The following is a 115,343-nucleotide window of genomic DNA, read 5'->3' as shown; positions in this document are numbered from 1 at the left end:
ACCGGCTACAAAAACAGCCGCGAAACCGGCTACAAAAACAGCCGCTAAGCCTGCGACAAAAGCAGCCGCGAAACCGGCTACAAAAACAGCCGCTAAGCCTGCCACCGATGCAAGTACAGATACAGATACAAATGCAAGCGCAATTGCAAATACTGCGGACAAGCCTGCTGCGACATCGACTAAGGACTCAGCTTCTAAAAGCTTGACCTTAAAAGAGGCGTTGGCAAAGTCAAAACAACAAACTGCAGCCAATAATAAAGCCAAAGCGTCTGCCGATAATGAACTGACCAAAGAAGATGGCGAACAAGCGGAGCTCAAGAAAGCGCGTATCGCTGCGGCTATTGCAAAGGCGAAAGCGAAAAAACAGGTTGAGGCTTCGGATAAAGATACAGACAGTGACCAAGCAGCGGATGCAAACGCTACTGAAAACATAGCTGTAGACACTGGTGTAGAGACTGCTACAAATAACCCTGCAGCTGAATCAAGCTCAGCTGCAGATGATAAAAAAGCCCGAATTGCTGCCGCTATCGCCAAAGCCAAGGCGAAAAAGCAAAACAAAGAACAACAAGGTGAGTAACTGACCATGGCTTATTGGATAGCAAGTTCTCCACATAACCACATCAAGTCGAAAACTCCGGGTTTGATGCGCACGGTGATTATGGCTGCGATACCCGGTATTGCCGCACAATATTATTTCTTCGGACCGGGCACCTTAATTCAAATTGCCCTTGCAATCACCTTTGCTGTGCTCGCTGAAGTGACATTTTTAGCCATTCGCGATAAAAATATTAAGGCGCAAGTTGGTGACTTCTCTGCGGTATTAACCGGTTTACTTATCGGTATATCGGTACCCTCGCTTGCCCCATGGTGGATCACGGTAATCGGCAGTATTTTTGCCATCTGTGTGGTCAAACAATTGTATGGTGGCTTGGGTTACAACATATTTAACCCAGCAATGGCCGCCTATGTCATGTTGTTGGTATCGTTTCCGGTTGAGATGACCTCATGGCAGCCAGTGCAACAATTGATGAGCCATGACATCAGCTTTTTCAATCACTTATGGGTTATTTTAACAGGCTATACCTGGGAAGGGTTTTCCGTTGAACAACTGCGTATGAACATTGACGGTATCACCATGGCAACGCCATTAGATACCTTAAAAACCGACTTAAGCTTGGGATTAACGGTACAAGAAAGTATCACTAGCCCAGTATTTGGCGAGCACTTCTCGCTTGGTTGGGAATGGGTAAACATAGGCTTTTTCATTGGCGGTTTATACCTGATTGCACGAAAAGCCATCGACTGGGTTATTCCAGCGAGCTTTTTGGCGACATTATGGTTGGTGACATTTATCGCCTACAGCATCTCTCCTGATAGCAGTGCCTCAACGATGTTCCATTATTTAAGTGGTGGCACCATGTTAGGCGCATTTTTCATCCTTACAGACCCAGTATCCGCGTCAACCACACGCAAAGGGCGAGTTATATTTGCCGCCTTTATTGCCTTTATGGTCTATATTATTCGTGCCTTTGGTGGATATCCGGACGCCATCGCCTTTGCGGTATTACTGGCCAACATGATGGTGCCATTGATTGATCAATACACCCGTCCACGTACCTATGGTCACAAGGCAAGCAAGTAAGAGAATCATTGATGAAAAAAGCCATAGAAAATAATGCCAAAGTACTCGCCATTTTCGCGGTCGCTTGTACAGCCATGGTATCGCTTGTCAGCTTAGGCACCAAAGATCGAATTGAAAGACAACAGCAAAAGCAATTGCTTGATACGTTACATCAGGTGATCGCTAAAGATCAGAGCAATAACGATCTCTATAATGATTGTCAGTTAATTAGTGATGCCGACTTACTCGGCAGCGAACAAATGCAAACCGCCTACGTTGCCCGCGTAAATGACAGCGCAACAACCGTCGCCCTAACCACCATTGCGCCAAATGGCTACAATGGCAACATTGAATTATTGGTCGCCATTAATATCGATGGCAGCCTCAGTGGCGTACGAGTATTAAAGCACAAAGAAACACCAGGTCTTGGTGATAAAATCGAGACCCGTAAAGACGATTGGATTTTAGATTTTAACGGTCGCTTCTATACTGAAGACAATGCGTTAACTTGGGCAGTAAAGAAAGACGGTGGTAGCTTTGATCAATTCACCGGAGCAACCATTACCCCAAGAGCGGTCGTCCAAGCGGTAAAAAACGCACAAATCTACTTCGCCAAACACAAGCAGCAATTATTGTCAGTACAGCCTTCTTGTCATGGAGAAATCAATGACCCAGCGTAGTGAATACCAAGAACTGGCCTGGCAAGGGCTTTGGAAAAACAACCCAGGATTGGTGCAACTTCTCGGCTTATGCCCTTTATTAGCGGTAACCAATACCCTGACCAATGCGATTGGTTTAGGCCTGGCAACCTTATTGGTCTTGGTGTGTTCAAATGCCACGGTTTCCTTGATACGTGATTACGTGCCAAAAGAGGTGCGTATTCCAATCTTTGTATTGATCATCGCGGCCTTCGTAACCTGTGTGCAATTGCTGATGAACGCCTATACCTTTGGTTTATATCAATCATTAGGTATTTTCTTACCGCTTATCGTCACTAACTGTGCCATCATCGGTCGCGCAGAAGCGTATGCATCGAAAAACCCGTTAAAACAAGCCTGCTTTGATGGTTTGATGATGGGACTTGGATTCGCTGCAGTACTGATGGTGCTTGGCGCAATACGCGAAATCCTTGGTCAAGGCACCCTATTTGATGGTGCAGAATTATTGTTTGGCGATTGGGCAACTGTGTTGCGTATTGATATATTTCATTTTGATAGCAAATTTTTATTGGCTATTTTACCGCCGGGTGCTTTCATCGCGATGGGCTTTTTAATAGCCTTAAAGAACTATATCGACAACCGTGTTAAGCAAAAAGAACCAGCAAAAGAAAGCAGCAGCATTGAGCGTGTACGCGTTAACTTTGATGGTTAATAGAATTTGCGTAATGCACATATAGAATGGCGTTAAATCGATAATAACAATGAATAAAGAAAAACGATTAGAAATTCTCACCCGATTGCGTGATGACAATCCACACCCGACCACTGAGCTTAACTTTAGCACCCCGTTTGAGCTGCTTATTGCCGTATTACTTTCCGCCCAAGCGACCGATGTTGGTGTTAATAAAGCAACCGATAAGCTTTATGCCGTTGCTAATACCCCGCAAGCAATTCTTGATCTTGGTTTAGACAAATTAAAAAGCTATATAAAAACCATTGGCCTGTTTAATACCAAAGCCGAAAACACCATGAAAACCTGTCAAATGTTGGTGGACTTACACGGCGGTGAAGTACCAGAAGACAGAGCCGCGTTAGAAGCCCTACCAGGCGTTGGCCGAAAAACTGCAAACGTTGTGCTAAATACCGCATTTGGCTGGCCGACAATCGCAGTGGACACCCACATCGACCGCGTTTCAAACCGCACTAAGTTTGCTATGGGTAAAAACGTGGTTGAAGTAGAACAAAAGCTTCTTAAAGTAGTGCCTAAAGAATTCAAAGTCGACGTACACCACTGGTTAATTCTACACGGTCGTTATGTATGTACTGCGCGCAAACCAAAGTGTGGTGCTTGTATTATTGAAGACTTGTGCGAGTTTAAAGATAAAACTGAGTAAAGTTATATTTTAAAACGAATTAAACAGAGCGTCAGAAGTAGTATATTTCCTAACGCTCATAGGTGCTGTTATTTAGTTCAAACGTATTAAATTAGAGTTCATTACCGTTTTTATCTTCACCAATAAGTATCCAATCAGGATTATCATTATAGTCAGGGTGAGTAGTCCAATTGCTCAAATCAAAAATCCAAGGCTGTAGACACTCTCTATCTGTCACACATGGATCGGTTAACGTACCCATAAATTCAATCACTTTTTCAGATTGTTCGGTGTTAATATCAATTTCAGGTGCAGGTGAATTCGATACGGTTTCATCAAACGTTTGTCGAAACAAAATACGCGTATTGTTAAATGCATCAGGATTCATATTGTTATAAACCTGTTCACATGTTTCGCCGGTTTTATCCATAATATCGATGATAGATGTTAGCTCACAATAATCAGCATTTCCCATTTCATTAAACCTAGCATTGCCGTTAAGAATAGTGCTTATTCCAAGCAAGTCATTCATAGCTCCTCCCGGATTTCCATAAACATCCATAACCTGTCGTAAAGTAGATAAACTGCCATTATGCATGTAAGGGCCTGTTTCTGTGATATTCAATAAAGGTGATGTACGAAAATGATAGGTATCTCCTACGTCTCCCGTGATATTAACACGACCAAAGTCAGAGTTATTCACGGGTGGGAAACTTGAACTATCGCTATTACCCGGCCCTACTTGTCCTAGTCCAATGGCATGAAATTTCTCGTCGGTGAACGCATCACCTGAGTGACATTGACTACACGCCGCGCCTCCTTCGTCACCTGCGGTCATAAACAGCACCGCGCCAATTTTTTCATTCTGCGTCATTACATCAATGTTTCTGTCTGCAATTCCTTTCAAAGCAGCTACGTATTCCTGCCAACGATTTTTGGTAAACACCATAGACTCTTCAAATGTAGCTAGCGCCTCGGCAATGCGGTCAAAACTAATATCTGAATCACCATAGGCAGTTTGAAAGAGTGCTTCCCATTCTGCATCACCTTCAAAACGAGCAGCCAACATTGCACGATATGCTTGGTTGTCATCATCTGTTAATGGCTCATCACCTCGCATTTCATTGTGATTTACCGTTGGGAAACGAGATTGCGCATTGGCTAATGAAGCGCCTTCAGGAATATTACTGTCTACGCTGTTAAAATTGGCAGAATCTGGCGTAATAATACCCGCATCAGTGCCTCTTGTACCTGGGGTATTACTTGCGCTTTCAATACGTGAATCCCAAAACAATCCTCGATCCATTAGCCCAATATTAAATATCGTTGGCGCATTACGGCCAATCAGGGGATATCCTGCTAGCTCATTTGAATCACTACCATTAAAATAACGGCCTGAACCAACGGTATTAGAAGAGAAGTTATGAAAGACATCAACTGCATCGTAACCAACAGGCCACGACAAATTATCTCCGCCACCTAAAACTGGATGATGACATGAAGCACAAGCGGTGTCGTACTCGCCACTTAATCGTTTTGAATAAAACAAAGCTTTACCAAGCTGAGCTTTATCATCATTAATGCTAGGTAATTCACGCCCCGTTGTTGGGTCGCCCGTATAACCTTGCTCTTCAATTAACACTTGAGCATGAGCATCAACAGGAGCAATTTCCCCTTCAGGTGAGCCTAAACCATCATCCACCACTATGGCCGGTCCATTTTGGAGATCAACACTAGCTAATTCATTATCACCCGAGCCGCTACGCACAAGCCTCACCAACATGTCAGAACTCCGCCCTTTAAACCAATTCAAGCCCGCTTTAAAGTTTACAAACCAAGAATCCTGAGCAAAATCTATCATCGGAGACGAACTCCATGTGTAATCTACGCTTGTGGATGGAAAAACATTTAGGTTAATAGCAGGCTCAACACGGTTGAAATCGACTAATGAGTATAGTTCTTTAATATTAGGGAGTCGCCAATCACTATAACCCGCCAACTCACTAGTTTGAGCATGCTCTAATGCTAACGCCCAGTCCATGGTTTCTGCTGAACCATTATCACAGTTAATCCCGCTAAGGCCTGCAACACATTGCGCCCACATAAGATCGGTTGCTAAATCAGTCACTGTACCGTCATTATGCACTTTGTAACGTTCATTAGGCGTTTGCTCTACATTATCAACAAATGGATCCATCACCCTAACTAAGCGGAGTGCTGATGCTTGATAACGCTGAACATTTTTATTATTACCAAAGGCTAATTGAAACGCCCAAGCATAAAATTCACCATGCGAACCGCGATAAGGAGACGCAGTCCAGTAAAAGTCACTCGTTGCATTAGGAAAATAGCCTTGATCAATTTTAAATGAGTTAGGACCAAAGCCATTGCCGAAGTTTACTAATGACATAAACTGAGCATTATCTGGTACCCTCCAGTCACTATAACCGCAGAAATTTTCCTCATTGGTAGCGATAATCAGATTGTTCCAGTCATCATAGTAATCACCATCTCTATCTTCATTATCTCTATCTTTTGCTGTTAAGCCCCCCAACGATAAAAATTATTCGCGTCGTGGATGCCACCATCTCTGGTTTTCACTTCCCATAGCAAGCCTGTTCTATCATCACGAACACATGCCCAAGGGTCTGAAGCGTAGTTCCCATTGCCACTATAAACACTGCCATCGGCATTGATACGAGTAAGATAAAAACCACCGTCACCATCACTACCGGAATTAACAGTCGCACTTCTTCCCTGACTGCAATCTTGTTCCAGTAGCAAGCCATTTGTGCCTGTGATAGTTGTAGTACAGTTAGTACCGTTATTCGATTCATTTGAGCCGAAAGTTATGCCCGTATCGTTTAGAAAGGCCATGCCTGTATTAAATTCTAAAGGTTCAGGATCATTACCATTGTTATTACCATTTCTGATGTTATCAAGCTCTGCTTCTAGCTCTGTAATGATTGCTTGTTCTGCTGCACTTAAAGAGCCACTATTTATAAGCTCCTGTTCTTCATATGGGTCGGAAGCTAAATGGTAAAGTTTCATGGTGCCGTCAGCATTCACGATAAGCTTGTATTCTCCATCACTGATCGCCCACATATCAACATCGCCATCGTCCTTTTCAACGTATTGATAATCTCTAATTTGAACATCATTAGTAAAGAGCGGTTTTAAGCTCAAGCTATCATGGATATTGGGTTCATCAATGCCAGCAATTTCTGAAATAGTGCTAAATATATCTGTCGCAGAGGCAAGGTTTTCAATGAGTCCCGATCTTGTTACGCCTTTACCTGTAACAAATAATGGTACATTAACGCCGCCTTGGTACACTGAACCTTTTGAACTTCCCTGCCGATAAGGAGACTGCGCAACACTCGAAGGCGTACCATTATCACCCATCACAATAATTACGGTATTTTCTAATTCTTGTTGAGGAATACTGTCGAGTAAACGACCTATTTGATAGTCCATCGCTTCTATTGCAGCTAAGTAATAGGGTAACGCGTCTATACCATCTTCATACGCTGGTAAATCACCTTGAGAGTGCATAGAGTTTGGTGGAACATGGTACGGCGTATGTGGAGCATTGTATGCCATCCACATAAACCACGGTTTATCTTGCTGCTGTGCTATCCAATCAATAGCAACGTTCGTTAGTTTTGTCGTCGCATATTCTGTTTGCCTCGAAGTAGTACCATCTTCATACATTTGCCACTCGTAGTAATCATTGACAGCGCCACTAATAATCCCTGAGTAAAAATTAATACCAAAATCTTCTGGATTTAAGGTTGGTTCGGTTCCTGAAATATGCCATTTACCGACTACCGCAGTTGAATAACGGTCATTAGTTAGGGTATTAATATGGCTTTGTAAGGTAACTTCTTGCGGATCTAATATATCACCAACCCATTTCACGCCAGTGTTAACACCGTATTTACCCGTTATCATTGAAGCTCTTGTTGGAGTACAGCTAGGGTAGCTCCAAAAATTATTAAATGATAAACCCGCATTTTGAAGATCATCTAACGTAGGTGTAGTCGGTTTTATTTGGCCTTCTGAAAAACCATTGGTAGCATCTTTACCCATATCATCAGCAATGATAAGTAATATGTTTGGATATTCTGATGGCTCTGATATAACAATATCTATTACCGCGATAGGTAGGCTAATTTTGGTTTCACCGCCTTCTCCACTACAACTTAGTTCAAAATCGTAATTCCCAACGGCATCAAATACATCAGTTTCTTCACTGCCTGTAAGTGATTTATCTCCACTCCACGCTCCCGAGGCAATGCAACTTGTCGCGTGACTACTCGACCAAGTAAGTAAGGTGTTCTCGCCAACTTCTATACTCGTTGAACTGGCAGATAAGGCGATGGTTGGTTTGGGTGCTGTTGTATTTTCACTCCCCCCTGACGTATCACCACCTCCGCCGCCACAAGCAGACAGAAAAAGTAAGGGTGATGTAATACACAATGCGAGAAAAGTACTTTTATTTCTTATTTTTATCATAACAATGCCGATCCAATATTTTAAAATTTCCCATTAACTTCGACATCATATTTGAAGAAAGATGAGCGGAAGATGAGGATAATAAATAAATGTTAAGATAATGTTTGGTTTTGCAAAATGAAGTCAATTAGCATGCTTTAAAGGAGATATAGAAATAGCTCCACTGTTCGATTTATTCTTCAGCCAGATTCATTATCAACATTTGCTTATCATCTAGCTCTACCGTTAACTTTAACGAAATTGCTGTTGCAGCCGAATGCGCGATTGAAAGGCCTAAACCAACATGATTAGTACCCGTTCTCGAACTATCCTTTCTCCATAAACGGTCAAACATTGTCGAGAGGTCATTCTTACCTATGTTAGGAGCAAGATTAGCGATCGTAAAAATCGAATGACTGTTGTTACTGTGAATAATGACTTCACTGTTTTTAGGTGCATACTCAACAGCATTACTTATCAGATTGGAAATAATAATACGCAAAAGGTGAGGGTTACTTTCTATTACGTGTTGTTCATTCAAGGACAAAGCAAGCGTTATCCCCCGCTTTTTTACAAGCGTTGATTGCAAAGCAATACATTCTTCAATAACGATGGAGACATTCACCTTTTCGAGGAGTATTTCAGATCCAGAGTTCTCTATTCGAGCTAAAGAGAGCAAGCTGTCTATCGTATTTTGTAGTTGTGCAGAAGATTCAGCAATATATCGATAATCATCAACTGATGACTGTTCGGGCCATTTCATTGCTACTTCACTTGTTGTACGAATAGCAGCTAACGGCGTTCGTAACTCATGCGCAAGGTCATTATTGAATTGGCGCTCTCTTTCAAAACTTTTTTCCAATCTTGCAAGCAATTGATTGAGCCTACTGATTAAAGGAGTTATTTCCGTTGGTACACCTTCAACATTCAATCTATTATGCAACGAACCAGCTTCTACTTCCGCCACTTTTTTAGACAGATATTGTATCGGCGCTAATGTTCTTCTTATGGTAAAAACAAGTATGAATGACAATAAACAGCAAAAAAATGTGCCTCCAATTATCAATTTATAAGTAAGTGTCGCTAATTGTTTATTCGTCTCTGTCTTCAAAATCGCAACTGAAACAGGTATATCACCGACTCTAGGGCCGAGCCTCAACGTAAAAGAGTGCATACGAATATCTTCACCCGAAGCTAACCGACTATTGTAGTGTCGTTGCTGATGTTGTTCACTCGGGTAGCTAAACTGATACTCGGCAAGGTTTTCAGATTTACTTACTGTTGCTCCATCTTCATCCCAAGCTTGTAAATAAAAGGTGTTATTTTCATCGTTAAGCAAACGTTTGGTGTTTTTAGCAATCTCTTTTGGTGACCTCATATTACCACCAAACCTCCGAGGTGGTATTGGTATTCTATTGGCAAGTTGAACCGTGCGAGCAAGCTTATTAAGTTCATTATCAAGGCCACTATTAAGCCTACGTTTTTCAGAAAAATACAAAGTTGCCGCTGCTAAAATCGCAATAACAATAAAACTTGGCACTAGCCAAAATAATAGTTGTGAGCGGATACTTTTCATGGCTTTTCTTCGCTAATTACGTAGCCCATACCTCTTCGAGTATGAATTAGTAAAGCATCGTTTTTTGATACCTTAATCGCTTTTCTCAAAGCGCATATTGCTGTATCAACTACGTTACTCATGGGCGACACTTGTTCGTCATAAATATGCTCTTCTATTTGGGTACGAGAAATAACACTTCCCTCATGCAACATGAGGTATTCTAATAATGAAAACAATTGAGAGGATAAAGGGATATTATAGCTTCCTCGAGTAACAATTTTGGCTGATCGGTCTAAGGTCAAATCACCAATAGATAATTTTGGAGAGCGGGTTTGGTATTTTCGTCTAGCAAGCGCTTCAACCCTAGCGATAAGTTCTTCGATCGCAAATGATTTAACCAAATAATCATCAGCGCCTAAGCGCAAACCAGTAACACGATCTTCAATTGAGTCTTTCGCTGTCAAAAACAATACCGGCGATTCATTGTTAGCTTCCCTCAACTTTTTAAGCACTTCTCGACCATCTAACCCCGGTAGCATTATATCGAGAATAATCACGTCATAATCATTCTCTAATGCCATCCATAAACCATCAGAGCCATTACCTGTTGCGTCTACCGCAAACCCAGATGCTTTCAACGCTTTAACGACAGCCCTAGACAGTGCTTCGGAATCTTCAACCAATAATAATTTCATCTTACAGCTCTTCTACAATAAACGGTTTAGTGGTGAACAAGTTTTTAACTAGCAATTAACTGTGAAATTTCCCAACACACCTTCAAAGGTATACAAGTTAACATGAGGAGAAGATGAGGTGTATCAACAAATTTTAATAGCGCTACTATCAATAATGATTATTATGGGGATATCAAATCCATCAACCACCCCATTATCTATCTTAATTATCTTTTGGCTGGCCTACTATCGCTGTAGACACCCACATTGACCGCGTATCAAACCGCACTAAATTCGCCATGGGTAAAAACGTGGTTGAAGTAGAACAAAAACTTTTAAAGGTTGTACCAAAAGAATTTAAAGTCGACGTACACCACTGGCTCATTCTACACGGTCGTTATGTATGTACTGCGCGCAAACCAAAGTGTGGTGCTTGTATTATTGAAGATTTGTGTGAGTTTAAAGATAAGACTGAGTAAAACGATTTTATTTTAAAAAAAGCCAATTGAATATTGGCTCTATTTCACTCACATCAATTATTGTTTAATAAAGACCTGATACTCTTCGAAACGTTTATCTAAGAATTCGATATTTTCACTCTTGTGGCGAAGCATACTTTTCTCTAGCCCTTTCGACTCTAGCAAGCCTGCAATTCTACCTTGTTTATTAAATTGGAATAACTCCGCATTATAAGTATCTGAAATAGGATCTTTATATGCATCTTGTGGAGCTATGACTTCCCAACCATTTGCCCGTATATGCTTGATCAACTTACCTAAAAAAAGTGCAGCAATTTCATTTTCGTGCAGCAGTAAAACGTGTTTTACTGGCCTGTCTAAATGCTTTTGTGCAAGTGCGTCGTAGAACTCAATACCTTCCCATAGAGTATCTACATATAGCTGGCCTAACTTGTCATGATTGACCTCAAGACCTTGTTCTTTTGCTTTTAAAAGTTTTGAGTTCATATACCAGTCAAAGTTGTCAACGGTTACATAGCCAAAATCGTAACCTTTGCTTATTAAATGGGCCTGAATTGATTGTCTTTTGTTTACCGTCTCACCATAGTGTAAATATGGATGTCGATGAAGCTTCAAAACATTATCAAAATTAATTAGCGCTTTATGTGCAATATCAAAATCATTTATGTAAGAGTTAACTTCAACTTTATTGGCTGAAACGTGGGTGTGGCTATGATGAGCCAAGTGGAAACCGGCATCTGAATAATCATTCAACCTCTGTTTATCAAATTCCGAAGTAATGTTAGCCGTTGTTACGAAAAATAGTGCGTCAGGTACATTATTTTCCTGTAAATGTTTTATTATTTTCTTTGTTTTTTCTTCTCCACTCATTATGTGACTCCCTGCTAAAGGGGCATCATCAAAAGTTAAAGCAATTTGTTTAGAATAAGAGAATGGAGAAACTAAAGAAAGTAATAGCAAAATTGAGTTTCGATTCATTAATAGCTCCTTAATATTAGTAATCGACTTACGCTCAGTTAAATATATCTTTTCAACTATACATAGTTATCAACAACTTAAAATATTTTCTTCAATATTTGACTACACAAAATAGTTAGCCATATCTACTTTCCTTATCTTTAGGCTGGCCGACAATAGCCGAAGACACCCATATAGACCGCGTATCAAACCGTACTAAGTTTGCTATGGGTAAAAACGTAGTAGAGGTTGAACAAAAACTTTTAAAAGTTGTACCTAAAGAATTAAAAGTCGACGTACACCACTGGTTAATTCTACACGGTCGTTATGTATGTACTGCGCGCAAATAAAGTGAACTACCTTTTAAATAGTTTACACCACTGGTTTATTGTTCACGGGTGATACCTGTCCACTGCTTGTAAACCTAAGCGTGGTATGTGTATTATTGGAACTTGTGTGAGTTTAAAGATAAGATGGAATAACAACTAAAATGAAACCATTCATAGCCTTATTGCTTAGTATTAGTTTATCTGCTTGTTCTCCATCATCTATTCCAGTTTCTTCCAGTCCTAAAAATCCTTGGCTATTAGTCGATAACTTCGAACAAACAACATTAGAAAATTGGACCAACTTAGACACTCAAAATGACACGGCCCCTTTTGTTGCCAACCCACAAATCACTAAAATCATCAGTGATGATCACAATCAATATCTAATCAAAAAGCCAGCAAAGGATGGTGTTGTAGGTAATCGTAAAGCTCTGAGCTTTACTCAATTACCCGAAGCTGTTGCTGTAGGAGAAATTTATACCTTTTATACTGAGATTTTAGTTGAACAATTTCCGAATAATCACGCGTTTGGCTTGAGTAATATGGATGCTAGCGGCATTGCTAAACATGCTTATAATGCATTTGAACCAACGTTAAGAGTCACCGACAAGTATGAATCAAATGGATTCAAAAATGACGGAACCTTAATGGTCAAAATAGACAGTGATGATAAATACAGACAATACAGCAAAGTTCAAAACTATAACTCTGGAAAACCTGCGACTCCTTTGCAAACTTCTCAATGGTATAAGATTTGGTACGTTGTAAATAACAATCTTATTGTTAATGGCGGTCAATCTTACGATGTGTATATGCAAGGTGGCGAATTTTCAGAACAAACATTGGTGTTTCGACAAGCGAATTTTCGCATGAAACGAGAACAACCACTGATATACTTTTTTGCTACTTGTAATACGGGTCCACAAACAAAGCCTTATGGAAATGGCGGTCTCGCGTACGACAATATATTCATGAGTAAAGGCATAAATTTATCGCTGCCCACTATCGATTAAAACTCTACTTAAATATTTGCCAAAACAGCGACCAATAGCTCTTTTTGATAATTGCTAATATTTACTTTCCTTATATTTCGTCGGACCAACAATAACTCTAGACTCGCATATTTATCGCGTTTCATACCGCACCAAACCTGCCACGGGCAAGAAGGTGGTAGAGGTGGAACAAAAGCTTCTTAAAATAGTGCCTAAAGAATTCAAACTAGACGTACATCACTGGCTTATTCTTTATGGCCGTTAGTTTGTACAGCACGCAAACCAAAGTGTGGTGCTTGTATTATTGACGGTTTGTGTGAGTTTAAGAATAAGACTGAATAGCCTTGCATCTTCGGTTAGCAACAGTAATAAAAAGCCCTAAATACTAAACCAGTAATTAGGGCTTTATTTTTTAAGAAAAACTAATATCTAATCGCCTTTCTTTTCAGTATCACTGTCGTCTTTGTACTTATCAAACCAAGCTAAGATATAGCCGATTTTGCGTGCTAGATTAGAAGGCTTAGCGGCAATTCCATGATAGGCGCCTTGAATACGAACCAGTGAGCTTTCGACACCTTGTAAGCGCAATGCACCGTAGTATTGTTCGCTTTCAGACATAGGCGTACGTACATCTAATTCACCGGTTAGTACCATGGTTGGCGTTTTGACATTGCCAACTAATGATAACGGCGAACGATTCCAATATTGCTCGTAATCGTTCCAAGGTAAGTCTGTAAACCAATATTTGCTCATAAAGGCATAGATATCAGATGTACCGATCATGCTGGTCCAGTTGATGACGGGTTTTGCCACAACAGATGCTTTAAAACGATCGGTGTTACCGATAATCCAAGACGTTAACGTACCACCGCCGGAGCCACCGGTTACAAACAGGTTCGACTCATCGACATAGCCTTTGGCAATTGCCGCATCAACCATATCCATCAGATCATTATAATCTTGTGATGGGTAATTTTTATCGATCAAATTAGCGAACTCTTCACCTTGAGAGGTAGAGCCACGAGGGTTGCCGTATAAAACCACATAACCAGCCGCTGCCATTAGTTGCACTTCGGTTGAGTAACCTGGGCCATACGCGGTGTGTGGGCCGCCATGTATTTCTAAAATTAATGGGTATTTTTTCTTAGGGTCAAAATTTGGTGGTGTTACTATCCAAGCTTGTAAATCTCGACTATCTACACTGCTTTTTAACTCCACTAATTCTGGTTTGTTCACTGTTTTGTGATCAAATACATCACCATTTAAATCAGTAAGTTGTTTGGCTTTGCCCTTCTTATTTACTATCGCAAGATCAGCTGGACGAATACCCGTTGAAGAGGTGTAAACAATGCTGCCATTGTCGGTTACATCGTAATTGCCTGAGGTATATGGTCTACCTAAAGTCGTGCCACCTAAGTTACTTGTTTTCTTTGAAATCTTACCTGATAAGTTTACGTAGGCGACATTTTTCTTACCCATATCATCATAACTGAAATATAAGCCTTTACCGTTATCTGCCCATTTAATATCACCAACAGAGCGGTCTAGTTTCGTCGTTAAATTTTCAATACTAGAGCCATCAACATCCATTACGTATAATTGGCTTAGCTGATTTGACTTGCCATTGTCTTCATTACCAACAAAGGCTATTTTGTTACCATTAGGACTCAATTGAGGGCTGTATTCTGGGCCACTCATATCCGTTAATCTCGTTACTTTTGACGTGTTTACATCAATGCTAAATAGATCGCTATTTAGCATATCGAACTCTGCGTCATCTTTTGTGTTGGCAGAGATAATTAACTGTTGGCCGTTTTTAGACCATGCTATTGAACCTGCGTGATCGTGTTCACCGGTGGTAATTTGTCTTGGCGTGCCACCAATAGTCGGTACAACATACACTTGCATGTTGCCTGGGCGTCTCATGCCCATGCCATCTCGTTGAAAATTAGTTTGATCAATATACTGAGGGTTTTCCGCCCACTTAGCATCTTTTGGCTTAAAACCTAAACTAAATAAAGGTTTGGCTTTCGTTGGTGTAAACATAGCAAAAGCCAAATATTTACCGTCAGGTGAAAAACTCATACTGCTAGGGCTCATTGCAACGTCTGTTACGCGAGCGGTGTTGTTTGATGCTAAATCTTTCAAATAGATTTGTACTTTACCCTCTTTACTTGACAGGTAAGCCATCTTAGCGCCGTCAGGTGAAAATACAGGGTTAAAGTGATTTTTACTGTCAGAAAGAATCGGTAGATGAGTGCTACCATCTAATGCGACTGACCACAGGTTGCGTCGCATTGAATCCGTCATAATATCCATGCTTCGGCGCTCGTAAACTACGTGTTTACCATCGGGCGTCACAACAGGATTAGCAGCATATTCAAGATTAAATACGTCTTTCAAAGATAACGTATTACTTGTCGGCTCATCGGCAAAAGCTGCATGGCTGGCAAATAACGTACTAATTAACAGCGTTAACGATGATTTGGTTAAATGCTTTTTATTCATGGTAGGTTTATCTCTTATTGATTTTAATTCGATAAAAATTCGTAAAGCTGTCCTAAACATAACTTATTCAAACGTATAAACACCATATATTTAATTTAGAAAGTGCATTTTTTTAAGAAGCTAACAAGAAAATTGAAGAATCTGTTTTGACGTGCTGTTGCACGGTTTCAACACATGCTCACAACGGGGACTGTAATATTCTCGAGTGAATATTGGTGGGACAAAGAATTGGGCTAAATCGCAGCCCAATTCTTAATTTAGTCATATAAATTGATGAAAGAACTCAATTTTTATGGGTTATAGCCATCATGAGTATTGACGATGCTATAAAAGGTCGCCTGAACATAATCGTCAGCATCACCGGTATTATTCTGATTATAAACACCTGCTTTGAAGTAATTATACTCGTCACTACCGTTGTGATATCCGCTATTGCTCATATCAACTTTTTGTTCAACATCCGCTTTACCTTCACGCATAATGGTGACCGTCAAGTCGTGACCCACGACCTTGATGGAATAGCTAAAGACTTCGCCCAGAGCGATACCATCACTTGGGTTTGATGCCGAGCTTGAATTGCTGCCTATCATGTCGTATTTATCATCATTACCACCGTTGGGCTCATGGGCCAAATAGATTGAACCTAAGCTGTTACCCGGTAATTTACGATAATATAGTTTCGCTGGCTCGTCATTGCGCGCATGGATCTGACCGATAATCACACGGCCTACCTGGCCACTGTCACCACTGGTGGTAACATGATCAACTTTCAACGTAGCGACTAGCTCACCATCAATACCACCGGCATTTGAGCGGTCCTCAGCAGAGTAGGTAGAGAAAACCCAGTTGTTTTTATTTATCCCTTGGGTAGAGATACTCTCGTCACCGCGACGCAGCATTTCTCGTAATTCTGAACGAGTGTAACTGGTGTTCGTCGATGTTTTAGGCGCATCAATCGGGGCTTTAAATACTAAGCCACCGTCCGCGGCATAATAGAACCATTCACTGTGCTGATAGCCAGCAACTAGTTCATTTTCACTTATGGTATCGGATTTGCCATCACCGTTGTTATCAACAGGGACACCTAATGTCCAATCGTTTAATTCAATGCCAGTTGCCGGCGGCTCTACAGGTGGTTCTACCGGTGGGTTAGTACCGCCGTCTTCCTGATTACAGCCTAGCACTTTGGCTTCAATGATACTGTTCCAGGTGTTTGACGAGTTGCCATAACCGGTAATACGGATATATCTGGCCTGGGCACTAAAACCATCGACGGTTTCATAACTACTGCTGCTACCAGACGATTGTGCACTTACCACAGCAGCATCCCAGTTACTGTTATCGAGTGATGTGTCGACATCGAAATAAGAAACACGGGTATTGCCCTTAAACCAGACGATTTGAGCGCCATTAACGGTGGCTTCAGCGCCTAGGTCGAATGTAATCTGCTTACCAGAACCATTAGACGACCAGCGAGATGTGTTACTTAAATCATCATCAATGGTATTACTCGGGCCGTGACCATCATTGCTACCATCATCAAAGGCAGATGAGATAGTTAATTCGCCACTTGCCTCGCATTCGCCGCCGGTTGGTGGTGTGGTTTCGCCAGGATCTGTTGGTTCACTGGATTCGGTTAGACTAAAATCATCGAATCGTCCTTCTCCCGAGCCATACTCACCAAATAATGTGATTTGTGTCGCAGAGCCTGAATTAAAGGTTACCGTAACGGCTTCAAAATCACTGCTACTGGTACTGTTTGAATACGTGGTGCCATTGACGCGTGCGCCAATCTTACCTGATCCCTTGATAAAAGCCTGAAGCTGATAATCGGTATTTGCGAGAACATTCACAGATTGTTCGAAAGCCCCAGAGCTGCCGGTAATTTTCGCCGCTCGGTTACCTGAGTAAGAATCTGACGATATGGCAGACGGATCGGTATCGGACCAACCATCCCAATTACTCTCAAAACCTGGATTTTCTATATTGACGGCACTCGCAGGCGCCGCAAAGCCCACTGCAGTGAAGGCGAGGCTCCCCAGAACCAAGCTGGTTAAATAGCTTTTGTTATTGTTTTGCATCATTTGACCTTTTTATATTTATTATTTTTGTACGACCAATTTGTTAATCTTTGGTTTCAAGTTGTGACCAAATTGTTAACCTTCGGCTTCGAATTGGATACTGCAACATGTCAGACCAAAGATCAAATATTGGCTTTAATGGCCATTTACAAGACGAAAAATGTGAAATTAGGGCTATTAGTTTAAAAAACAACCAGATAACAAGGGGTTTTCTGCTGAAGTGATTACTAACTGGATTTATTTTTGGTCAGACCAATTCCTGGTGAAGGCTAGTAATGTTAATGCCATTAAATTGACACGAAGCGCGAGGAAATTCGCGGTGAGAAGCGAGGTTTTATAAAAGTTATTAAAAAATATTTGTTAGAACTTATTAATCTATAAATGTCGCAAATGACGCTCAATTTAGCACTTGATTAAGACCTCATTAGAGCTTAATCAAGTTTTTTATAAAAGCGCTTCAGTTAAGTTGTTTATTTCCAAAACAACATAAATTGCATGTTCTCAGATTTTAAAGAGAAGATTTCAAAGAGAAGATTTCAAAGAGAAGATTTCAAAGAGAAGATTTCAAAGAGAAGATTTCAAAGAGAAGATTTCAAAGAGAAGATTTCAAAGAGAAGATTTCAAAGAGAAGATTTCAGAGAGAAGATTTCAAAGAGAAGATTTCAGAGAGAAGATTTCAGAGAGAAGATTTCAGAGAGAAGATTTCAGAGAGAAGATTTCAGAGAGAAGATTTCAGAGAGAAGATTTCAGAGAGAAGATTTCAAAGAGCTGTAAAGTCACGATGTATGCACAACGTGAGAGGCAAAACTTAATGCGTTTATAAATATCGTGCGTTTATAGTAGTGCTTTTATAGTAGTGCTTTTATAAATTTAATGCCGGTATGCGTATGCTGCGTATTATTGAAGACCTAAGTGAGCTTAAAGCTATGACTGAACTAATACACCTGAGTAACGTTAGTCTGCAACGAGCCCATGCCAACGGTGACATAAGCTCGCTTTATGTTTACAAAGACTCTACTCATCACTCGACAAAAGGCGGTAACACAAACTCGATTTCTTTGTCTTCTATAGGTTTGTCGGCTAAAAAGGCTTTAATGGTGTCAGTCACTTTAGGTGATAACATAAATAAGTTATGACCTGCATTTTTTACGGTTACTTTTGTCACGTTTGTTAAACCTGCCGTGGCTTCATATTGCGATTGCATATAGGTTCTTCCGTCTAACGTTCCAGATAACAGTAACGTTGCGACATCACTTTTTGGCTTAGCACGAAAATCATCACCTAAATCTAACCCAGGAATCACTTTGTTTAGCTGTGGCATTGGGAAATTTAACATTTTACCGACCACTGAATCTGGCGCTTGTTGCTCAATTAAGGTTAACCGCTCATCGGTAACACCCGAGGCGACATCCATTGCAAACGACATGATGTCAAAGCTTACTTTATCGTTCAGCAAGCCTGCACGTTCAATAATACTCGGCAACATGGCCGTGGTGCCATTATCAATCTCTGAATATATGCTTAATAGCATAGCCACATAACGATGTGGGTCAGAAATCGTTGCAGATGCTATCCCTTGCATATGACGCTTTTGAAATAAGAACTCAACCGACTTACCATCTTTTTGTGGAACGGTTAATGTTATCGGCTTATCTTGCAATTTGTTGTTTACACGCTTGGCTAAAGCAATCACATCGGGATATGCGGCTTTGGCTTTAGGTTGCTGATCTATTGCGTGTTGCAAACGTTTAAAATAGGCATCGGTACGAGCTGGTAATTTAACGGTTTGATTAAGCCCTTCCGCACTGGCAAGCACCATTTTGTCGATATGATTTTCCATCACCTTTAAACTGACCAATGCCAGATGAGTACCGTAAGAAATACCCCATAAGGTAAGTTTTTCAGCCTGTAGGTGTTTTCTCAGATCATTTAAGTCGTGGGCACTTTGCACTGTGGTATAGCCAAGTACATCGGCGCCTTGTGTGCGCCAATAATCTACGCATTCTTTTGCCGCAGCGCGGTAAACTTTGGTTACTTGCGCATCCGACAAACCTTCGTTCAGCGCTAAGGTTTGCGTCGATTCACATCTAGGAACGATACTCGACTTGCCTGTGCCACGTTGATCTAAGGCGATTACATCGCCAAATTCTCTTAACGCCATAAACAGTGGGAATCGAAAGTTTGGGTATTGTGCGGTTGAAATACCAGAACCACCAGGCCCTCCCGACAAATACACAATAGGTGAGCCTTTTTTATTGCCTGTGGCAGGAAACCTTACGTAGGTGAGAGGTATGGTTCGACTATTTTTGTCGTTACGGTTTTCTAATACCTCAATGGTACCTTCAAAGGCGAGTGTTGACTGCTCACCACTTTTGAACAAAATCTCTTTTTCATTGGCGAATGTATTGCTTGCCATACTGTTAAATGACATTAATGTCGTTACTAAAGACAACAAACCAAGTGTAATTTTTTTAATATTCATGACTTCTTCCTTCTTGTTTCAATGTCGTCACTATTGCTTAAGTGTTACAGGGATGCATTAATAACTCGTTGAAAGGCATGGTTTTTCCACTTTATTCCGTTAAGTGGTATAAATTAATCGGTAAATGGTCGCGCATGATCACCTAATTTTTAATATAGTATTTTCCATGACAACACGTATTTTACTCTCTAAGTTTTGTTTCATCCTGTGCCTGTATTCAGGGTTCGGTTTTGCACAATCTTTAGTGTCTATTAATTTAGACTCGGTCACTATTTGCCCTATAACGTCACAGTCTAGTGTGATGCCCAGTTTTAGCGAAGCAGAATGTAAAACAGCACACGCCAGTCAGATAGATCCTCAAAACAAGGCGTTATGGGTAAAAACCACCGTTAATGTTGCCGAAGATATGCTCAAAGATAAACAACCTCATAGTGTTTATCTGTCTGGCAAGGCCGCCAGCAAAGTCTATTTTAATGGCCATTATATAGGCAGCAACGGTTCACCTAATGCGATACCCAACTTAGAGCAAGTTGGCAAAATAGACGCGATGTTTTATGTCCCGGCAAAATTAATCAAGCCAAACAGCAATGAAATCATTATAGAAATGTCATCGCATCACGGCTTTTTAAGCTTAAACAGTCCGTTGAATTTTATCGGCTTTGGTATCTATTCTGCGCCGACTTACTTTATTCAACGTAATTTAGGTGTGTCGATTGTGCCTTTAGGCGCGCTGCTGTTAGGGGCTATTTATTTCTTAGTGGCGAGCTTTAACCCTAGAAAGCGCGCAAATAGTTTGCTCTTTTTATTGATGACGTCGTTTGCATCATTACAGCTATTTGCTGAAATTTCTCGCGCTTTATACTCTTATCCATACCCTTTTCAGGATGTCAGGCTATTGCTCATCGTCTCACTCTCGTTTCTTTTCGGGATGTGTTTATTAAGTTTTGTTGTATTAAAGCTGAAAAAGAGCAAACCATATTGGTGGATTTTGACAGGTGGATTTCTCACCTTGCTCATTGTCTGGCTCATCCCAGGATTTGATCCAAAAACCGCTTTAGCGATATTTGTGCCCAGTGTGATCAGCGCTACCCTGTTAACCATGCAAGCGATACGCACTAAATCAAAGGAATGGGCATTGTATGCGCTGCTGTTTGTGTTGTTTTCATTCACCATTGTTTTAACCCTCACCACCTTTCATGATGCGCTGTTTTATTACATCATTTCTGCGGTGCTGATAGTTCTATTTATTCTGCAAGCGCGAAAGCTCAACCAAGAACAAAAAGACAAGGAGGCAGAGCAAGCCTTAGTGGCAAAGCTGCAATTTAAGCTCGAACAAAATCAGCAAAAGACAGAGCCAAGTAGCATTAAAATTAACAGTGCAGGGAAAATCGAAATAATCACCAGCGATCACATTGTGTTTTGTAAAGCGGCGGGAGATTACGTTGAAATGAACCTTAAAAACCATCAGCAACGTTTATTTACCGGCAGTTTAAAAGAGTTAGAGTCGACACTTCCCAATACGTTTTTACGGGTTCATCGTTCTTATTTGGTGAATGTTGAGTTTATTCACAGTTTAACGACAACAAGCTTAAAACAAGCGAAAACATCGGCGGCTGGCTTTTTGCAATTACACGATGCAATGGAAGTACCGGTCAGTCGACGAATTATGCCTACGGTGCGAAATTTCATAAAACAAAACTGATATTATAAATGGCTTTCATAAACGTCAGAGCTTTGCCCAATCAGACTGAAATAAAACATGGATAACAAAGGTTTTAATCGACATTTGTTATCTTTCTACTGGCCAATCATTGTCTTTATCATTGTCATTGACAGCCTTATATAGTCTGAGCCGGTTATCGCCGCATTTTGGCAATGCGTAAATATGTTGATCTGGTCGAACAAAAGCTGCTAAAAGTAGTATCTAAAGAATTTAAACTTGATGTACACTACTGGCTTATATTGCATGGGCGCTATACTTGTGTAGCAAGAAACCCCAAATGCGGTGCCTGCATCATAAAAGATTTATGCGAATTCAAAGAAAAACCAGCGATTAGGATTTATTATGCGTATTCTACATACAATGCTTAGAGTCGGTGATTTAGACCGTTCTATTAGTTTCTACCAAGATGTTTTAGGCATGCGTCTATTGCGCCAATCAGAGAACGAGCAATATCGTTATACCTTGGCCTTTTTAGGTTACGATGATATCGCCCACTCGACGGTGTTGGAGTTAACGTATAACTGGGGTGTCGATAGTTACGATATGGGTGAGGCGTTTGGTCATATCGCCATTGAAGTAGACGACGTTTATACCGCTTGTGACAAGATTAAATCGTTAGGCGGTATCATCTCTCGTGAACCCGGCCCGGTAAAAGGTGGCACCACCGAAATCGCTTTCGTAAAAGACCCAGATGGTTATGCCATTGAGTTAATTCAGGCAAAAGAACACTAAGGACAAGCAGTCCAATCAGATAAGACCGGGCTAAGCCCGGTCTTTTTTATCCTATAGCAGCGAATAATCAGGCTAATCATGGCATTAAAAGCAACCGTAAATAAAGCGCACATACAAGTTAGCGACATGGATCGTCATTACTACGAGACACTATCGATGACGGTCGCTCAGCACCCTTCTGAAACCGATAAGCGCATGATGGTTCGCCTACTCGCGTACGTATTAAATGCCAATGAGGATTTAACCTTTACCAAAGGCTTAAGCGAAGACTCAGAACCAGAGATTTGGCAAAAAGACTATAGCGAGCAAATCTTGTTATGGATTGATCTTGGTGAGGTGGATGAAAAACGCATCAAAAAAGCCTGCAGCAGTGCCCAGCAGGTAAAAATATATACCTATCGCTCAAGCACCGATACCTGGTGGCAAAAAATCGAAAACAAATTGCATGGCTATGACAATTTGCAAGTGATCGCATTTGATCCTGACCAATGCGAACAAATGGCAAGTTACGTCGCTCGCTCTATGGATTTGACATGCACCATAGATACTGGTCAAATTTGGCTAAGTAATGCAGAAAATAGCATGCAAGTAACCACCACGTTTTTAAAGCAATAACGTTCAGAGGACTCATGAAGAGCACAAGTTCGGTAAAAACCAACACAGTATTCGCCGTATTATCGGCAACATTATTCAGTTTTTGTTCACCGCTTTTCGCGGCAACGATTAACACCAGTCAAGTTGACAAAGATTTGCGTTTTCTCGCATCCGATGAGATGCAAGGACGTGCCATAGGCACTGCGCAAATTAATGATGTTGAAAATTATATCGTCGATCAATTTAAAGATGCTGGATTGAAACCTCTGGCACAATTAAAGGGCTACAAACAAGCCATTAACCTTTATGTGTATACTCCACAGCAAGTTGAGCTAAGCATCAATGGTAATGCTATTGATGCTGCGGATATCGCTTTTAGCGCCGGTCATAATTTCAGCTTGAATAAAGAAAATAGCCAAGTTGTTCATGTGGCTGCAGCTGATGATTTGCGTGCAGCGATGTCGAGCGTTAATCAGCAAGGTGGCAACACCTTAGTGGTGATTGATGAAGCGCATCGTACGCAATTTGTGCAATACCAACAATACTTAGCGCGTGGCAGTAAATCATTAACCGAGAAAGCTGAGCAAGCGTTGGTTATGGTGATTGCCAATATCGATTCGCTAGAAAATTATGCTGCCAAGGGCAGTGTCGAAAAAAGCCAAGTTACACTAGCCAATGTGGTTGGCGTACTTGAAGCCAATAACGACAGCGATGAGTATGTTATCTATTCTGCGCATCACGATCACGTTGGTACAACCCAAGCCTTAGATGAAGCTCAAGACGTTATTTATAACGGTGCAAACGATGACGCCAGTGGCGTTAGCGCGGTGCTTAACCTTGCGCGCTATTATGCAGCCCAGCAAAAGTCAGGTCAGCTTGAACTAAAACGCAACATCATGTTTGTGAGTTTTACCGCCGAAGAATCTGGCCTGCTTGGCTCTAAAGCGTTCGTAAATGATGTTAACACCGACCAAATCGTTGCCATGATCAATATCGAAATGATCGGTAAAGCGTCTGAATTTGGCTCTGGCAAGGTATGGATGACAGGCTTTGATCGCTCTGATCTGGGTGAGTTATTAAACAAAGCCAACGGTGAACAAACGATTTATGCCGACCCTTACCCGGCTTATCAGCTGTTCTATCGTTCTGACAATGCGTCTTTGGCTAAAGCTGGCGTGCCTGCACACAGCTTTTCCAGCACGCAAATCAATAAAGACTTGGATTATCACAAAGTGACCGATGAAGTTGAGACCTTAGATGTCGAGCAAATGACACTGATTATCAATACCTTAGCAAATGCCAGTATGCCATTGCTCACCGGTGAAGTGACACCAAAACGGATTGATAAAGAAAGTGCAGGCGCCGCAGGTGCATTCTTTTAAAGAGTGCCACAACCTTTACAACGCCCCCTCATTTAAAGCTCGGCAATCGCCGGGCTTTTTTGTCTTTTAAAATAACAAAAGATGCTAAAACACCTGCTTAGCCTATTATTTAATCATCTTTATTTCGCCAAACGATGACCAGCAACAACCTCAATTCACCGTATAAATCAGGTAGTTGGTCGAGTCTTAAGATCAAATAGTTACAGATTTGTTGAAAATCATTACTTTTTAAGGCACCCTTTGGCACCAAATCTAAGCAAAAGGTCAAATTATGCGAACAACAAAATCTTTATTGGCTCTTGCCCTATCTAGCGCCCTACTAACGGCTTGTAATAATACAGCGCCACAAACAACACAAGTAGAAACTGCGCCGGTAGTCGAAGCCGAGCAAAAGGCTCAAACGGAATCTGAGCGCCTTAATGCGTTCTTCGAAAAAGTATTTATGGACGGCGTTATGCGTTCACCACAAACGCAAACCTATTTAGGTATTCGTCAAGATTACGATAAGTGGGATGACTTCACCGAAGAAAGTGCAGCAGATGATTTACAGTTCACTAAAGATAGTTTGGCCGCACTTGATCAGTTTGATTATGACAAACTCGATGCTCAAACAAAAATCAGCTACCAGTTGTTCAAGCAATCACTAGAGCGACAAATTGTTGGATTCAAATGGCGTCATCACAACTACCCTGTGAATCAAATGTTTGGTACTCACTCAAACATCCCATCATTCATGATCAATCAACACATTGTTAGCGACGCTAAAGAAGCAGCCGATTATGTTGCTCGTTTGAACGGCGTTCAAACCGTTATGGAGCAATTGGTTGAACAGCTTAAAATTCGTGAGCAAAAAGGTATTATTGCCCCTGATTTCGTTTTCCCTCACGTTATCCGTGATTCACAAAACCTGATCACTGGCGCACCATTTACCGAAGGTGATGACTCAACCTTATTAGCCGACTTTAAAGGCAAGGTCGACAAATTAGACATCTCTGACGAAAGTAAAAAAGACCTAATCGCCAACGCCGAAAAAGCATTGCTTGAAAGCGTACAGCCAGGTTACCAACACCTTATTGATTACCTAATCGAGCTTGAGCCAAAATCAACTCATGATGCCGGTGCATGGAAATTCCCTGAAGGTGCTGAGTATTACAACCAAGCATTGAAAAAAACCACCACAACCAACTTAACCGCAGATGAAATTCACGAAATCGGTTTAAGTGAAGTTGCGCGCATTCATAACGAAATGCGTGAAATTAAAGACAAAGTTGGTTTTAAAGGTGATTTACAAGCCTTTATGCAGTTTATGCGTACCGACAAGCAGTTCTACTACCCAAATACTGAAGAAGGCAAGCAACGCTACCTTGACGAAGCAACTTTCTGGATTGATGACATGAAAGCCCGCTTAGACGAGCTGTTTCTTGTTAAGCCGAAAGCGGATTTGGTGGTAAAACGTGTTGAAGCGTTCCGTGAGCAATCAGCAGGTAAAGCATTCTACAACCGCCCTGCGCCAGACGGTTCACGTCCAGGTATTTATTACGCCAACTTGTATGATATGGAAGCAATGCCAACCTATCAATTGGAAGCATTGGCTTATCATGAAGGTATTCCAGGTCACCATATGCAATTGGCGATCTCTCAAGAGCTTGAAGGTATTCCTACTTTCCGTAAATTTGGTAGCTACACAGCTTACTCTGAAGGTTGGGGTCTATATTCTGAGCTAGTACCAAAAGAAATTGGCTTGTACGAAAACCCATACGCAGACTTTGGTCGTTTGGCGATGGAACTATGGCGTGCATGTCGTTTGGTTGTTGATACGGGTATGCACACCAAGAAGTGGACTCGTGAACAAAGTCTTGCTTACTACGTTGATAACACGCCGAATGCCAAATCAGACGCCGTTAAAATGGTAGAGCGCCATGCGGTAATGCCTTCACAAGCAACAGCTTACAAAGTAGGTATGCTTGAAATCTTACGTATGCGTGAGATGGCGAAGACTGAGTTAGGTGACAAGTTTGACATCCGTGAATTCCACGACGTTTACCTTAAAAACGGTCCATTACCATTGGATATCATGAACACCATGATGGAAAACTACATCAAAGAGAAAAAAGGCGCTTAATCACGCTGCTTTGATAAAAACACAAAAGACCCGGTTATGATACCGGGTCTTTTTTTACCTATTTTTTACTTCAAATGCGCTAAGCATATAAATTAATGATATTTTTTGTCATTTTTTCGCCAAACTAAAGTGTCAGTGTTACAATCAAATAAGTCGTAATCCCCTTTATGAGACAGCTGTGACCATCAATAGCTACTTTACTCGATTCTTCCTTGTCCTGTTGGTTCTGATCACCGCCAACATCGCTGTTTTTTATTATTATCAGTCAACCGCAAATCAACTTAACGCCTTAGAAAACGATCGTGTTGCCATTATGGAACTGGCCGCCATTGTTCGCGACTCATCGAATAAGCAAACTCGTACCTCGCGCACCTACGTGGTTACCGGCGATGAAAACTACCATCAGTATTTTCTAGAAATCATCGAAATGCGACGCGGTGACCGCATGCGCCCTGCTCACTATTTCAGTATCTATTGGGATAAACATCACACCGAACGCGAAGAAAACATCAAACGTACCGAACCTCTTGCTGGAATAATAGAGAAATTATTGGCGCCAGAAGAACAATTAGTTTTGCTGCGTGATGCGGTAAAAATGGGCGATGAGTTAGCCGATGTAGAGCAAGCGGCGGTCAATCTATACCACCAAGATAACGTCAAAAACAAAGACATAGCCATGCAGCTTTTATACGGCGAAGACTATTTAAAAAAGAAAAGTGAATTCATGGCGCAAATCGATCGTTTTCAACAAGAATACGACCGATGGCATTACCAAATAACATCGAGCCTTGAACAACAAATTAAGAACGGCCGCTTGGTTAAACTATCCCTACAAGCCTTATTCATCGTCAGTTTGCTGTGGATTCGCTACTACATCATTAAGCATATCTCGGGGCCATTAGGCACCATTACCGATCTCGCACGCAACATAGGCATAGGTAATTTTAGCCATCGCCCTAAGCATTCAGGTAAAGCCGCCGACATTCATATGCTGTTAAAAGCAATGAACCAAATGCAAGATGAAATTAAACAAACCTTGGTTAAGTACGAACAACAAGCCTTGATTGCCGACAAGGCCAAGCAGCAAGCCGAAGCAGCAAATCGTACCCGTGGTGAGTTCTTGGCCAATATGAGTCATGAAATCCGCACGCCAATGAATGGCATTATCGGCTTATCTCAACTGCTGCAAAGCCAAGACTTGGCAAATGAAGACAAAGCCTATGTCGACAAAATATTGATCTCGGCGAAACAACTGTTGGATATTCTTAACGACATTCTCGATTTCTCTAAAATAGACAGCGATCGTATGACCATAGACAAGGTCGAGTTTGAACTAAACAGCCTATTTGATCGCCTTGCCAACGTATTGGCGATTAGCGCTGAGGATAAAAACCTCGAACTGCGTTTTAACATAGCGCCCAATGTCGCGCGCAGTTTTTATGGCGACCCGGTAAGAATCGGGCAAATCTTAATGAACCTGACCTCAAACGCCATCAAATTCACCAGTGAAGGTGTGGTCATGGTGTGTTTAGAGCAAGACCACGACAATCTGTATTTTAAGGTCAAAGATACTGGCATCGGGTTAACCCAAGAGCATAAAGAACGCATTTTTAAACCGTTCTCGCAAGCTGATAACTCGATAACCCGAAAGTTTGGTGGTACCGGCTTAGGATTAACGATATGCCAAAAGTTAGCCAGTTTAATGCAGGGCACCATAGAGGTTGAATCCGACTATGGACACGGCAGTTGTTTTACACTCACCGTGCCAATGAAACGTGAGCTTGAACAAAAAACGCAACAATTGCAGCAAAACCGCGTATTGGCGATCACCGACGACAACCACCATATTGACTTACTGACGCAACATTGTGCGCACCATAAAATAGCACTTACCTTTATTAACGATTTGAGCGCCAATGCTGAGCTAAGTGCTGCCCCTAACACCAAATCAAACACGGACATGGACACGGACTCAAACACTGCCACTGACACCGACACCGACACAGGCACTGTCACTGACACAGGCACAAGCACAAGCACAAGCGCAGACTTAACGACCGATTTAAGCAACGACGACAAAACCTGCTTATTGATTGATATATGCTATCTCCAAGACGATAAAATTGCCGCCTTGGAGCGACAGGTACAAAGCCTATATCAGCAACATACGTTTAAGATGATCATCATCTCTCGTCTTGGCCAAACCGAACAACGTAATCGTTTTGCATTTTGTGATAACCGTCACCATGTGCATTGGCCGATGACCTTTCAAGGGGTTTTAGACGCCATGGCTAACTCCGGCGATGAGAGCACCGACAACCACAAACTTGGCTTGTTTAGTGGCATCAAAGTGTTGCTTGCCGAAGACTTTCCGCTTAATCAAATTGTCGCCAAGGGGTTATTAGAAAAACTTGGTGTTACCGTAGATGTGGTCGAAGATGGTGAGCAAGCAGTGTCAGCTATCAACGCCAACCATTATCATTTGGTTCTTATGGATGTGCATATGCCGAAAATGGATGGCCACCAGGCAACGCAAACCATTAGAGAAAATACACAGTTTGATGATTTGCCAATCATCGCCCTAACCGCCGATGCACAAAAAGAACACATCGAGCAATGTACCTTATCGGGCATGAATGACTTTGTTTCAAAACCGTTTATGTTGGCGGATATGGAAAAAATACTGCATAAGCATATTCACAAATAAAAATGCCAGTAGCCGAAATTACTGGCATACTGGCGTTGTAAGGGGGGTACGAAATTGAAGTTAACAGAAACCAGCGAGTGAACATCAATTAAAGTTAACATCACCTAAGATACGCCCCTAGTGTGACATTTATATGACACTTTTATGTACAATTTATGACCTATTAAAGATAACGAAAATAATGAAAACAATAATCTCCCTTAGTCTAACCAGTATATTCAGCCTGATGATTGCAGGTTGTAGTTTTGGTCCGCATGTACAAACCAACATAGATAAAGAAAACTTTGACGAATATTTTGCCGCGACCAATGTGCAAATGTTTACTGAACAGACATTACCTGACACAGCAAATTATTTAGGCTTGGTCGAAGGCAACAGTTGCAAAGCCAAAGCAAACGACAAACCAGCCAATGACATTGACGCACGTACTTTGGCGAGAGAGCAAGCAGCACAAATTGGTGCACAAGCGGTTGTGTTCACCTCTTGCGTTTACGTTGAAGACCCACAATGCATCGAAATGAAAGTCTGTTATGGCAAGGCATACGAGTTAAAATAACCATGCAAGACAGTTTTAATATGGCGCCGGTTGCGGTTATTCATTCGCCTTACAAAGAAAAGTTTGCTATTCCACGCCAGCCCAATTTAGTTAGCGCCGCCCATGGTAAAATTGAACTCTTACTCGATTGTAACCAAAGCGAGCTTATTCGCGATTTAGAGCAACACAGCCACCTATGGTTGTTGTTTGTATTTCACGGCACCATCGAACGTGGCTGGAAGCCTTTGGTTAAAGCCCCTCGCCTTGGCGGTAACAAGAAAACCGGTGTGTTCGCGACACGCTCGACTCACAGACCCAATCCAATCGGCATGTCGGTGGTCAAGCTCGAAGGCATCAGCCGTATCAATGACAACCTAGCCATTGATATCAGCGGCTTGGATTTGCTCGACGGTACGCCTATCATCGATATTAAACCCTACATTCCTTACAGTGATGTCGTGGTTGACGCCAGCTCTCAGATGGCGCCCGATGCACAATCGTCATCATTAACCATTGGCTTTAGTGACAGCGCGTTGCAACAACTCGCGCCATTGACGACACAATACCCGCAATTACAAACCTTTATCGAACAAGTATTGAGCCAAGATCCCCGCCCTGCGTATCGTAAGAAAAGTAATGATATGCAAGAGTATGGAATGAGCCTGTACGATTTAAATATTCGCTGGCAAATTCAAGGTAATGACTGCACGGTATTGAGCATTAGCCAATAGCTCCGGCTATCGGCTTGCCATTGGCCTTTTTACACCCACACAATAACCCTATTAATATTGTGGATGAATTTTCACTGTTGGCTCCGTATAATGGCGCCGCTGTCAGACTGGGTGCTATGTTGTACATCGCTCTGCAGCGCGTTAATACACTATAATCTTACAGTGTTGATGTTACGTTGCAGGGGAAACCCGCAAATTGATGTCAACAATAATTGCTTCGGATTTACGTTCCGACTCGCGAGGAAATATTATGAGCAAGTACGTTGTTTGTGCTTTGTACAAATTCGTCACCCTGGAAAACTACCAGGAAATCAAACCACAGCTTTTACAAGCCATGCTAGATAACCAAGTCGTTGGTACTTTGTTATTAGCGCAAGAAGGTATCAATGGTACTGTTGCTGGTTCAAGAGCTGGTATCGATGCCCTACTTTCTTTTCTAAATAACGATTTAGGCCTTGAGCCAATTTCTTTCAAAGAATCCTTCACCGATAAAGCGCCATTCAAACGCACTAAGGTAAAGCTTAAAAAAGAAATCGTTACCATGGGCGTACAAGGTATCGACCCAAAACAAGTTGTTGGCACCTATGTAAAACCTGAACAATGGAATGAGCTAATCAGTGATCCTGAAGTGTTGCTTATTGATACCCGTAACGATTATGAAATTGAGATCGGTACCTTTAAAGGCGCTATCAACCCAAATACCGATTCGTTCCGTGAATTCCCACAATACGTTGAAGACAATCTTGACCCACAAAAACACAAGAAAGTTGCCATGTATTGTACCGGCGGTATCCGCTGCGAAAAGTCTACCGCGTACCTTAAAGAGCAAGGCTTCGATGAGGTGTATCACCTAGAAGGTGGTATTTTACAGTACCTTGAAGACGTAGATAAAGAACAAACTATGTGGCAAGGCGATTGCTTTGTTTTTGATGATCGCGTCGCGGTAAATCACGATCTAGAGCGCAGCGCTTATGATCAATGTCACGCATGCCGTTTGCCAATCACCGAAGAAGACATGCAGCGCGAAGAATACGTTAAAGGCGTAAGCTGTCACCATTGTTTCGATAAAACCAGTGAACAGCAACGTGCGCGTTATGCCGAACGTCAACGTCAAATGGCGCTTGCCAGTGAACGTGGCGAACAGCACATAGGCGGTGCGATGCAGCAACAAATTGAGCAACGTCGCCAACAAAAAAAACAACAATTAGAACAGCTTAAAAATAAGCAAAAATAATGTTGTCACCGTTTAACGTCGGTTAATCACGTTACCCATTAATATCAAAACGCTTTTTAGTCTCTAAAAAGCGTTTTTTTGCTTAAGGCATTACCATACGGGCGTTTGCGAGACATCTCTTGCATCTTGTCTAAGCGCCGCAAATTTGAAATAACGGCTATTTCGCTGTATGATAGTGCAAAATTTAACCAGTAAGCATTAATGCAGTTAACGCGATATCAACGTTATATCTAGGCAATTAATTCTTGTTATTAAGTTTTTATCACAAGTTTGTCACTAAAGCATATCGAGGCATCAAGATGGCTGATGACAGTTCAGACAAAGAGTCGGATAACAATTCTCATAAAATAGAATTGGATGTCAGTCGCGACCATCTGTATTTCCCCTACGGTGACGTTCCATGTCCAACCGCGTCAACACCAAGTGATCGATGGTGGTTTCATAATCGCCGCCGCCATAAGCACGTGCAAATCAAACGCAGCATTCAACGTCGACGCCGTTAAACGCGTTCAGCACCCATTTATCCGCTATTTTTAACAATTGTAGACGTTTAAGCATTTGCCTAATTATCGGGTGCTGTTAGAATACCCCTAATTTTCCAAGTAACTCTAAACATACGGAATTGCATCTCAATGCGTACTAGCCAATATTTACTTTCAACACTTAAAGAAACCCCAGCCAGTGCTGAGGTCATCAGTCACCAATATATGTTGCGAGCAGGTTTGATCAGACCTGTCGCCTCAGGCATGTATACATGGTTACCCACCGGTCTGAAAGTGTTGAAAAAAGTAGAAAATATCGTACGTGAAGAAATGAATCGCGCCGGTGCGATTGAAACCTTAATGCCGATGGTTTTGCCAGCTGATTTATGGCAAGAGTCTGGTCGTTGGGATGATTATGGTCCAGAGCTTTTACGCCTTAAAGACCGACACAATCGTGACTTTGTATTGGGACCAACTCATGAAGAAGTGATCACTAAGTTGATTGCCAATGAAATGAGCTCATACAAGCAACTACCGATTAACTTGTATCAAATTCAACACAAATTCCGTGACGAAGTTCGCCCTCGTTTCGGCATCATGCGTGGCCGTGAATTTTTGATGAAAGATGCGTACTCATTCCACTTATCGCAAGAGTGTTTACAAAATACCTATGATGCGATGCACGCAGCCTACTGTCGTATCTTCGATCGACTAGGTTTAGATTATCGTCCAGTAATTGCCGATACCGGCTCTATTGGTGGTGACGCATCTCATGAATTTCATGTATTGGCAGACTCTGGTGAAGATGACATCGCCTTTAGCACCGAAAGTGACTATGCCGCGAACATTGAAAAAGCAGAAGCTGTTGCGCCACAAGGCGAACGCCCTGCTGCTACTCAATCATTAGAAAAAACGGCTACAGCAGACGTACACTCGATTGACGATGTCACGAGCTTCTTTAACACCACCGCCGATAAAGTTGCCAAAACCTTGTTGGTACTTGGTGAAGCGGAAGAAGGCGAACAAGCGCCTGTTATTGCATTAGTGTTGCGTGGCGATCATGAACTTAATGAAATCAAAGCCGAAAAAATTGCCGGTGTTGCTAGCCCATTAACTTTTGCTAATGATGAACAAATCAATGCAGCCGCTGGCTGTGATGCAGGCTCTATTGGCCCGGTAGGCTTAACATGTCAAGTAATCGTCGATCGCAGTGCCGCGCACTTAGCTGACTTTGTTTGTGGTGCGAACGAAACCGGTTTCCACTTTACCGGTGCTAACTTTGATCGTGACATTAACGACTACCAAGTTGCTGACATTCGCAATGTTGTAGCCGGTGATGCAAGTCCTTGTGGTCAAGGTACATTAGAAATTAAACGCGGTATCGAAGTTGGTCACATTTTCCAACTTGGTGATAAATACGCCAAAGCGATGAACGCCGCCGTTCTTAACGAGTCAGGCAAAAACCAAACCATGACCATGGGTTGTTACGGTGTTGGTGTATCTCGTATCGTGGCGGCAGCCATTGAGCAAAACCACGATGAAAACGGCATCATTTGGCCTGACGCAATTGCGCCATACAAAGTCGCGATCATCCCAATGAACATGCACAAGTCGGCACGCGTACAGCAAACAGCAGAAAAGCTTTATGCTGAGCTTACCGAAGCAGGTGTTGAGGTTTTGTTTGATGATCGTAAAGAACGCCCAGGTGTTATGTTTAAAGACATGGAGCTTATGGGCATTCCACACAGCATCATCATTGGTGAACGTAACCTAGATGCAGAAGAAGTTGAATACAAAAGCCGCGTCAGTGGTGAAAAATCAATGCTTAAAATCAGCGAAGCAAGCGAATTTATCATCAACAAGTAAACGCGTAATCTTTCAAAAAAGGGGTCTGTGCTTACACAGGCCCCTTTTTATTTGCCGCTAATTATAATTGTTCTTGTCAATGTTCTTGCCTATCGTTTTAGATATTACTGAGCCCGCTTAGTAATGCTCCGCAACCAACCATTTATCGCCTCTAACTATCTGAAATATCATCACAAACAGCTAAATTGTAGCCTTAGGTTAATTAAGACAGCAATGCAATAGGCAAAGGTACAAAAAAAGCTACCAAAAAAAGCTTTAATTGATTGAATTATTTATCTTTTCTGATAGTTTATGAGGGCATTCAAGGACGGGATTTACTGAGCCGTCTACATAATATACTGTTAGTTGCAAATGGTGCATCCAATCAATTAAGGAGAATAAATATGGGTGAATGGTCAGAGTATTTCGAGGATTTTCCTGAAGAAAATCCTGCTAACTATGTTGGTGGGGTTTTTAACCCTCAAGAAGCCAAAAGAATTAGAGATATTCAACAAAAACGAGAAGCTATATCAAAAGCAGAAAACGCCAAAGTAAATGCGATGATAGCAAAAGCTAAAAAGGAAACTAAAGCTCGATCGTTACTCGAAGTTGAAGATTGTCCACAATGTGGGCTTAAAGAACTCAATACCTACAAAATCAGTGCTAAATTTTACCTTTGTGAATGCCAAGATTGTGGAATCTACGGTAAAGGAGAAACTCACGTACAAGCTTTAAAGTGCACATCGGATGCAATAGGTGAATTTAAAGATTGGCGTGAAGGTTCTGAATTCTAAGCAACTAACAAGCCAATAAAGCAGGACTTTTAACAGTTGGCTGAGTCCGCTTCGCGAAATATTATAGCCAACGATTAAAAGCCTCTTATTAGGACATTAGGCAGTACTTCAGTATTAGTGTAAATATTAACTTTATGAGTAACAAACAAGATAGGGAAAATCATGGATAAAGGTTCAATTAGTTTCTTTGAGGTAAAACAATGCGGATTTTACTCATCAAAAGATCATAAATCTGTTTATGAAGAAGGCTCAATGGAAGAAATAATAGATAGCTTCTGTAATTGGGTTGAGAACAGAGATTTTAATCAAACTATTCCTTGGGATACCAAGTCACATCCTAGAAGAACGCAAATTTATTGCAAAAGCATTTCACAAGATCCCACAACCAAAGATACTTTATTAGTGTTATGGAAAAGGTTTGGTGATGATAGCGGGAAAGTTAGTGGTATTGCCCCTGATGCTAAAGTTGGTTCTGATACAAGTGACTCAATAAAAATTGATCCTAAAGTTAAAGGTCAGAGTGCTTTTTTAGGGCAACCAATGTATTACTGGTTTATTCCAAGTAGAAATGTAATAGCGTCAGTAAACTTCACTCATTCATCAGCCATGACTAAAGAGGTTTGTGATTACTTAAAGAGGTGCTTAGATTATCGAATAGCTCATCCTAGAAAAAAAACTAATGAGAGTGAAAGTACAAACCCTAATACCGGTACCGCAATTATCAGAAAGTTCATAACGTATATGACACGAGATAACACTAGAGCAATGCGCTCTAAGTTTCAGGTAAGCACAAAAGAGTTAAACTCCGATAAAGCCAATGCAGCGAGGCTAGCTCAAAGGATAAGTCACATTGTTGTAAGGGACACTATTACAACTCAAAAAAGTGATGACAAAGATTCCTTTTTCAACCTTTGGTCAAAAGTAAAAGGTAAAAAGACATTTAGTAAGCATGTGGAAATTATTGAAGAAGCAACACTTACGGAATCTGAAGTGGCTGATATCATTAAAGTACATGATGCAGAGTATAATCCCCTAGATAAATGGAATAATGTTGGCTTTAGAGAGGCAGGAAATGATACTACTCGTTGGTTTAATAAATACGTAAGTCGTGAACAAATATTGTTAGCCCCACTTACCGATGATAATACATATTATCCAGCGGAAATCGTTTTGAATGAATTAATTAGGTTACGTGATGATTTACTAGTTCAGATACCAAGCGATGAATCAGTAGAGCAGGATAATGTCGTAGGAGAGGAAGATGCTGCTTAATAAAAAGTCTATGGAAGTACTTAAAGCGTTCTTAATTTTTATCAAAAGTAGGATTGTTCCGCATTCTTTTTATATTGTGACTAGCTTAGCTTTAGGTTACTTCTTAGTTGATAACGTAACGTTAGGTGATTTAAAACCAATAATGGGTACATTACAAAATATAGCCGCGGCTGTTTTCACCCTTGCAGGGATTTGGATTGCTTATTCATATCCTCAGGCTATAGCTGCATATACATCCCCAAGTACTGTAAGTATCATTCCTACAGACGAAACAAAGAGAATTGAAAACTTAGTTTTAATTGTATTAACTTCAGCTTTTGTAATATCCTCGTTGCTATTAATTAATATGCTTTACCTATTGGTATATAAGTCTATTTCTGATTTGAATACTTTGCATCTATTAAAGCTTCTAGGGATTTCCTCCGTTTTCTACTTAGTGTTTTTGCAGCTAAAAGCCATCTTCATCGTCATGGTTACCAATGTTTCGTTTGTAAATGAACTGCACGATAAGAAGACAGAGAAAGATGCAAACGATGATCTGTAAATCTTAGTAATTGTACTGCCTAACAAGGGTTTTCAAGACGGACAAATTACAGTTGGCTTTTTGTTCGTGCCTCACTTATTTTAGCTAACTGCAATTTGCCGCTTAAAACGGCGTTATGCATTCACGGAAGTATGGCGAAAATGTCGATGATTGAGAATCGAAAAGAATATTATCGCAAATGTAAATGCGGTAGAGATCACGAGAATAAATTTATTCGCGGCATGTTTAAATATAGTGATGAACATGAAACAGCTTTTTGTCTTGCTATGCTTGAGCATCAGAGCAAGCGCCATATTTGGCTTTCATTTATTACTGGTGAATGGCCAAACACCAATCACAAAGATTGTGCAGTGACATGTCATATCTATACAACTGATAAAGGTCGAGTTTTCACCATTCAAAATGGCGAGGACTCACCTTTTGTCAAAGATGATATTTTTGATTGTTACCAAGTTACACGCGAACAAGTATTAGCCGTAAATGGTGCAAAAGAATGGTTTATCGACACCTATTTATCGCTGTTTAAAACAGATGACAAGATTGGCAGCTACTTGGTGACAGAGGATACCTAACAAGCCAACCATAGTCTGCAAAAAACCACATCTAAACCGCATCCGGTTGATTATTATGTCGCAATTTTTTTTGTGATCGGGCGATAGCAAATAAGGTGATGGCAAACATGATATTCATAAACTTAGCCGATGATATTTCCAGCTCAAAACTCACGTCAGTTAGGTGCGCATACACCATACCGCTACCTACAACTTCAGCGACAATCACGGTAAACGGGTAGACTAACAACAGTATCGCTGCTTTGCGTAATCGCTCATAGTGTGTTGGCTCAGCTAAAAATCTGGCTATCATGACAAATGCCGCGGCTAATACTATAGAAGACAGCATCATCATGCTGCACACTTTGCGGATCAGGTCGTTACTGATGTCATCAACATAGGGGTACAATTCAAGCAATTCCATTTTCTGGCTTTGCGGAATAACCACGCCTAGCGCACCGTACAGCAATACCACAGCTGCCGACAGATAAAATAACCATCTGCTTTTCATTATTATTCCCTTTCTAGCTGGTTATATAAATACCTTACCAGTAGACCACAAAGTCAGTGAAAAGTTTATAGGGTGAATAGACGTTAATAAGATTCCGCATCCATTTCGATACCGCCCAATTTTGCCGACACTACATTGTAGGCAACAGATGACATGGCGCCTAAGATAAAACCAACCAAGGCGAATAATACCGGCATACCGACAATCGCGCCAAAAGCAAACAGGCTGCCCCAATTAACGCCAGTGCTGGTGAGATCAGCCCATAATCCGACAAACGCGTATAACAGGCCTGCAATTAAACCAAACCCTGCAAACGCCAAGGCGATTAATTTAGCCAGGAAAACAATACCAATCGATTTCAATTTAGCCATCATTGCTCCTAATGCTCTGCTCATGCGTTAAAGTGCCATTTATCCCAGTAAATTTTACGATTAAATCGCTTCGATAAGTTTTTATTCAATTGATGAAAGGTGGTCACGTCATCACGTAGACCGCTGATGCAATACCAAGCAAAACGATGGCAGTTGTTTTTGATCAGATGGTAGTCTTGGTATTCGAAAATTTTCTTGGCGGCTCTTTCTGCGGTGATGGCATCGGCTAATGCATTACCTTTGGAATCACAGGCAACAAAGATTTCACTGCCCGAGCGTTCTTGCAAAAAGCGTTGTGGCGATATCGCCTTGATAAGGCCTGAGCCATGCAATTCGACAATGGTATCGTCATCTACCCAAATGCCGGTATGATCAAGCACGCCGCCTAAGCCGCAACAGATTAGCGCACCGGGTTTAACAATCGCCGGCATCTCATTAGCAAACACTTCACTCGGGTATTTAGCGACACCACTGTCATGTTTTGATAAACGTTGACGTGTTTGATCGCCTTCGCCCTTGGTGCGCAAATGTTCTTGCCGCTTGCGTTTTTCATCAAGCTCGTTGACGGCAGCGGCGCCAATAACAGCAGCGCCTAGCCACAATAATGGTAATGGCATATCACGTACCTCTTCATACTTCAATTTTAGGGCATGTCATAAGTTATACCGAATTTATTGCACTAATACCTAAAAAAAAGTGTCAGTAAGTATTTCAAATGTCACAAATTTAGTTATCCTTAAAGCAATCATTAAGAAAATCAATTATTAAGCTGTAACCAATGAGCGAGTACTTAAAGTCAAACAAATTAAGTGGGGTCTGTTATGACATTCGCGGTCGTATTGCTGATGAAGCAAAACGACTGGAAGAAGAAGGCCATAAAATATTAAAACTAAATATTGGTAACCCTGCCCCGTTTGGCTTTCTCGCCCCAGACGATATCTTGCGCGATGTCATCCATAATCTACCGACGGCACAAGGTTATAGTGAATCTAAAGGCATCTATTCAGCCCGAGTTGCGGTGATGCAATATTATCAACAGTTTGGAATGAAAAACCTTGATGTCGAAAATATCTTTATTGGCAATGGCGTCAGTGAGCTGATTGTTATGGCCATGCAGGCGTTGTTAAACGAAGGTGATGAAGTGTTGATACCGGCACCGGATTACCCGTTGTGGACCGCATCCGTCGCCTTATCTGGTGGCAACCCTGTACATTATCGTTGCGATGAACAAAAGTTCTGGTATCCGGACATGGACGATATCGCCAGCAAGATCAATAAAAATACCAAAGCCATTGTTTTAATTAACCCAAATAATCCTACCGGTGCTGTCTATCCAAAAGAAGTCTTGGAGCAAATTTTGGCGTTAGCCGAGCAGCATGGCTTAATCGTTTTTTCTGACGAGATATACGACAAGGTGTTATACGATGGCACCACGCACACCCCTACCGCCAGCTTAAGCGAAGATGTCTTAGTGGTCACCATGGGTGGCCTGTCTAAAAATTACCGAATCGCCGGCTTTCGCGCGGGCTGGATGATGCTCACAGGCCCCTTGTTAAAAGCGCGCAGTTACCTTGACGGCTTAACCATGCTTGCCTCTATGCGTTTGTGCGCGAATGTGCCCTGCCAACATGCCATACAAACCGCATTAGGTGGTTATCAAAGCATTAAAGAGTTAGTGCAAGATGGTGGCCGTTTAAAGAACCAACTCGATATAGCCCATCAAATGATCAATAACATTAATGGTCTGAGTTGTCATAAAGCCAAAGGCGCGATGTATTTGTTTGTCAAAGTCGATGGCGAACAACTTGGCATTGATGACGATGAACAAATGGTGCTCGATATTTTGCGCCAAGAAAAAATGCTGGTGGTACAAGGCAGCGCCTTTAATCTAACCGAAGGCATTTATTTTCGCTTAGTATTTTTGCCTCACGCTGAAGATTTAATCGACGCGGTTAACCGCCTCGAGCACTTTTTCAGTCATTATTCACAAGATTAGGATATTCAATGGACAGTACATTTTTAGCCTGGTTGTTTCGTATGCCTCTGATCAAGCGCTGGGCACTAATGTATTGTGTAAAAGCAGAGAACATTGCCGAACACTCGCATCAAGTCGCGGTTGTTGCCCACCTACTTGCGGTGATCCGCAATCAAAAATTTAACGGCAACCTCAACGCAGACAGAGCAGCAACAATTGCCTTGTATCACGAAGCCGCAGAAACTCGCTATGGTGATGTGGTCAGCCCGACCAAATACGCTAACGAGCAAATTTCTCGTGAGTTTAAAAAGATTGAAGGCTTGGCTGAGCAAGAATGCTTAGCTACCTTGCCAGAAGAGTTACAGCAAGTGTTTGCCGAGATCATCGTGCAAGATGATGTCGATACCGAGCTCAAAGCCGTGGTTAAAGCCGCCGATATATTGGTTGCCTATATCAAAGCGGTGACCGAACTGTATCATAACAATCCTGAATTTGAACACGTTGAGAAAAACCTCAAACACAAGCTCAATCAAATTAAAGCCGATATGCCCGAGGTGGATTACTTCATTGAGACCTTTATTCCGGCATGTACTGCGACCGTTGACAATCTCAGCCAACAAAATTCCAACGGATAGCAACAAACAGTTTTATTTAGACGTCTAAACTGCTATAGTGGCGAAACTTTAACAGGTGTTCTGTTGTTTTACTTAGCAAAAGCTAACCGATAAACAAGAACTTAATAGGGAATGAGGTGTAAGTCCTCAACTGTTCCCGCAACTGTAAGTAAAGCGTTTTTAAAGGGTGAGTGCCCTGCATACCACTGGAAACAAGCGGTTCCGGGAAGGTTAAAAACTGGATGATCAGGCCAACAATGCGGTCAAGGTTATCACTTTACGAGTCAGGAGACCTGCCTGTAAAAGGACAGTATTCGTGCGGGTAACGCGAAGCAAGTCGGTCTTTTGTTTGTTGTCGTCAATGTCATATCATTGCCCTAACTGCTGACCTGCTGGTTATCCCATTTTTGGTTAAGCGCCTTATTTTTAAGGTAGCGGGTTTAAACGGTCATATGAGCAACAAGGTTTTGACGTGCCAATCATTAACATGGCAAGTCGACGAACAATCCATACTCAAGCAAGTCTCTTTTGCGATAGAGCGCGGCGAATCCATCAGTATTGTCGGGCCCAATGGCGCCGGAAAAACCTCATTATTAAAATGCCTAGCCGGTCTTATCGACGCCGACAGTGGCGATATTTATGTTCATAATAAAAACCTCAAACAGCTTAGCCGCCGTGACATTGCGCAACATATTACCGTTGTAAACCAGCACCACAGCAACCCGTTTCAACTGCGTTGTCGTGAAGTGGTTCACATGGGGCTCATTCCACATAAAAGCTGGTTTGAAACAGACAGCGATGCCGACCATCATAAAATCAGTATGGCACTTGAAAAAGTCGACCTACTCGATAAACAAGAGCAGCACTTTAATACCCTATCAGGCGGCGAACAACAGCGGGTCATGATTGCGCGAGCCATCGTACAAGACCCAAAGATATTGCTGATGGACGAGCCGACCAATCACCTAGATATTTATTACCAACAACAGATTTTATCGTTGGCCAGTTCGCTCGACCTTACCTTGGTAATGAGTCTGCATGATCTTAACCTAGCCAGCTATTATAGCGATCGCATTTTAATGCTGAATCACGGTGAAGTTGTCGCCTTTGGCAAGCCAGAAGAGGTATTAAAAGAGACCACCTTGCAACAGGTGTTTAATGTACCTTGTCAGGTTCATCGTTATGTTGACGACAAGCAAAATTCACAAGTACAAGTGCAGTTTTTACCGGGTATGGTAAACCCGAGAGGAGCTACTGATGCGAGTTAAAAGTCGCTATATCCCGGCGTTAATCGCATGCAGTATCCTCGCCTTGATCAGCATCTTTGTTGCATTAGGGCTTGGCGTTACAGGGGTGTCGCATCAACAGTTATTGTCCTGCTTGCAACGTTGCGATAATCAATTACACCAAACCATATTATTTGATATTCGCCTACCACGAGTCATCGCCGGTTTTCTTGCTGGTGCCGGATTAGCGGTTGCCGGTGCGTTAATGCAAAACGTAACTCGCAACCCACTCGCCGATCCCTATTTATTTGGCATTGTCGCAGGTGCTGGACTAGGGGCCACCTTGGCAACCTTGCTGCCACCTCACTGGCAAGTCATTGGTTTGCCATTGTCGGCATTTATTGGCGCTTTATTTGCCGTTGCCATGGTGGTCGCGGTATTGACCCATAACAATTGGCGCCGAGTCGAGCATTTATTACTGGCGGGTGTGGCGGTGTCATTCTTATTGAGCTCCATCACTAGCTTTATTCTTTATACGGGCGATGCATTCTCGTCGAATCGAGTGATCTTTTGGCTAATGGGCTCTCTCGCCTCAGCGGATAGCGATGCCATTTGGGTGATGTTGCCAGTGGTGCTACTGGCGATTACCGTATCTTTGATATTAAGTCGCCAATTAGATGCGTTATTGTTAAGTGATGAAAGCGCAAAAACACTCGGCGTAAATGTCGATGCGTTACGTCTTAGTGTATTAATATTGTGTGCCTTAGTTTGTGCCATTATTGTCTCGTTTTGTGGTGGTATTGGCTTTGTCGGCTTAATGATCCCCCATGTGGTGCGCAATTTATTGGCGATAACCAGTTTTAAACTCATTGTCTTTAGTGCACTTATCGGCGGCAGCTTTCTGGTCTGGGTCGATGTCTTGGCGCGCACCCTACTAGACGGTCAAGAGATCCCAATCGGGGTCATTACCTCCGCCTTAGGCAGTATCTTCTTTTTAGTGTTAATGCGACGCATGAGGTAAGTAGCAATGAATAATAACCTCAACACAGCCAATACCGCTATGACAGTCATGGTGCAAGGCACCACGTCAGATGCCGGAAAAACCACCTTAGTGGCTGCGTTGTGTCGCATATTTGCCAACAAAAAGCTCAGTGTTGCGCCATTTAAACCGCAAAATATGGCGCTGAATAGCGCGGTAACTGACGATGGCGGTGAGATTGGCCGTGCTCAGGCAATGCAAGCCAACGCGGCACGAGTCGCGCCCCATACCGACTTTAATCCGATTTTATTAAAACCACATTCCGATACTAAAGCGCAAATCATCGTGCATGGCAAAGCCTTATCCGCCATGCAAGCGACCACCTATCATGCCTACAAACCTAAGGCGCTAAAGGCGGTCATGCAATCACATCAACGCCTTTGTCAAACGTACCAATATATCTTTGTTGAGGGGGCTGGCAGTCCTGCTGAGATAAACCTTAGAGAAGGTGATATTGCCAATATGGGCTTTGCAGAAGCGGCAGATTGCCCGGTGATCATCATCGCTGATATCGATAAAGGCGGTGTCTTTGCGCATTTAGTCGGGACTCTAGATTTGCTTAGCCAAAGCGAGCAAGACCGGGTTGTCGGTTTTGTTATCAATCGTTTTCGTGGTGACATCAGTTTGCTGCAACCTGGGATTGATTGGCTTGAACAACGCACTGGCAAGCCTGTACTGGGTGTGCTGCCCTATTTATATGACTTACGCTTAAGTGATGAAGACAGCGTCAATGCGCAACAAAGCGTGTCGCAAAGTAATGAGCAAGACCGCATAAAAATTGTCGTGCCGGTATTGCCAAGAATGAGTAATCACAGCGATTTCGATGTGTTGCGTTGGCAGGATAACGTCGAATTAATTTTTCACCAAGGCACTGAAAAAGGCGCTGATAAAATTAACGCAGCAGGCAGCGACGCTAATGGCTCTAATGACTTTCTTGCCAGTAGACCATTGCCAGCCTGTGATCTGATCATTTTGCCGGGCAGTAAACACGTACAAGCCGACCTTCACTTCCTCAGACAACAAGGTTGGCACCACAATATCAATCAACATTTGCGATACGGTGGCAAGGTCATTGGCATTTGTGGCGGTCTACAAATGCTGGGTTGCAATATAACGGATGCGCATGGCGTCGAAAGCGATGTGCAACAGACAACAGGTTTAGGTTTGTTGGCGATTGACACTAGCTTGTCTGCGCAAAAACAGCTCGCCAATGTTGACTGCAACATAGAGTTTAATGGTCATAGACTTGATGTCAGTGGCTATGAAATACATGCGGGTAAAAGTTGCTTGCAGGCAAGCAGCCATGCAAACCCAACGAAGAGACTTAATGTCACCGGCAAACACCTAAACCAAGGTACTGAGAATACCAATGCAGATGTTGGCGATGAGATTGCCGATGCCTATATGAGCGAAGATGGGCAAATCATGGCCAGTTATCTACACGGCATATTTGATCAACAACAACCTCGAGACGCCATACTAGAGTGGGTGAAACCCAATGCATGCGCCTCAACCAATGCGTCTAACAAGCAACAAATTGAAGATCACAGCCTTGATTATTTAGCGCAGCAAGTAAGTCAACATCTCGATATTGACGCCCTACTCGCTGCCTGTACACGCTTTTATCAAAGCGCTAATCGCGCTCAGACAAATGAACAACATGGAAATAACCTATGAGCAATAATGCCCAATCGCAACAACAAAAACATCAGCAACGCCAAGCAAAACTAAAAGAGCAAGTTGATGAGCGTATCGCCAAAGCCACCATCGAAAAAGGCCTAGTGCTGGTGATAACCGGTAATGGTAAAGGCAAATCTACCTCAGGGTTTGGCACCGTCGCTCGTGCCGTTGGCCATGGTTTAAGCGCCAGTGTTGTGCAATTTATCAAAGGTGGATGGGAATGTGGCGAACGCAATTTACTGCAACAACACGGCGTTGATTTTCATGTTATGGCAACCGGCTTTACCTGGGAAACGCAAAATAAAGAGCAAGATACGCAAGCGGCACAAGCAACCTGGTTAGCAGCGAAAAAGCTGCTCGCAGACGACAGTATCGACATGGTTTTGCTCGATGAAATCACCTACATGATCAGCTATCACTACATTGATATTGACGAGGTGATTGAAGCCATTGAACAACGTCCTGTTAACCAGCATGTGATCATCACCGGTCGCAACTGTCACAGACGCTTAATCGACTTGGCCGATACCGTCTCGGAAGTTCAGTCAGTCAAGCACGCCTTTGATAATGGCATCAAGGCGCAAGCTGGCTTGGATTGGTAAAACAGACAAACATAATGGATTTTCTGATGGGTAATAACACCGCTGGCTTGATAGGCTCATGTCAGCTCAAACTTAAACGAGCAATACAGATTGTCGCTGCACTCACCTGTGTGCTGCCTATCGCCGTCAATGCGTTGCCTGATGAGGTATCCAGCGATGCAAGGCTAGCTGATGATGTCAAAACCGGTCCGTCGATTCGAATTATCGCGCTTGCGCCGCATATTGTTGAGATGCTCGACGATATAGGTGCCTATGAGCAAATCATTGCCGCATCAGAACATTCGGACCACCCTGCCAAAGCCAAACAATTGCCGCGAGTTGGCAATTACGCCAGGCTGAGCATCGAAAAAATACTGTTATTGCAACCGGATATCATTATCGCTTGGAAAACTGGCGTACCAATGAGCGACATTGAACAACTGCAAAAACACGGGTTAACGGTAGTGTATTCTGATCCTCGCCAGCTAGAAGATGTTGCCAAGGAATTTCAATGGTTAGGCAAGCTAACAGGTCGTCGTGACATTGCCGAACAAAAAGCCAAAGAATACCGTACTCGGCTGGCGAACTTGCGTCAGCAATACCAAGACAAACAGCGTATCAAGGTGTTTTATGAGCTTTGGCCAAAACCGTTAACCACCGTCGCAGGCAATGCATGGCCGCAACAACAATTGACGGTATGCGGAGCGACCAACCCATTTAAAGATGCGATTTCAGACTACCCGCAAATCAATCTTGAACAAGTGATTGTTGCCAACCCAAGCATTATTATCCAGCCCACATCGAGTCACGGTTTGGCCAGTGATGCCATAGATTGGCAACAATACAACAGCGTTCGTGCAGCACAGCATCAACAAATCATTCGACCTAATGCCGATATCTTACATCGTATGAGTTATCGCCTACTGGATGAATTGCAGAGTCTGTGCCAGCACATTGACAACAGCCGATTATATTATCGGCAACGTAAGCAGAATCATTAGTTCGCTATGATCTGCTATTAGGGAAAAGAGCCCAAGGAAGGAACATCAATCCCGCTTAAGTTTTCGAACCTAAACCAGGTAATCGAATGAAAAGGGAAACAGGTGACATCCGCACGGTATCGTGCCGTCGGAACAGTCCTGTGCTGCCCCCGCAACGGTAGTTGAATTTTATATTCAAAAGCCCGGAGACCGATTTAAGCGATATTTTCATAGGTGCGGTGGGCACCTGTAGTGAGGAAATATGAAAAATAATAAACGATTTACCGTAAATAAACTGAGTTTGACTTTAACCGCTGGTGTAAGCGCATTTAGCAGCGCAGCACAACAGCAACACGTTGATGAGCAAATGCTGGTCACGGCAAACAGAACAACACAGCAACAATTTACTGCATTATCTAGCGCGCAGATCATTACCAGCGAGCAAATCAGTCGATTGCAGGTTGAAAACGTAGCGGCATTGCTAGACACCGTTGCAGGTATTAATATCGCCAGCCAAGGTGGTGGCGGCCAAGTGCAATCTATTTTTACTCGTGGTGCCAACGCCAATCATACCTTGATTTTGGTTGATGGCGTGCGTGTAAATTCAGCGACATTAGGCTACACCAATATATCGACCATTAGTCCTGCGCAAATAGAACGAATTGAAGTCGTTAAAGGCCCTCGCGCCGCACTTTGGGGCAGCGATGCCATAGGTGGTGTGATTCAAATCTTCAGCAAACAATATGCTGCAGGCGAAGGGGCGATTAATATCATTGCCGGTTCGCATAGTTACCAACACGCTGATGCGGCGATTGGTTTGGGTAATGAAACCCATCAATTAACCGTATCGGTTGCCGGAGAAGACAGCGATGGCTTTAATGCATACAGCAGCGATCCTTACCCATATGACGTTAATGAGCCTGATGATGATGGTTACGACCGATTGTCAGCCAGCATAAATGGTAAATCTCAACTTAACCAACGCTTCAGTGTTTCGCTGGTCGGTCGCATTGAAGAAGGCGGCAGTGAATACGACGCCAGTTATCCGGAAAGTCCTTGTTGGGACGATCCAACCAGCATTTGCCCAGCGTTTTATGCCAATGAACAAGAGCATGACAATTACAGCGTCAAAGTTGGCGGTGAATACGCAGGTGATCTGCTGACCACGCAATTGAGCTACGGCAAGAGTCAAGACCAAGCAACCACTTTTGGTAATGGCATCAAAAAAAGCAATGGTGATGAAATCAAAACCGAGCGCGATCAAGTTAGCTTGATCAGCCTTTGGCAAGTTAACCCTAATGCCAGCCTGACTTTAGGTGGTGATTATTATGAAGAGCAGGTTTCAACCAACACCGACAAAGATCCGTGGACTCCAGGATTTCAAGGTTGGGCGATTGACGAGCGCGATGTGACCGCGGTATTTGTGCAGACTCAAATCAAACAAGATCAATGGCTTGCTGAAGCAGCATACCGTTATGATGACATTGAACACACAGGCAGCGAAAACACCTACAATGTCAGTCTCGGTTATCAAATTAATGCCAATACGCTAGTGTCAGCAACACGCAGTACAGGCTTTAAAGCGCCGTCGTTTAACGACCTTTATTGGCCGGGTTCGGGGAATCCAGACCTAAAGCCTGAACAAGTAGACAGCAGCGAAATACTATTACGTCATCGTTTTTTATTTCCTCACCTACAAGGTCAGTTTGAAGCGGTTGTGTTTGAATCAGACATTGAAGATTTAATCGCTTGGGCGCCAAATCAATTTGGTTTATGGCAGCCAGAAAACATCAATAATGCCAATATCAAAGGCGCTGAACTGTCGGCAACATTGGCAACCAGCCTATTTACTCACACCGTCAGTTTTGCCTATATCGAAACCGAAGATGAAAGCACAGGGTTAGAGTTGTTGCGTCGTCCGGAGAAAACCGCCAGTTATCAAATAGACTTTGATTGGCAGCAATTGATGTTAACCGCCTTGGTGAATTACCATGATGACAGTCAAGACTCTGCTGGAGAATTAGACTCTTTTGTGGTGGTCGATATCGCGGCAAGTTATCAGCTAACCAATGCCTTGTCGGTCAACGCCAAGTTTAACAACGTCTTTGATGAGGATTACCAAACGGTGATGAACTATCAAGCGGATGGCAGCAATTACAAAGTTGGATTAAGTTACCAATTCTAATTTAACGTTATCTAACCTCATATGTTGTTATATGAGTTGATATTCTCTAGGCGCTGTTTTAAGCGCCTTTTTTATGCTCCTTTTTTAATAAGTACTGAGCGCCACATTGCACTGATTCATCCGTGCAAGTTCGCCAAAACTCAAGGCAATTGCAAATAGAATGCTCACCGACGTTGACATTGGCAGGACAGACCACTAACTTAGCCTGTAAATAACCCAACAGATATATTCATACAAGATGATAGATTTTCGTTCTGATACGGTAACCCGCCCTACCGACGCCATGAAACAGGCAATGACCAGCGCAGAATTGGGGGATGATGTTTATTCTGATGACCCAACGGTTAATGCTTTCGAGCAACGTATTGCCAAAATGGCCGGCTTTGAAGCGGCGATGGTGGTGAATTCAGGTACGCAATCCAATTTATGTGCGCTACTTGCTCACTGTGCCCGCGGTGAAGAGTACATCACAGGTCAAGGCTACCATACCTATCTCTATGAAGCCGGCGGCGCAGCCGTACTTGGCTCAGTCGTTCCTCAAACCGTTGTTGAACAACCAAGTGGTGAATTAGCCTTTGACGATATCAAGGCCGTTCTAAAAGACGATGACCAGCATTTCGCGATGAGCAAATTGCTGAGCTTAGAGAATACCCATTGCGGCAAGATCATCCCGCTGTCATATTTTCAACAGGCTCGTGAATTTGCCAACGATCATGGTTTGAGTATTCACCTAGACGGTGCACGTATCTTTAATGCCCTAACCGAGCTTAATATTGAACTGAGCGACATTTGCCAATATGTTGATTCGATCTCAATTTGCTTTTCTAAAGGCTTAGGGACACCAATGGGCTCGGTATTATGTGGCAGCAAAGAATTGATTGCCCGTGCCCGCCGTATTCGCAAAATGGTCGGTGGCGGCACTCGTCAAGCGGGTATGATAGCGGCAGCCATGGATTATGCCTTAGACAACCATGTCACTCGCCTAAAAGATGACCATAACAACGCCAAAAAATTGGCCAGTTTGTTAGCCCAGATTGATGGCTTATCACCACGTCCATTACAAACCAATATGCTCTATGTCGATGTTGAGCCGTCCATCAATGACGAATTGCTGTGTCAGTTATTGAAAGCGGAAGGTATTTTGATATCGCCGCGCAGCCCATTGCGTATTGTCACCCATTTAGACATCAGTGAAGCCGACATTGTCTATACCGCAGACGCGATTAAAGATTGTTTGGCACTGATGCAAGCGACGACAGCATAACGACTTAGACGTTATTAAAAACAAAAAACGCCACATTGATTGTGGCGTTTTTTATTGCATAAATATAACGTTTTACTGTTGGAAACGGTACACAGAACCGATTTTCAAAATTTGCGTTAACTCATCCAATGCCGCTCTTGATTCAAGCAACAACTGTGGATCACGCAAATCATCAAAGCTTAAGGTGTCACGATAATACTTGTTTACCCAAGCCGTTAATGTGCTGTATAAGCTGTCAGACATCAAACAATTAGGGTTAACCGCATTTAACTCCGCTTCGTTCATAGCAATACGCAAACGCAGACATGCTGGGCCACCACCGTTTTTCATACTTTCATTTACATCAAAGTACTTAACCTGTTTGATTGGTGTATTTTGCGTCACTAAGTCATCTAAGTAGGCTTTCACGCTTGGGTTATCATGACAATGCATTGGCGCAATGATGATCATATCACCATTAGGCAAGGTAATGATTTGGGTATTAAACAAATAGGTATTAACACAATCATCAACACTGACTTGATCCGTTGCCACTTTAATAAAGTGCACATCATCAGAGCCAAATTTTTGCTGTACTTCAGCTAAAAAAGCTTCGGTATTTAAAAACGCCTGCTCATGGTAGAACAACACATTTTGGTTACCGACACTGATAACGTCATTATGGAATACACCTTGATCGATAACATCAGGGTTTTGCTGTACGTACACCACTTTGTCATCGCTCAATCCGTGCAGACGCGCGACGGCACGACTCGCTTCTAGCGTTTGACGCGCTGGATACTTCTTTGGTGCCGGCATATTGCTGTTAAACGCGTATTTACCAAAGGTGAATATTTCAACACCTTGTTCGCCATAGTTTGAACACAGGCGCGTATGGTTCGCCGCACCTTCATCACCAAAATGGTCATTGTCATTAAGATGTAGGTGATGGGCAAAGTACTTGTCATCGGCAAACACACTTTTAAGGATATTACCGGTTGTATCAGGCTCTAATGAACGATGAAATTTATTAGTCAGGTTAGCGGGTGTGAAATGCACTTTACCGTCTAAGGTATCACCTGATGGCGACACGGTGCCTGCGTTAGCGGTCCACATGCTTGATGCACTGCAGCATGCTGATAATAACGATGGTGCTTCTTTGTAGGCTTTTTCAAGCACATTAGCATCGGTACCTGAAAAACCTAAACGACGTAAGGAAAAAATATCAGGACGCTCTTGCGGTGCAAATACCCCTTGTACCATTCCTAAATCATGCAACGCTTTCATTTTTTGAAGGCCTTGTAATGCTGCACTCTTTGGACTGGATATGTCATTTGCGTTCGATTTTGACGCAACATTACCTTCTGACAAACCGGCATAATTGTGAGTTGGTCCTACCAATCCGTCAAAATTTGCTTCAAAACTTTTCATAAATCCCCGCGATATTTTTTTCAATGTGAACGCTATTTTAGCGATTTTTACCACTTAGTAAATGACCAAAATGACTGATAGACCACTATTTTCAATGAATTGTAAAAATATTGTTGACAAGTTAGAGTAACTGCTTTAAATATAAATTAACTTTATCCAAATATTAATTATACGATGTTAAATCTTATTCTATTCATTATTCTCCTGATTGTCGTGGTGCTTGTACCAGGGCACGGGTTTTCAATGAATTAAGAAACATCGCATAAACATTCATTAAAACCCTCCGAGAACACTCCGAGGGTTTTTTTCGTTTTAGGGCAAAAAAAATTTAAAAGGCAGCACAATGAGTACAAAAGAGCTTTATTCAGGCGCAGTTTTATTGACCAAGTCGCTGGCCGAATTGGATGTTGAATTCATATTTGGTTACCCCGGCGGTTCGGTTTTGGATATCTATGATGCGATTTTCCAACAAGACAAAGTAAGTCATATTCTTGTGCGCCATGAACAAGCGGCAACGCATATGGCTGACGGTTACACCCGCGCCACCGGTAAAACGGGTGTTGTACTCGCAACATCAGGGCCTGGTAACACCAACTGTGTCACGGGTATCGCCAATGCCTATATGGATTCAATCCCTATGGTTGTGCTAGCAGGTCAAGTTGCATCTAACCTGATTGGCGGTGACGCGTTTCAGGAAACCGATATTGTCGGTTGTTCACGACCTATCGTTAAACACAGTTTTGCCTGCCGTGATGTTAATGAAATTCCAAATGTTTTAGCCAAGGCGTTTTACCTGGCTGAATCGGGTCGACCTGGTCCTGTGGTTATCGAGCTGCCAAAAGATATCCTCAACCCGGACATTAAGGTTGAGTACAAAATGAATAAAGACGTTAAAATCCGCTCTTATAATCCGACGGAAAAAGGTCACAGTAAGCAAATCAAAAAAGCGGTTGATACCATCATCAATGCCAAGCGTTTGGTGGTTTATACCGGTGGCGGCATCATATTGTCCGATTGCTCCAACACCCTAACCGAATTAGTAGAACGTTTAAACGCGCCATGCACCAACACCTTAATGGGATTAGGCGGCATAAGTGGCCTGCACCCAAACTTTATCGGCATGTTAGGTATGCATGGTAGTGTAGAAGCGAATAAGGCGATGGCCAATTCGGACGTGATTTTAGCCATTGGTGCGCGCTTTGATGACCGTGTTACCAACAAAGTGGAAAAGTTTTGCCCTAACTCAACCATTATTCATGTTGATATCGACCCAACGTCAATTTCAAAAACCGTTAATGCGCACATTCCTATTGTTGGTTATGCCGATGTGGTAATTGACCAATTATTAAAACAGCTGGACGAAGTGGGTCATAAACCTGACAGCGATCATTTCGCCAACTGGTGGCAGGAAATTGAGCAATGGCGTCAATTGAACAGCTTTAGCTACGAAACGCACCCTGACAAAATCAAGCCACAACAGGTTGTCGAATCTGTTTATAAGCACACCAACGGTGATGCCTATGTGACGTCAGACGTTGGCCAGCATCAGATGTTTGCCGCGCAATACTACCCGTTTAAAGAACCACGTAAGTGGATTAACTCAGGTGGTTTGGGCACCATGGGATTTGGTTTCCCTGCAGCTATGGGGGTGAAGGTTGCCTTCCCTGAAGCAGACGTGGTGTGTGTTACAGGTGATGGTTCAATTCAAATGAACATTCAGGAATTGGCTACGTGTCTGCAATATAACATTCCCGTTGTTATTGTCGCTTTGAATAACCGCTCGCTAGGTATGGTACGACAATGGCAAGACATGATTTATGGTGGTCGCCACTCACAATCGTATATGGAATCTTTACCGGACTTTGTCAAACTGGTGGAGGCCTATGGCCACGTCGGAATGCAAGTGAATCACCCTGATGAATTAGATGCTGCCATGGAAAAAGCATTTTCAATGAAAAATCGTTTGGTCTTTGTTGACGTATTGGTTGACGAAACGGAACACGTTTACCCTATGCAAATGCGTTTTGGCGCTGTTGATGATATGTGGTTGAAGAAAGGAGAAAAAGTATAATGCGACGTATTTTATCTGTATTACTGGAAAATGAACCAGGTGCGTTGTCGCGTATCGTCGGCCTTTTTTCACAACGAGCGTTTAATATTGACAGCCTTAACGTGGCACAAACTGACGATGCCACTTTATCTCGCATCACCATTACCACCTATGGTGATGATCAAGTATTGGAGCAAATTACCAAACAAGTTAATAAGCTTGTCGATGTCTTACGCGTATCGGATTTAACCGATCGCCAGCACATTGAACGTGAAATCGCGTTAGTTAAAGTATTGGCGATGAACCCTAAAACCCGTGCCGAAGTAAAGCGACTGAGTGAGATTTTCCGTGCCGACATTATTGATGTGGGCAAGCAAATCTATACCGTGCAAATAACCGGTGATGACGACAAGATTTCATCGTTTATTGAAATCCTAAAAAATGAAACGGAAATCATCGAAGTGGTTCGTTCAGGTACCGTTGGTATCGCTCGTGGTGAAAAAGCGTTGCGCGGCAAATAAGCTGCCGTAACCCCATAAACCGTTGAGCGACGAACCTTAACAACTGACGAGCGGCACAGCCATAGATTTGCGAGATTGATTGCAATGAACATTGGCGGTGCCGTTTTGCTTTTACCAATTGTGTTTTTAGCTATTTTGCTTGTATCAATTTTATTTGTATTTTAGGGACTGCTGAGATGAGTAATTCAAGGGTAGCTAATACAGAAATAGCTAGCAATAAAATAGTTAGCGCAGCCAAATCTGATAAGAAACACATCAAACGGTTTTATAAAACACAATGCTATTCGGCAGGATTTCTTGGTGACGATGTGTGTTATCTACTTAAAGATGACACTGAACAAATCATTGCCTCTGTGCTGGTCTCCTTTGCCAGCAGCACACCGTTTTTGCATGGCCTCGTGGTTGCTAGCCATTATCAGCATCGCGGCATCGCCAATCGATTATTGCAACACTGTCGAGCGCATCACCAGCACCTAATCTGCTTTGCCGTGACCCGTCTTAAAGCCCTTTACCTGCAAAATGGTTTTCGTCAGCTAAACACAGCCGATATCGATGCCAAATTGTTAGCGCGTTATAAAGCCTATCAAGCTAAACAGGTCACTCTTGCTATCTATGGCGCAAGCTAAACATTTAAGGCGCGGGCTAAAACGCAATCTCTTTGCCCTGCCAATCAACGTAGGATAACTCTCCATCGTTCTCAAGCGCCTCAGTTACCTGCAAACATGAACGCGCCACAAACTCAGGACTAAACAACTTACCCTGCGGGACATTTTTTTGGAACGGCTTAGACAAAGGTGTGTCCGTCGTACCAGGATGAAATGCGACGATTTTGCAATCCTTAGCACGACGTTTCAGCTCAATAGTTGCGGTTTTTAGCAGCATGTTTAACGCTGCTTTTGAGCTGCGATAACCATACCAACCGCCCAAACGATTATCTTCGATACTGCCGACTCGTGCCGAGAACACCGTGATGCGACAACAACATTGCTTGTCTAAGCGGCTGATAACAGCCGATACGAACATAAAAGGGGTAATGGTATTGGTATGGTACATGCTGGCTAATTGGCTGGCATTAACGTCTTCAATGCGCTTTTCAGGCATCACCTGTTGGCTGTGCAATACGCCATTAAAGATAAACACCTGTGTCACCTGTTGCCACTTGCTATCAATTACGCGATCACAATCGCTGAGCACCCGTTCAATATCTGTTGGCGAATAATCACATATAAGCGGTGTCACTCGTGTATCTCGTGGCTCGTTTGCGGGATTTTGCTTTGAACTAATTAATATTAAATGTACCGACTCTGACGCCAGCAGTTGTTTGCCCATCGCTTGCGCAATAGTCGATGAAGCGCCAATTAAAATGGCGTATTTCGTTAAACTCATAACCACCTACCCTTGTGTAAAGCTGGCAACCGCTAAATGGCAAGCAAGAACCACCATAGAAAGCCGCCAACGCATTTTTTGGTAGGTTTGATAACCGTCTATGAGGCTGCTGTCGTCAACAAAATTACGCAGACGATTTTCACTGATCACCAGCGCCACATACATGCTACTGTAGATCGCCATTCGTACCGTAAGATCAGTAAAAACCGGTAGCGCCGACACCAACCAAACAATGATCATCACTAAGTTGGCAATAATGAGTAAGGTTTTACCACTGCCTAAGCTTTTACCAATCAACGTTTCCGCCCACAACGAACCGCATAAAAATACCAATATCAATGCACTGTAGTGCTCAAACAATGGCAACAAAAACTCGCTATTCAGCTCCTTGTTCGCGCTGAACACGAGAAAGGCGCTAAGCAAGACAAACGGTGCAAGCCCTGCATAGCCAAGCACGATGGCGAGGTGGTGTTTACTTTTATCAGTCATTCGATACGTATTGCCCATAAATACCAGTTTAGGATATACGCAGAATTTCGTAGCTAAGATCCCGTGATCTATACTGTGACTACCGGCGTATTGATTTACACATCTTAAAAAGCCGAGGTGAGGCAGTATTATGGATTTAACCATCAAGTCATTTGAAGGCAACATTTACCTGATTACTGAAAATGGAGCTATTGTCACCGGCAAAGACAATAACCCACTTCGTTTTGATTCTATCAGCGAAATAAAAGAGTATTACCGCGGCAACATGCCAGACAGGGTTTCGTTAGAGCAGCACACCCCATATGATGAAATGTGCGGATTGCAATCAAGCACAGAACCTTTAACTCTGCGGCTACAATGGTAGCGCCTTCCACATAACATATTGATACAAAACCATTATTTGAGGTTTTATCAATCTTATCCTACAGTTTAATAATGCAGATTACGTTCTTGTTGTCTGCGTTTTATTACGCGAAATCGCCCCGTATGCGCCATTGTCACACGACTGTCATATTTCGTTCTTACAATAAAAAATTAGAGAAATTTACCTGCAATGTTTGCCGAATTTATGTCATCACACTATTTTTCCAGAGATTTAAGCTGGCTGTCGTTTAATGAACGGGTGTTACAAGAAGCCCAAGACACCTCAAACCCAAGCATCGAGCGTTTGCGCTTTCTAGGCATTTTTTCCAATAATCAAGATGAGTTTTTTCGTGTAAAAGTATCTGATATTAAACGTAATGCGTTGCTTAAAAAGGCAGAAGGTGACACTACCGCAGTCACACAATATCAAGCCTTAGTCGATGAGATTCAAGAAAAAGTACTCGAGTTTAATATCGCCTTTAACAAGACTTATGACGATATTTGTCATGGTTTGCAAAAAGAAGGCTTGGTGATCATCGATCAAAGCCAACTGTCTGAATTCCATCAACGCTGGCTAGAGGACTATTTTGACGACAAGATACTGCGATTTATTCAACCACTGATTGTTAACAAGAACGGCGATTTCAAAAATCTCATTGAAGATCACATCACCTATTTATTTGTTGAAATTCAAAACCAAGATCAACGTCAATATGCCGCCATTGACGTACCAGTTCATGACACTGATCGATTTGTATTATTACCGAAAGAAAAAGACAGTAACGTACAAAGCATCATCTTGTTAGACGATATTATTTGTTTTGTGTTACCTCGTATCTTCAATGGCTTATTTGACTTTGATGAGCTTAATGCGTTTTCGTTTAAAATCACCCGTGATGCCGAGTATTACCTTAGTGAAGAAGACATTGATGATTCCATATTGATGAAGATGTCCAAGGGTATTAAGCAACGTCTTCATGCAGAGCCGGTGCGCGTTGTGCGCGATCAAAACATGCCGTTGAGAATGGAAAAGAAACTTAAAAAGTTATTAGGGTTTACCTCTTATGACTCAACATTGCCTGGCAGCCGTTATCGTAACTTTCGCGATTTTATAGGTTTTCCTACGGTGGGAAAAAACAAATTATGTTATCCCAAATGGCCAGCGCTGGACTGCTATGATTTTACCAAGCATCAAACGGTGTTTGAGGCGATCAGCGAAAAAGACATTCTTTTGCACTACCCCTACCATAAATTCCATCATTTTAAGGAATTTGTGCGTCAAGCTTCCTACGATCCGAAAGTCACGTCCATTAAATTGAATATCTATCGTGTCGCAGCCAATTCACAAGTCATTGGCAGTTTATTGGATGCGGTACGTAACGGTAAGAAAGTGACGGTTAATGTTGAGCTTAGAGCCCGATTCGATGAGAGCAATAACATCGAGTGGTCTAAACGTATGACCGATGCCGGTATTAAAGTTCTGTTTGGTATCCCATCGTTAAAGGTGCACTCAAAATTATGCCTAATTAACCGTCAAGAAGATGGCCAGATTGTTAAATACGCGCAAATCAGCACCGGCAACTTTAACGAAAAAACAGCCAAGATATACACCGACTTTGCTTATTTCACCAAGAAACAACAAATCGCCGAAGAAGTTGATAACGTCTTTAAGTTCATAGAACACAGTTATCGACAATTCGACTTTGATCATTTGCTACTCAGCCCAATTAACCAGCGCAAACATATTAATCGCCTGATTCAAAATGAAATCATAAATGCCAAGGCCAGTATTCCGGCGCAAATCACCTTAAAGCTGAATAACCTTGTCGACAAAAAGCTTATCGATAAATTGTACGAGGCGAATAACGCTGGGGTTAAAGTGAAAATGTTGATCCGCGGTATGTGCTCTTTAATCCCTGGCATTAAAGGAATAAGCGAGAATATCGAAGTGATCAGCGTCATTGATAGATACTTAGAGCATTCTCGGGTGATGATCTTTCATGCCAATGGCGCCAACAAAGTGTATATAAGCTCTGCCGACTGGATGACGCGAAACATTGAAGATAGGGTTGAGGTGAGCGTTCCTATTTACGAAGAAGAACTTAAACAACAAATTCTCGACATGGTCGAACTAGGCTTTAACGATAACAGTAAGGCGAGAATCATTAATGCTGCGCAAGACAACCCATATGTTAAACGTGGCAACAATAAAAAGGTCGCCTCGCAGCAGCAAACCTATCTGTATTTAAAAGCGCTCGAACAAGCTAAATTAGCGAATAATTTGCAAGATCAGGGGAGTAACGATTAATCTTTAAGGCAGAAAGTTAAACATTACGAGACAATACATCATAATTCATGGCTGATAATACAGGTACTGCACACTCAGGCAATGGTTTAGAACCGCAAACTATTGCCGTGGTCGATCTTGGCTCTAATAGCTTTCATTTGGTGTTGGCCAGAATTGTTGAACAAGACGTGCAAATACTGCTTCGCGAAAAAATAAAGGTTAGGCTGGCCAAAGGCTTAGATGATGATCTCATACTCAATGAAGAAGCGATGGAAAGAGGCTTACAGACCTTAGAAATATTTTCCCACACCCTTAATGGCTTTCACCCCGATCACGTTAATATCCTTGCTACCTATACCCTAAGAACCGCTAAAAATCGTAATGAATTTATCAACCGAGCTAAATTGGTGTTGCCCTACCCGATTAAATTGGTCAGCGGTCAAGAAGAAGCGCGCTTGATATACAATGGTGTCGCTCACAGCATGCACTTTCCTGACAAACGATTGGTTATCGATATTGGTGGTGGCTCTACCGAATTCGCCCTTGGCCAGCACTTTGAACCATTAGCATTATCGAGCCGAAATGTTGGCTGTGTGAATCTGACACAGCAATTTTTCGCTGACGGCAAGATCAGCGAAAAACGGTTCGACAAAGCGGTGCTCAAAGTTGAGCGCGAATTACAGCCAATCGTTAAACGTTACCGTCAAATTGGCTGGCAAGCTTGTATTGGTACCTCAGGTACTGCATCGGCACTGTTAGAAGCAGGACGCGCCAATGAGCTATGCGAGGAGACGTTAACCCACAAAGCACTTAAAAAGTTGAAGAAGAAACTATTGGCATATGAAGACTTCGAGAGTATTGATTTAGCCGGTATCTCAGAAGATCGAAAAGGCGTTATAGTCTCTGGCTTAGCAGTAATGTTGGGTGCGTTCGAGATGCTACAAATAGACGAACTTGAATACAATGATAAAGCACTGCGTGAAGGTGCATTGTATGAAATGGAAGATCAACTCGAGCATGATGATATACGCGAACGCAGCGTTGACAGTTTGATATCGCGCATGAGTGTCGACCTACAGCATTCTGAGCGAGTGCACCAAACAAGCCAAATATTGTGTCAGCAAATCAATGACAATTGGACTTTAAAAAGCATCCCTGACTCTAAAAAGGTATTGCACTGGGCGGCAAAACTGCATGAAATTGGTTTGCACATTAACTCATCCGGCGCCAACAAACATTCCGCCTATATTGTTGCCAATTCCGGTCTTCCGGGGTTTTCGCAAGAGAAACAACAGCTGCTTACCTTGCTTTTGCGGTTTCATCGCAAAAAAATAAAACATGAAGAGTTTGCCGATTTCACCCTATTTAAAGTCAAGGACGTATATCGAATTTTAGCGATATTCAGATTGGCAGTATTGCTTAATCAAAAGCGTCAGGATGACTTTTTGCCAGAGTTAATCGTCAATGCCGATAAAGAGCAGCTTAACCTGACCTTTGCGGATAACTGGATGGATGATAAAAGCTTGCTGTATGCAAACTTGCTGGCTGAACAAGAGCATTTACGCGCACTGGACATTGAATTGCGCATCAACGAGCCATGTTGATTACCGCCGTATAGCTACCCCTGTTTTCATTCCTTATGAGCGGTGTTATTCCTTATGGGCGTCGTGCGGAAGTTTGACCGGTTTGCACAAGTAACCTTTGGTGTGAGATGAACGAGCGCAGTCTCGGCAAATGAAGCGGGGTTTATCAACGATGTGCCATAGCTCATGCAAATGCTTTTCGACTTCCTTTTTTTTCCATTTGCACAGTGATTTAACCATGTGTAGCCCCGATTATGATATCTACTTATTCAGTCTAATACGAAAAACCGAAAAGCCCTAGGTATCGGCGTCGAAATGCCCGCTAAACCGCCATTTTGAACAATGTAGCGCATCGTCATAGCACATATTTAGCAAAACAAAGTGTTATGACCGCTCAATTAAGCAAATTTTTTAGTGCTTGTAGAAATGCGGCTCAGCTATTAGTTTCCAATACGGTCTGTGATAACGGTCTTATTAGTAGTAACCAATATGAGTAACTAACCTTAACAATTTGTTTATGCTGATCAGCATAGTCAGGCCAACCTTGTTAGAGCGTGTGACGCTGTTGGGATAGATTTAGTATGCTTACAAGTCTCAAAGAGCTATTCGCCCTGCCCTCTGGGCTGTTTTCTTTGCCCATATTTGCTGCCCATACTTGCAATAATCGCAATCTAATTTGGCGATTTTATTCATATAAACAATAAACCGAAACATTCATTGCATAGCAACCACTATTTTGCACAAATAAACAATTTTTAACATTCAAAACTGTTCACATCACTATGCAAGTTTGCTAGTTTGATTGCGGGTTACAAATTAAAACAAAATTCGCTAATAAATATACCTAATTATGACGTTCTCAAATTGTTTAAAATCACTGGCAATTATCTCTGCGCTTGCGCTGTGCCAACCTGTTGCTGCCAAGGACAGTGTTGATTTGCAGATCAAGCAAGAATATACCGTAAGCATCATTGATGCAGCAGCGAGCCAAATCAATGTCGGTGATAACCTAACGGCAGAGCGTTCGCATATGGATATGTTTGATGATGCTATGCAAGCAGCAGAACAATCCGTATTCGCCTTTACCACCAATGTTAAAAACTACTTTAGCGAACGTTTTGCCGCGATTAAGAGACATTGTCTAGGTGAAGAGCAACAACTGCAGTTTATGGTTATTGCCAATACCCAAAGTCATCAGCTGGCGCTCTTTGAACAGAGCAATAACAACAATATATTCTCTGATAACATTGACCAAATCACCAACAGCGCTTTATTGCCATTACCTTTGCCTGCATCATCAAGCCCTGCACAAGCTGCCTATAACCTACCATTAGGGATTGATTCAGAATTTACAGTGCAACCTAGCATTAACGATAACTTTGAAGTCATTTACGGATTCGACAAACTAGAAAACCCACACGCTGAAACCTCTGCGTTTAAACAAGAACTGGGTTTTGAAATTGGTTTTCGCTCAAGCCTTTAATCACAAACTCTTTGCCACAAACGTTAAAGCGACGCGAACTTAATTAGGCTTCAGACTGCAGCGCCTGAAACTTACCTAACGGATACCACAGGCATCAATTAGTAAGCTTCAAACACCACATTTCAATAGTCGCTATTTTCTCCATGCAAATTGTTCAAACATAGCATCGACAGGTGTTTCAGCGACATGATTTACATAGTTACTGATCACTTTTTGCGATAATCCCAATATCACTTCCAATACTTGTTGTTGACCATAACCAGCAGCGAAAAAAGCAGCCATTTGTTGAGCTGATACATTGCCACGCTCACGCACCATAGCCAAAGTAAACTCGTGTAATGCTTGCAGCTTTTCGGTCGGCATTGGTTGTTGATTACGCAGCGCCTCGGTGATTGCAGGATCAACGTTCATTGAATGAGCAATACCCGTATGAGCAGGTACGCAATAGTGACACTCATGTTCAACATTGATGGTTTGCCATACAACGGTTAGCTCTTCGGCATTAAACGATGTCGACGTAAATAGTTGATGCAACTGTTGGTATGCTTTTAAGGTTTCAGGTGATTCCGACATCACCGCGTATAAACCAGGAATAGCGCCCATTTGTTTGACTGCACCTTCTAGCATTGCTTTACTTTTTTCTGGCGCAGTTGCTACTGTGTGTAATTTAAATTCGCTCATGTTGTTTACTCCAATAATTAACAATTTACATATTGTATTTATGGGTTTCCCCTTGTCGACGAGAGAACTATAGACAAAAATGAACGATCGTTCAAGCCATAATTGAGCGATCGTTCATTTAATTTTACCCAAAAAATATATCCTGTTGAAAACGTTAACAAATTGAATTTGGTAATTTCTTCTCATGCACTGTTTTTGCCAGCGTATTTATATTTGTCTTTACCTTAGTAACCTTAAAACCTATAATTGAACGTGTGTTCAAATGATTATTGATTAGGTAAATGTATGGCAAAGACGGCTAAATTTGATCGTCAAGACGTGGTTGATAGAGCAACGAACCTCTACTGGAAAAAAGGGTTCCATGCGACCTCTATGCGCAATTTACAAGATGAAATTGATTTACGACCTGGCAGCATTTACGCCGCTTTTGGTAGTAAAGACGGGCTATTTAAAGAAGCATTAAGAAATTATACCGACATGGGTCTTGCGCAACTTGAGCAACTTACAGTTGAATATGACTCGCCTATCACCGTGCTTAAAGCATTTATAAAAGCGCAGGTAATAGACAGCCAAGAAAATGCGCCTAATGGAGTATGCATGTTGTCGAAAACCATTAGCGAGCTTACTGAAGAGAATCAAGATCTTATTGATATCACGAAACAGCATTTAGCGGAAATCGCTAACGAATTCATTGTGCTTATTAAGCAAGCCCAAGACATGAGCCTTATAAAAAGTAATAAAAGCGCCGAGGATTTAGCAAGTCATTTGCAAGTTCAAATTGCAGGCTTAAGAACATTCGCCAAAGTACATAACGATAAAGATAAACTCGATGCAATGATCGAAGATATATTTAGCCATTATCCATTCTAAACAATACCTACTTTTTAGTTACCTTCTTGCTACTAAAGCCGTTTATTTAACGGCCTTAGCAAGTTCTTTCTTTTTTTCGAGCTTCATCAATACGTACACAGGTAAACCCGCTATTAAGAGGATGCAGCCCCAAAAGATGGCATCAAAACCGGTATTAATAATGATCCAAGTAGAAAACACGATGGCAAATAAAGACGTTATACCAGAGGCAAAAGTGAGTGAATGACTGGCTTTACCGGTACACAACATGACGGCGTGAACTACGGTGCACACTAAATACGGCAGTAAACTGGTTAATGTTGATAATAAAATAACAAAGGTAAACTGCTCGACCAGGTTGTCACTGGCATTCATTAATACCAAGCACGAAACTAAAACAGACGACAGCACAATAGCAAACGCAGGAACACCGTTTCGTGAGAGCTTTGAAAACGCCTTAGGGAGCAAGCGATCATTTGCTGCAGCCATTGGTACTTGACCAACCACCAATGTCCAACCGTTTAGCGTACCAAAACACGAAACCACGGCAATAAACGCCACTAAGTAATACGCCCATTGCCCAAACAGTAATGCGGCAGCGTCAGCAAATGGTGCATTCGATAGCGCCAACGTCTCAGGCGCAATCAAGCCTAATACGGCAAAGGTGCTTGGAATATAAATACATGCGGAAATTAAAGTACCTAACAGCGCTGCTTTGGGTACGGTTTGTTCAGCGTTTTCGACTTCATCATCGGGTATATTGGCCGATTCGAGCCCTAAAAACGCCCACATGGTCAGTGCAGCTACCGAGGATACCGCAGAAAACGTGCTATCACCGGTGAGGTTAAACGGTTCAAAATGCTCTGTTTGCATAAAAAACACACCAACCAATGCAACAGCAATCAATGGCACGATCTTTACAATGGTGGTAAACAGCTGAACCCGCCCGACTTCTTTGATACCCATTAAATTAACGCCAACCAATATCCAAACAAAAGCTAACGTCGCCAAGGTGGCGATTAATGTATCGCTTGCTAATGCAGGGAGAAATACAGAAAGGTAACTGACCAAAGCAATCGCTATTGCAGCATTAGCGGTGACAATACAGAACCAATAACCCCAAGCAACCAAATAGCCCATAAGATCGCCAAATTGATGTTGAGCGTACTTATAGGGGCCACCAGAGCCGCGAATCTTGCGTGCCAAACTGGCAAAGACATAGGCAAGAGATAAGGCGCCAAGCGCCGAAATGATCCAGCCAAACAAACTGATGCCACCGAACCCTGCTAATGCAGCCGGTAAAAGAAAGATACCGCTACCGACCATGTTGCCGGTTACTAAAGAAGTGGTGGTCCAAAAACCAAGTTTTGCGTTTGCCATGAAAGGCCTTTTATTGTTGTTTTCACTAACCTATCGATAATACACGCTAAAGGCAATCATTTATCCGTTTAATTTACCGCAAAACCAATGACAGCGTACGAACGTAACTATTTTGACTGTAATCAGAGAGATGTAAAAGAGAGAGTAAAAAACGCAGGATTTGCTGAATTTCAGATGCAAAAAAGCCGGCATAAAGCCGGCTTTAAGCACTTAAAAAAGTGGCATCCCGTAGGGGATTCGAACCCCTGTTACCGCCGTGAAAGGGCGGTGTCCTAGGCCTCTAGACGAACGGGACGCAAAATTGCTTGTTGTGTGAATATTTAACCTCTCAAAGAAAGAGCAAACACTAACACCTTATGCAACAATCGCTTTGTTCAAAAAGCGGAGTACTCTCAAAGAGAATACTGAAACCTAAGATTTAAAAAAGTGGCATCCCGTAGGGGATTCGAACCCCTGTTACCGCCGTGAAAGGGCGGTGTCCTAGGCCTCTAGACGAACGGGACACAGAAATCGCTTTACGAATCGCTGATTCGTATTTTTGTGTAAGCAGTCAAATTTTTCTACGTAAAATTTGATTCATCCTACACTGCAATGCTATGTGTCTGGCATTTAAGCCGGGCACTAAGAACTTATTCACTTTTAGTTGACAAAATAAATTGGCATCCCGTAGGGGATTCGAACCCCTGTTACCGCCGTGAAAGGGCGGTGTCCTAGGCCTCTAGACGAACGGGACACAGAAATCGCTTTACGAATCGCTGATTCGTATTTTTGTGTAAGCAATCAAATTTTTCTACGTAAAATTTGATTCATCCTACACTGCAATGCTATGTGTCTGGCATTTAAGCCGGGCACTAAGAACTTGTACAACTTATTTTAGTCGAATATTGGCATCCCGTAGGGGATTCGAACCCCTGTTACCGCCGTGAAAGGGCGGTGTCCTAGGCCTCTAGACGAACGGGACGCTGAGTAGGTACAATATGCACCTTTATCAACAACTCTAACGTTACAATGTAAGAATTTGGTGGAGCCATGCGGGATCGAACCGCAGACCTCTTCGCTGCCAGCGAAGCGCTCTCCCAGCTGAGCTATGGCCCCTCTTCTTACCTTCAACGTTGGCCTTGGACTGTCGTTGAAAACGAGGCGCATTGTATGGAGTCCTAGAAAAACTGTCAACATCTTTTTCAAAATAAAACGTAAAAAACTGTTCGTTCGCTCATTAAACGATCGTATTGGTTAATTTTTATATTCTAACGTCTATTTTTTGCCAAAATTGACGCACAAATGCAGGTTTTTGAAATCCGCTAATTTTTGGTTTTATATAACTATTTTCTCACTTTCCATAGGTATTCATTTGAATTGTTCGGAAAATAATGGACAATTGTCTACACTATTAAATACTGAAAACGAAAAATAAACAGTGCCCTTCTCGCTACTAATAAAAATAAGGGGCTTTGGCGTAAGCCAAACTAATAACAGGATTATATTGGATGCGATTACAATCTCTCAACGTGGTTGCCATTGGCGGCGGTCATGGCTTGGGTCGAGTTCTTTCGACACTTTCATTCTTAGGTGACCAGCTCACCGGCGTGGTTGCTACGACAGATAACGGTGGTTCTACCGGAAAATTACGAAAACGTACCAGTACTATCGCTTGGGGTGACCTAAGAAACTGTCTTACCCAATTAACAGATGACGATTCTGTGGGCAGTAAATTATTAAATTTCCGATTCGATGGTAAAGATGAATTGAGCGGCCATAATCTGGGAAACCTAATTTTATATGCGCTAAATGACATTCATACCCGCCCTCTTGATTCAATTACCCTGATACGTAACATGTTACGTGTTAAGACCCGCGTTCATCCTATGTCAGAAACGCCTACTGACTTAATGGCGTTTTATGCTGAAGGACGCTGTAAGGTTGGCGAGTTATCCGTTGATGATATGGCGACAATGCCAGAGAATATGATGTTGGCGCCGCTGGTAAAAGCACTACCAGAAACCATAGAAGCGATTGAAAACGCCGACCTTATTATTATTGGTCCGGGCAGCTTTTTAACATCAATTGTGCCACCTTTGCTGGTTCGCGATATCACTAAGGCGGTGAAAAACAGTAAGGCGCATTGCGTGTTTATCGATAATATCGCCAAAGAGCATTCACCAGCCGGTGAATTAACTATCGACCAAAAACTAGAATGGCTTGCCTTTAATCTCGGCTGTCAGCCAATAGATGCGGTAATTACCGAAAACCTGAAAGAGCAATCAAATTCAGTGCAATTGATTAAACAATCATTAGCAAGTGAACAAGTTGAGTATTTCCACGATAAGGTGAAGTTGGTAGACGCGTTAGAACAAACGGTGCGCTTGTTAGAGCAACAAAAAGCACAAGGGGTAAGTTCGGTGACGGTAACGGATAAAGTCGTTAACAGCTAACTTACAATAGACACAAAAAAGCCCGCATCATTATGCGGGCTTTTTTTAGCAATAATTAGTTACGCTTCGGTTTTATCATCTTCACTAATGCGACTGGCAACAGCACCCTGTTGACCTTTGTATTTCGCATCTTGGCGCTTATTGTATGGGCGCAATGCTTCACCCGACATGGTTTCAAAGTTCAATGCTGCAATCTTCATGCGTGGACGCAATGCCAACGGCAGCTTACCGGAGTTATAAAATTCCAAAACAATTTGTCCTGACCAACCTGGATCGATACGGTGTGCGGTGACATGAACCATCAAGCCAAGGCGAGCCAAGGACGAACGACCATCTAACCAACCGACGATGTCTGCAGGTAAGGTAACAGATTCATGCGTCACGCCTAACGCCAATTCGCCAGGGTGTAAGAAAAACGCATCGCCATCATCAATATGGATCTCGTCGCTCATTACCGTATTCATGGCTTTTTGAACTTCGTCTTTAGGGCCACTCAAGTCAATATACGGGGCATTATGATCCTGAAAGACACGAAACTTATGACCCAAACAAATATCAACACTGACACCGGAAATCATCGATTCGTCAGGACGCGGGCTAATTCTAATTTTTTCTTGATTGAGTAATTCAATTATATCGTGGTCAGACAGTCTCATGATTGTTCTTCTATTACTTGTTGCTTAGTTATTCATTGATAACGGTTATTTGCGGTGTTTGTGGGCTTTTCGCATCGAGTTGATAAAACAGATTGGCCGCTACATTGCCAGCTATTCTACGGTAGTTTGCCCCTACATCGCTAGCAGAATTTTCATTTATTAAATTTTGACCATTATCACTGTATTCGCGGATATCAACATGCAATGGTAACTGCCCTAATACCTCGACGTTGTGATCATTTGCCAAACGTTCTGCGCCACCTTGACCAAACAGATGCGAGTGATGATCACAGTTTTCACAAACGTGATAACTCATGTTCTCAACAATGCCCAACACAGGTACCTGTACCTTATCGAACATAGCAATCCCTTTAATGGCATCTTTTAAGGCAATATCTTGCGGTGTAGTCACTACCACGGCGGCCGCCACTGGCACTTTTTGCGCAAGGGTTAACTGGATATCGCCGGTACCTGGTGGCATATCAATTAATAAATAATCGATGTCTTCGCCTTGCTCAGTCTGCCAGTCGGTTTCATTTAACATTTGTGAGAACGCAGAACTTGCCATAGGACCACGCCAAATCGTCGCGTCTTTATCAGACACTAAAAAGCCAATCGACATTGCGGTGATACCATTGGTAAAAATAGGCATCATGGTTTTCCCATCAACCGACACCGGACGTTGGTTTTCAATACCTAGCATGGTTGGAATCGAGGGACCATAAATGTCCGCATCAAGAATCGCCACATTGGCGCCCTGCTGTGACAAGGCGTACGCTAAATTCACCGTGGTTGTTGATTTACCAACACCACCTTTGCCTGAGGCAATAGCGATAATGTTGCGAACACCTTTGACTTGATGGGAGCGCACCGGCGCGATGTCGTATTCAAGTTCGACTTCAACGTTAACATTAAACTCAGTTACAAGATCTTTAGCCAATTGCTCTAGGCCTAATTGACAGGCAAATAATGGCGTAAATGATAGTACGATGCTGTCGTTTTCTACCCTCGCTTGCCAATCTTTCATTGCAGCGTCTACACCAAAATCAAACGGTGCTGTACGGTAGTTCTTGATAAATTCAGTAACTTGATTGAGCAATTGGACATCCTTTTTTGATGAAGAAAACAACTTTTTAAACATAGTCGACAGTTTTTCTTATAATTTATGAGAATTGTAATGAAAATATGCCTTAAATTTTGTACTATCCGTGGCCATATTTCTATTAAATAATTTAATAATCAGGCAAATAGTCAAATGAGTGATAAAAATCGCAAAATTTTGGTGACCAGTGCCCTGCCATACGCCAATGGCCCTATTCACCTAGGTCACCTTCTTGAGTATATTCAAACCGATATCTGGGTTCGTTTCCAGAAAATGCGTGGTCACGAAACATATTACGTTTGTGCCGATGACGCTCACGGCACGCCTATCATGCTTAAAGCTCAACAATTAGGCATCACGCCAGAGCAAATGATCGCTCAAGTTCGCGAAGAGCATATGGCTGATTTCGCTGACTTCCACATCGAGTTTGATAATTATCACTCAACACACAGTGATGAAAACCGTCACTATGCCGAGCTTATTTATAATCGTTTAGATAATAACGGTTATATTAAACGTCGCACTATTTCGCAACTGTTTGATCCTGAAAAACAAATGTTTTTGCCAGATCGTTTTGTAAAAGGCACCTGCCCTAAATGTGGTAGCGAAGATCAAAACGGCGATAACTGTGATAATTGTGGTGCAACATACTCACCAACCGACCTAGTAAACCCTAAGTCAGTGGTTTCTGGTGCGACGCCGGTTATGAAAGATTCAGAGCATTTCTTCTTTGACTTACCTGCGTTTGAGCAAATGCTTAAAGACTGGACCAAGTCAGGTTCATTGCAAGAAGAAATGGCGAACAAGCTAAACGAATGGTTTGAGTCAGGCCTGCAGCAGTGGGACATCAGTCGTGATGCGCCATACTTTGGTTTTGAAATTCCAAATGCACCTGGCAAATTTTTCTACGTTTGGCTTGATGCCCCAATCGGTTATATGGGCAGTTTCCAAAACTTATGTGACAATAAAGGCATCAATTTTGATGAGTTTTGGCAGTTAGACTCGGAAGCTGAGCTTTACCACTTTATTGGTAAAGACATCATTTACTTCCACTCACTGTTTTGGCCAGCCATGCTAAAAGGCGCCGGTTATAGACAACCAACGTCGGTTTATGCGCACGGTTTTGTTACTGTAAATGGCACCAAAATGAGTAAGTCAAAAGGTACCTTTATTAAAGGTCGTACGTACCTTGAGCACTTAAACCCAGAATTCTTACGTTATTACTTCGCGGCTAAGCTAACCAATCGCATTGATGATTTAGATCTGAACCTTGAAGACTTTGCCCAGCGTGTAAACTCTGACTTGGTTGGTAAAGTCGTTAACATTGCATCACGTTGTGCTGGCTTCATTACCAAGAAGTTCGATGGCATGCTATCTGAAACCGTTGATGACCAAGCCTTAGCGGATGACGTTATGGCAGCGGGCGACTCAATCGCAGCATGCTACGAGAACCGTGAATTTGGTCGAGCGATGCGTGAAATCATGGCATTAGCGGACAAAGTAAACGAATACATTGCCGTTAAAGAACCTTGGGTATTGGCTAAGCAAGAAGGTAAAGAGCAAGAGGTGCAAGACGTCTGCTCGATGGGCATCAATTTATTCCGAATCTTGATGATCTACCTTAAGCCAGTACTGCCTGAATTGGCACAAAAATCACAAGCGTTCCTTAATGACGAATTGAACTGGCAAGGTCATACACACTTATTGACCGGCCACAAAATCAATAAATTTAAAGCGCTAATGCAGCGCGTTGATATGGATAAAGTAAACGCCATGGTTGACGATTCAAAAGAAAACTTAGCAGCAGCACAAGCGGCGCCAGTAAGTGGTCCATTGGCTGATGATCCTATTGCCGAAGAGATAAGCTTTGACGATTTTGCCAAAGTAGATTTACGAGTGGCGAAAATTGTTACCGCTGAGCATGTCGAAAAAGCCGATAAGTTGCTTCGTATCGAAGTTGACCTAGGTGGCGAGAAACGTCAGATTTTCGCCGGCATAAAATCGGCCTATCAGCCGGAAGATTTGGTGGGTAAATTAACCGTTGTGGTGGCTAACCTTGCACCTCGCAAAATGCGCTTTGGTATGTCAGAAGGTATGATCATTGCCGCAGGTCCTGGTGGAAAAGACATCTTTATTCTTAATCCAGATGACGGTGCTCAGCCTGGTATGCGAGTAATGTAATCAGCAAGTAGTTGATTTAAAAAACACTAAGGGCAGCTCAGGCTGCCCTTTTTATTGCCCAGATATAATTAGCGCAAAAATTGACCACAGGTCATATTACCATTATGTTTGAATACAACGGCACTCGAACATTGGTAATTATGAGAAACGGCTTTGCCCATATAACTCAACCCACAACCTTGCTTAAACGACTCAGCTTGTTCGCTGTTGTTGGTTTTGCCGTATTTGCCCAGGCCAAACAAACTCATCAAAAAACCATGCCAAGCCAAGAAGTCATCAAACTCTGCCATAGCATTGAAAGTACCGTAGGTGACAATGTTGAAGCCGTAACCAGTCGGTTTGGTGTGCCGGACAGGTCTTCACAAAAACAAGATGTTAGTCCACATGATGAAAGCTATATAAACCAAAGAGTACAGCTACATTATAAAGATGGTGTCGTGAGCATTTATCAAGTCCCCAATGCCGATAAAAGCTTTTTAGAATTCGCCATATTTACACCGGCATTTCAGATTGACGCAACCAGCAACCTAATTGGCATCAGTAAAAAGCGTTTGCAAGAAGAGCTAGGCGCGCCGGATAAGTCAAACAAAGATAAAGTCATCTATTACTGCTCTATTGAAAGTTATGACCTGCTGGCGTTCACCATTACCGATCAACACGTAAGTAGCATCATTCTCAGTAATCATATCGATTAGCGTTAACAACGTTTTTAGCGTTGCTCATAAATAAAAACATTAGATTGCAAGTCATGCTTACCAGTGACGTTAATATAGTGACATTAATATAGTGACATCAATATAATAACCAATAAAAAAGGGAGCCTCATGCTCCCTTTTGTTATGTGATTTTATGCAGTGGCTATTCGTTTAACCTAATGCCGCTTTGCACGACATTACCACTCAATTTTTATGCGGGTGCCGGTATCAACTAAGTTCATAAATTCATCCATTTCGGTATTGGTTAAAGCAATACAACCATTGGTCCAATTAAAGCGTTGGATCATTTTAGCATCACGATTATCACCATTGCGTTGACCGTGCACCATAATGAAACCGCCTGGACTATCACCGCGATCTTGTGCGCTTGCCACATCATTGGCATTGGGGTAGCTGATGTGCATCGAACGATAATATTGTGAGTCTTCTTTTTTGTAATCGAGAACGTATTCGCCCTCAGGGGTTCTGTTATCCCCTTCTTTATTTTTATGACCTTTAGGGTTATCACCTAAGGCGATGTGGTACTGTTTGATAACCGTCTCACCATCAAGCAAGTACATCGTACGAGCAGATTTGTCTACTTTAACCAAGTCCACTTTCACATGCTGGGTATTGGCATTTGCCTTCATCGTCATCAATATTAATAAGCTACTGCTTAGCGCTGTTTTTAATTGTCTCAATGTCATATCTGGAAATACTCGATAACACTTAATTACAGTTAGTTTAATGAAAACAACATTTGGCGCAACCGACTGTTACATTTTGACGAACTGTTTGCGCAAAATTCAATCAAATCAAAAGCAAACTACACAATAAAAACCCCGCTTACTTTGCGAGGTTTTATTGTTTTGTCATTTTTAATGCGCTTTATCGCAGGTGCGACAGCAATTGAGCGGCAATTTTTTGTTTGGTTTGCTGATCAAAAAAATGATCATCTTCGACGCTGAGATGTGAATATTGATAGCTAAAATCATGCGCCTGTAGTCGCTTTACGATTTGTTGCGCCATAAGCTTGGATGGCCATATATGGTCATTTTCAGCTGAAATGAGCAATATGTCCGCTTTGATGTGTTCGACAGGAATAAATTCACTGGCATCACTTGCTAGTTGTTGCAATGCGTTACTGGCGCGTTGATAAATCGGCAGTTCACTTTGTCGAGCAAAGCTAAGGCTAGCGATAGCGTTATTCTGATAACGCCACGCGGTGGCTGTGCGTTGACCATGCCAGGTCACTGATGACGGAACGATGCCAACCACCGCTCCAATACGATGATCCGTTGCCGCGCTCCAAAGCGCCAACTCTGAACCACGAGAAATACCAACAACGCTAATTTTTAGCTTGCTATCCGTACTGAAGTCGCCTTGTTGATAACCTGATTGTAAAAAGTCGATGGCGTCACTAACACGTTCAATTGGAATATCATCGAGAGTGTCAGAAAACCCTGCAGCATTAAAATATGCGATTGCCAACACATTTTGGCAGTGCTCTGCGATTAATTGACTATAGCTTTCATTCACTCGGCCACTAGAGCCGCCTATGACAATGACATACTGGTTGTTCGCTGCACATGATGATTGATACAACACACCTTGTACCGATGGGCTTTCAATCTTGCGCATGTTGACTTGCTTTGCTTGTACAGCAAAACACAACAACATTAACAACAAACAACTCAAAATCTGCTTCATCATCGACGCCTACTATTGCTTACCGTATCTTTTTCAAGACGATAAAATCCGATCAAAAAAGGCGGTTATTAAACCGCCTTTTTACTGTTTGATTTGATTATGCCATGTGCATCAGCATGTTTGTAGGGTCTTCTAAGAAAGACTTCCACAAGTTACTGAATCGTGCAATGGTGCCGCCATCAATAATGCGATGATCGCCAGACCAGCTCACTTGCATAATAGAGCGTGCTTCAACTTCACCTTTGTCATTAAAGCGAGGTAGAGTTTGTAGCTTACCAAGTGCAACGATCGCAACTTCAGGCTTGTTGATGATTGGTGTTGCCACCGTACCACCTAATGCGCCGATATTAGAGATGCTGATGGTGCCGCCTTTCAAGTCTTGCGTACTTACGCGACCTTGACGAGCATCGTTGGTCAAACGTGTCACTTCTTTTGCGACATCAACAATCGACATGCTTTGCACGTTCTTGACGTTTGGTACCAACAGACCCACTTTGGAATCTACCGCCATACCAATATTGTGATCATCAAAGTAAGTAAGCTCAGTGCATTCTTCATTTGGCTTTGAGTTCATCACTGGGAATTGCTTAAGTGCAAGTGACATCGATTTCATGAAAAATGGCATCATGGTTAATTTGATGTCTTGCTTGGCATACACTTCTTTAAGCTCTGAGCGTAAAGCAATCAGTTTGGTCATATCAATCTCTTCACAATAGGTGAAGTGAGGGATAGTCGATACTGAGGCAACCATAGCTTTTGCCATCGCCGCTTTCACGCCACGGATTGGCTCAACACGAGTACCACCGCTAGTCGCCACCGTAGCTGCTTGCGTTGGTTGTTGTGCGACCTTGTTACCGCCTTCCATAAAGCTGCGTACATCTTCTTTAAAGACACGACCTTTTGGACCAGTACCTGGTACGTCATGAATATTGACACCAAGTTCACGGGCGACACGACGCACCGCTGGGCTTGCTAACGCTTTACCATTGCCAGCTTTTTGTGACGCAGGTTGTTGTGCAACCGCTGGTGCTGGTGCTGGCGCAGGTGCTGATGTCGGTGCAGCGGCTTTTACTGTTTCGGCTGTGCTAGCTTGTGCCGCAGCAGCTGGTGCTGAGGCAACGGTACCGGCAATTTCGATTGCAAATAATGGCTCATGTACCTTGGCAATTTCACCTTTACCATAATGAAGCTTAACCACAGTACCAGCGTATTTAGCCGGAATTTGTACCAGTGCTTTGTCGGTCATGACATCAACAACCGGTTGATCTTCTTCAATGATTTCGCCTTCGGCAACCAACCATTCAACAATTTCACACTCAACAATACCTTCACCAATATCTGGCAAGATAAAATCTTCTACTTCACCACCGGTGGCTGCAGCTGGCGCGTCAGCAACAGGTGCTTGCTGTTCAGCTGCACTCGCTTGCGGCGCAGACTCTTGCGCAGCAGGTGCTTCGCCATGTGGTGTCATGGCAAACAATGGCTCATGCACCTTGGCAATATCACCTTTACCGTAATACAACTTATCAACCACACCTGAGTGCATTGCAGGGATTTGGACTAATGCTTTGTCAGTCATGACATCACATACCGGTTGGTCTTCTTCAATGTGCTCGCCTTCTGACACTAGCCATTCAACAATCTCACATTCAACAATGCCTTCACCAATATCCGGTAGAATAAAATCGATACTCATTGCCTAATTCCTTAGTAATTTACTGAGGCCATGATAGCTTCAAACGTTTTTAGCTCATCTGGCATGTATTCTTTTTCGTGAGACAGTGGGAATGGAGTATCCAAACCACATACGCGTGTAATCGGCGACTCAAGGTGTAAGAAACACTTGTCTTGAATGGTCGCAGCGATTTCACCAGCGAAACCACCGGTTAATGGTGCTTCGTGGTTGATCAACAAACGGCCGGTTTTACATACAGATTCGGCAACGGTATCAACATCCCAAGGCAAAATTGTACGTAAATCGATAATTTCACAAGAAACACCTTGTTTCTCTGCCATGTCTGCGGCTTTTTCTAGGGTCTCAATTTGCGCACCCCAACCAAGTAAGGTGATATCGGCACCAGATTTAACCACTTCGGCTTTACCTAGTGGTAATTGGTAATCTTCTTCAGGAACTTCACCAACAGAGGCACGATATAGTTTTTTCGGTTCAAAGAACACTACCGGGTTGTCATCACGAATCGAGGCCAGTAACAAACCTTTTGCTTGATATGGATTACGTGGAACAACAATTTTCAAACCTGGTGTGTGGGCAAAATACGCTTCTGGTGATTGCGAATGATATAAACCACCAGCAATACCACCGCCGTATGGGGTACGAATAGTCAATTTACCGACATCAAATTCATTACCTGAGCGGTAACGGAATTTAGCCGACTCGTTGACGATTTGGTCAAACGCCGGGAAGATATAATCAGCAAACTGGATTTCCGCAATTGGACGAGAACCTTGTGCCGCCAAACCGTTGGCAAAACCTAGGATACCCTGCTCAACTAATGGTGTATTGAAACAACGGCTTTTGCCGTACTTCTCTTGCAAGTTTGACGTTGCACGGAAAACACCACCAAAGTGACCAACATCTTCACCAAAACATAACGTAGAGTCATCTTCAGTCATGGCGATATCTAGGGCGTCGTTAATCGCCTGCAATAAATTCATTTGTGCCATTATTTAATTCTCCCTGCCGTCACTGGATACGCTTCTGGATATTTCTTGATATGCTCTTTTAAATCGCTAAGTTGCTGCTCTAATGCAGGTGTCGGCACGTCATAAACGTCACTGATCAAATCTTCGATAGGTGGTTTAGCAATGACCTCAGCGACTTTAACCGCAGCAAGAACTTGCTCTCGGTATTGTTCTAGTAGCGCATTATCTTGTGCTTCATCCCACCAGTTTTGCGCTAGCATCCAGTTTTTCATACGTAAAATAGGGTCGTGCTCGGCGTATTTGGCTTCTTCTTCTTTGGTACGGTAACCACTTGGGTCATCCGACGTAGAGTGAGCGCCTAAACGGTAAGACATGGCTTCAATAAGCACTGGCTTACCTTCTTCAACGGCATATTTACGTGCTTCTTGGGTCACTTTAAGTACCGCTAGAATGTCGTTACCGTCAACACGAATGGTTTTAATGTCATAACCTACACCGCGAGATGCAATACCGTTACCGGCATATTGCTCGGTTGATGGTGTCGAAATCGCATAGCCGTTGTTACGACAGAAGAAAATAACAGGTGCGCCATGTACGGCAGCCATATTTAGACCGGCGTGGAAGTCACCTTCTGAGGCAGCACCTTCACCGATATAACAAATAGTGACGTTGTCTTTGCCTTTAAGTTTTTGGCCATAAGCATAACCCGCAGCTTGTGGTACTTGTGTACACAATGGCGATGAGATGGTCATGTAATGCAATTCACTTGAACCGTAGTGAATTGGCATTTGGCGACCTTTACCCAAATCTTTCTCGTTTGAGAACATTTGGTTCATAAAGTTTTCCAAACTAAAACCACGGTAAATAAGCGCACCTTGTTCACGGTATTGCGCCATGATCATGTCTTCGTCTTCTAATGCTGCTGCACTACCAACACTTGCTGCTTCTTCACCTAGCGCAGCCATATAAAAGCTCAAACGTCCTTGACGTTGAGAGGCGATCATACGTTCATCTAGTACGCGGTGAAATGCAAGACTCTTGTAGATTCTCAATGCGTGTTCTTGGTCTATAACAGGCATTTCGGCACCTTCGTACAAGCTGCCATCCTGTTTAAGAATTTTTAGAATTGGAATTTCTACAGATAGGCCATCGATGTATTCAGGTTGGTGTACAACCCGGCCTTGTTGATACTTTTCGGTATTCATAAGCTTCTCTTTTGTTTTCTGCAGCCAGCCAATGTATATACAATACATTAACAAGCCATCAAAACTTGAAATGCAAGTCTCTATTTTAGCGCTTAATCCATACTATATGGGCGCGACTTTGCTGTTATTTTTGATAGGCTGAACTTTACATTCAGGTATGGCTTGTTGCAATTTTTTGCCAAAATTTAGCGTCTTGTGAACATTGTGAGTGGCAATTTTGCTTTACAGAAAAATATAGCTAAGCCCGTTCACTGCAATCTAAGTTAAGCATACCCTTCTAGCATGTAAAATTTCCCTGCCATAATAGCGACTTGATAGGCTCAGAAAATAAAAAAGCCTGTGACAAAGAGCACAGGCTTTAAAAGCAAAGACACAGCGAATAGCAGTACGGCCTAATTTAACGTACTCGGTATCACCGTTAATAAAGCTCTTTGACCTAAGGCAACGTTAGCGTTAGGGAATATAATGGCTTCACCATGAGCGCTGACGCGGTGTTCTTTATCGCCATCAGTGGCTAATAAGTAATCCAATGGGTAATCGGTAAAATTAGGCACATCATCGGCAAAATGCAGGATAAACTCTTCGTTGTCACGGTTAATGGTTTTAAAAATTTCAAACAGATTGAAATCAGCGTCGTCATACTCTTTTAATTGCAGGTCTTGGCCTGACAATAATCGAGATAGAGTATTCTGACAGGCGGCAAAATTGGTCATGTCATTTTCACCGAACGGTCGCACTTTACCTAACTCAACGGTAAATGCATGTGCCTGAAATTCATTCACTGAAAAGTAGCTAAAGGTTGTGGTCGGTGCATTAGATAATAAGATGGTATTAATGCCACAAGCCAATAAAATTTGTAGTTGCTGTTTGTTGTGAGACTTGCCATGTAAATATGGATAGACCGCAAATTTGTCATTTTTCGAGCCACGAATAGCGGTATGTAAGTCGTAATGTAAACGAGTGCGACCAGCATCGATGCTGCCACCTTGGTCAAAGAAATCACGGACAAAGTCTTCAAGCATTTTCGCGCGTATGCGCTCATCATTGCATAAGCCAGGGCCATCGCTATGAGCGCCACTAAATAAGCGATTTAAGTTTTCTTCGACAAAACGTTTACCAATATTGATTGCCGCAGGATTTCCAAATAAAAACAACACACGTTGTTGCAGGCTCAATTGGCCAGTGATGATTTGCTCGATAAGTTGCTGGCATATTTCAATTGGCGCAGTTTCATTACCATGCACAGCACAAGACAATATGATGTCGGTGTCGGTTTCCTGATTGACCGGCTCAAAACAGATAACGCCAGTATCAAGAACACTCATTAATACTTGCCGTTGGCCACCTTCAAACGTTAAATGTTCAGTAAAAGGGTCAAGAGAATCAGGGTTTTGACGGGTGATGCTAAGAAAGTCGGCTGTGGTCATTAATTGTTGCTTGATATCAGACACGGAAAACCTAATAACAGAAAAATGGTGTCCTAAGTTTAGGTGAACTCCCCCTATTAACACAAGTGGTCGACGGAAAGGTGGTAGGTGCCAAGCATCGCTATTTGTCTTGTCTGATCGATTACCACTAGGTAATTATTCGTCCAAGCAAGATTATTATATTTCGATTTAACGCAAGCCGTGCACACATCGTTAGCATTATGGGGATTATGCAAAGGCAGCTCTGAAAATTACTCGCGCATAATTATTCGTATGGTAAGCGACTCATATCATTATAAAAATAATTTGAGTTATTGTTGCTGCCTCACTTTATTTGGTTGTTATTTGCACAATAAGATATGCACACCACACAAATGTATTGGTTAAGGTATTGGTTAAGATTTTCGCTTGGCTTAGCAAACTGGCAATAAAAAAGGCCCCATATGGGACCTTCCATCAACCTGCGATTTGCAGCTTATAATCCGGCATTTTTAAATGCGCTGGATACCAAGCCCTTGGCATCATCAAAAATGCGCTCTAAATGGGCTTGATCAATAAAGCTTTCGCCGTAGATTTTATAAATTTCTTCGGTACCCGATGGACGAGCAGCAAACCAACCGTTTTCGGTAACGACTTTCACCCCACCAATGGCAGCATTGTTGCCCGGTGCATGACTCAAAATGGCTTTAATAGGTTCACCGGCTAAAGTATCTTGGGTAACGTCGTCTTTTGATAACGAGGTAAGCACCTGTTTTTGCTCGCTGGTGGCAACCGCTTCTACACGACCATAGCTTGATTCACCGAGTTCATCCGCTAATTGCAAATACCATTGATACGGATCTTTACCGGTGACCGCCATAATTTCAGCCGCCAATAGACACATGATGAAACCATCTTTATCTGTAGTCCAACAGCTGCCATCTAGCGCTAAGAATGAGGCGCCGGCGCTTTCTTCACCGCCAAAACCATAACTTGAGTCTTTTAAACCATCGACGAACCATTTAAAGCCAACAGGTACTTCACTTAATGGCTTGTCTAGCTTTTCGGCCAGGCGGTCAATGAGTGAGCTTGATACTAAGGTCTTGCCTATTTTGGCCGTGTCAGGCCAACTGCGATTGGTAAATAAGTAGTTAATTGAAACAGCCAAATAGTGATTCGGATTCATCAATCCACCGGTCTTGGTCACAATACCATGACGGTCAAAATCAGGGTCATTACCAACGCTGATATCGTAATCATCTTTCATGGCGATCAAGCCAGCCATTGCATATGGTGATGAACAATCCATACGAATTTTGCCGTCTTTATCTAATGTCATAAACGCAAAACTGGCATCGACAACTGGGTTGACCACATCAATATCAAGATTGTATTTTTTCGCAATTACAGGCCAATAATCGATACCCGAACCACCTAATGGGTCGACACCTATTTTAATACCGGCTTTACTGATCGCTTGCATGTCGATTACTTTGCCCAACTCATCGACATAAAATTCAATAAAGTCTTCTTTGCTTAACAAGGCTGATTGAAGTGCTTCGCTGTAATCAAGCTGTTTAATGTCGGCACCATCATTAGCTAATATTTCATTGGCTCTTTGCTCGATAAGCTTGGTGATTTCACCTTCTGCCGGGCCGCCATGTGGTGGATTGTATTTAATGCCACCATCGCTCGGAGGATTGTGCGATGGGGTGATGATCAGACCATCAGCCTGATCATCAGAATGTGCATTATGATTGATGATCAAGCGAGAAATGACTGGAGTCGGTGTAAAACCTTCATCGGCTTGAATCACCACGGGTACGTCGTTAGCAATTAGTACGCTGATTGCGCTGATAAACGCCGGCTCAGACAGTGCATGGGTGTCCTTGCCCAAATACATAGGACCTGTAAAGCCTTGTTGCTTGCGATATTCAGCAACGGCCTGACAAATAGCGATAATATGATGTTCGTTAAAGTTGAGCTTAGTGGCACTGCCTCGGTGGCCAGAGGTGCCAAAGGCAACACGCTGTGCGGCAATGCTGACGTCCGGTTTTAGTTGATAATAATCACTCACCAATTTGGCAATATTAATTCTATCTTCGGCTCGAGCCGGCTTACCGGCGTGTTCATGTACGCTCATTAACTATCCTTTATGCTGTAACGACAAACCAATCAAAATTATCTGTACCATCATTATACTCAATAAATATGTTGAATTAATGACAGAACCAAGCTGATTATAGCAACTCTCGAATACGTTCGGAGTCGCTACCAGTGTAGCCCAAAGCGATGGCTACATCGGTTAACATGCGCTTTTTCTTGGTTGTGTTTGAATTAGTGATAACCCAATAGTTTGAGTTTGGAATCAGTTTTGGCTTAGTAGAGCTACCGTATTCCCTTAACTCTTCTTCGCTTTTGGCAAAATACAAACGGTCACGACCACGAATATCAAGTACTTGTTCGAACTCACCTTTGTGCACTCGGTACAAGTTAGACAAGATCAACAAAAATCGCCCAACAGCGCCGCGCTGCATTGCTAACTCTTCTTTGTTAATCAGATCAAATAGGTTTTGCTCAGGGCTGACAACTGAAATTTTTTCAACTGTGTCGCTTTCAATATCTTGAACGGTTTCAGTGGTTTCGGTTGTTTGTGCGTCAACAACCTCTGCTTTTGGCGTATCAACAACTTCGACAGGTGTGTTGTTGTTATTTTTTGCTTGAGCCGTTGCTTTCGCCTGCTCTGCTTTGCCTTTAGATACTTCTAACAAACGACGAAGAATGTCTGATGCACTCTCACCGATATACTTCGTGTTGCTGGCGATGTATTGATACAACTCGTCATCAATTTCGATGGTTTTCATGAAAATCCCGAAAATTTTATTATTGTGGCATTCATCACGCATTTGATTGCGCCAAAGGCCGTCATTACTGGAGATGCTACGCTAAACTCGGATAACGAAAGTTCGACAACTTAAGCAATACCTAATTTGCGCAGATTATAAAATTAGTGCTCCGATTATAACCACGTTATCGACAACTCTCTACCCTGTTCATCAGTGATTTTTAAGATTTTTTCTGGTCGGTGAAAAAAGCAACAATTTCTGGCTGTTATGAAGATTGGTATTCTCTGATAATTGCTTTAAAATACGCGGCAACAAATCAGTGTGAGTAGCGCAAAAAACAATGGAACACAATCAATCTTTGCATTATCGAATTATTGGCCAAGGCGAGCCAATTGTTTTAATACATGGCCTATTCGGTAGCCTAGAAAACCTCAACATGGTCGCCAAGCCATTAAGCGAACAATTTCAGGTAATAAGCGTTGATGTGCGTAACCATGGCAAATCATTCCACAGTGATGAGATGACCTATGATGCGATGGCCGATGATGTCATCGCCTTATTGTCAGAGCTTAATATCAATAAAGCGCATTTTCTTGGCCACTCAATGGGCGGCAAGATAGCGATGAAAATAGCACTCAGCCAGCCACAGTTAGTTGATAAATTGCTGGTTGCGGATATCGCCCCGGTTAGTTACCCACCTCATCACAATGAAATCATTAATGGTTTACAAAATATTGATATGAGCAAGGTGACATCACGCAAAGACGCTGATCAACAATTACAGTCGGCGGTAGCTGAAGCCGGTGTCCGCCAGTTTTTATTAAAGAACTTAGCGAAAGACGACAACGGCTTTTTCTGGCGCGTAAATCTCAACACCATTAAACAAAAATACGATGATATAGCTATAGGTTTCAACGAAGGTCAGTTTCTTGGTGCGGTTTTATTTATTAAAGGCTCAAACTCTAACTACATTCTAACGGAACACCGTGCACAAATAGGCGCGTTATTTCCAAATGCTAGTGCAAAAATCATCCAAGGTGCCGGTCACTGGCTACACGCTGAAAAACCAGTCGCCTTTAATAAAATCGTTATCGACTTTATAAACGGTTAATGATAGCGATCGCAGCAGTGGTTTATCGCGTAAAATAGATAGGCGCAGATCGAAAAAAAGCGGCGTTGGACAGTACATTTACCTGTTATGTTGTGCTATAGTGCCGCCGTAATTTTATAGGATGTAGTATGCTTTCCGAACACTTAGAATTAATCGAGTCAATTGGCCTTAATTTGTTTTTCGTTGCCATTTTCTTTTTTATCGGCATGTCGATACATGACGTAATGAAAAAAAATGATGTACCGAAAAAAGGCAAATATATCGTTTACTTCGTATTATTTCTCGGATGTGCCGGTTTTATCGCCAAAGGTGTTATTCAGGTGATATGGGAAAGCAAGGGAATAGGCTAGAATTATGGCTAAAGAAGCTGCAGATTTGACAACAATCGATCTGTTCGTTGACGAAAAACGTCCTGGTCGCCCAAGAACAAACCCTTACCCAAGGGAAGTTCAAGTAAAAATAAACAAACGCAACCAGGTTAAACGAGATAAAAACAAAGGCCTCAAACGAGTTGAGTTTAAGATTCATCAACAGTTGTTTGAACAACTGGATGAAATGGCAAAAGATAAAGGCGTGAGCCGCAGTGACCTTATTGAAGCACTGCTTGTTGACGCATTAGAATCAAAGACGAAATAAAGAAAAGGTTTTAAATACATGGCAACTGTCGGTCTATTTTTTGGTAGCGATACAGGCAACACTGAAGCTGTTGCAAAAATGATCCAGAAAAAACTGGGTAAAAAGAATGTCGAAGTAAAAGATATTGCCAAAAGTACGAAAGAAGATATTGCAGAATTTGATTTATTAATTCTGGGCATACCTACTTGGTACTACGGTGAAAATCAGTGTGATTGGGATGACTTCCTACCGGAACTGGAAGAAATCGACTTTACCGACAAGTTAGTTGCCATTTTTGGCTTAGGTGATCAAGAAGACTACGCTGAGTACTTCTTAGACGCCATGGCGCCATTGCGTGACATTGCCGAATCAAAAGGCGCTATCATGGTTGGTGGCTGGTCTACTGACGGTTATGAATTTGAAGCGTCAAAAGCACTTATCGATGACAATACCTTTATCGGTTTAGGCCTTGATGAAGATCGTCAACCAGAGCTAACCGAACAACGTGTTGATGCCTGGATTGCGCAATTGATGGATGAGATGTGCTTAGCTGAGTTGCTTGATTAAGCAATAAAATCAATCCTACAAAAAACGCCCTTTTGGGCGTTTTTTTATATCTGCTGTAATCACGTTAACGAATGATAATTTGAGCAAAGCAAATTAGATATTGGATTAATATATGCCTAGATTCACACAGCCCTTTTTATTTAGGCGCAGCAAACTTTACTTTTAAACGAGTCAGGGTTTCATTTGAATCAATTAGGTTAAGTCATTGTTTAACTAATGTGCAATCAATGGCTAATCGCAAATAATTATCAATTAGGGGTTTTAACCTGCTTTGTTAGCCCCTATAATCGTTTGCTAGAGATTTATTTAGAAGTATCAAAAATGCCAGATCAAAACGAAGAACTAAAAAAAGCTGGACTGAAAGTTACCTTGCCACGTGTCAAAATCCTCGAGATTTTGCAACAGCCAGATAACCAACATATCAGCGCAGAAGACGTGTATAAGATCCTTTTGGAGCAACACGAAGAGATTGGTTTGGCTACTGTTTACCGAGTATTGAACCAATTTGATGACGCCGGCATTGTGACGCGTCACCATTTCGAAGGCGGCAAATCGGTATTCGAATTATCACACAAAGCGCATCACGATCACTTAGTTTGCTTGAAATGCGGTAAAGTTGTTGAGTTTGAAGATGATGTTATCGAACAACGTCAAATCGACATCGCCAACAAAAACAAAATCAAACTAACCAACCACAGTTTATATCTGTATGGTGAGTGTGAAGATGAAGTGGCGTGTGAAAAGTATCGCAAATCACAGAGCTAGCCAGCTAACTTAAGCAATCGGCAATAAAGGTCAGCAACGCTGGCCTTTTTTATTGGCCAAAATGGCCGATATCAGTAATAAGCAGATAATAAAAAACCTCGCTAAGGCGAGGTTTTTTCTAGTCAATGATACGGTCAATTACCGTCAATCACTCTCAGCTATTATGCGTTGATTTTTGCCCATGTATCACGCAGGCCAACGGTGCGGTTAAATACCAACTTGCCTTCAACAGCGTCTTTGTTATCAAGGCAGAAGTAGCCTTGACGCTCAAACTGGAATGCTTTTTCAGGCTCAGCGTTTGCTAATGCTGGTTCAACACGTACTTTGTCTAAAGTAATCAACGAGTCTTCGTTAATAACTGCTTCGAAATCATCGGCAGCACCAGGGTTCGGCACCGTAAACAAACGGTCGTATAAACGAATCTCAGCTGGCAAGCTTTGCTCTGCACTCACCCAATGAATAACGCCTTTTGGCTTAGTGCCATCTTCTGGGTTCTTACCTAAAGTGTCTGGGTTGTAGCTACAGTAAACCGTGGTGACATTGCCATCTGCGTCTTTGTCACAACGCTCTGCAGTAATCACGTAAGCACCACGTAAACGTACCGCTTTACCTAGTACCAAACGCTTGTACTTTTTGTTTGCTTCTTCACGAAAATCTTCCGCTTCAATAAACAATTCGCCGCTAAATGGCACTTCACGTGAGCCTTGTGATTCATCATTAGGGTGATTCTTGACGTTTAAGATTTCAACTTTACCGTCTTGGTAGTTTTCAATCACGACTTTAATCGGGTCAAGTACGGCCATAGCGCGAGGCGCTGCTTCGTTTAGATCTTCACGAATGGCTGACTCAAGCACACCCATTTCAATGGTATTGTCCATTTTCGTCACACCAATACGCTTACAAAATTCACGAATTGATGCCGGTGTATAACCACGGCGACGGAAACCAGCGATGGTCGGCATACGCGGATCATCCCAGCCTGATACTAGCTTGTCTTCAACGAGGGAGTTTAGCTTGCGCTTACTCATCACCGTATACTCAAGATTCAAACGAGAGAATTCATATTGACGTGGTGTGCACTCAATTGAGATGTTTTCGATGATCCAATCGTAAATACGACGGTTGTCTTGAAACTCCAACGTACACAACGAATGACTGATCCCTTCGATGGCATCAGAAATACAGTGAGTGAAATCGTACATCGGGTAAATGCACCACTTATCACCGGTTTGGTGATGATGGGCAAATTTCACTCGATATAACACAGGGTCGCGCATACACATAAAGCTCGATGACATATCGACTTTAGCTCGCAAACAACATTCACCCTCTTTGTACTCACCATTTTTCATTTTTGCAAAATGAGCTAGGTTTTCCTCAGGTGAGGTGTCACGGTATGGGCTGTTTTTACCTGGTTTTTGTAAGGTACCACGATATTCACGGATTTCATCTGGGGTCAGAAAGTCAACGTACGCCAAGCCTTTTTCAATAAGCTCAACCGCATAACCGTGCAGACGATCAAAATAATCCGATGAATAGCGCACATCGCCATTCCACTCAAAGCCAAGCCATTGCACGTCTTTCTGAATTGAATTTACGTAATCAATGTCTTCTTTTTCAGGGTTGGTATCATCAAAACGCAAGTTACACTGTCCCTGGTAATCTTGAGCAATACCAAAGTTTAGGCAAATGGATTTAGCATGACCGATATGCAAGTAGCCGTTTGGCTCTGGCGGAAAACGCGTTTGCACCTGTTTGTGCTTACCGCTTTCTAGATCAGCATCGATGATATTGGTAATAAAATTACTAGGACGGGTTGGTGTATCCGACATCTAGGAAACCTCTGAAAAACTAAAATAAATGGGTGAAAATTAAGAATAACGACGCATTATAACAACTGCGCGCTAAATTAAAATATGCTGGCTCTGATTCCAAGCATTTAATCTTGAAAAACGGCGTTTGCTAGGCAAACTGTATTAGTGTTGCTGAAAATTGCTCATAAATTCTGCCATCCGTTGCTCAAGCTGCTGCTGAGTAAGATCTTCTTTATGGGTACCAATTGTCCATACATGGCCAAATGGATCTTTAACGGTTGCGGTTCGGTCGCCATAAAACTGGTCGGTCAGTGGTCGCAATTCAGTTGCGCCAGCGGATATCGCTTGTGCGAACATGGCATCACAATCATCACCGTAGAGCATTAAACTGACTCCCGCACCGCCAAGTGTTTCAGGCGACACAAAGCCCATTTCGGGATGCTCATTGGTGAGCATTATATGTGAATCGCCAATTTTGATTTCGGCATGAGCAATGCGACCGTCAGGCATATCAAGGCGCAATACCAATTGCGCGTTAAATGCGTGCTGATAAAACTCAACGGCCTTTTCAGCACCGTTGCATACCAAGTAAGGCGTTATTGAATGAAATCCTTCTGGGATTGCTTTAACCGACATAGCTGTACCTTATCTAACATGACTTATTAGTTAAGGTATAGGCTATTTTAACAGGAGTGCATAACCTAGCGATTAACCTTGCGAGACATTGCGGTTAACCGCGACAATCACCAGATAAAAACTGTGGGTCTACATTGGTTTTATTTTCGCCGACAGCAAGCAAACCTTGCGCCGGTTGATCGTAGCCACACAACCAACTTATTGGACTCGTTGGGCTACCATCCACAACCATAGGTCTAAACGTTAAATACTTGCCCTGTAACGGTTGTGGCACATCATTACCAAGTAAAATATGAAACGCGCCATTATCAACAGTCACGCTTTTGATCTTGTTGGTGATCAATTTATCAGCATCAGGTAAACCGGCATCACTGTTGGTTTTAGGAAAGGACAAATTTTCGCTGTAATACTCTGTTATAGGCAGGCGTAAATTTCCGGCATAAGTCATCGGCTCTGCCATGTGCGCTTTTAAGGTATAGGTTGAATATGCCGGTAAAGCGATCGCTGCTAAGATGCCGATAATGGCAACAACAATCATCAACTCAATGAGTGTAAATCCTTTTAACTTCATTATATTAACGCTCCCATACTAAAAATTGGTTCATACATAACACTGATTAAATAACCGATAAGTGCATATAGGCTTATTTCAATAACCCTAAAGCAAAGTCCTAAATATTTTTCTAATTGAACAGTTAGACTCTGCCCTTTTTCGGTTAACAAGGCGGCTAATTCACTGTCTACATCAATACCTGCCGAGCGCAATTGAGCCAGCTTTTTCATTGTCGCTTGTGTACTATCTTCTGCCGCTAAAACAGGCGAAAGTAGTAACGTGGAAAAAGAATCCAACTGCCTATTTAACTTACGTGAAAATAACCATCGGTCGCGGCGCTGCCTTTGCACAAAAGCCTGTTCAATGTTGATAATTTGTCGTCGCAATAAATAACAAAATAGGATCATCAATGGCGCGGCAATCAGCGACAACGTATAGACACTGTCAAAGGCCAAAAATGCAGCGGATAACTGGCCACCAAACATGCTGTACATATCAACGAAGTTAGGCAGTATATACCACTTAAACAAGGTGGCAATGAACAGGTACATGACCGTTAAAATAACCATGTAGTTTATTGAACGCAGGTATTTTGACTCTGTCACAGCATTAACCGTAACAGAATTTATATCGAGCTGATTATACGCAGATAACGCTGTTAATAGACGGTTATCGTCCGGTAACGTCAGTAACCGTTGCAAAAGCTGTTTTGGTGCGCCAGACAGTTGCGCATTGTTGCTAAACAAATCGCTTAAGTCTAACCGACGCAATGTGTCTAGTGCTTGTTGCTTCGTTGCCCCCTGCTCTAATTGCTTATGCAGATAACGACAATGAAAATGAAATAGTGCCCAGCTCATAAATCCCTTTATTCTGATGTCATTTGAATCGCTAAGTTAACGCACTATCTCTACTCTGACAACTGTAAGTTTTCGTAAAACCTGTTTATTTGGGTTGTGATTTAAACGGAAATATTTGCTGTTTAACCATGCCGTCAGGCACATAATCACCCACCACACCGTATTCATCAGGCCACTCTTTCTCATCTTTTACGGCGGTACCTAATAGATAATCTAGAAACGAAAAATGCGCAGCATAGTTACGATCAATGGCGGCTTTATCGGATGAATGATGCCAATGATGAAACTGCGGGGTGACGATTATGTATTGCAACCAGCCAAACTTGATGCGCACATTAGCGTGATTAAACACCGCTTGAATACCAACAATGATCACATAAATATCAATAACCGATTTAGAGAAACCAAGAATAAATATCGGCGTCAATACCAGACAGCGGGTCACGATTAACTCTAAAAAGTGTTGCCTTGAGCCGGCTAACCAATCCATTTTCTTGGCACTGTGATGAATCGCATGAAAACGCCATAGAAACGGCACTTCATGATACAAACGATGGGTTACGTACTGGAAAATATCCGCCACGAGAATAATTAACAACACCTGTAATATGAATGGCATTTGTTCAATCACTGAACTGATTGAATCGCTTTGCGCCCAACCAAATGCACCATGGACAAAGTGGTTAGTTACCAATAAAACAAAGCCAACCAATAGATGATTAACGAAAAAATGGTGCAAGTCGGTTTTCCAATCATCACGTAAAATAGGCTGCTCTTTTCTATGTGGTAATAATTTTTCGATAAAGATAAAAATAAGCGTAGAACCGAGTAAATCGAGAATAAACCAATCAAGGCCAATGTATGGTGTGTTATCCGGAAAGTCGCCTACTTCAACAGTGTGACCGCCAAGCATCATGGTAATGATGAGGAATAACCACGCCACAGCACCCAAGCGCTTATTGGTATTGCGAACGAAGTTTAACAAGCCAAGACTGCCGGATAAGACCATGCCGTAAAACATCACTTGCCTAAGGATCTCAACATCGTAATTGGCTCTTAATTCTGGGGTACTAAGGTATTGAGGAAAGTGAAAAGCAACGACTCCCATAAAGGACAAAATTGCCAACATGCATGCAAGGTAACCACTGATAGCGCCTTCACCAAAGCGAAATTCAGTAGAGCGAAAAATTTTATCCGATAACTGTCTCATGGGTGCCCCTTTTATTATTCGTTCTCAATCCATAACCATCGACCAGAAAAGATACAAAACCATAGTATCGAATCGCTGAGCAATGTCAAAGCTTGCACACCAGTACAAAACCCACATCAAAGCCAGTAACACGAAAAATAGTAGAGAAAAATATATTTTATTATGAGAATCAGTTCATTAGCTCAACATCACGGTTTAGTGGTGATTGCGACTGCTATAATCACGTTACAACGGATCTTTTCGCCAAGTTCGGACGTAATAACAATATGAACTTTTTATCTCCTTTATTTTCTTCTGCCGTGGTGACCGGTATGATTTTTTCACAAACAGTCAGTGCCGCCTCGCCGGTCACAGAGAGAGCGTGGTACGTGATTAACGACGGAGTGATGGGTGGGCTTTCTCACAGCCAAGTTGATATTCACGAAGACACGCTGATTTTTACTGGTCATGTGTCACTCGAGAACAATGGCGGTTTTGCTTCTATCCGAACCATCATGACGGCCATTCCCGGTAGCAGTCAAATACAACTGACCTTACTCGGTGATGGCAAAGCCTATCAACTTAGATTACGCACCACAGAAAGCTTTGATGGCCCAGCATTCGTGCATGAATTCACGCCTCCTAAAGGTGAATGGCAAACCTTTACTGTTGAAGCCAGTGATTTTCACTTGCAATATCGAGGACGAAAACTGCAATCGGATCGTCAATTAAAACTCACTGACGTTAAGCAAATAGGCTTTTTAATCGCTGGCAAACAACAAGGTGACTTTACCCTACATATAAAATCATTACGTTTTTTATCAAGTATTTAGAATACACCTGCGCTAAAAAAAGGCCGCAAATGCGGCCTTTTTTACGCTAAAGCTTTAGTCATTAATTAAGTGATTTAACACCCATGTTGTAAAGCGTGAAGCCAAAGATATCAGCGTACTGCTCGATGCTCTTGCTCACTGGCGTACCGGCACCATGACCTGCATTGGTTTCAATACGAATCAAGGTTGGCGCATCGCCGGCTTGCTTGGCTTGTAATTCCGCCGCAAACTTAAATGAGTGAGCTGGCACAACACGATCATCGTGATCCGCTGTGGTTACCATGGTTGCAGGGTAACTGACACCGTCTTTAACATTATGAGTTGGCGAGTAGCCTTTCAAGTAGTTAAACATCTCTTCACTCTGTTCAGAGGTGCCGTAATCGTATGCCCAACCAGCGCCCGCAGTGAACGTGTGATAGCGCAGCATATCCAATACACCAACGGCAGGTAAGGCAACCTTAACTAAGTCAGGGCGTTGAGTCATAACCGCACCCACCAATAAACCACCATTTGAACCACCGCGAATTGCCAGATAGTCACTTGAGGTATAGTTTTCACTGATCAAGTATTCGCCAGCAGATATGAAGTCATCAAATACGTTTTGCTTTTGTAGTTGAGTGCCTGCTATGTGCCATTTTTTACCGTATTCACCGCCACCGCGAAGATTAGCAACCGCATAAATACCGCCTTGTTCCATCCAAACCGCATTGGCGACAGAAAAGCTCGGCGTTAAGCTGATATTGAAACCACCGTAACCATACAAAATGGTTGGGTTGCTACCATCGAGTTTAAGGGCTTTCATGTGACTGATGATCATCGGTACCTTAGTACCGTCTTTTGACGTGTAGAAAATTTGTTTCGAGACAAAGTCATCGCTGTTCACTTTCGCTTTTGATGCCATGTAGACATCTGACTTGCCACTGTTAACATCAAAGCTGTAAATCGTTGACGGTGTGGTGTAGTTATTAAACGAATAATACAGCGTTGTTTCATCTGTCTTACCAGATAAGCTGCTAGATGAACCAACACCTGGCAAGCTCACTTCGCGCACCAATTTGCCGGTCATGTCGTATTGCATCACTTTTGAGATAGCATCAACCATGTATTCTGCGAAAATGTATCCGCCACCAACCGTTGGAGCTAACACATTATCGGTTTCAGCAATCAAATCTTTCCAGTTTTCGCTGGTCGGAGACTTTGCATCAACGGTAACGACTTTCTTATTTGCCGCATCTAAGTTGGTAACGAAATACAAAGTATCGCCGTCACTATGCAGCAATGATGTATCCGAGTCAGTGTGGTCTAATACGGTAACCAATTCACTGTCAGGCTTGCTTAAATCTTTCATATAAAGATCGTTACCTGATGTTGAAACCGCACCATAAATAAATAAGTAGCGACCGTCTTCTGTGACTTCACCAGAGACATAGCGACGTTTTTGCTCGTCTGTGCCACCAAAGATTAACGCATCTTCTGATTGTGGCTTGCCTAGCTGATGATAATACAGTTTGTGTTGATCGGTCTTAGCCGACAATTCACTGCCTTCTGGTTTATCGTAACTTGAATAATAAAAGCCTTCGTTATTAAACCAAGAAATACCAGAGAATTTGACATCAACTAACGTATCACCCAATTGCTTGCCGGTTTTGGTATCAATAATAATGATTTTACGCCAGTCACTACCGCCTTCAGAAATTGAATAAGCCGCTAATGAACCGTCTTTTGAAAAGCTAACTTGTGACAGCGAGGTCGTGCCGTCTTCACTAAAGGTATTTGGATCGAGAAAAACCTCTTCATTTCCGTCAGCGTCTTTGCGATATAAAACGTATTGGTTTTGTAAACCGTCATTCTTATAGAAGTATTGATATTCGCCTTCTGTGTACGGTACGCCAACTTTTTCGTAGTTCCATAATTCTTGCAAACGTTGCTTTAATTGTGCGCGATACGGAATTTGCTCTAAGTAATCGAACGTCACCTTGTTTTGGGCTTTAACCCAAGCACCGGTTTCTTCACTTCGATCGTCTTCTAACCAACGATATGGGTCAGCGACTTTAACGCCAAAATACTCATCGACAACGTCTCCTTGACGTGTTTCAGGGTAAACCAATTTGGTAGCGACTTGTTCGCTCGCTTTTTCTTCAACAGCAGTATCTGTAACTACAGGAGCCGGTTTTTCAGCGGCTTTATCGCCACATGCAGACAAAAGGACTGCTGCAACGGTGATTGCCAGTGATTTTTTCATCATTATTATTTCATTAATCGTGAATGGAAGACCAAGAATATATGCGATTGAAGAAAATGTCTAACTCTATGAATAGGATAATGATTGGTTAGATTTGATTGGCTAGCTGTAAGACAACGTCAGGGTTACAAAGATGTTATGAACGCCGCAATGCCATACGTCACTGGATAAAATAACCGGCATAATTTCAGGTCATCATAGCGCAGCAAAGCCCAACAAAACGCAGAGCAAACTGCGTACTTAGTTGGAGCTTAACAATATGAGTTAAGTGAAGATGGGCTAGCTTAGACTAATTAATCAGCTGCTAGCTTTGATATTTTAACTTTTGTGCCGCTTGTGCGAGTGCTTCGGTATCTAAACCAAGTTCGCTGACCGCGTCTTTGATTAACGCAGGGTTGCTCATCACTTGCATTAAGATCGGTTGCAGCCTGTCTTGAGGGATATCCAATTGGGTAATCGTCGCCATCGCTACCATCGGGTTCTCGGTCATTTGCTGGAACAAATCAGTGATCTGTTCATCTGAAATATTTTCCTGTTTAAGTAGTGCGATAATTGGATTCATAATCTGTGTATTCCTTTTAGTATTCTTTTAATATAGAAGTGCCTAGGACGTTTTTTCAAGGCAAGTAACGAAATAAAACCGTAACCATTATATCTTTTCAAGGGGTCAGAACTCTTGAAAAGCTTGTAGACAGCGCTTTGGCTATTCTACTCGTAGTAAAAATACCTACATTTATTTAACGATGTTCTATTAATGTACGAAAGTGCCGATTAATCCTATTATATGTTGCTCGATTTACTCCCTAACTTACTTTTTAATCTTCTTATGATTGTTCTAGAATAGCCTAGGAGAAAGTCGAATGAAGTGATTACGCGCAACTCTATGAGTGTACAGCCCCCTTGAACAGTAAAAGTAAGTTTCAAGTGTTCTGACCCCTTGAAACTGTCTTAAGAAAAACGCGGGCATAAAAAAGGCCGCTTACGCGACCTTTTTCTAAAAACAGGAGGTGATTACCAGCCTGTTTTCTCTTTAAGTGCTACACCGATGTCAGCTAGGCTGCGTACCGTTTTAACACCAGCAGCTTCTAGTGCTGCGAATTTGTCGTCTGCAGTACCTTTACCACCAGCGATGATGGCACCAGCATGGCCCATACGCTTACCAGCAGGCGCAGTAACACCAGCAATGTAAGAAACAACAGGCTTAGTTACATTCGCTTTAATGTACTCAGCCGCTTCTTCTTCAGCTGTACCGCCGATCTCACCGATCATAACGATAGCTTCAGTTTGAGGGTCGTTTTCGAACATCTCAAGTACGTCAATGAAGTTAGTACCTGGGATAGGGTCACCACCAATACCAACACATGAAGACTGACCGAAACCAGCATCTGTTGTTTGCTTAACGGCTTCATACGTAAGCGTACCTGAACGAGATACGATACCTACTTTACCTGGCTTGTGGATGTGACCTGGCATGATACCAATCTTTGACTCGCCCGGAGTGATAACACCTGGACAGTTAGGACCGATCATGCGAACGCCAGTTTCTTCAAGCTTAACTTTAACGTCAAGCATGTCTAGCGTAGGAATACCTTCAGTGATAGTAACGATTAGTTCGATACCAGCATCGATAGCTTCTAAGATAGCATCTTTACAAAATGGCGCTGGAACGTAGATAACTGTTGCTGTTGCACCAGTTGCTTCAACCGCTTCACGTACTGTGTTGAATACAGGAAGACCTAAGTGCTCTTGGCCGCCTTTGCCTGGTGATACACCACCAACCATTTGCGTACCGTATGCAATTGCTTGCTCAGAGTGGAAAGTACCTTGACCACCAGTGAAACCTTGACAGATAACTTTAGTATCTTTGTTAATTAATACAGACATTATTTGCCCTCCGCAGCAGCAACTACTTTTGTAGCAGCGTCGGTTAATGATTCAGCAGCGATGATATCAACATCAGAGTTAGCTAATACTTCACGGCCAGCTTCAGCGTTAGTACCTTCAAGACGTACAACAACAGGAACGTTCACGCCTACTTCTTTAACAGCACCAATGATACCTTCTGCGATCATGTCACAACGAACGATACCACCGAAGATGTTTACTAATACAGCTGAAACGTTGTCATCAGAAAGGATGATTTTGAATGCTTCTGCAACACGTTCTTTAGTCGCGCCACCACCAACATCAAGGAAGTTAGCAGGCTTGCCACCGTGTAGGTTGACGATATCCATGGTACCCATAGCAAGACCAGCACCGTTAACCATACAACCAACGTTACCGTCTAGAGCTACGTAGTTTAATTCCCACTGTGCCGCATGTGCTTCACGCTCATCTTCTTGAGATGGATCGTGGAAAGTACGGATTTTTGGTTGGCGGTAAAGCGCGTTTGAGTCAACGCCGATTTTACCGTCTAAACAGTGAAGGTTACCTTCTTCTGTTACAACTAATGGGTTGATTTCTAGTAGATCGAAATCGTGATCCGTAAACATGTTGCCTAAACCCATGAAGATTTTAACAAATTGCTTCATTTGAGTTGGGTTTAAACCAAGTTTGAAACCTAGTTCACGTGCTTGGTAAGCTTGAGGACCAACTAGTGGATCGATAGCAGCCTTGTGGATTAGGTGCGGAGTTTCTTCTGCAACCGTTTCAATATCAACACCACCTTCAGTTGATGCCATGAATACTACGCGACGAGAACCACGGTCTACAACAGCACCTAGGTATAATTCGTTAGCGATGTCAGTACAGCTTTCAACTAAGATTTTAGCAACTGGCTGACCATTTGCATCTGTTTGATAAGTAACTAGGTTTTTACCTAACCAGTTTTGTGCGAACTCTTTGATTTCTTCTTTTGAGCTTACTAGCTTAACACCGCCAGCCTTACCGCGACCACCAGCGTGAACCTGAGCTTTTACAACCCACATATCACCGCCGATCTTGTCAGCAGCCTCTGCAGCTTCTTGAGGGGTATCGCATGCGAAACCTTCAGAAACTGGTAAACCATATTCAGCGAATAATTGTTTCGCTTGATACTCATGCAAATTCATGGTGTTTCCCAATTGCTATATGAAATGAACTTAGTGTATGAAAATCAACAGAAATTGAGTAAATACACTAAACGTTTATAATTTTGCCGCTGATTATATAGATAAAACACGGCAGTTTAAAGCCCCATGTAACAGTTTCATAACGAAACATTACATTACACAACACATTTCCCGAAAAACCCCGAAAAATCAGGCGATATGACACCCTCAGCAAGTGGTTTGACGAGTTAAAATAAGGTGTGTGATTGGATGAATTTATTATGACAAAGACAAGTCGAGTGTCGTTGACTATTTATGCGCTTTTTTGCTCCATGGGCATAGCTTGGCTATCAAGCAGCTCAAGACTCACCGATTGACGCTTGTTTACAACCTCGCCAACGATGATCAATGCAGGCCCTGCCAGCGAATACTTACTCATATCGGTGGCAATATTGCTCAACGTCGAGCACACCACTTGTTGCTCACTCAAACTGCCCTTATCAATGATGGCAATGGGCATGTCATCTCGCATACCGTGAGCGATCAGTCTGTCGCTTATGGTCGCGACTTTATTAAGGCCCATATAGAACACTAATGTGTCTTGTTCGTGCGCCAATAAACGCCAATTAGCTTCCTGGTCTTTGTTTTTCAACGACGCCGTGACAAAGCGAACCGACTGGGCGCAATCCCGATGGGTTAATGGAATTCCAGAATAAGCAGCACACGCTGTGGCTGCAGTAATACCGGGAACAACGGCAAAATCGATATTATGCTGCTGCAAGATTAAGGTTTCTTCAGCAAGACGACCAAAGATACTTGGATCACCACCTTTTAGGCGAACGACACGTTTACCCTGTTGAGCTTTCGCTAACAGAAGCTGGCAAATCTGGTCTTGTTTTAAGCTATGTTGGCCGCACTTTTTACCGACAAAAAGTACTTCCGCCTGTTTGGGGAAATATTGATAAATATCTTCGTTAACCAACCAATCGACCAAAATAACCTCAGCACTTTGTAATATGCGATAGGCTTTAAGGGTTAACAATTCGGCATCACCAGCCCCTGCGCCAATCAAATACACTTTCGCATTAGCGCCATGACTAGGCTTGTCTTTGTATGCCGTTTTTGGCGGCAATGAAAAGCGTTTAATGTTGTCGGTCATAGCTTGCTTTACTGAACGAAACGCAGCCACTAAATCGATGTTGTTTTTAAATAACGTGGTAAGTGTCATTGGCATTTCTCCATTGCGATAAGGTTTGTATCGGCGCTCGCTAACATGCGGCTTAATTCAGGTTTGCAACTGCCACAGCCAGTGCCACATTGCAGCTTCTCGCCAAGCTCTTGCACCGTATTTGCGCCTTGCTCTATGGCCTGACTTATGTGTTTTTGATAAACATTGAAACAACTGCACACTTGCTCACCATTAACGAATTTGTCGCCAACTTGGCCGGTCAATAGTGCGGTTTTATGTTGATTTAGCAGTTCATTCTGGGCAAATAACTCACTTAACCATTGGCTATTGGGTGGTGCGGTAACCGCGTTATTATCGAGCGTTTGATAATCAACGTAGATTGCAAGTTGGTCGCCGTGCATGGCAATTAAGCGTTGCTGACCATCTGCCGATGACATCAAGCGCAGCCATTTAAGTTGCGCTTTAAATTGATCTTGTAAGCTGTCAATCAACTCAGTAGCACAATCGCTCTGCTGCTCTTGATATAAACTAAATTGCACGAAACCTTGTTGCGGACAACGCTGTGAAAAAGACAATCTATTGGCATCAAATTGCTCTGCCAATTCTGTCGTCATGGCGATATGCAGCTGAGCACTGACCAAGACTTTACTTGCGTGCGCTAATACTTGCTTACTCTGAGGTTGAGCCGATACCGGGTCGACTACGGTGCGATATAAACTGGCGGCATTAGCGTGAGAAGCAAACTGTCTATTCCAATGAATCGGCATAAAACCTTGGCCCGGTTTTACGTCAGAGGTAATTTGTGCCGACAGCACCACGCGTTCAGCTCGCGATGTCAGTGCAATAAATTGGCCGTCATCTACATTAAGTCGCGCCGCGTCCGTTGGATGGATGCTTAATTGCGGACTGCTGGTGTGGCGGTTAAGTTGATGAGCACGAGCGGTGCGAGTCATTGTGTGCCACTGGTCGCGCACTCGACCACTATTAATCAATAATGATATTTGCGCTGTAGATGGCGTGTCTTGCTGTGCCTTAGTGCGCGGTGCGGCTTGAGGCGCCGTCAATTCAGGTAATACCGGGGTCACGGCAATAAAACGTGCTTTGCCGTTTGTTGTTGAAAAACGGCCATCACTAAACGGTCTGTGATACTGCAGTTGACCGATTTTATTCGTCTTTAATGGCCATTGTTGTGGTTTAAGTGTGTCGTATTGCTCAATGCTATGACATTGCATGGCACTGATATCAAACAAGCGCTGACCTTGATTTTTCTCACCCGACAAACGACAAAACTCATCAAATATTTGCTGTGGATGTTGATAGTCAAAGCCTGAGAAATTCATCGCTTTGGCGACATCACAGATAATTTGCCAATCATGCTTAGCCTGACCGGGCGCCTCAATCATGCCCCGTTGGCGAGAAATACAGCGTTCAGAATTGGTCACAGTACCATTTTTTTCAAGCCAACCGGTCGCTGGAAACTTAACGTTGGCGTATGCCAAGGTGTCATTTTTGTCGACGCAGTCAGACACCACCACCAAATCGCACTGTTGCAGTGCTTGGATAACTTTATCGCCTTCAGGCAAACTGACAACAGGATTAGTCGCCATAATCCAAATGGCTTTGATTTTACCCGATAACATTTTATCAATGATGTGCGTTGCACTGGCACCGGCTTTATCGGCAATGACTGGTGATTGCCAAAAATTCTGCACTAATGAGCGGTGCTCTGCATTATCGATATCAAGGTGTGCGGTAAGCTGATTGCTTAAGCCACCAACCTCTCGCCCGCCCATGGCATTTGGCTGTCCGGTAATCGAAAACGGACCACAGCCCGGTTTGCCTAAAGTCGCCGTCGCTAAATGGCAATTGATGATGGCATTACATTTATCGACACCTGAATTTGATTGGTTGATGCCCATCGAATAAAAACTGACCACCTTGTCGGTCGAGGTAAATAATTGAAACGCTTGTTGCACTTGCTCGAGTGGCAATTGGCAAAATGAGGCGACTTTTTCAGGCGTCCAAGCAATGGCCTTTTCTAATGCGGCAAACAAATCGTCGGTGTGTTCGCTGACAAAACGGTTGTTAATAAGACCTTGGCAGGCGATATAGGCAAGCAAGCCATTATAAAAACCAGCATCACTGCCTGGCTCTAACTGTAAATGCAAATCAGCCATTTCAGATGTGGCTGTCACTCTAGGATCAAGCACGACAATGGTCAGGTTTGGGTTGTTTTGTTTCGCCAACTGCAAACGTTGAAACAATACAGGATGGGTCCACGCGGCATTTGAGCCGACCAGAAAAATCACATCGCATTGTTCAAGATCACGGTAATCACAAGGCACCACATCTTCACCAAAGGCACGCTTGTATCCAGCCACGGCCGATGACATACATAAACGTGAATTGGTGTCGATATTGGCACTGCCAATATAGCCTTTCATTAATTTATTGGCGACGTAGTAGTCTTCTGTCAGTAGTTGCCCTGATACATAAAAAGCCACAGAGTCGGCACCGTATTGGGCAATTGTTTGTGCAAACCTTTCAGCGACATATTCGGTTGCCTGATTCCAGCTTACGGTTTGCTCATTGATTTGTGGCGCAAGCAAGCGACCTTGTTCACCCAACGTATCGAGCAGATGCGTGCCTTTGACACACGTTCTTCCCGCATTTGCCGGATGAGACTCAGCGCCTTGTAATTTAACCGCTTTGCCATTGTGAAGTTCTATATCGAGTCCGCAACCGACACCACAATAGGCACAGGTTGTTTGTTTTCGCTCGCCATAAAACCCCTTGTTGCTTGCACTCATATCAGCTCAATACTCCGTTACAACAAAACTTCAACCATGTCGTTTTCGATGCGAACATCAAAGGTTTGCAATTGCATGTCTTCTTGTTGCAAACATCGACCATCGGTCAGTGCAAATTGTTGTTTGTATAACGGTGAGGCGATAACCGGTTCATCATTAACCGAACCTAAGATCCCTCGGTATATCACCATGGCTTTGCCAATGGGATCGTAATTGGACACCGCAAATAACTGCTGTTGTCGTTCTAAATGAAAAATGGCGATTTGTTGTTGCTTGAGTAAGGCACATACCCCTGCATCTTTTAATAACTCGGTTTTCGGACAAACCGCATACCAGCTTTTATCATGTGCTTTGGCGATACTTATATCAGTCATAAATGCTCCTTGGAGATATCAATGGCGTCACGTTACGGTTCAACAACCACAGCAATACGTTCGGCCTTTTCCTCTTCCCGTGCCGGGCGAATCTGCTCTCGTTCATTAACAAACACGATGTTGTCATCTGCTTGTTCGGTATTTACGAAAGACTTAAAGCGTTTCATAGCAATCGGGTCGGCCAGTGTTGTTTTCCATTCACATTGGTACTTACCAACGATGTCGGCCATCTGCTGTTCCATGTCTTCACCCAAACCTAGGTTATCGTCGATAATCACTTGTTTAAGGTAATCTAGACCACCCTCTAAGCTCTCTAACCACACCGAGGTACGTTGTAATCTATCAGCAGTTTGGATATAAAAAATTAAGATGCGATCGATATATTGGATTAGGGTTTTATCGTCGAGATCGGTGGCAAATAGATCCGCATGGCGAGGACGCATACCGCCGTTACCACACACATACAAGTTCCAACCATTCTCGGTGGCGATTACACCGATATCTTTACTTTGTGCTTCAGCACACTCGCGAGTACAACCAGATACGGCAAATTTCAATTTATGCGGGGAGCGAATGCCTTTGTAGCGATTCTCTATATACAGCGCCATATCGAGCGAGTCTTGTACGCCGAAACGACACCAGGTCGAACCAACACATGATTTAACGGTACGCACCGCTTTACCATAGGCATGACCGGTTTCAAAGCCCGCATCAATCAGTTCTTGCCAAATCAGTGGCAGTTGCTCTACCCGAGCACCAAACATGTCAATACGCTGACCACCGGTGATCTTGGTGTACAGGTTGTATTTTTTCGCCACCTGGCCCATGACAATCAATTTGTCTGGGGTTATTTCGCCACCTGGAACCCTAGGCACAACCGAGTAGGTGCCGTCTTTTTGCAAGTTAGCCAGGAAGTTGTCATTAGAGTCCTGCAACGGTAGATGAAATTTTTGCAGAATATATTCGTTATAAATCGATGCCAATATAGACGCCGTGGTCGGCTTACACACTTCACAGCCCAAGCCTTTGCCATGCTTTTCTAGTAACTCATCAAAGGTTTTAATTTTCTCAATCTTGATTAAATCAAACAGTTCACGGCGCGAATAGGCAAAATGCTCACAAATGTCTTTTTTGACCTCAACACCACGGGCGCTAAGTTCGGTTTCAAAAACATCTTTTAATAGCGCTGAACAACCACCACAGCCGGTACTGGCTTTGGTACAGCTTTTCACTTGGCCAAGTTCGGCACAACCCTGCTCTACCGCATTTATAATGTCGCCTTTGCTGACGTTATGACACGAACAGATGGTCGCGGTATCGGGTAACGCACTTGCACCTAATGTAACGCTGCCTTCGGTCGCTGGTAAAATCAACGACTCAGGGCTGTCAGGTAAATCAATACCGTTTAACATGTACTGCAATAAGCTGTCGTAATCGCTGCAATCTCCGACCAACACCGCACCGAGTAATTTCTGTTTATCGGCACTGACGATTAACTTTTTGTAGATGCCATTAGGTTGGTCATCAAAGGTATACGACATGCTGCCAGCGGTTTTTCCGTGCGCATCGCCAATCGAGCCAACATCAACGCCCATCAGCTTAAGCTTGGTGCTCATATCCGCACCGGTAAAGCTGTCTTGCTCACCACAAATATGTTTCGCAGCAACTTTAGCCATGGCGTAACCCGGGGCAACCAAACCAAAAATAAAGTTATTCCACAGTGCACATTCACCAATCGCGTATATATTTTCGTCGGACGTTTGACACTGATTGTTAATGACAATACCGCCACGCTCGCCAACGGCTAATTCAGTAGACTTTGCCAAGTCATCATATGGTCGAATACCGGCAGAAAATAACACCAAATCGGTTTCTAACACACTGCCATCGGCGAACTGCAATTGATAACGGCATTGCTCACCTTTAGCGATATTTTCGGTCGCCTTAGAGGTATGAACTTTTACCCCTAACTCTTCAATTTTATTTTTTAATAATTGACCGCCACCGCCATCAAGTTGCACTGCCATCAATTGCGGTGCGAACTCAACCACATGGGTCTCAAGACCAATTTGTTTTAACGCATTGGCCGCTTCTAACCCCAAAAGACCGCCGCCGATAACCACGCCAACCTTGCTTGATTTTGCGCTTCGTTCGATGGCTTGCAGATCTTCAATGGTGCGATAAACCAAACAATGCTCTTGTTGATAGCCAGGGATCGGTGGCACAAATGGGTACGAACCGGTGGCTATAATCAACTTGTCATAACTAAATTGTTCAGACGTTTCGGTGGTGACACATTGTTGCTGCTTGTCGATATTGGTCACTTTCGCATTAACACGAAAATCCACCGCTAAATCGCGATACGACTGCGGCGTGGTCATGGCCAAATCGTCGGCATTTTTACCACTAAAAAACTCCGATAGATGAACCCTGTCGTATGCCAATCGAGGTTCCGCTGACAATACCGTCACCTCTAATCGCGGTGTACCATCCAGCTGCTGTTGAGCCAATAACTGCTCAACACAGTGGTGCCCCACCATACCGTTACCAATAATGACAATTTTCATTTTCTCTAACATCTTTGTTCCTTAATTTTTTCCTACCGCACAGCAACAACTGCCTGAATCTAATGCTCGATATTTAGAATCGAGCACCAACCCATATCCACACTTTGTCGGTATCTACCTTGCCTGCTTCATTGTCACCGGCGCTATAGTTCGCAAACTTGATACCGGCATTGAAATTTTTCATGAATTTAGTCGCGTATGAAATATTGATTTCATCACCTAAGTCATCGACACCATTGGCCTCTTCATTGGCACTGAAATCGTGATAGGCAAGCATCACCGAACCAGACAATAATTTGCCGGATACACTGACATAGAGATCATCTAAGCCTTGTGCTGGCGTTGACAAAAATTGGTCGCTCCAACCATTAAATTTATGCAGCGTTGCTAACGGTGTACTAAAGCCGTAATCACCATCATCACTACCAAGGGATTCAAAACCTAACTTAACGGTAAATTTACCCAAGCCAATACCGGCTTCGACATTGGCGTATTCAGCGTCGTATTCGCTATTGCCACTTTCCATGGTTTGCGTTGCAATTTCGGCACGATAACTTACTGGCTTTGAAAACAACTTGGTCTTGCCATCAAAGCTGGCACCATAAGTATCAAGGGCATTGTCTGTACCGTTATCCATTTCCAATAAATAGCCATAGGCAACAAACTTACCGAATGAGGTGCTGTAACTGGCATTAAGTAAATGATCTTTTGAGTCAATGTCTTTTTCTTCAGCAAAGATACGATTGCGCTTATCTAAGTAGGCATAACTAAGCGATAATGCGTCGCTTTTATAGTTAACACTGGCCGCATCAAAGGTTTGTTTATCTTGACGCCAGCCGACATGACCAACATAGCGATGGCCGTCAAAAGTGATTACTTGGCGACCAAGTTTGGCAGTAAAACCTTTGCCTTTGTATTGCACAAAGCCTTGATCCAGCTCTGTGGTGTTTGGATCGGCTATTACCGAATATTCGGTGTTATTACCTATGGTGTCGTTGTAATCTTCAACACCCATAGCATTTCTTGAGTCTTCAAATTCAACGACCGCACTAAAGCCATTAAATTGTTTGGTTTGATAGTGCAATAAGGTTCGTAAAGTAAGACCTTCGGCATCTTTTAATGCATTATCTTGGTCAACCGATTCAAAACGCAGACGAAAATCGACAAAGGCTTTAGCCTTGTTCTCTTCAGCTGTTTTAGGGCTTGCTTGTTCAGCGTGTACCGGCGTGACGGCGACACCTGACAACAAGGCCAGAAGTGGTATATATCGATGGTTATTTTTATTGTTAATTTTCATAATGTATTCCCTGACAAGCTGATGCTTGGATAACGTTTATCTTAGGCAACTTCGGTATCTGGCGATGTTGATGTATCGCCTTCCGTTGTTGCAGCCTTATTAGCAATGACCTCAACCTTGCGTTGTTTCTCATACAAGAAGGTCAATACAGCAGAGCGAAGTCTGTTGTATTCTGGATCATTAGCGAGTGCGATTCGGTCGCGAGGGCGAGGCAACGTTACCTCAAGAATTTCGCCTACAGTGGCGGCAGGACCATTGGTCATCATCACGATTCGATCGCTCAGTAGTACAGCTTCATCGACATCATGGGTGATCATGATCACGGTATTATTCAATTCATCTTGGATTTCCATTAACGAGTCTTGCATATGCGCACGAGTTAGCGCATCAAGAGCTCCAAACGGTTCATCCATTAACAAAACCTGTGGTTGCATAGATAACGCACGAGCAATACCTACGCGTTGTTTCATACCACCGGATATTTCGTCTGGTCGTTTGTGCATGGCATGTTCCATATGCACAAGTTTCAGATTGTGTTTTATCCACTCTTTCATTTGTGCGGCATTCATTGTGTCACTAAAGACTTGCTTAACCGCTAGCTCGACATTCTCATATGCCGTTAACCAAGGCAGCAATGAATGGTTTTGAAAAACAACAGCACGTTCTGGACCTGGTTCAAGCACATGACGATTATTCAGCAGTACCCCGCCTTTGCTTGCCTGATATAAACCGGCAACGACATTTAATACTGTTGATTTGCCGCAGCCTGAGTGACCAATTAGGGAAATAAATTCACCTTTATTGATTTTCAGATCGACATCTTTCAACGCAGTAAAGTCACCTTTTGGCGTAGGAAACACCATGTCTATTTTGCTGATATCTAAAAAGCTACTCATCTGTTACTCCTTTAAGCCTGTATGAAATTGATTAACGACTTGCACTTGCTTTGTCCCATGACAACCAGCGCTGTAATAGCAACATGCCGCGGTCCAACATATAGCCGATTAAGCCGATAACAAATACGGCGGTCATGATGCGAGACAATGATTGGGAACTACCATTTTGAAACTCATCCCAAACAAACTTGCCAAGGCCAGGGTTTTGCGCCAGCATTTCTGCGGCAATTAATACCATCCAAGCAATACCTAACGAGGTACGCATGCCAGTGAAAATAGCAGGTATCGTCGCCGGTAAAACAATCTTGCGCACGTGAGTTAACGCCGGAAGACGTAACACTCTAGATACGTTGATCCAGTCACTGTTTAATGACGCAACACCAACAGAGGTTTGAATGATCATTGGCCACAAACAACACAAGGTGACGGTGATCATCGAGTTGATAAATGACTTAGCAAACAACGGATCGTTTGACACATAAACCGCACTCACAACCATAGTGACCAAAGGCAGCCACGCTAGAGGCGACACCGGTTTAAAGATTTGGATCATCGGGTTGATAGCACTGTTCAATGCTTTGCTCAGTCCGATAGCAATCCCCAGTGGAATGGCGAGAACAGCTGCCAATAAAAAGCCTGCTAATACGGTAATAAGACTGGTTGCAATTTGATCGACAAAGGTCTCTTTACCTGTGTAGGCTCTTACTTTGACAACATAACTTGGGTCTTTGGCCAGACGTTCGGCATTACGTTTTTCTTGGCGCTGATAAAACGCCTCTTCTTTACCTCGTTCACTAACATGTTCGTTATATAAATTTCCGACTTGAGTGACGACAGCACCTGGTCCTGGAAATTTGCCCAAAGACGTCTCAATTTGACTGGCCGACAATGACCAAATAAACAAAAAACAAAGTACACCAACCAAAGGCATCAGCATGGCGGTCAATTGTTGGCCAAGCTTTGCTGACATTTCGAACTGTTGGTTGCGATTAAAAAAGCCAACATCTGCCAGTTTTGTATTTACGATTTTTGCGATTAATAAGCTCATTGGTACGTCTCCGGGCCTAGTTAGTGTTAAATCTTATCGCCAGCTTTTAAGCCGATTGAAAATTTATTGATGTATTCGTTTGGTTTGGTTCCGTCATAGACAATGCCATCAATAAAGTGGGTTTGAGGGTCTCTAAAACCGTCTTCATTCGCTAACGTTGGGAAGTCTGAGCTAGACATTAATTTTTCATCAATTAATGACTGCGCTGCTTTCTCATAGATATCTGGGCGATAGACTTTCTTAGCGACGTCCATGTACCAGCTGTCAGGCTTGTCACTGTCAATTTGGCCCCAACGACGCATTTGCGTTAAGTACCAGATAGCGTCTGAATAATATGGGTAGGTCGCGTTGTAACGGAAGAAGACATTAAAGTCTGGAACCTCACGTTTATCGCCCTTCTCATATTCGAAGGTACCTGTCATAGAATTGGCAATTACTTCAGCATCAGCACCAACATAGTTTGATTGAGCTAATATTTTTACCGCTTCAGGGCGATTGGCATTGTTGTTTTCATCAAGCCATTTTGCGGCACGAATCAACGCACGAGTAAGGCGAATAGTGGTATTTGGATACTTTTCAGCAAACTGTTTAGTGATACCGAATACCTTTTCTGGGTTGTCTTTCCAGATTTCATAATCGGTTACCACTGGCACACCAATACCTTTAAATACTGCTTGTTGGTTCCAAGGTTCGCCTACGCAATAGCCGTATATCGTGCCTGCTTCCATGGTCGCTGGCATTTGTGGTGGTGGTGTCACAGATAACAACACTTCAGCGTCTAATTGACCAGAGGTGTCGCCTTTATGTGGTGCGTAGTAACCAGGGTGGATACCACCAGCGGCAAGCCAGTAACGCAATTCATAGTTGTGCGTCGAGACAGGGAATACCATGCCCATATTAAATGGCTTACCTTCATCTGCGTACTTCTCAACCACAGGTTTTAAGGCATCGGCTTTTATTGGGTGTACCGGACGACCATCAGCCATTTTTGGAATATTGACTTTCATTTGACGCCAAATATCATTCGATACAGTGATGCCGTTACCGTTTAAGTCCATCGAAAACGGGGTGATGATTTCTGCCTCAGTACCATAACCGATAGTCGCAGCTATTGGTTGACCGGCCAACATGTGAGCACCGTCCAATCGACCGTCAATAACACCGTCAAGTAAGACTTTCCAGTTCGCTTGCGCTTCGATGGTGACATACAAGCCTTCATCTTCAAAAAAGCCTTTTTCGTATGCGATGGCAATAGGTGCCATATCGGTCAATTTGATAAAGCCAAACTTAAGCTCTTCCTTTTCAGGGTAACCCAGTTCAATTTTATCAGCCTTAGCCATAGCACTTAGTGATGTCAAAGCAACTGACGCCGCCAATACGGCCTGACATACGTGCTTATGTATTTTTTTCCATGAATGTTTCATTACATTTCCTCAGATTAAAAAAACAAAAAGCCCGTCACATCCACAAATCGGGATCTGACAGGCTGCTATGCCAAACTAATCGGAAACTACGCCGTTGCAGTTAAATTAGTTTCGTTAAATTGTTATGCGCAAGTTATACGTTTAACTTGCTTTGTCGCCAACCCTCGCTGTTGAGGTCATCAACGACTTTTATTGATTCTCTTATTGTGAATCTGTGATGCCATTGTGGTCACCACGTTGTGCCAATTGATGATTCGTTTATCATCAACCGACTATTAATACTAAGCAGATACTGTGCCAAGTAATAAAAACCATATAATACAAGGCATTAAAAAAATTTAAAAAGTTTATATTTTGCTTTTCGCTTTATATTGCAGCAGCAATTACCCGTTTTGGTGCACTACCTACTTAACTAACCGTAAAGCTGAGTTGCTTTGCATACGCCAATTCGTTGAACGGTCGTATAGCGCTGTGCTGTAAATATCTTCCAACTTCAGCTGCAGTAAACGTTTTTGGTCAAGCTGATCAGCAAAGCTTAATTTAAAGTATCGATACAGCTGACTCATATCATGATTATCAGGTCGATTACTGCCCTGTTCATGACAGCAAGTAAAGCGATTATACGCTGGCACGCTGCGCGGCTCCGCGCCCGGAAATGTCAGACAACTGCCTAATAAACTTGGGGCAATAATATCGATTGCGGTATTTAGATAATCACGCTTGCTAAGCATTCTCGCCGCTTCGAATCGATTAGCCGTTACTTCTAACCAGCGACAAGCGCGCTGCACTGCTTTTAATAGCGCGTAGGCGGTATCCGGTTGCTGCAAATACCAATGCTTTTTAAACGCCAAAACTTTTTCCGGTAAATCCGGCCAAATATCGATTGATGTCGCCACCGTAACGCCAATACCTTCGCGCACGGCTTTGGCGTTGTAAGGTCCGCCAACACAAAAGCCATCGATATCACCTTGGCGTAGCGCACTGACCATGTTACTCGGGGAGATGATAACGATATTGACATCACTCTGCGCAATACCCGCTTGCTGAAAATAACTTTGCAATTGCAGATAGTGACAACTGTATGGGTAGACGGTTGCAAACGTGAGTTTTTCGCCTTTTTGTTTTAACTCATGGATCAGCGGTTTTAAGTAACTGGCTTCCGAGCCTTGATGAAAATTCAAACCTATGGCGCTTTTTGTATGTAAATCACGACTGATGGTAATGGCATTACCATTGCGGCTAAGCACAAACGGTGCAATCAAGTTTTCACATTGTTTATCAAGACCTAACGCCCCTGCCAACGGCATTGGCGCCAACAACTGGCCCATATCAATGACACCAGCCGATAACTTATCTCGCATACTGGCCCAGGAGTTTTGCTTTACCAATTCGACATCAAGGCCAAATTCTTTAAAAAACCCGAGTTCTTTGGCAACCACTAATGGCGCGCAATCCGTTAATGGCATAAAGCCTATTTTGCATTGTGGTGTTGGCATTGACGTAAAGTGTCCGTGGTTCATGATCAGCTAACTCCCTCTTTGCTAAACATGGAGGCCATTGCCAACATGTTTTTGGCGACATCCTCCACTCGTTGGCTGTTATCCATCGCGGTTTTGCGTAAAAAGTGATAAGCATCGTTTTCATTCATGTTACGTGATTGCATCAACCACAATTTCGCTTTTTCAATGTTCTTTTGTGACGACAGCTTTTGCTTGGTTACTTTGAGTTCGTTACGCAGGTTTTGATATTCGCCAAAACGGGCGACAGCGATATCAACGATGGACTTAACCCGGGCTTTCTCAATACCGCCGATAACATAGGCGCTTACACCGGATTTGACCAATTGATTGATGGTCGACTCATCTTCTTGCTCAGAAAACATCACCACAGGTTTAGGTGCGGCGTGGGAAATGCGGTTCAAACTTTCCAACATGTCACGGTCGGGAGATTCCATATCGATAATAATGATATCGGGCTGTGATTGCTCCACTTGCTTTAACAGTGACATGCCACCAATGCTGACTCGCTCAATTTCATAATAGGCACGCTTCAAGGCATCCTGAAGGACCTGCGCTTTTTCATGGTCTGTTTCTACCAATAGCACTTTTAATTTATTTGTAATGGATAAGGTATTGTTGTTTTTCATATACAAAATAGAAAATTGCGACAACTAGCCATTACTATTCAAACTTTGTGCCAACCAACAAAACCTATATTTTACAGGGCATTAAGCGACATTCTTGATATCAATTCACTTAAAATGTGTCAAAATAAGGCAAAAATCGCCCTGTTCAGGTGCAGGCCAATTTTTATTCAGTTATTGTCACCTGTGCAAGATAATGCTCGGCCTCACTCAAAAAGTGACTGAGCACTAATACATGTTGAACCATCATGGTATTAACACGCTCAGGGAATATCTGTTGCAAGGTGTCGATATCATCGTACTTGGTATGCCATATCTCGCCCCACTTGCGTTCTTTTTGTCGATCACAAGCACTGAGTTTCGTTTTATCAAAACAGTCCCAAAAGGCGTCGTTTATGGTTTGTGAGTAACCATCATTGCCTTGTTTACCATTTAAGTGGTAATTGGTTGATTCAATAAACGCGATCGCGATACCCGCACAAGCAAACACTTTATGATCGCTCCAACCGCCCGCTTCGCCTTTAGGATTGTTGGGGTAACCTTTATGGATCTGATAGGCGTTGTCTTTTAATTGTGCTTGTGACGCCATTAATAGCGCATCTCTCATGTAGGTTTGTTTACTGTATTGCTGGCCTAGTGTTTTACTGCATTTATATGGCGTTGAATGGGCGCTGTGTACATAGCTGATGTCACCACCAGCGATGGTGTCGAGGTTTATCATGCCGACCACTTGGGTGGCTTGTTCGGATTGCAACAACTGCTCCACATAATGACGAGAACCGTGTAAGCCGTTTTCTTCTGCACCAAAGGCAATAAAACGAATATTAAATGACTGGCCAGATTGTTGTTTTGCTAAGCGAGCAACTTCCAACATCACGGCAATACTGGAGGCATTATCAATGGCCCCCATCGAGCCGCTGCCATCATCGACCGAGTCAAAATGAGCACCAACAATGAGCGTCTTTTTTAGGCTTGGATTGCTATCAACGATGACATTTTGTGAACTAAATGACGTATCCCCTTTGGTGACCGTAAATCCTTGCAGGCTTGCTTTATAGCCGTATTGCGCAAATTGACTCGTGATATAAAGCGCGGCTTTGTTTTCTTCTTCACTACCTGCAAAACGGGCACCTATGCCGTCTGTTGGGTGTGCTAATTGCACTAGATGTTGCTGTACATTGACACTTATATCCGCATCATTATCGCTATTCATTGCTGAGTTAGCTGCCATAGCACCGTGACCGAGTAGTAACATTGCCGATACAATCAGCTTTGATATCTTCATTTTCAATTCCATTGCATTTACAGGCTGAGCGCCTAATATTTAATACAAGTTTATACGTAAATAGCGGTTATAAAAGGAATAAAAAATGAAAAAGCTAAACATTATCATTATCGCCTTGTCTGTGCACTCACTGAGTTTTCAAGCTATTGCTGAAGACAAAGAAGCTGCACCAAGCAAAGAAGACGTGGCCGAACAAGTGGCGCGCTGTTATGTCGCGCACCAAAAAGCGGAAAGCGACTTTTTTAAAGCCGGTGAAGCAGAAAGTTACAAACCTTTAATGGCCGAATTGATAGGTAAAGATGAGGTTCGGGTAACGTTAAACCGTGCCGACAGCCGTTTTATGAAATTGGTATTTGATAGTGAAAGCAGTAATCAAAACGTTGGTAAAATGGAAATAGAAAGCCAGTGTGGTGATATTGATCAGCAATTAGAAAAGTTGCAAGCCAAAACGCCAGAATCTGAATCCAAATAATGACGGCCTTGGTCTAGCGTTACATGGTTAGCTAGAACAAGGTTTTGACATTAAGGTGTTTATTTTTCGCTTGTAGATTGGTCAGCATCAGAGCAACCGTCTGCACCTTGCTGCTGTTCAAGCTCCGCTAATCTAGCTCGCTCTGCTTTAGAAACATACTTCGGCTTATTGACTTTATGCAGCTTAGCGTTGGCTTTTTTTTGCTTGGCTAACAAGGTCGACTTTATTTTCTTCTTGCGGTTCATTGTATCTTTGCACTTTCTCTCGGCGTATTGTTGCTGCGCACGGTAAACGAATAGCTTAATTATACTGAACTAAGACGACACATGTTAGCCAAGATCTCAGATTAGTTGACCAAGGTAAAGCCATTGGCTGCAGCAACCACCTCTTTACCATCACTAAAGGTCACCGTGACACTCGTATCGCCGTAGTTATAAACCACGTAGGTTATCACCCCATCGTTACTGAAGGCTATCGCACTCGGATGATTGGCGGTGATGACATTGGCATCAGAGGTAAGTTGCCCTAACTCTTGCAAGGTATAAATCCAATGATAGGTATGCGCTTTGCTCTCTCCGGCTTCGGTATTATAACTGCTCATCGACTTATAATCGGTAATAGCGGCATCTGCATCCGTCATTGCCCACAAGTTCCACCAGATATCACGCCACTGGTCTTCAATCAAACCAGACGGCTTGCCATTAGACGATTCAGTCAATCCTAACTCAACGTAATCTTGCATGTAATCAGCGTGCAAACCAACGTGTAAAATAAGCGGATTGATTGGCAAGCCTTGAATACCCAAGATGTGCGCGTAGGCTCCACTAAACCAGGTCGAAAACGCCGAGCCTTCGCCCCAAATGATTGAGGTGGTGATTTTATCAAAGCCTGCTGGGAAGTTATTGTCATCACTGCCGGTGTTACGGTAACCATCAATATTGTTCCAATATTGCCAATAACTTGCAGCAGTTGACGCATGTAAGTACATACCACGCTCTGTGAGCGTATCGTTACCGGTGATCAAACCATATAAGACGATGGCGCCATAGGCATTGGCCGCTTCCGAGGTCGATTCATTGTTGTTACCGCGGGCGAAATTCATATTGCCCGATGCCCAAGAAAAACCATTGGCTGGATCAAAGTTACGCAAGTAAGGAAACATATCGTCATCCTTGCCACCGGCATAGTCACGGATCAACAATTCAATCATCGGACCGTATTGTTCCGCGCTACACCAATTGGCATCGGTGCGACAAATTTCTGCAGCAGCGCGGATCATATAACCATAATGAAAATGGTGATCATTTAATTGCTGATGAGAGGCAAAAGATTCTTCCAAGGCCAATAACGTTGTCCACTGTTCATCGTAAACAAAATACTTCACTTCATCGAGTGAGTCATTTGTCTCTGCACTAAACCAGTCTGACAATTCTTGTTTAAGCCAATCACGCAAGGCAGTGGCTTCGGTTTGCATATCAATACTGTCGGCTATGGCGATCAGCTCAGCCACCTTACCGTAATTCTTGCCAGACCAATAGGCGTCGGTATGGGTATTCCATTGAGCGCTATCAGTGCTGGTAAAGTCTCTCACTAATTGCTCTAGAGTGGATTTATCAAAGGTATCGTCAATTGACGGTAGCGATGGCAAAACACCAAGAAACTGCAAGGTGTAATCAAAGCTATCGCTTTGCGCGAATTTAATCACCCCACGAGCACTTCTGATTTTATAACTTGATGTGGTTTGCTCTGAATGTTTCCAATGCAATGGATGCATACCAATGATGGTGTCAATATTCTCACCTGCCGCATCCAAATACTTGTGTGTCACCGTCACTTGGTTGTCACTGCGATCAACGCTGTAATCAATTGCAACTTTGGCGACGACATTGCGAGCATATTGATTAAAGTATTCAATCATACTGCTGCTGACACTGGCATCCACATCCGGTAAGTAGGTTAACGTGAAGGCATTCGCATCATTACTTATTGTGATAGCATCACCATCGACATTGGTAAAACTGGTATCTGCATCACCGGTGATTAAAAAGTTGTTGTGGTTACCGGCGACGCTTGTCCAAACGCCTAGGGTATTATCTTGGTTATAGAAAATGCCTTTCTCACCGCTATCTACTGCCTTGGTTTTAATGATGGCTTCGCCTTCATAGACATTAAAATATACATAAGGCGAGCCATGTACTAACGTCGCGTCCATCACCGCGGTGTCACCACTTTGCCATTGCACGGTAACACTACCGTCACTGTGGTCTTTTAAATAGGCATCAAGGTCACTGTAGTCAGAATTGGCAATCGCTATGCCATCAAACACTTCACTAAATGGGTCTGGGATGGTGTAACCAAACCCGGTGCTATGGGCAGATAGGCCATTGCCAATGCCCATGATACGAATACCTCGATTGCTAACTCGAGCAATCATTGGATCCGGGGTAATATACGATGCTTTGTTTGGATCGCCTATGGTCATTTCACCAATAAATGGAATCGAACCCCACCATTTATGGGTTGGAACCGGTTTATTAACTGCGTTCCCGGTGAGTTGTGGTGCCATTTTAGTTGGCTGGCCAACGGGTGTGCCAGTTGCGGTATCACAACCACTAATACCTGGCTCGACGACACCGGCATTGTAAATCCAATTACCGTAGTCATACACACAACGGTAGCTTGCCGGGTTTATGGTGTCTGACACGCTGCCAGCACCATAAGCGGTGATATTGTATTCTACATTCGGTGGGTTTGAACCGTTGCCTGCTTCTGGTGGCTCTTCACCTTCGGTGATACCGGTAAAGCGAATGTTATCTAACAAAAATACGGTGTTTTTTGCTTGGCTTGCCCAAATCACAATACCGGTATTTACTTGTTTAATATCCAGACCTGCGCCGGTTAATGTCGCCATAGAAACCTCAACGGTTTCCCAGCCGGTACTGCCCTTACTGCCGATAGGTTGATCACCAGACGAGCACGGAAATAAACAATCAAGTTTCATGGTGATATTGCTGTCACCACTAACAACTTTAATATCAAAACTTACGCTGCCATTGCTGTATGCGCTTAAATCGATGGTACCGTCTATGGCAATAAACAAACCTGCTAAGGTATCAGAATTAGCATGGGTCACCTGCAGTACATTTTCGCGCTCACTGTCATTAACAATTTGCCAAGCAATACTTGGGCAACCTGCACCTTGGTCATTACTGCACTCACCCCAGCCGATGGCCTCGTCAAACGCATTAATGCCGCGATCCCAAATGCTGTTAACAACGCCATCTGAAAACACCATCAAATCGCCTTCTTCTGCGGCGCCAACGACACTTACGGTTCGGCTTACTTGAGCTGCGTTTCCGACGCTATCGGTTGCACTATATGTCAAGGTATACGTACCGATATCCGCAGCAACGCTACCTGTTATTTGCACGCTAACCTCACCGTCAACCAAATCAACAGCGGATGCGCCTGGTTCACTAAATTGCTCACCTTGATTGATGGTATAAGATTGCTCGCCGTTTAACGTGATTTGCGGTGCCAGAGTATCTTTGACCGTTACCGTGCGTGTCGCACTTGCCTCGTTACCTGCGGCATCTTTAGCGTGATAGGTGATGGTGTAGACACCTGCAGCATCACCAACACTGCCATCAACGGTAACCTCGACATCGCCATCGACGTTGTCACTGGCGCTGGCGCCAGAATCGACATAGTCTGTGCCCTGCTCATGCTGCACCTCAGTGCTACCGACAATGCTGATCACCGGTGCCGTCGTATCGGCTGTGTCTTGATTTTTTTCTTGCGGCCCGAATGAAGATGATGAGCCACCGCCGCCACAGGCTGACAGCATAATACTGATCAAAAAAACGGATAAACTTGATGTTATTTTTGTTTTCACGGTTATTTCCCAGATGATTTTTCTCTGCCAGATAATGGCAGCATTCATACTCTCCCCAGAATATGCTGTCATCACTTACTTGTTATCGACATAAACAACGACACAATGTAAGCGCTTACATTTACTTTACAAATGTATCGATTAAATAACAAGCAATTAATCCGTTAATTTAAATTTGCCAATAAATCGTTAATCAACGACATAAAAAAACGCGCTTCGGATTAACCAGAAGCGCGTTTTCAAAATTTGATGATTAATCTAGATTAGACATCCAATAATAGACGTGCAGGATCTTCTAGTAGCTCTTTAATCGTTACTAGGAAACCAACAGACTCTTTACCGTCAATTAGGCGGTGATCATAAGATAATGCTAAGTACATCATTGGACGGATTTCAACTTTACCGTCAATGGCAACTGGGCGGTCTTGAATCTTATGCATACCAAGAATTGCCGTTTGTGGAAGGTTCA

General features: G+C 42.8%; 98 protein-coding genes, 5 tRNA genes, 4 pseudogenes and 2 riboswitches (2 of these 109 only partly in view). Of the genes and pseudogenes, 53 read left to right on the top strand and 54 right to left on the bottom strand.

Annotated elements, in window-relative coordinates; genetic code table 11:
• The 5 genes in view from rsxC to nth are tightly spaced (at most 49 nt apart) and all read left to right on the top strand, a layout consistent with a single transcriptional unit that may run on beyond the window.
• On the top strand, positions 1–577 hold the 3' end of the coding sequence (rsxC, locus tag E2K93_RS15720; RefSeq protein ID WP_135439998.1) for an electron transport complex subunit RsxC. Its footprint begins 2,357 nt before the window's first position; only the last 577 of its 2,934 coding nucleotides appear in the window; its start codon lies off the left edge, out of view; it ends in the stop codon at positions 575–577.
• A gap of 6 nt (positions 578–583) precedes the next feature.
• The gene (rsxD, locus tag E2K93_RS15715) at positions 584–1,642 is read left to right on the top strand and encodes an electron transport complex subunit RsxD (protein ID WP_135439997.1); all 1,059 of its coding nucleotides are present in this window, start codon (positions 584–586) and stop codon (positions 1,640–1,642) included.
• Between the two features lie 11 nt (positions 1,643–1,653).
• Complete coding sequence (gene rsxG, locus E2K93_RS15710) at positions 1,654–2,301, top strand: electron transport complex subunit RsxG (protein WP_135439996.1); 648 nt, start codon at positions 1,654–1,656, stop codon at positions 2,299–2,301.
• Positions 2,288–2,992 (top strand): electron transport complex subunit E, encoded by a 705-nt coding sequence (locus E2K93_RS15705; RefSeq protein WP_135439995.1) that lies wholly within the window; start codon positions 2,288–2,290, stop codon positions 2,990–2,992. The genes rsxG and E2K93_RS15705 overlap by 14 nt, the downstream gene beginning before the upstream one ends.
• 49 nt (positions 2,993–3,041) lie before the next feature.
• Complete coding sequence (gene nth, locus E2K93_RS15700; RefSeq protein WP_135439994.1) at positions 3,042–3,674, top strand: endonuclease III; 633 nt, start codon at positions 3,042–3,044, stop codon at positions 3,672–3,674.
• A gap of 91 nt (positions 3,675–3,765) precedes the next feature.
• Here the strand turns inward: nth and E2K93_RS15695 are convergent, their stop codons facing one another.
• From E2K93_RS15695 to E2K93_RS15680, 4 genes are all read right to left on the bottom strand, one after another.
• Complete coding sequence (locus E2K93_RS15695) at positions 3,766–6,207, bottom strand: DUF1566 domain-containing protein (protein WP_135439993.1); 2,442 nt, start codon at positions 6,205–6,207, stop codon at positions 3,766–3,768.
• Positions 6,195–8,171: a sulfatase-like hydrolase/transferase gene (locus E2K93_RS15690; protein ID WP_135439992.1), complete on the bottom strand. Its 1,977-nt coding sequence runs from the start codon at positions 8,169–8,171 to the stop codon at positions 6,195–6,197. The genes E2K93_RS15695 and E2K93_RS15690 overlap by 13 nt, the downstream gene beginning before the upstream one ends.
• Before the next feature lie 172 nt (positions 8,172–8,343).
• Positions 8,344–9,726 (bottom strand): sensor histidine kinase, encoded by a 1,383-nt coding sequence (locus E2K93_RS15685; RefSeq protein WP_135439991.1) that lies wholly within the window; start codon positions 9,724–9,726, stop codon positions 8,344–8,346.
• Positions 9,723–10,403, bottom strand: a complete 681-nt coding sequence (locus E2K93_RS15680; RefSeq protein WP_135439990.1) for a response regulator transcription factor — start codon at positions 10,401–10,403, stop codon at positions 9,723–9,725. Before E2K93_RS15680 ends, E2K93_RS15685 begins: the two co-directional genes overlap by 4 nt.
• 209 nt (positions 10,404–10,612) lie before the next feature.
• Between E2K93_RS15680 and E2K93_RS15675 the strand changes: the two are divergent.
• Positions 10,613–10,861, top strand: a pseudogene (locus E2K93_RS15675) (endonuclease III); the annotation flags it as partial.
• Between the two features lie 57 nt (positions 10,862–10,918).
• Here the strand turns inward: E2K93_RS15675 and E2K93_RS15670 are convergent.
• Entirely contained in the window at positions 10,919–11,839 is a 921-nt protein-coding gene (locus E2K93_RS15670; protein WP_135439989.1) for a polysaccharide deacetylase family protein, read from the bottom strand.
• A gap of 137 nt (positions 11,840–11,976) precedes the next feature.
• On the opposite strand from E2K93_RS15670, the pseudogene E2K93_RS17820 reads away from it, so the two are divergent.
• The 3 genes and pseudogenes from E2K93_RS17820 to E2K93_RS17815 all read left to right on the top strand — a co-directional run.
• Positions 11,977–12,168 (top strand): annotated as a pseudogene (locus E2K93_RS17820) (endonuclease III); the annotation flags it as partial.
• 140 nt (positions 12,169–12,308) lie between these two features.
• Positions 12,309–13,160 carry a hypothetical protein gene (locus tag E2K93_RS15660; RefSeq protein ID WP_135439988.1) on the top strand — a complete coding sequence of 284 codons (852 nt, stop codon included), beginning with the start codon at positions 12,309–12,311 and terminating at the stop codon, positions 13,158–13,160.
• 76 nt (positions 13,161–13,236) lie between these two features.
• Positions 13,237–13,481: pseudogene (locus tag E2K93_RS17815) on the top strand (endonuclease III); the annotation flags it as partial.
• Between the two features lie 87 nt (positions 13,482–13,568).
• Here E2K93_RS17815 and E2K93_RS15650 read toward each other — a convergent pair.
• Positions 13,569–15,647: a S9 family peptidase gene (locus E2K93_RS15650; RefSeq protein WP_135439987.1), complete on the bottom strand. Its 2,079-nt coding sequence runs from the start codon at positions 15,645–15,647 to the stop codon at positions 13,569–13,571.
• A 290-nt stretch (positions 15,648–15,937) separates the two neighbouring features.
• Positions 15,938–17,731: a polysaccharide lyase family 7 protein gene (locus tag E2K93_RS15645; protein ID WP_228445364.1), complete on the bottom strand. Its 1,794-nt coding sequence runs from the start codon at positions 17,729–17,731 to the stop codon at positions 15,938–15,940.
• Positions 17,732–18,223: 492 nt separating this feature from the next.
• Between E2K93_RS15645 and E2K93_RS15640 the strand changes: the two genes are divergently transcribed.
• Entirely contained in the window at positions 18,224–18,502 is a 279-nt protein-coding gene (locus E2K93_RS15640) for a hypothetical protein (protein ID WP_135439985.1), read from the top strand.
• Positions 18,503–18,749: 247 nt separating this feature from the next.
• Here the strand turns inward: E2K93_RS15640 and E2K93_RS15635 are convergent, their stop codons facing one another.
• Complete coding sequence (locus E2K93_RS15635; protein WP_135439984.1) at positions 18,750–20,210, bottom strand: alpha/beta fold hydrolase; 1,461 nt, start codon at positions 20,208–20,210, stop codon at positions 18,750–18,752.
• 301 nt (positions 20,211–20,511) lie between these two features.
• On the opposite strand from E2K93_RS15635, the gene E2K93_RS15630 reads away from it, so the two are divergent.
• The 16 genes and pseudogenes from E2K93_RS15630 (at position 20,512) to E2K93_RS15555 (ending at position 37,479) form a co-directional block, all read left to right on the top strand.
• On the top strand, positions 20,512–21,912 hold the full coding sequence (locus tag E2K93_RS15630) for a LytTR family transcriptional regulator DNA-binding domain-containing protein (RefSeq protein WP_189637796.1): 1,401 nt from the start codon (positions 20,512–20,514) through the stop codon (positions 21,910–21,912).
• Positions 21,913–22,070: 158 nt separating this feature from the next.
• A pseudogene (locus E2K93_RS15625) lies at positions 22,071–22,301 on the top strand (hypothetical protein); the annotation flags it as partial.
• The gene (gene gloA, locus E2K93_RS15620; protein WP_135439982.1) at positions 22,276–22,665 is read left to right on the top strand and encodes a lactoylglutathione lyase; all 390 of its coding nucleotides are present in this window, start codon (positions 22,276–22,278) and stop codon (positions 22,663–22,665) included. The pseudogene E2K93_RS15625 and the gene gloA, both read left to right, overlap by 26 nt.
• A 78-nt stretch (positions 22,666–22,743) precedes the next feature.
• A complete protein-coding gene (locus E2K93_RS15615) occupies positions 22,744–23,280 on the top strand; it encodes a YaeQ family protein (protein WP_135439981.1) in 537 nt (178 codons plus the stop codon).
• 14 nt (positions 23,281–23,294) lie between these two features.
• The gene (locus E2K93_RS15610; RefSeq protein WP_135439980.1) at positions 23,295–24,641 is read left to right on the top strand and encodes a M28 family peptidase; all 1,347 of its coding nucleotides are present in this window, start codon (positions 23,295–23,297) and stop codon (positions 24,639–24,641) included.
• A gap of 271 nt (positions 24,642–24,912) precedes the next feature.
• Entirely contained in the window at positions 24,913–26,763 is a 1,851-nt protein-coding gene (locus E2K93_RS15605) for a DUF885 domain-containing protein (protein WP_135439979.1), read from the top strand.
• 178 nt (positions 26,764–26,941) lie between these two features.
• Positions 26,942–29,470 carry an ATP-binding protein gene (locus E2K93_RS15600; protein ID WP_135439978.1) on the top strand — a complete coding sequence of 843 codons (2,529 nt, stop codon included), beginning with the start codon at positions 26,942–26,944 and terminating at the stop codon, positions 29,468–29,470.
• Between the two features lie 181 nt (positions 29,471–29,651).
• On the top strand, positions 29,652–30,026 hold the full coding sequence (gene rcsF, locus E2K93_RS15595; RefSeq protein WP_189637795.1) for an Rcs stress response system protein RcsF: 375 nt from the start codon (positions 29,652–29,654) through the stop codon (positions 30,024–30,026).
• Positions 29,978–30,736 (top strand): tRNA (N6-threonylcarbamoyladenosine(37)-N6)-methyltransferase TrmO, encoded by a 759-nt coding sequence (gene tsaA, locus E2K93_RS15590; RefSeq protein ID WP_228445362.1) that lies wholly within the window; start codon positions 29,978–29,980, stop codon positions 30,734–30,736. Before rcsF ends, tsaA begins: the two co-directional genes overlap by 49 nt.
• 250 nt (positions 30,737–30,986) lie before the next feature.
• Entirely contained in the window at positions 30,987–31,970 is a 984-nt protein-coding gene (locus E2K93_RS15585) for a rhodanese-related sulfurtransferase (RefSeq protein WP_189637794.1), read from the top strand.
• A 299-nt stretch (positions 31,971–32,269) separates the two neighbouring features.
• Positions 32,270–32,473 carry a hypothetical protein gene (locus tag E2K93_RS15580; protein WP_135439974.1) on the top strand — a complete coding sequence of 68 codons (204 nt, stop codon included), beginning with the start codon at positions 32,270–32,272 and terminating at the stop codon, positions 32,471–32,473.
• A gap of 129 nt (positions 32,474–32,602) precedes the next feature.
• The gene (locus tag E2K93_RS15575) at positions 32,603–34,318 is read left to right on the top strand and encodes a proline--tRNA ligase (RefSeq protein ID WP_135439973.1); all 1,716 of its coding nucleotides are present in this window, start codon (positions 32,603–32,605) and stop codon (positions 34,316–34,318) included.
• 383 nt (positions 34,319–34,701) lie between these two features.
• Positions 34,702–35,091 (top strand): hypothetical protein, encoded by a 390-nt coding sequence (locus E2K93_RS15570; protein ID WP_135439972.1) that lies wholly within the window; start codon positions 34,702–34,704, stop codon positions 35,089–35,091.
• 162 nt (positions 35,092–35,253) lie between these two features.
• Positions 35,254–36,363, top strand: coding sequence for a hypothetical protein (locus E2K93_RS15565; RefSeq protein ID WP_135439971.1), 1,110 nt, complete (start codon positions 35,254–35,256; stop codon positions 36,361–36,363).
• Positions 36,353–36,907 (top strand): hypothetical protein, encoded by a 555-nt coding sequence (locus E2K93_RS15560; protein ID WP_135439970.1) that lies wholly within the window; start codon positions 36,353–36,355, stop codon positions 36,905–36,907. The genes E2K93_RS15565 and E2K93_RS15560 overlap by 11 nt, the downstream gene beginning before the upstream one ends.
• A 146-nt stretch (positions 36,908–37,053) precedes the next feature.
• On the top strand, positions 37,054–37,479 hold the full coding sequence (locus E2K93_RS15555) for a hypothetical protein (RefSeq protein WP_135439969.1): 426 nt from the start codon (positions 37,054–37,056) through the stop codon (positions 37,477–37,479).
• 31 nt (positions 37,480–37,510) lie between these two features.
• On the opposite strand, the gene E2K93_RS15550 is transcribed toward E2K93_RS15555, so the two are convergent.
• The 3 genes from E2K93_RS15550 to E2K93_RS15540 all read right to left on the bottom strand — a co-directional run bounded on the left by E2K93_RS15550 (position 37,511) and on the right by E2K93_RS15540 (position 38,957).
• Complete coding sequence (locus E2K93_RS15550; protein WP_135439968.1) at positions 37,511–37,969, bottom strand: hypothetical protein; 459 nt, start codon at positions 37,967–37,969, stop codon at positions 37,511–37,513.
• Positions 37,970–38,052: 83 nt separating this feature from the next.
• Positions 38,053–38,340, bottom strand: a complete 288-nt coding sequence (locus E2K93_RS15545; protein WP_135439967.1) for a hypothetical protein — start codon at positions 38,338–38,340, stop codon at positions 38,053–38,055.
• Positions 38,341–38,360: 20 nt separating this feature from the next.
• Positions 38,361–38,957, bottom strand: coding sequence for a hypothetical protein (locus tag E2K93_RS15540; protein ID WP_135439966.1), 597 nt, complete (start codon positions 38,955–38,957; stop codon positions 38,361–38,363).
• Between the two features lie 161 nt (positions 38,958–39,118).
• On the opposite strand from E2K93_RS15540, the gene E2K93_RS15535 reads away from it, so the two are divergent.
• From E2K93_RS15535 to ltaE, 9 genes are all read left to right on the top strand, one after another.
• Entirely contained in the window at positions 39,119–40,336 is a 1,218-nt protein-coding gene (locus E2K93_RS15535) for a pyridoxal phosphate-dependent aminotransferase (protein ID WP_135439965.1), read from the top strand.
• Positions 40,337–40,344: 8 nt separating this feature from the next.
• Entirely contained in the window at positions 40,345–40,950 is a 606-nt protein-coding gene (gene yfbR / locus E2K93_RS15530) for a 5'-deoxynucleotidase (protein ID WP_135439964.1), read from the top strand.
• 44 nt (positions 40,951–40,994) lie between these two features.
• Positions 40,995–41,245: riboswitch (cobalamin riboswitch) on the top strand.
• Positions 41,246–41,381: 136 nt separating this feature from the next.
• Positions 41,382–42,197: an ABC transporter ATP-binding protein gene (locus E2K93_RS15525; RefSeq protein WP_135439963.1), complete on the top strand. Its 816-nt coding sequence runs from the start codon at positions 41,382–41,384 to the stop codon at positions 42,195–42,197.
• Entirely contained in the window at positions 42,187–43,176 is a 990-nt protein-coding gene (locus E2K93_RS15520) for a FecCD family ABC transporter permease (RefSeq protein WP_135439962.1), read from the top strand. The genes E2K93_RS15525 and E2K93_RS15520 overlap by 11 nt, the downstream gene beginning before the upstream one ends.
• A gap of 6 nt (positions 43,177–43,182) precedes the next feature.
• Positions 43,183–44,871 (top strand): cobyric acid synthase, encoded by a 1,689-nt coding sequence (locus tag E2K93_RS15515; RefSeq protein WP_228445359.1) that lies wholly within the window; start codon positions 43,183–43,185, stop codon positions 44,869–44,871.
• Positions 44,868–45,476: a cob(I)yrinic acid a,c-diamide adenosyltransferase gene (cobO, locus tag E2K93_RS15510; RefSeq protein WP_135439961.1), complete on the top strand. Its 609-nt coding sequence runs from the start codon at positions 44,868–44,870 to the stop codon at positions 45,474–45,476. The genes E2K93_RS15515 and cobO overlap by 4 nt, the downstream gene beginning before the upstream one ends.
• A gap of 26 nt (positions 45,477–45,502) precedes the next feature.
• On the top strand, positions 45,503–46,456 hold the full coding sequence (locus E2K93_RS15505) for a cobalamin-binding protein (protein WP_228445357.1): 954 nt from the start codon (positions 45,503–45,505) through the stop codon (positions 46,454–46,456).
• A gap of 40 nt (positions 46,457–46,496) precedes the next feature.
• Positions 46,497–46,669: riboswitch (cobalamin riboswitch) on the top strand.
• A gap of 28 nt (positions 46,670–46,697) precedes the next feature.
• Positions 46,698–48,620, top strand: a complete 1,923-nt coding sequence (locus E2K93_RS15500; protein WP_135439959.1) for a TonB-dependent receptor domain-containing protein — start codon at positions 46,698–46,700, stop codon at positions 48,618–48,620.
• Between the two features lie 238 nt (positions 48,621–48,858).
• Complete coding sequence (gene ltaE, locus E2K93_RS15495; RefSeq protein WP_135439958.1) at positions 48,859–49,884, top strand: low-specificity L-threonine aldolase; 1,026 nt, start codon at positions 48,859–48,861, stop codon at positions 49,882–49,884.
• Positions 49,885–49,956: 72 nt separating this feature from the next.
• Here the strand turns inward: ltaE and astB are convergent, their stop codons facing one another.
• Complete coding sequence (astB, locus tag E2K93_RS15490; RefSeq protein ID WP_135439957.1) at positions 49,957–51,294, bottom strand: N-succinylarginine dihydrolase; 1,338 nt, start codon at positions 51,292–51,294, stop codon at positions 49,957–49,959.
• Positions 51,295–51,637: 343 nt separating this feature from the next.
• Between astB and E2K93_RS15485 the strand changes: the two genes are divergently transcribed.
• From E2K93_RS15485 to E2K93_RS15475, 3 genes are all read left to right on the top strand, one after another.
• The gene (locus tag E2K93_RS15485) at positions 51,638–53,365 is read left to right on the top strand and encodes an acetolactate synthase 3 large subunit (RefSeq protein ID WP_135439956.1); all 1,728 of its coding nucleotides are present in this window, start codon (positions 51,638–51,640) and stop codon (positions 53,363–53,365) included.
• Positions 53,365–53,865, top strand: coding sequence for an acetolactate synthase small subunit (ilvN, locus tag E2K93_RS15480; protein ID WP_135439955.1), 501 nt, complete (start codon positions 53,365–53,367; stop codon positions 53,863–53,865). Before E2K93_RS15485 ends, ilvN begins: the two co-directional genes overlap by 1 nt.
• A 176-nt stretch (positions 53,866–54,041) precedes the next feature.
• A complete protein-coding gene (locus E2K93_RS15475; protein ID WP_135439954.1) occupies positions 54,042–54,491 on the top strand; it encodes a GNAT family N-acetyltransferase in 450 nt (149 codons plus the stop codon).
• 16 nt (positions 54,492–54,507) lie between these two features.
• Here E2K93_RS15475 and E2K93_RS15470 read toward each other — a convergent pair whose 3' ends face one another.
• Together E2K93_RS15470 and E2K93_RS15465 are read right to left on the bottom strand one after the other, a co-directional pair.
• Complete coding sequence (locus tag E2K93_RS15470; RefSeq protein WP_135439953.1) at positions 54,508–55,251, bottom strand: SDR family NAD(P)-dependent oxidoreductase; 744 nt, start codon at positions 55,249–55,251, stop codon at positions 54,508–54,510.
• A 6-nt stretch (positions 55,252–55,257) separates the two neighbouring features.
• On the bottom strand, positions 55,258–55,740 hold the full coding sequence (locus E2K93_RS15465; protein ID WP_189637793.1) for a DUF3429 domain-containing protein: 483 nt from the start codon (positions 55,738–55,740) through the stop codon (positions 55,258–55,260).
• 130 nt (positions 55,741–55,870) lie between these two features.
• Here E2K93_RS15465 and E2K93_RS15460 point away from each other — a divergent pair, with 130 nt between their 5' ends.
• The 4 genes from E2K93_RS15460 (at position 55,871) to E2K93_RS15445 (ending at position 61,456) form a co-directional block, all read left to right on the top strand.
• Complete coding sequence (locus E2K93_RS15460) at positions 55,871–56,104, top strand: DUF6482 family protein (RefSeq protein WP_135439951.1); 234 nt, start codon at positions 55,871–55,873, stop codon at positions 56,102–56,104.
• 189 nt (positions 56,105–56,293) lie between these two features.
• Entirely contained in the window at positions 56,294–58,411 is a 2,118-nt protein-coding gene (gene ppk1, locus E2K93_RS15455) for a polyphosphate kinase 1 (RefSeq protein ID WP_228445355.1), read from the top strand.
• A gap of 47 nt (positions 58,412–58,458) precedes the next feature.
• Positions 58,459–59,994, top strand: coding sequence for an exopolyphosphatase (gene ppx / locus E2K93_RS15450; RefSeq protein ID WP_135439950.1), 1,536 nt, complete (start codon positions 58,459–58,461; stop codon positions 59,992–59,994).
• Between the two features lie 829 nt (positions 59,995–60,823).
• The gene (locus E2K93_RS15445; RefSeq protein ID WP_135439949.1) at positions 60,824–61,456 is read left to right on the top strand and encodes a hypothetical protein; all 633 of its coding nucleotides are present in this window, start codon (positions 60,824–60,826) and stop codon (positions 61,454–61,456) included.
• 132 nt (positions 61,457–61,588) lie between these two features.
• Here the strand turns inward: E2K93_RS15445 and E2K93_RS15440 are convergent, their stop codons facing one another.
• The gene (locus E2K93_RS15440) at positions 61,589–62,137 is read right to left on the bottom strand and encodes a carboxymuconolactone decarboxylase family protein (RefSeq protein WP_135439948.1); all 549 of its coding nucleotides are present in this window, start codon (positions 62,135–62,137) and stop codon (positions 61,589–61,591) included.
• A gap of 285 nt (positions 62,138–62,422) precedes the next feature.
• Between E2K93_RS15440 and E2K93_RS15435 the strand changes: the two genes are divergently transcribed.
• Entirely contained in the window at positions 62,423–63,007 is a 585-nt protein-coding gene (locus E2K93_RS15435) for a TetR/AcrR family transcriptional regulator (protein WP_135439947.1), read from the top strand.
• Between the two features lie 42 nt (positions 63,008–63,049).
• Here the strand turns inward: E2K93_RS15435 and E2K93_RS15430 are convergent, their stop codons facing one another.
• From E2K93_RS15430 to E2K93_RS15405, 6 genes are all read right to left on the bottom strand, one after another.
• Positions 63,050–64,366 (bottom strand): amino acid permease, encoded by a 1,317-nt coding sequence (locus tag E2K93_RS15430; RefSeq protein ID WP_135439946.1) that lies wholly within the window; start codon positions 64,364–64,366, stop codon positions 63,050–63,052.
• 219 nt (positions 64,367–64,585) lie between these two features.
• Positions 64,586–64,661, bottom strand: a tRNA-Glu gene (locus E2K93_RS15425).
• A gap of 132 nt (positions 64,662–64,793) precedes the next feature.
• Positions 64,794–64,869: transfer RNA gene (locus tag E2K93_RS15420), tRNA-Glu, on the bottom strand.
• Positions 64,870–65,023: 154 nt separating this feature from the next.
• A tRNA-Glu gene (locus E2K93_RS15415) sits at positions 65,024–65,099 on the bottom strand.
• Positions 65,100–65,251: 152 nt separating this feature from the next.
• Positions 65,252–65,327, bottom strand: a tRNA-Glu gene (locus tag E2K93_RS15410).
• 58 nt (positions 65,328–65,385) lie between these two features.
• Positions 65,386–65,461 (bottom strand) — tRNA-Ala (locus tag E2K93_RS15405).
• A gap of 392 nt (positions 65,462–65,853) precedes the next feature.
• On the opposite strand from E2K93_RS15405, the gene E2K93_RS15400 reads away from it, so the two are divergent.
• Positions 65,854–66,798, top strand: coding sequence for a gluconeogenesis factor YvcK family protein (locus E2K93_RS15400; protein WP_135439945.1), 945 nt, complete (start codon positions 65,854–65,856; stop codon positions 66,796–66,798).
• 59 nt (positions 66,799–66,857) lie between these two features.
• On the opposite strand, the gene dcd is transcribed toward E2K93_RS15400, so the two are convergent.
• Together dcd and apbC are read right to left on the bottom strand one after the other, a co-directional pair.
• Positions 66,858–67,454 carry a dCTP deaminase gene (gene dcd, locus E2K93_RS15395; protein WP_135439944.1) on the bottom strand — a complete coding sequence of 199 codons (597 nt, stop codon included), beginning with the start codon at positions 67,452–67,454 and terminating at the stop codon, positions 66,858–66,860.
• Between the two features lie 28 nt (positions 67,455–67,482).
• Entirely contained in the window at positions 67,483–68,595 is a 1,113-nt protein-coding gene (gene apbC / locus E2K93_RS15390; protein ID WP_135439943.1) for an iron-sulfur cluster carrier protein ApbC, read from the bottom strand.
• A 114-nt stretch (positions 68,596–68,709) separates the two neighbouring features.
• Here apbC and metG point away from each other — a divergent pair, with 114 nt between their 5' ends.
• Both metG and E2K93_RS15380 read left to right on the top strand, forming a co-directional pair.
• Positions 68,710–70,737 carry a methionine--tRNA ligase gene (gene metG, locus E2K93_RS15385; RefSeq protein ID WP_135439942.1) on the top strand — a complete coding sequence of 676 codons (2,028 nt, stop codon included), beginning with the start codon at positions 68,710–68,712 and terminating at the stop codon, positions 70,735–70,737.
• Between the two features lie 80 nt (positions 70,738–70,817).
• Positions 70,818–71,432 (top strand): hypothetical protein, encoded by a 615-nt coding sequence (locus tag E2K93_RS15380; protein ID WP_135439941.1) that lies wholly within the window; start codon positions 70,818–70,820, stop codon positions 71,430–71,432.
• Between the two features lie 197 nt (positions 71,433–71,629).
• Here E2K93_RS15380 and E2K93_RS15375 read toward each other — a convergent pair whose 3' ends face one another.
• From E2K93_RS15375 to seqA, 8 genes are all read right to left on the bottom strand, one after another.
• Entirely contained in the window at positions 71,630–72,139 is a 510-nt protein-coding gene (locus E2K93_RS15375; protein ID WP_189637792.1) for a L,D-transpeptidase family protein, read from the bottom strand.
• Positions 72,140–72,320: 181 nt separating this feature from the next.
• Entirely contained in the window at positions 72,321–73,145 is an 825-nt protein-coding gene (locus E2K93_RS15370; protein ID WP_135439939.1) for an acyl-CoA thioester hydrolase/BAAT C-terminal domain-containing protein, read from the bottom strand.
• 94 nt (positions 73,146–73,239) lie between these two features.
• Positions 73,240–74,838 carry a dihydrolipoyllysine-residue acetyltransferase gene (locus E2K93_RS15365; RefSeq protein WP_135439938.1) on the bottom strand — a complete coding sequence of 533 codons (1,599 nt, stop codon included), beginning with the start codon at positions 74,836–74,838 and terminating at the stop codon, positions 73,240–73,242.
• Between the two features lie 11 nt (positions 74,839–74,849).
• A complete protein-coding gene (locus tag E2K93_RS15360; protein WP_135439937.1) occupies positions 74,850–75,827 on the bottom strand; it encodes an alpha-ketoacid dehydrogenase subunit beta in 978 nt (325 codons plus the stop codon).
• Complete coding sequence (locus E2K93_RS15355; RefSeq protein ID WP_135439936.1) at positions 75,827–77,011, bottom strand: thiamine pyrophosphate-dependent dehydrogenase E1 component subunit alpha; 1,185 nt, start codon at positions 77,009–77,011, stop codon at positions 75,827–75,829. Before E2K93_RS15355 ends, E2K93_RS15360 begins: the two co-directional genes overlap by 1 nt.
• Before the next feature lie 392 nt (positions 77,012–77,403).
• A complete protein-coding gene (gene astE / locus E2K93_RS15350; protein WP_135440531.1) occupies positions 77,404–78,438 on the bottom strand; it encodes a succinylglutamate desuccinylase in 1,035 nt (344 codons plus the stop codon).
• A gap of 475 nt (positions 78,439–78,913) precedes the next feature.
• Positions 78,914–80,560, bottom strand: coding sequence for a phosphoglucomutase (alpha-D-glucose-1,6-bisphosphate-dependent) (pgm, locus tag E2K93_RS15345; RefSeq protein ID WP_135439935.1), 1,647 nt, complete (start codon positions 80,558–80,560; stop codon positions 78,914–78,916).
• A gap of 97 nt (positions 80,561–80,657) precedes the next feature.
• Entirely contained in the window at positions 80,658–81,281 is a 624-nt protein-coding gene (gene seqA, locus E2K93_RS15340) for a replication initiation negative regulator SeqA (RefSeq protein ID WP_135439934.1), read from the bottom strand.
• A gap of 322 nt (positions 81,282–81,603) precedes the next feature.
• Here seqA and E2K93_RS15335 point away from each other — a divergent pair, with 322 nt between their 5' ends.
• The 5 genes from E2K93_RS15335 to fur all read left to right on the top strand — a co-directional run bounded on the left by E2K93_RS15335 (position 81,604) and on the right by fur (position 84,321).
• A complete protein-coding gene (locus E2K93_RS15335; protein WP_135439933.1) occupies positions 81,604–82,374 on the top strand; it encodes an alpha/beta fold hydrolase in 771 nt (256 codons plus the stop codon).
• 128 nt (positions 82,375–82,502) lie between these two features.
• A complete protein-coding gene (locus E2K93_RS15330; RefSeq protein ID WP_135439932.1) occupies positions 82,503–82,724 on the top strand; it encodes a DUF2788 domain-containing protein in 222 nt (73 codons plus the stop codon).
• 4 nt (positions 82,725–82,728) lie between these two features.
• On the top strand, positions 82,729–83,010 hold the full coding sequence (gene ybfE / locus E2K93_RS15325; RefSeq protein ID WP_135439931.1) for a LexA regulated protein: 282 nt from the start codon (positions 82,729–82,731) through the stop codon (positions 83,008–83,010).
• 18 nt (positions 83,011–83,028) lie between these two features.
• A complete protein-coding gene (fldA, locus tag E2K93_RS15320; RefSeq protein ID WP_135439930.1) occupies positions 83,029–83,556 on the top strand; it encodes a flavodoxin FldA in 528 nt (175 codons plus the stop codon).
• Positions 83,557–83,877: 321 nt separating this feature from the next.
• Complete coding sequence (fur, locus tag E2K93_RS15315) at positions 83,878–84,321, top strand: ferric iron uptake transcriptional regulator (RefSeq protein WP_135439929.1); 444 nt, start codon at positions 83,878–83,880, stop codon at positions 84,319–84,321.
• A gap of 161 nt (positions 84,322–84,482) precedes the next feature.
• Here fur and glnS read toward each other — a convergent pair whose 3' ends face one another.
• From glnS to E2K93_RS15290, 5 genes are all read right to left on the bottom strand, one after another.
• Positions 84,483–86,153: a glutamine--tRNA ligase gene (glnS, locus tag E2K93_RS15310; RefSeq protein ID WP_135439928.1), complete on the bottom strand. Its 1,671-nt coding sequence runs from the start codon at positions 86,151–86,153 to the stop codon at positions 84,483–84,485.
• A 144-nt stretch (positions 86,154–86,297) separates the two neighbouring features.
• A complete protein-coding gene (locus E2K93_RS15305) occupies positions 86,298–86,771 on the bottom strand; it encodes a VOC family protein (protein ID WP_135439927.1) in 474 nt (157 codons plus the stop codon).
• Positions 86,772–86,865: 94 nt separating this feature from the next.
• A complete protein-coding gene (locus tag E2K93_RS15300; RefSeq protein ID WP_135439926.1) occupies positions 86,866–87,342 on the bottom strand; it encodes a pilin in 477 nt (158 codons plus the stop codon).
• Complete coding sequence (locus tag E2K93_RS15295; RefSeq protein ID WP_135439925.1) at positions 87,342–88,181, bottom strand: hypothetical protein; 840 nt, start codon at positions 88,179–88,181, stop codon at positions 87,342–87,344. The genes E2K93_RS15300 and E2K93_RS15295 overlap by 1 nt, the downstream gene beginning before the upstream one ends.
• Before the next feature lie 85 nt (positions 88,182–88,266).
• Positions 88,267–89,391, bottom strand: a complete 1,125-nt coding sequence (locus tag E2K93_RS15290) for a sterol desaturase family protein (RefSeq protein WP_135439924.1) — start codon at positions 89,389–89,391, stop codon at positions 88,267–88,269.
• Between the two features lie 266 nt (positions 89,392–89,657).
• Between E2K93_RS15290 and E2K93_RS15285 the strand changes: the two genes are divergently transcribed.
• Positions 89,658–90,203 (top strand): CIA30 family protein, encoded by a 546-nt coding sequence (locus E2K93_RS15285; protein WP_135439923.1) that lies wholly within the window; start codon positions 89,658–89,660, stop codon positions 90,201–90,203.
• 61 nt (positions 90,204–90,264) lie between these two features.
• Here the strand turns inward: E2K93_RS15285 and E2K93_RS15280 are convergent, their stop codons facing one another.
• The 15 genes from E2K93_RS15280 to E2K93_RS15210 form a co-directional block, all read right to left on the bottom strand.
• Entirely contained in the window at positions 90,265–92,448 is a 2,184-nt protein-coding gene (locus E2K93_RS15280) for a prolyl oligopeptidase family serine peptidase (RefSeq protein ID WP_228445353.1), read from the bottom strand.
• A 301-nt stretch (positions 92,449–92,749) separates the two neighbouring features.
• A complete protein-coding gene (locus E2K93_RS15275) occupies positions 92,750–93,007 on the bottom strand; it encodes a DUF2999 family protein (RefSeq protein ID WP_135439922.1) in 258 nt (85 codons plus the stop codon).
• A gap of 449 nt (positions 93,008–93,456) precedes the next feature.
• On the bottom strand, positions 93,457–94,329 hold the full coding sequence (sucD, locus tag E2K93_RS15270; protein WP_135439921.1) for a succinate--CoA ligase subunit alpha: 873 nt from the start codon (positions 94,327–94,329) through the stop codon (positions 93,457–93,459).
• The gene (gene sucC, locus E2K93_RS15265; RefSeq protein WP_135439920.1) at positions 94,329–95,495 is read right to left on the bottom strand and encodes an ADP-forming succinate--CoA ligase subunit beta; all 1,167 of its coding nucleotides are present in this window, start codon (positions 95,493–95,495) and stop codon (positions 94,329–94,331) included. Before sucC ends, sucD begins: the two co-directional genes overlap by 1 nt.
• A 292-nt stretch (positions 95,496–95,787) precedes the next feature.
• The gene (cobA, locus tag E2K93_RS15260) at positions 95,788–96,702 is read right to left on the bottom strand and encodes a uroporphyrinogen-III C-methyltransferase (RefSeq protein WP_189637791.1); all 915 of its coding nucleotides are present in this window, start codon (positions 96,700–96,702) and stop codon (positions 95,788–95,790) included.
• Positions 96,699–99,473: a molybdopterin-dependent oxidoreductase gene (locus E2K93_RS15255; protein WP_135439918.1), complete on the bottom strand. Its 2,775-nt coding sequence runs from the start codon at positions 99,471–99,473 to the stop codon at positions 96,699–96,701. Before E2K93_RS15255 ends, cobA begins: the two co-directional genes overlap by 4 nt.
• 17 nt (positions 99,474–99,490) lie before the next feature.
• On the bottom strand, positions 99,491–99,847 hold the full coding sequence (gene nirD / locus E2K93_RS15250) for a nitrite reductase small subunit NirD (RefSeq protein ID WP_135439917.1): 357 nt from the start codon (positions 99,845–99,847) through the stop codon (positions 99,491–99,493).
• A 32-nt stretch (positions 99,848–99,879) separates the two neighbouring features.
• Entirely contained in the window at positions 99,880–102,426 is a 2,547-nt protein-coding gene (nirB, locus tag E2K93_RS15245) for a nitrite reductase large subunit NirB (protein WP_228445351.1), read from the bottom strand.
• 61 nt (positions 102,427–102,487) lie between these two features.
• A complete protein-coding gene (locus E2K93_RS15240) occupies positions 102,488–103,711 on the bottom strand; it encodes an alginate export family protein (protein ID WP_135439916.1) in 1,224 nt (407 codons plus the stop codon).
• Positions 103,712–103,752: 41 nt separating this feature from the next.
• The gene (locus E2K93_RS15235) at positions 103,753–104,607 is read right to left on the bottom strand and encodes an ABC transporter ATP-binding protein (protein WP_135439915.1); all 855 of its coding nucleotides are present in this window, start codon (positions 104,605–104,607) and stop codon (positions 103,753–103,755) included.
• 31 nt (positions 104,608–104,638) lie between these two features.
• On the bottom strand, positions 104,639–105,577 hold the full coding sequence (locus E2K93_RS15230) for an ABC transporter permease (RefSeq protein ID WP_189637920.1): 939 nt from the start codon (positions 105,575–105,577) through the stop codon (positions 104,639–104,641).
• A gap of 104 nt (positions 105,578–105,681) precedes the next feature.
• Complete coding sequence (locus E2K93_RS15225) at positions 105,682–107,079, bottom strand: CmpA/NrtA family ABC transporter substrate-binding protein (RefSeq protein ID WP_135439913.1); 1,398 nt, start codon at positions 107,077–107,079, stop codon at positions 105,682–105,684.
• Between the two features lie 404 nt (positions 107,080–107,483).
• The gene (locus E2K93_RS15220) at positions 107,484–108,599 is read right to left on the bottom strand and encodes a CmpA/NrtA family ABC transporter substrate-binding protein (protein WP_135439912.1); all 1,116 of its coding nucleotides are present in this window, start codon (positions 108,597–108,599) and stop codon (positions 107,484–107,486) included.
• Between the two features lie 2 nt (positions 108,600–108,601).
• Positions 108,602–109,249 (bottom strand): ANTAR domain-containing response regulator, encoded by a 648-nt coding sequence (locus tag E2K93_RS15215; RefSeq protein ID WP_228445349.1) that lies wholly within the window; start codon positions 109,247–109,249, stop codon positions 108,602–108,604.
• A gap of 139 nt (positions 109,250–109,388) precedes the next feature.
• On the bottom strand, positions 109,389–110,507 hold the full coding sequence (locus E2K93_RS15210) for a M28 family metallopeptidase (RefSeq protein ID WP_189637790.1): 1,119 nt from the start codon (positions 110,505–110,507) through the stop codon (positions 109,389–109,391).
• Positions 110,508–110,592: 85 nt separating this feature from the next.
• On the opposite strand from E2K93_RS15210, the gene E2K93_RS15205 reads away from it, so the two are divergent.
• Entirely contained in the window at positions 110,593–110,979 is a 387-nt protein-coding gene (locus E2K93_RS15205) for a hypothetical protein (protein WP_135439910.1), read from the top strand.
• A 59-nt stretch (positions 110,980–111,038) separates the two neighbouring features.
• Here E2K93_RS15205 and E2K93_RS15200 read toward each other — a convergent pair whose 3' ends face one another.
• From E2K93_RS15200 to odhB, 3 genes are all read right to left on the bottom strand, one after another.
• Positions 111,039–111,224 (bottom strand): DUF2986 domain-containing protein, encoded by a 186-nt coding sequence (locus E2K93_RS15200; RefSeq protein ID WP_135439909.1) that lies wholly within the window; start codon positions 111,222–111,224, stop codon positions 111,039–111,041.
• Between the two features lie 101 nt (positions 111,225–111,325).
• On the bottom strand, positions 111,326–114,874 hold the full coding sequence (locus E2K93_RS15195) for a glycosyl hydrolase (RefSeq protein WP_228445347.1): 3,549 nt from the start codon (positions 114,872–114,874) through the stop codon (positions 111,326–111,328).
• 263 nt (positions 114,875–115,137) lie between these two features.
• Positions 115,138–115,343, bottom strand: partial view of a 2-oxoglutarate dehydrogenase complex dihydrolipoyllysine-residue succinyltransferase gene (gene odhB, locus E2K93_RS15190; RefSeq protein WP_135439908.1) — the 3' portion only. The gene runs 1,282 nt beyond the window's last position; 206 of the gene's 1,488 nt are visible here — the last part of the coding sequence; its start codon lies off the right edge, out of view — the gene reads right to left on this strand; the stop codon is at positions 115,138–115,140.

Source organism: Thalassotalea sp. HSM 43, from assembly GCF_004752005.1.
Lineage (GTDB): Bacteria > Pseudomonadota > Gammaproteobacteria > Enterobacterales > Alteromonadaceae > Thalassotalea_A.
The sequence above is the reverse complement of the archived record's forward strand: the minus strand, read 5'-3'. Positions and strand labels throughout refer to the sequence as shown.

Bases quoted from the DNA above. Each gene is read 5' to 3' on its own strand.
- rsxD (WP_135439997.1), top strand. From the start codon at position 584: ATGGCTTATTGGATAGCAAGTTCTCCACATAACCACATCAAGTCGAAA.
- rsxG (WP_135439996.1), top strand. From the start codon at position 1,654: ATGAAAAAAGCCATAGAAAATAATGCCAAAGTACTCGCCATTTTCGCG.
- E2K93_RS15705 (WP_135439995.1), top strand. From the start codon at position 2,288: ATGACCCAGCGTAGTGAATACCAAGAACTGGCCTGGCAAGGGCTTTGG.
- nth (WP_135439994.1), top strand. From the start codon at position 3,042: ATGAATAAAGAAAAACGATTAGAAATTCTCACCCGATTGCGTGATGAC.
- E2K93_RS15690 (WP_135439992.1), bottom strand. From the start codon at position 8,171: ATGATAAAAATAAGAAATAAAAGTACTTTTCTCGCATTGTGTATTACA.
- E2K93_RS15685 (WP_135439991.1), bottom strand. From the start codon at position 9,726: ATGAAAAGTATCCGCTCACAACTATTATTTTGGCTAGTGCCAAGTTTT.
- E2K93_RS15680 (WP_135439990.1), bottom strand. From the start codon at position 10,403: ATGAAATTATTATTGGTTGAAGATTCCGAAGCACTGTCTAGGGCTGTC.
- E2K93_RS15670 (WP_135439989.1), bottom strand. From the start codon at position 11,839: ATGAATCGAAACTCAATTTTGCTATTACTTTCTTTAGTTTCTCCATTC.
- E2K93_RS15660 (WP_135439988.1), top strand. From the start codon at position 12,309: ATGAAACCATTCATAGCCTTATTGCTTAGTATTAGTTTATCTGCTTGT.
- E2K93_RS15650 (WP_135439987.1), bottom strand. From the start codon at position 15,647: ATGAATAAAAAGCATTTAACCAAATCATCGTTAACGCTGTTAATTAGT.
- E2K93_RS15645 (WP_228445364.1), bottom strand. From the start codon at position 17,731: ATGATGCAAAACAATAACAAAAGCTATTTAACCAGCTTGGTTCTGGGG.
- E2K93_RS15640 (WP_135439985.1), top strand. From the start codon at position 18,224: ATGTTCTCAGATTTTAAAGAGAAGATTTCAAAGAGAAGATTTCAAAGA.
- E2K93_RS15635 (WP_135439984.1), bottom strand. From the start codon at position 20,210: ATGAATATTAAAAAAATTACACTTGGTTTGTTGTCTTTAGTAACGACA.
- E2K93_RS15630 (WP_189637796.1), top strand. From the start codon at position 20,512: ATGCCCAGTTTTAGCGAAGCAGAATGTAAAACAGCACACGCCAGTCAG.
- gloA (WP_135439982.1), top strand. From the start codon at position 22,276: ATGCGTATTCTACATACAATGCTTAGAGTCGGTGATTTAGACCGTTCT.
- E2K93_RS15615 (WP_135439981.1), top strand. From the start codon at position 22,744: ATGGCATTAAAAGCAACCGTAAATAAAGCGCACATACAAGTTAGCGAC.
- E2K93_RS15610 (WP_135439980.1), top strand. From the start codon at position 23,295: ATGAAGAGCACAAGTTCGGTAAAAACCAACACAGTATTCGCCGTATTA.
- E2K93_RS15605 (WP_135439979.1), top strand. From the start codon at position 24,913: ATGCGAACAACAAAATCTTTATTGGCTCTTGCCCTATCTAGCGCCCTA.
- rcsF (WP_189637795.1), top strand. From the start codon at position 29,652: ATGAAAACAATAATCTCCCTTAGTCTAACCAGTATATTCAGCCTGATG.
- tsaA (WP_228445362.1), top strand. From the start codon at position 29,978: ATGCATCGAAATGAAAGTCTGTTATGGCAAGGCATACGAGTTAAAATA.
- E2K93_RS15585 (WP_189637794.1), top strand. From the start codon at position 30,987: ATGAGCAAGTACGTTGTTTGTGCTTTGTACAAATTCGTCACCCTGGAA.
- E2K93_RS15580 (WP_135439974.1), top strand. From the start codon at position 32,270: ATGGCTGATGACAGTTCAGACAAAGAGTCGGATAACAATTCTCATAAA.
- E2K93_RS15575 (WP_135439973.1), top strand. From the start codon at position 32,603: ATGCGTACTAGCCAATATTTACTTTCAACACTTAAAGAAACCCCAGCC.
- E2K93_RS15570 (WP_135439972.1), top strand. From the start codon at position 34,702: ATGGGTGAATGGTCAGAGTATTTCGAGGATTTTCCTGAAGAAAATCCT.
- E2K93_RS15565 (WP_135439971.1), top strand. From the start codon at position 35,254: ATGGATAAAGGTTCAATTAGTTTCTTTGAGGTAAAACAATGCGGATTT.
- E2K93_RS15560 (WP_135439970.1), top strand. From the start codon at position 36,353: ATGCTGCTTAATAAAAAGTCTATGGAAGTACTTAAAGCGTTCTTAATT.
- E2K93_RS15555 (WP_135439969.1), top strand. From the start codon at position 37,054: ATGATTGAGAATCGAAAAGAATATTATCGCAAATGTAAATGCGGTAGA.
- E2K93_RS15550 (WP_135439968.1), bottom strand. From the start codon at position 37,969: ATGAAAAGCAGATGGTTATTTTATCTGTCGGCAGCTGTGGTATTGCTG.
- E2K93_RS15545 (WP_135439967.1), bottom strand. From the start codon at position 38,340: ATGGCTAAATTGAAATCGATTGGTATTGTTTTCCTGGCTAAATTAATC.
- E2K93_RS15540 (WP_135439966.1), bottom strand. From the start codon at position 38,957: ATGCCATTACCATTATTGTGGCTAGGCGCTGCTGTTATTGGCGCCGCT.
- E2K93_RS15535 (WP_135439965.1), top strand. From the start codon at position 39,119: ATGAGCGAGTACTTAAAGTCAAACAAATTAAGTGGGGTCTGTTATGAC.
- yfbR (WP_135439964.1), top strand. From the start codon at position 40,345: ATGGACAGTACATTTTTAGCCTGGTTGTTTCGTATGCCTCTGATCAAG.
- E2K93_RS15525 (WP_135439963.1), top strand. From the start codon at position 41,382: ATGAGCAACAAGGTTTTGACGTGCCAATCATTAACATGGCAAGTCGAC.
- E2K93_RS15520 (WP_135439962.1), top strand. From the start codon at position 42,187: ATGCGAGTTAAAAGTCGCTATATCCCGGCGTTAATCGCATGCAGTATC.
- E2K93_RS15515 (WP_228445359.1), top strand. From the start codon at position 43,183: ATGAATAATAACCTCAACACAGCCAATACCGCTATGACAGTCATGGTG.
- cobO (WP_135439961.1), top strand. From the start codon at position 44,868: ATGAGCAATAATGCCCAATCGCAACAACAAAAACATCAGCAACGCCAA.
- E2K93_RS15505 (WP_228445357.1), top strand. From the start codon at position 45,503: ATGGGTAATAACACCGCTGGCTTGATAGGCTCATGTCAGCTCAAACTT.
- E2K93_RS15500 (WP_135439959.1), top strand. From the start codon at position 46,698: ATGAAAAATAATAAACGATTTACCGTAAATAAACTGAGTTTGACTTTA.
- ltaE (WP_135439958.1), top strand. From the start codon at position 48,859: ATGATAGATTTTCGTTCTGATACGGTAACCCGCCCTACCGACGCCATG.
- astB (WP_135439957.1), bottom strand. From the start codon at position 51,294: ATGAAAAGTTTTGAAGCAAATTTTGACGGATTGGTAGGACCAACTCAC.
- E2K93_RS15485 (WP_135439956.1), top strand. From the start codon at position 51,638: ATGAGTACAAAAGAGCTTTATTCAGGCGCAGTTTTATTGACCAAGTCG.
- ilvN (WP_135439955.1), top strand. From the start codon at position 53,365: ATGCGACGTATTTTATCTGTATTACTGGAAAATGAACCAGGTGCGTTG.
- E2K93_RS15475 (WP_135439954.1), top strand. From the start codon at position 54,042: ATGAGTAATTCAAGGGTAGCTAATACAGAAATAGCTAGCAATAAAATA.
- E2K93_RS15470 (WP_135439953.1), bottom strand. From the start codon at position 55,251: ATGAGTTTAACGAAATACGCCATTTTAATTGGCGCTTCATCGACTATT.
- E2K93_RS15465 (WP_189637793.1), bottom strand. From the start codon at position 55,740: ATGACTGATAAAAGTAAACACCACCTCGCCATCGTGCTTGGCTATGCA.
- E2K93_RS15460 (WP_135439951.1), top strand. From the start codon at position 55,871: ATGGATTTAACCATCAAGTCATTTGAAGGCAACATTTACCTGATTACT.
- ppk1 (WP_228445355.1), top strand. From the start codon at position 56,294: ATGTTTGCCGAATTTATGTCATCACACTATTTTTCCAGAGATTTAAGC.
- ppx (WP_135439950.1), top strand. From the start codon at position 58,459: ATGGCTGATAATACAGGTACTGCACACTCAGGCAATGGTTTAGAACCG.
- E2K93_RS15445 (WP_135439949.1), top strand. From the start codon at position 60,824: ATGACGTTCTCAAATTGTTTAAAATCACTGGCAATTATCTCTGCGCTT.
- E2K93_RS15440 (WP_135439948.1), bottom strand. From the start codon at position 62,137: ATGAGCGAATTTAAATTACACACAGTAGCAACTGCGCCAGAAAAAAGT.
- E2K93_RS15435 (WP_135439947.1), top strand. From the start codon at position 62,423: ATGGCAAAGACGGCTAAATTTGATCGTCAAGACGTGGTTGATAGAGCA.
- E2K93_RS15430 (WP_135439946.1), bottom strand. From the start codon at position 64,366: ATGGCAAACGCAAAACTTGGTTTTTGGACCACCACTTCTTTAGTAACC.
- E2K93_RS15400 (WP_135439945.1), top strand. From the start codon at position 65,854: ATGCGATTACAATCTCTCAACGTGGTTGCCATTGGCGGCGGTCATGGC.
- dcd (WP_135439944.1), bottom strand. From the start codon at position 67,454: ATGAGACTGTCTGACCACGATATAATTGAATTACTCAATCAAGAAAAA.
- apbC (WP_135439943.1), bottom strand. From the start codon at position 68,595: ATGTTTAAAAAGTTGTTTTCTTCATCAAAAAAGGATGTCCAATTGCTC.
- metG (WP_135439942.1), top strand. From the start codon at position 68,710: ATGAGTGATAAAAATCGCAAAATTTTGGTGACCAGTGCCCTGCCATAC.
- E2K93_RS15375 (WP_189637792.1), bottom strand. From the start codon at position 72,139: ATGACATTGAGACAATTAAAAACAGCGCTAAGCAGTAGCTTATTAATA.
- E2K93_RS15370 (WP_135439939.1), bottom strand. From the start codon at position 73,145: ATGATGAAGCAGATTTTGAGTTGTTTGTTGTTAATGTTGTTGTGTTTT.
- E2K93_RS15365 (WP_135439938.1), bottom strand. From the start codon at position 74,838: ATGAGTATCGATTTTATTCTACCGGATATTGGTGAAGGCATTGTTGAA.
- E2K93_RS15360 (WP_135439937.1), bottom strand. From the start codon at position 75,827: ATGGCACAAATGAATTTATTGCAGGCGATTAACGACGCCCTAGATATC.
- E2K93_RS15355 (WP_135439936.1), bottom strand. From the start codon at position 77,011: ATGAATACCGAAAAGTATCAACAAGGCCGGGTTGTACACCAACCTGAA.
- astE (WP_135440531.1), bottom strand. From the start codon at position 78,438: ATGACCACAGCCGACTTTCTTAGCATCACCCGTCAAAACCCTGATTCT.
- pgm (WP_135439935.1), bottom strand. From the start codon at position 80,560: ATGAGCGTACATGAACACGCCGGTAAGCCGGCTCGAGCCGAAGATAGA.
- seqA (WP_135439934.1), bottom strand. From the start codon at position 81,281: ATGAAAACCATCGAAATTGATGACGAGTTGTATCAATACATCGCCAGC.
- E2K93_RS15335 (WP_135439933.1), top strand. From the start codon at position 81,604: ATGGAACACAATCAATCTTTGCATTATCGAATTATTGGCCAAGGCGAG.
- E2K93_RS15330 (WP_135439932.1), top strand. From the start codon at position 82,503: ATGCTTTCCGAACACTTAGAATTAATCGAGTCAATTGGCCTTAATTTG.
- ybfE (WP_135439931.1), top strand. From the start codon at position 82,729: ATGGCTAAAGAAGCTGCAGATTTGACAACAATCGATCTGTTCGTTGAC.
- fldA (WP_135439930.1), top strand. From the start codon at position 83,029: ATGGCAACTGTCGGTCTATTTTTTGGTAGCGATACAGGCAACACTGAA.
- fur (WP_135439929.1), top strand. From the start codon at position 83,878: ATGCCAGATCAAAACGAAGAACTAAAAAAAGCTGGACTGAAAGTTACC.
- glnS (WP_135439928.1), bottom strand. From the start codon at position 86,153: ATGTCGGATACACCAACCCGTCCTAGTAATTTTATTACCAATATCATC.
- E2K93_RS15305 (WP_135439927.1), bottom strand. From the start codon at position 86,771: ATGTCGGTTAAAGCAATCCCAGAAGGATTTCATTCAATAACGCCTTAC.
- E2K93_RS15300 (WP_135439926.1), bottom strand. From the start codon at position 87,342: ATGAAGTTAAAAGGATTTACACTCATTGAGTTGATGATTGTTGTTGCC.
- E2K93_RS15295 (WP_135439925.1), bottom strand. From the start codon at position 88,181: ATGAGCTGGGCACTATTTCATTTTCATTGTCGTTATCTGCATAAGCAA.
- E2K93_RS15290 (WP_135439924.1), bottom strand. From the start codon at position 89,391: ATGAGACAGTTATCGGATAAAATTTTTCGCTCTACTGAATTTCGCTTT.
- E2K93_RS15285 (WP_135439923.1), top strand. From the start codon at position 89,658: ATGAACTTTTTATCTCCTTTATTTTCTTCTGCCGTGGTGACCGGTATG.
- E2K93_RS15280 (WP_228445353.1), bottom strand. From the start codon at position 92,448: ATGATGAAAAAATCACTGGCAATCACCGTTGCAGCAGTCCTTTTGTCT.
- E2K93_RS15275 (WP_135439922.1), bottom strand. From the start codon at position 93,007: ATGAATCCAATTATCGCACTACTTAAACAGGAAAATATTTCAGATGAA.
- sucD (WP_135439921.1), bottom strand. From the start codon at position 94,329: ATGTCTGTATTAATTAACAAAGATACTAAAGTTATCTGTCAAGGTTTC.
- sucC (WP_135439920.1), bottom strand. From the start codon at position 95,495: ATGAATTTGCATGAGTATCAAGCGAAACAATTATTCGCTGAATATGGT.
- cobA (WP_189637791.1), bottom strand. From the start codon at position 96,702: ATGACACTTACCACGTTATTTAAAAACAACATCGATTTAGTGGCTGCG.
- E2K93_RS15255 (WP_135439918.1), bottom strand. From the start codon at position 99,473: ATGAGTGCAAGCAACAAGGGGTTTTATGGCGAGCGAAAACAAACAACC.
- nirD (WP_135439917.1), bottom strand. From the start codon at position 99,847: ATGACTGATATAAGTATCGCCAAAGCACATGATAAAAGCTGGTATGCG.
- nirB (WP_228445351.1), bottom strand. From the start codon at position 102,426: ATGTTAGAGAAAATGAAAATTGTCATTATTGGTAACGGTATGGTGGGG.
- E2K93_RS15240 (WP_135439916.1), bottom strand. From the start codon at position 103,711: ATGAAAATTAACAATAAAAATAACCATCGATATATACCACTTCTGGCC.
- E2K93_RS15235 (WP_135439915.1), bottom strand. From the start codon at position 104,607: ATGAGTAGCTTTTTAGATATCAGCAAAATAGACATGGTGTTTCCTACG.
- E2K93_RS15230 (WP_189637920.1), bottom strand. From the start codon at position 105,577: ATGTCAGCAAAGCTTGGCCAACAATTGACCGCCATGCTGATGCCTTTG.
- E2K93_RS15225 (WP_135439913.1), bottom strand. From the start codon at position 107,079: ATGAAACATTCATGGAAAAAAATACATAAGCACGTATGTCAGGCCGTA.
- E2K93_RS15220 (WP_135439912.1), bottom strand. From the start codon at position 108,599: ATGAACCACGGACACTTTACGTCAATGCCAACACCACAATGCAAAATA.
- E2K93_RS15210 (WP_189637790.1), bottom strand. From the start codon at position 110,507: ATGAAGATATCAAAGCTGATTGTATCGGCAATGTTACTACTCGGTCAC.
- E2K93_RS15205 (WP_135439910.1), top strand. From the start codon at position 110,593: ATGAAAAAGCTAAACATTATCATTATCGCCTTGTCTGTGCACTCACTG.
- E2K93_RS15200 (WP_135439909.1), bottom strand. From the start codon at position 111,224: ATGAACCGCAAGAAGAAAATAAAGTCGACCTTGTTAGCCAAGCAAAAA.